This is a genomic window from Actinokineospora terrae (assembly GCF_900111175.1).
Lineage (GTDB): Bacteria > Actinomycetota > Actinomycetes > Mycobacteriales > Pseudonocardiaceae > Actinokineospora > Actinokineospora terrae.
The window spans coordinates 388,875-504,217 of the sequence record NZ_FOGI01000002.1 but is presented as its reverse complement, the minus strand read 5'-3'; the positions used below and the strand labels follow the sequence as shown (position 1 = coordinate 504,217).

Here is a 115,343-nt window from a genome sequence, read left to right as displayed (position 1 = left end):
TGCGGGTGAGGGTGAGGTGGCACAGGTTCCAGGTGTCGGTGCCCGCGCCCTTCTTGCTGGGCTTGGTGATGGTGATGTGCGCGTCGACCACCGTGTCGCCGAGGGTGACCTTGAGGCCGTTGAGGTAGATCCAACCACCGTCGGACTTGCCCTCGTAGTCCACTGACGGCGTGCCGAAGTCGATCTGCACCATGGTGGTCAGCGTGTGGTGGATGTTGGGCCACTTCGTGACGGTCTCGCTCGCGGACGGCATCGGCCACCTTCGTTTCCGGTATGGGGGGGTGTTGACACCACGCTCTTCGTGCGACGTACGCGGCTCGTTACGCCATGATCGTTACGCCATCCGAGTGACCTGTGACGTCCACAGTGGATGATTGGCGGCGCGCGGTCGGCCGCACGCCGGTGTCCGGATATCGGAATCACCCGGTGGACCGCGATTTCCCCACTATTGACACCTTCCCGGCACTGCACTTCAATCCGACATATGGTCCAGACCAATTCCCTGATCGGTCCGGCCGACGCATCCCCTGCACTCCCCGTCAGCCCACCTCACCCGGGAGGTCCCGTGCGTACCCGACATCGCTTGTTCACCGGCTTGGGCGCCGCAGCGCTCATCGCCGCGGGGTTGGTGATCACCCCGATCGCCGCCCACGCCGACAACCTGCTCACCAACCCCGGCTTCGAGTCCGGCACGCTGTCCGGCTGGACCTGCGCGGGTGGCACCGGCTCCGTGGTCGGCACCCCCGTGCACGGCGGGAGCAAGGCCCTCGCCGGTGCCGCGTCGGCGAGCAACAACGCCCGCTGCGCCCAGACGGTGGCGGTCAAGCCGAGCACCGCGTACACGCTGTCCGGGTGGGTGCGCGGCAACTACGTGCACCTCGGTGTCACCGGCGGCGCGGTCAAGTGGGCCAACTCGGCTTCCGGCTACACCCAGCTCAGTATCTCGTTCACGACCACCGCGAGTCAGACCAGTGCGGAGGTCTACCTGCACGGTTGGTACGGCCAGGGCACCTACAACGCGGACGACATCGCGCTCGACGGTCCTGGTGGCGGTGGCGGTAACGACACGCAGGCGCCGACCGCGCCCGCGAACCCCCGGGTCACCAGTGTCACCGCGAACAGCGTCTCGCTCGCTTGGGATGCCTCGACGGACAACGTGGGCGTCACCGGTTACGAGGTCGTCCGGTCCGGGCAGGTAACCCCGGCCACCGGCACTAGCGCTACCGTCACCGGTCTCTCGCCCAGCACCTCTTACAGCTTCACGGTTCGGGCCAAGGACGCCGCTGGCAACACCTCTCCCGCGTCGGCCGCGGTCACCGCGACCACCGGTAAGGACGACGGCAACCCCGGCCCGCGCTTCATCCAGGCCGCGCCGTACCTCTACCTCGGGTGGGGCAACCCGCCTGCCGCGGCGGACGTGATGCGCGCGACCGGCGTCAAGTGGTTCACCATGGCGTTCATCCTCGCCCAGAACGGCTGCAACCCGACCTGGGACAGCCAGCGCCCGCTCAAGGGCGGCGTGGACGAGAACAACGTCAAGGCCATCCGCGCGGCGGGCGGTGACATCGTCCCGTCGATCGGCGGGTGGAGCGGCAACAAGCTCGGCCCGAACTGCGCCACCGCCGAACTGCTGGCGGGCGCCTACCAGAAGGTGATCGACGCCTACGGCCTCAAGGCCATCGACGTCGACATCGAGAACACCGACGAGTTCGAGAGCGCCGCCGTGCAGGACCGGATCCTCACCGCGCTCAAGATCGTCAAGACCAACAACCCCGGCCTGCGCACCATCCTCACCTTCCCGACCCTCAACACCGGCCCGAACTCCTGGGGCAACCGGCTCATCGAGCAGGCCAAGGCGCTCAACGCCAACATCGACAACTTCACCATCATGCCCTTCAACTTCGGCGGCGCCGCCGACATGTACGCCGCCACCGTCAACTCCACCGAGGGCCTGAAGAACAAGCTCAAGTCCACCTTCGGCTGGACCGACGCCGAGGCCTACGCCCACGTCGGCATCTCCGGCATGAACAACGCCAGCGACGCGGGCGAGAACACCACCCCGCAGATCTGGACCCGGATCCGCGACTGGTCCAACGCCAACCACATCGGCAGGTTCTCCTTCTGGGCGGTCAACCGCGACCGCCCGAACTGGGAGTTCACCGCCATCACCGCGGGCTTCACCGGCTGATCCGCTGCTCTTCCGCTGCCCGGGCCACCATCTGGCCCGGGCAGCTTTGTGTCTACTGTGGATGGCTTCGCGGTCCGGGGCGGTGGCTCTCTTGTGGCGGACGGGGACGGGCGCATCAACTGATCGGTCGATCCGAGTGGCCGACCGGTGGATAGGGGCGCTCGGTGGTGCGCGGTCGCTCTTCTTCTCCTTCGAGACCACCGATCCACTTGAGGCGATGGCGTTACGCCCAGTGGAGTGGCTCATGACACCGCTGGGCATGCTCTGTGTCGGTTGCGCTGCCTTGGTCGGTACGTGGGCCGCTCGGCGCGGGGTGATCTCCGATCCCGCATGGCATCGCGCGTTGCTGCCCCTGACGGCCGCCATCGGTCTGAGTCTGCTAGGTGGATTATCGGCTGGCCTTGCGGTTGGCGGGTTCTGGGAACCAGAGGGCATGGCCGCGCTCTGGATCACATCGGCGTTGCGCGTGTTACCGGCATCGCGGGCGGTTGGGCTATGCGGCGCTGATCGGCTTGGTCGCACTGCGCATCGGGAATCGGCGTGGACCGGTGGTGCTCGCCATCACCGCGTGCGGGGAACGATCGTTTAGCTGCTACCTGTTCCAATCCGTGGTCTTCGTGGCACTCCTGTCGTCCTACACCCTCGGACCGGGCGAGACGCTCGGTACGGCAGAAGTGGCGGTGATTGCACTCGCGACGTGGGTTGTCTCAGTGCTGCTCGCCGACCTGTTGCGCCAAGCGGGCGTAAGAGGTCCAGCCGAGGTGCTGCTCCGCCGCCTCACCTACCGGACGGCAGCGCGGTGAACTCCGCACACGAACAACAACGCTGGGACCAGATCTGGGCTCTAGCGCCCTACTTGCGTTGGCGTGCAATGTGTCCGTGGCGACCAACGTCCATCTGATCACCGTGGTTATCGCTGCCGTGCTCGCCATCTGGCACTGGTGGTTCGTGTGTCCTACATGGAGGACGTGATCGTCCTGGACGTCCGCGACGACGGGGCGGGGATCGAGACCTCGGCCGCCCCGGGTTCGGGCTCACCGCGTTGCGGGAGCGGGTCCGGTCGCTGGCGGGGTTCGTGGAGGTCGAGTCGGCACGACACGGATTCCGATGTGCTCCCGGCAGAGCTCTGCATCAGCGAGGCGACGGTGAAGACCCACCTGCTGCACATCTACGTGAAGCTCGGATCCTCGACTGATCCAGGCCTCGATCCGGGCTAGTCCGCCGCGGACAGGTGCTCGGCCAGGATGTTGCGGTGCGTCTCGCTGGCGGCGCGGTAGCGGTCGCGGCCCGCGTCGGTGATGCGGACGAAGACGCCGCGGCGGTCGGCCTCGCACAGGGCGCGTTCGACCAGGCCCGCGCGTTCCAGGCGGGCGACGGTGCGGGAGAGCGCGCTCTGGCTGAGGTACATGGCTGCGGCGAGGTCCAGCATCCGGAGTTTGTCCGCGTCGTGCGCGGCGAGCCGGTCGAGGGTCTCGAACTCGTTCATGCTGACGCCGTGGGACTCCTCGAGCTCCCGGTCGAGCCTGCAGGCGATCTCGTTGTAGCGCGCGGTCATCGACCGCCACTGGTCGACGAGCTCCGGTCCCTGCGCCATGGCGGGCACCCTACCACGCGCCAACAACTTATGTCAAAGCATCTTACCCGTTGGCATATTATGTTGGCGCATTAGATGCGAGCGCATGTAGTTTTCGAGTGTGCCTTTCCTCGAAACGCCCACGGCCCCTGCCTCGGCCGCAGGCCCTGTCCCCGGACCCGGTGCCACCACCGGTCCCCTCCCCGACCCGACCGCCGCCGCCTGGCCCGCCCGCCTCTGGGGCGTGCTGGCCGTCCTGTGCGTCGTGCTCTTCCTCGACGGCATGGACGTGTCCATGGTCGGCGTTGCGCTGCCGTCCATCGGCGCCGAACTCGGCATGTCCGAGTCCTCGCTGCAATGGCTGGTGAACGGTTACGTCCTCGGCTACGGCGGGCTGCTGCTGCTCGGCGGCCGCACCGCCGACCTGCTCGGCCGCCGCCGGGTGTTCCTCGTCGCCCTGGCCGCCTTCGCGGTGGCCTCCCTCGTCGGCGGCCTCGTCGACGACGGGGTGCTGCTCGTGGTCACCCGGTTCATCAAGGGCCTCGCCGCCGCCTTCACCGCGCCGACCGCCATGTCCATCCTGACCACGACCTTCGCCGAGGGGCCCGCCCGCAACCGGGCGCTGTCGATCTTCACCGTGTTCGGCGCCAGCGGGTACTCCTCCGGCCTGATCCTGGGTGGCCTGCTCACCAGCGCCGGGTGGCGCTGGACGTTCCTCACGCCGGTGCCCATCGCGCTCGCGGCACTGGTGGTCGGCATGCGGCTGATCCCGCGAGACACCGCGCGAGCCGAAGGCGGCCACGACATCTGGGGCGCCGTCACGCTCACCGGGGGCACGCTGCTCGCGGTCTACACCGTCGTCACCGCACCGGAACGCGGGTGGCTGTCACCGATCACGCTGGCGTCGGTGGCCGCGGTCGTCGCGCTGCTGACCACCTTCGTCCTGATCGAGAACCGCATCGCGCACCCGCTGATCCGGCTGGGCATCCTGCGCATCGGCTCGGTGGTGCGGGCGAACCTGAGCGTGGTCGCGCTGATGGGGTCCTACATCAGCTTCCAGTTCATGATGACGATCTACCTGCAGAACGTCCTCGGCTGGGCACCGCTGACGATGGCGCTCGCCCTGCTGCCCGCGGGCATCGTGGTCGTGCTCGGCTCGCCGCTGGTCGGCAGGTTGATCGACCGGTACGGCACCGAGCGGCTGATCCTGGCCTCGATGGTGTCGCTGAGCCTCGGGTACGTGTGGTTCCTCGTGTCCGCGGGCACCACGCCGGACTACCCACTGGCCATCCTGCCCACGATGCTCTTACTCGGCGGCGGGTTCGGGTTCGGGTTCAGCGCCATCATGGCCCAGGGCACCGACGGCATCGACGACGCCGAACAGGGCCTGGCGGCCGGGCTGCTGCAGACCTCGGGCCAGGTCGGCTCCGCGCTGGTCCTCGCCGTGGTCACCGCCGTCCTCGCGGGCTCGACGGCCACCGACCTCAGCGCGTTCCGCCCCGGCCTCAACCTGGTCACCGGCGTCGCTGTCGCGGGACTCCTGCTGAACCTCGTCCCCCTGGCCCGCCGCCGCACCCGCCAACACTGACACCGCCGCCGACACCGACACCGACACTGGAACCGAGCCTTGCCGCCATGCCGACCTCGCTACTCGCACCGACCGTGCCGCCAACGTCGATGTCGCTGTCAACCCGGTGTGGTCGCCGCCCAGCACTGACAATCCTGTTCCGCCACCGCATGTCGTCGGATCCGCTACCCGGGGGAGGTGTCCTGATCTCTGCCGTCCGCCCGAGCAGATGGTGTGCGTCGTCCTGATCGTTGCCACGTTGTCGAAGGAGGTGGTTCTCCGGCCCGAGTGCCCGAGTGCCCGAGTGCCAGAGTGCCCGAGTGCCGGCGGGGTTCTCCGCCGGGGTGCGGGGTCGGTGGTGTGGGGTTCGGTGCGGGATCACCGGTACGAGTGATCTTCCTTGGAAGGTCATCTTGGCGGCGCCTACGGTGGACGCGGTTGTTGTGACCGGCTTGTGGATTGCCCGCGTGGACCTCAGGTCCGCACCGCATCGGAGGCACCCAGCGATGGCGAACCCGTTCAGCACCATCCCGTCCGCGCCGGGGGCGGTGCCGGTGTTGGGGCACGCGCCGCGATTGGTGCGTGATCCGTTGGGGTTCCTGGAGTCGTTGCCCGCGCTGGGCGATCTGGTGCGGGTGCGGCTGGGGCCGATGCGGGCGGTCGTGGTGTGCGGGGTGGAGCTGACCGACGTGGTGCTGCGGGACGACCACGTCTTCGACAAGGGAGGTCCGTTCGGGGATCGGGTTCGGGAGTTCGCGGGGGACGGCCTGTCCTCGTGTCCGCACCACCTGCACCGGCGGCAGCGTCGGCTGGTGCAGCCCGCGTTCCACGCGAGCAGGCTGCCGGACTACGCGCGGGTGATGGCGCGGGAGGCGGCGGCCGCGGCGGGGAGCTGGGGCGACGGTGAGGTGCTCGACGTGTTGCCGCGGTTGGTGGCGATCACGTCCCGCATCGTGGCGGCGACCATGTTCTCCGACACGCTGTCCGAGGCCGGGCTGGACCAGGTGCTGGCCGACACCACGGTCCTGCTCACCGGGATGTACCGGCGGATGATGACGCCGCCGATCCTGGACAACGTGCCGACGCCGGGCAACCGGGCCTACCGGAAGGCGACGGTGCGGCTGCGGCAGACGCTGCACCAGATCGTGGTGGAGCGCAGGCGCACCGTCGCGGGCGACGGTTCCGACAACGGCGACCTGCTCTCGGCGTTGCTCGCGGCGCAGGACCCGCAGACCAGGGGGCGGTCGACCGATGTCGAGTTGACCGACCAGCTGATCACGTTCTTCATCGCGGGGTCGGAGACCGCCGCCAGCACGCTGGCGTGGGCGCTGCACGTGCTGGGCACCGACGCCGAGTTGCAGGCGCGGGTCCGGGCCGAGGCGGCGGGGATCCTGGCCACGCGGGTGGCGGCGGGCCACGACACGACCACCGGGAGGTTGATCACGGAGACGATGCGCCGGTGGCCGCCGGTGTGGATGTTCACCCGCACCACCACCATGGCCACCCGGCTCGGCGACCACGAGATCCCGGCCGACACGGCGGTGATCATCAGCCCGCACCTGGTGCACCACCGCCCGGACCGCTACCCGGACCCGCACCGGTTCGACCTCGACCGGTGGACCTCGGCGCCGACGCCCCGCTCGCCGTACCTGCCGTTCGGCGGGGGCCCGCGCAAGTGCGTCGCCAACACCTTCGCCCTGACCGAGATCAGCATCGTCCTAGCCGCCATCACCACCCGATGGCACATCGAGCCCGTCGCCGGCACCGAAGTCCGCGCGTCTCCCACCGCGACCCTGCGCCCCCGCGGCCTCCGCCTCCGCGTCACCGCCCACCCCAACACCACCGACCTACCAAGCCAACGCCAAGCCCACACCCCCACCCACCCCGAACCCAAGTCCGTCTAAACCCCCACCACGACTCGATTCGACGAGAACCCCGACCACACCAAAACCGACGCTGGCCGTGTCGGAACCTAGGGCTGGCGGGTGCCGGGGGTTAGAGGAGCGTGCTGGCCTCGGTGAGGGTGTGGCGGAGGATCCGTTCGATCTCGTCGAACTCTGCCTGGCCGCAGATCAGTGGTGGGGCTACCTGGACGACGGGGTCGCCGCGGTCGTCAGGGCGGCAGTAGAGGCCGTTGTCGAATAGGGCCTTGGGGAGGTAGCCGCGGATCAGGGTTTCTCGTTCCTCGGCGGTGAGGGTCTGCTTGGTGTTCTTGTCCTTCACCAGTTCCACGGCCCAGAAGTAGCCGTCGCCGCGGACGTCGCCGACTACGGGGAGGTCGAGGAGGCGGCGCATGGTGGTGCCGAAGGCGGACTCGTTGGCCAGGACGTTCTCGTTGAGGCGTTCCGAGTCGAAGATGTCCAGGTTGGCCAGGGCGACGGCGGCGGCGACCGGGTGACCGCCGAAGGTGTAGCCGTGTGGGAAGACGGTCTTGTCGCGCAGGAACGGCTCGACCACCCGGTCGGTGGTGATCATGGCGCCGATCGGGGCGTAGCCGGAGCTCATGCCCTTGGCGCAGGTCACGATGTCGGGCTGGTAGCCGAACTTCGCGCAGGCGAAGGTGCTGCCGTGCCTGCCGAACGCGCAGATGACCTCGTCGGAGACCAGCAGCACGTCGTGCTTGTCGCAGATCTCGCGGACCCGCTGGAAGTAGCCGGGCGGGGGAGTGAAGCAGCCGCCGGAGTTCTGCACCGGTTCCAGGACCACCGCCGCGACGGTGTCCGGGCCCTCGAACAGGATCGCTTCCTCGATCCGGTCCGCCGCCCACCGGCCGAACGCGACCGGGTCGTCCGCGTGCTCGGTGGCCCGGTAGATGTTGGTGTTGGGCACCCGGAAACCGCCCGGGGTCAGCGGTTCGAACTGCTGCTTCATCGCGGGCAGCCCGGTGATCGCCAGCGCGCCCTGCGGGGTGCCGTGGTAGGCGATCGCGCGGCTGATCACCTTGTGCTTGAGCGGGCGGCCGGTCAGCTTGAAGTACTGCTTGGCCACCTTCCAGGCGCTCTCCACCGCCTCGCCGCCGCCGGTGGTGAAGAAGACCCGGTTCAGGTCGCCGGGTGCCGCCGCCGCGAGCCGCTCGGCCAGCTCGATCACCGGCGGGGTCGCGTAGCCCCACACCGGGAAGTACGCCAACTCGGCGGCCTGCGCCGCCATGACCGACGCCAGTTCCCGGCGCCCGTGCCCGGCCTGCACGACGAACAGGCCGGACAGCCCGTCCAGCACCCGTCTGCCCCGGTCGTCCCAGATGTAGGCGCCCTCGCCGCGGGTGATCACCGGGGTGCGGTCGGCGGAGAGCCTGGTGAAGTGCGGCCACAGGTTCCCCCAGCCCGCCGAGGCGGAGCCGGTCGAGGTGGGGCCGTGCTCGGTGAGGGTCATGTCCGGTGCTCCTCGGGAGGTCAGTCGTTGCGGGGGAAGCCGAGGTCGACGCCGCGGTGGCCGTCGTCGGGCCAGCGGGAGGTCACGACCTTGCCCCTGGTGAAGAAATGCACGCCGTCGGTGCCGTGGGCGTGGGTGTCGCCGAACAGCGAGTCCTTCCAGCCGCCGAAGGAGTAGTACGCGACCGGCACCGGGATCGGGACGTTCACCCCGACCATGCCGACCTCGATCTCGTTGGCGAACCGCCGCGCCGCGCCGCCGTCGTTGGTGAAGATCGCCGTGCCGTTGCCGTAAGGGTTGCCGTTGACCAGCGCGACCGCCTCGGCGTACGTGTCGACGCGGACCACGGACAGCACCGGGCCGAAGATCTCGTCGGTGTAGACCGACATCCCGGGGGTCACGTGGTCGAGCAGCGTCGGGCCGAGGAAGAACCCGGACCCGTCCGCGTCCGGCTCCACGTCCCGGCCGTCCACCACCACCGTGGCGCCCGCCTGCTCGCCCGAGGCGACGTATCCCGCCACCTTGTCGCGGTGCGCGCCGGTGATCAGCGGACCCATGTCGCAGCCGCGCCTGCCGTCCCCGGTGCGCAGTCCCCGCGCGCGCTCGGCGATCGCGGCCACCAGCGGGTCGGCCACCGCGCCGACGGCGACCACGACGCTGATCGCCATGCACCGCTCGCCCGCCGAGCCGAACCCGGCGTTGATCGCGGCGTCCGCGGTCAGGTCCACGTCGGCGTCGGGCAGCACGACCATGTGGTTCTTCGCCCCACCCAGTGCCTGCACGCGCTTGCCCGCCGCGCCTGCCCGCTGGTGGACGTACCTCGCCACCGGGGTCGACCCGACGAACGACACGGCCTTGATGTCCGGGTGGTCGAGCAGGCCGTCCACGGCTTCCTTGTCGCCGTTGAGGACCGTGAACACCCCGTCCGGCAGTCCCGCCCGCTGCCAGAGCCTGGCCAGCAGCAACGCGGCCGACGGGTCCTTCTCGCTCGGCTTGAGCACGACCGTGTTGCCCGCCGCGATCGCGATCGGCACGAACCACAGCGGCACCATCACCGGGAAGTTGAACGGGCTGATCACCGCGACCGGACCCAGCGGCTGCCGGGTGGCGTGCACGTCGACCCCGGTCGAGGCGTTCTCCGTGTGGCCGCCCTTGAGCAGGTGCCCGATGCCGCAGGCGAACTCGACGACCTCCAGCCCGCGCGCCACCTCGCCCTGGGCGTCGGAGACGACCTTGCCGTGCTCGGCGGTGATGACCTCGGCCAGCTCGTCCTTGGCCTCGTCCAGCAGCTGGCGGAAGGCGAACAGGACCCGGGTGCGCCGGGAGATCGGGGTGTCGCGCCAACCGGGGAACGCCCCGGCCGCCGCCGCCACCGCGCGGTCGACATCGGCCGCGCCCGCCAGCGCCACCTGCCTGGCGACCTTGCCGGTGGCCGGGTCGAACACGTCCGCCGTCCGGTCGGACTCCCCGGCGGACTCAGCGCCACCGATCCAGTGCCCCACGATCTCCGCGCCCATCCGCTCCCCTTCGCCCGCTGGTCCTCCCAGCCTCGACCAGCCGACCGGCCCCGGCTAGTTACACAGTGCAGCTGATCGGGATCGATGCCCGACGATGTGTAAAACGCCGTGCTAGCGTCGGCCCATGTACCCCACGGTGGCGGAGGTGCTCGCCACGCCCAGCGTCCAGGCGGGTGACCCGAGGGTGCGCGCGGGCGAGCAGGCGCTCGGCGAGCCGGTCCGCTGGGTGCACGTCAGCGAGATCGCCAACGTCGCGGGCACCCTGGAGGGCGGCGAACTGCTGCTGTCCACCGGCATCGTCGCGGTCGACCCCGGTGTCGACCTCGCCGCCTACATCGCCGCGCTGCGCGACGCGGGCGCCAGGGGACTGGTCGTCGAGCTGGGCCCGCACCTGCCCGCGCTGCCGGAGCCGATGGTCCGCACCGCGCGGCGGCTCGGGTTCCCGCTGGTCGAGCTGCGCCGCACGGTCCGGTTCGTGGAGATCACCGAGGCGGTGCACGCCAGGATCGTCAACGTCCAGCACGCCCGGCTGCGGTTCACCCAGCAGGTCAACGAGGTGTTCACGACGCTGACCGTGGAGGGCGCCCGGGTCGAGGAAGTGCTGGCGCAGGCGGGCGCGCTCAGCGGGCACCCAGTGGTGCTGGAGGACCTCGCGCACCACGCGGTCGCCTTCAGCGGGACCACCAAGGCCGCGGAAGTACTGCGCGACTGGGAATCCCGGTCCCGGTTGGCGGCCGCGGGCGGCGAGACGGCGGTCGCGGGGCCGGAGCGGTGGCTGTGCACGCCGGTCGGTCCGCGCCGGGGTCGCTGGGGCAGGCTGGTCGTCCCCGTCGCGGTGACCGACCTGGACCAGGTGACCGGCGTGCTGGAGCGCGCCGCCGCGACCCTCGCGATCACCCGGATGCTGCACGGCGACGGCAAGGACGTCGCCCTCGACGCGCACGGCGGGATGCTGCGCGACCTGCTCACCGGCCAGATCACCGACGAGCAGGCGATGGGCGCCCGGCTGCGGGCGATCGGCCTGCGGGTGGGCAGGGCCTACGCCGTGCTCGTCCTGGCCGTCGGCTCCGCGGGTGCTCCCTCCGCCGACGCCGACCACGCCGCGCTCGACGCCGCCGCCGCGACCGCGCGGACCCAGGGCCGGGCCGCGTTGACCGGCATCACCGCCCCCGGCCGGGTCGCGGTCGTGTTCTCCTGCCCCGCCGAGACCGACGAACCCGCCGCCGTCCGCTCGTTCCTCGCCGCGATGACCACCCACCCACGGCTGCCCGCGGGCCTGGTCGCCGCCGCCGCGACCCCCGCGACCCGCTTCTCCGGCCTGTCCGCGGCGCTGGAAGAGGCGTCCCACATCGCCGACGCCGTGGCCGCCGACCCGGACCGAGTCGACGCGCGGCAGGTCTACCGCACCCGTGACCTGGGCGCGCGGGGCCTGCTCTGGTCGCTGCGCGCCGACCCCCGGCTGCACCAGTTCGCCGAACTGCAACTGCACCCCCTGCTCAACCACCGCGCGCACCGGCCGGGGGAGGAGCAGGACCTCTTGGACCTGCTGCGCTCCTACCTCGCCAGCAACGGCAACGTCGCCGTACTCGCCCGCACCCTGCACCTGAGCCGACCCGCCGTGTACGCCAGGCTCAAGCGCCTCTCCGACGTCCTCGGCCGTGACATCGCCGACGCCGAGACCCGGGTGTCCCTGCACCTGGCCGTCATCGCCCACGACCTGGCCGCCAGGGGCTGACACTGTGTCGGCCCGGACGGGGCCCGGTTTACGGTGTGTCACTTGTCGCCGGGACTGTCCACGGTCGACAGTGCGGCATGGCGCAATCCGAGGTAGGACGGCCGGACCTGGCCGGGGACGCGAGCGGTACGGCCCGGCTCTCCGGGCGGCTCGGGGTCGGGAGCATCGTGTTCATGGTCATCGCCGCGGCCGCGCCGCTGACGGTGATCGGCGGGAACGTGCCGCTGGCGATCGGGTCGGGCAACGGCGCGGGCGCACCGGTCGGGTTCGTGCTGGCGGCGTTGGTGCTGCTGGTGTTCTCGATCGGGTTCGTCACGATGACCCCGCACGTCAAGGACGCGGGGGCGTTCTACTCCTACGTCACCAGGGGCCTCGGCGGGCGGATCGGGATGGGCACCGCGTACGTGGCGCTGGTGGCCTACACCGCCATCCAGGTCGGGATGTACGGCTACTTCGGGTGGGCGGTCGGTGACCTGGTCACCCACTACGGCGGCCCGGCGGTCCCGTGGTGGGTGTTCGCGCTCGGCGGCGTGGTCGTGGTCGGGCTGCTCGGCTACCGGCACATCGAGCTGAGCTCCAAGGTGCTCGGGATCGCGCTGGTCCTGGAGATCGCCGTCGTCGTCGCGCTGGACGTCGCGATCTTCGCCGACGGTGGCCCGAACGGGATCACCGGCACGTCCTTCACCCCGGACGCCATCGGGTCCGGTCCGCTGGGCATCGCCGTTCTGTTCGCCCTCACCGGGTTCATCGGCTTCGAGGCCACCGCGGTGTTCCGCGACGAGGCCCGCGATCCCGAGCGCACCATCCCGCGCGCGACCTACCTCGCCGTGGGCATCATCGGCGTGTTCTACGCGCTGTCGTGCTGGGCGATCATCGAGGGCGTCGGCGCGTCCCAGGCCAACGCGGTCGCCAACGCCGCGCTCGGCAGCGGTGGCAACATGTTGCTCGACTCCGCGGGCACCTACCTCGGCACAGTGCTGCGCGACATCATGCAGGTCCTGTTGTGCACCAGTGTCTTCGCCTGCGTGCTGTCGTTCCACAACGTCATCGCCCGCTACCAGTTCGCGCTGGCCACCCAGGGCTCGTTCCCGGCCGCGCTCGGCCGCGTGCACCCGGGCCAGGGCTCGCCCGCCGTCTCGTCGCTGACGCAGTCCACGACCGCGCTGGTGTTCGTCGTCGTGTTCGCCCTCGTCGGGCTGGACCCGCTGGTCGGCGTGTTCGGGTCGATGGCCGGTGTCTCGACGGTCGGCATGGTGCTGCTGATGCTGCTGACCTCGGTCGCGGTGTTCACCTTCTTCCAACGCGACCCACAAGCCCGCCGCGGCCGGGTCCTGACCGCCGTGATCGCCCCGATCGCCGCTGTCGTCGGGCTTCTGGTGAGTCTGTGGCTGGTCGTCTCCAACTTCACCCTCGTCACCGGCGGCAGCGTCGGCGTGAGCGTGGTCCTCGGCCTCATCCCGGCCGCCGCGCTGGTCGCGGGCATCGCCGTGGGCACTAGTCGCGGACGACGGCCAGGATCCACACCAGCAGCAGCCCGCTGATCACCGCCACCACCACGTTGGCGCCGGTCCAGCCGAGCGAGCGGAAGACCTCGGCGGAGGCCAACGAGGCGACGACGGTGATCCCGCCCGCGGCGGCCTCGATCGCGCCCTGCACCCGGCCGCCGCGCCCGGGCGGGTAGCTGCGGATCGTGTACTGGCTGCCCGACACGTAGAGCAGGTTCCATGCGACGCCCACCAGGCAGAGACCCACCGTGTAGCCGGTGACGGAGTCGTCGAGCGCGCTGGTGATCCCGCCCGCGGCCAGCGTCGCCGCGCCCAGCGCCGCGCACCTCGACGCGCCCCACCGCGTGACCAGCCGCCCGCTGATCAGCGCGGGCGCGAACATCCCGACCATGTGCCACTGGATGATCAGCGCGCCGTCGCCGGGGGTGTGGTCGTGGTGCGCGCCCGCGATCGGGCCCATCGTCATCAGCAGCGTCATCAGCCCCGAGGCCGCGCCCAGCAACACCATCGCGGTCCGGAACGTCGCCGTACGGGTCGCGGCCCGGATCGGGACCGGCTCCTCCCGTTGCGGCGCACCGGATCCACCGCCCGGGTTGCCGCGCAGGAACAGCACCAGCACCACGACCGCGAACGCCAGCACCGCGACCAGCAGGTACGACCCGGCGAACGGGGTGCCGAACAGGTCACCGCTCCAGGTCGCCGCCCACGGCCCCACCAGCGCCGCGGCGACACCCCCGAGCAGCACCGTGCTCAACGCCCTGGTCCGACCGCCCTCCGGGGCCCGATCCGCTGCCATGTAACGGAAGTAGCCACCGGTCGCCTTGTAGAGCCCGACGCACGCCGTGCCCACGCACAACAGGAGGAACGAGTGCGCGAACACCGCCCACATGGACACCAATCCGCCTGCCGTGGCGGCTGTCGCGCCCGCGACCAGGATCGCGCGGTGCCCGTGCCTGGCCGACAGCGTGCCCGCGAAGAACGAGGCGAACACGGCCACCGCGGCCATGACTGTGAACGGGACGGTGGCCAGCGCGGTCGACGGCGCGAGGTGCAACCCGACCAGCGCGGTGAGCGTGAGGTCGACGGCAAGGCCGCCGTAGTAGAGGAACTGGCAGAACGTCAGCACCGCCAGCTCCGGTGTCAACACCTGCCTCGGGGGTGTGCTGGCTGTGCTCACCGCGCGACACTGATCAGCACTCGTGCGACCCCCCAGGCCCAAGGCACCCAATCACCGCACCGTAGCAGGCCGGGTCCGCGGTGGGACCCGGCCGACGGCTCACAGCGGTGTGCTTTCCGCCTCTTCGGGCCCGCGCAGTTCCCACCGCCCGCGCCTGCGCAGAACCAATACGTAGTAAAGCGCCGCCGCGGCACCGATACCGACCGTGATGGCGAGACTGGGCCGTCCGATGACCGGGTCCAGCGCGTTCTGCCAGATGACGTAAACCAGTGCCGCCAACGCGACCACCGGCGCGACCGGGAACCACGGCATCCGGTACGCCGCGTGCGCGGTAGCCCCGGTGCGCCGCCCGTTGATCACCGCCAGGCACAGCGCCGCGTACACCGCGACGATCGAGGTGGCGGTCACCACGAGCAGGAAGTCCTTGTCGGCGAAGCACAGCGCGGTGGCGAACGCGCCGGTGGCCAGCGTCGCGATCCACGGCGTGCCCGCGGTGGGGTGGACCGAGGCGAGCGCCCGGCTGACCGTGCCCGGCCAGGCGGCGTCGCGGCCGGTGCTGAACACCATCCGCGCGGTGATCAGGATGATCGCCAGCACCGCGTTGAGGATGGCCAGCGCGATGGCCAGGCTGATCACCGTGTTCACCGTCGAGCCCGCCTTGGCGGTGACGAAGTAGCTCATCATGTTGTCCGCGGCGAACAACTCCGGCAGCGAGGGCGCGCCGAGCAGCACGGCGGTGACCGGGACGAGCTCCGCGATCACGGTGATCACCAGCGCCCACAGGATGGCGCGGGCGATGCCCCGGTGCGCGTTCGTGGTCTCCTCGCCGAAGTACACCGCCGAGCCGTAGCCGTTGTAGGAGAAGATGGCCACCGCCGCGGCCGCGGTGATCAACCCGGCGGCGGCCGGACCCACGACGCCGTCCACGGCCGCGACCGGCGCGGAGATCAGCTCGCCGAGCGGGCGGGCCGGGTCGAACAGGCCGAGCGCGCTCACCACGACCAGCGCGACCATCTCGATGGCCAGGAAGACACCGGTGATCCAGGCGTTGAGCTTGATGTCGAACACCGCGAGCACCGTCGCGCCCGCCGTGGTCACCGCCGCCACCACCGGGCCGGGCAGGCCGGGGATCAGGACCTCCAGGTAGGTGCCGACGCCGAGCGCGATCACCGCGATGATCAGCAGCTGGGTGACCAGCAGCAGGCCGAGGGTGACGAACCCGGGCAGCCTGCCCAGGGTGCGCGCGACGATCGCGTACTCGCCGCCGCTGAGCGGGTACGCCGAGGCGAGCTCCGCGTAGACGAACGCCATGAACACCCCGACGACCGCGGCGATCACGAAGCTCCAGAACGCGCCGCTGCCCGCCTGGGCCACCACGCCCGGCGCGATGATGAACACCGAGGACGCAGGCGAGATCGCGGAGAGCGTGATGAGCAGCGTGCCGAGCACCTTGAGGCCCCGGCGCAGCGTGGGCGTGGTGTTCGCGGTGGTGTCCCCGGTGGACTTCCCGGGGGGAGCGGGGGGTGGGGTGGGCGACGGATCCGGCATGGCGGTCTCCTTGCGGCGCGTTCTTTGAGTCGTCATCAAAGAACTCGGCGGCCGCCACGTCAATACCATGTCTAGAAAAGGCTGTGTTACGGCGAGCAACACACTTGCGTTCTTTGACACTCGGTTGAACAATCACCGGCATGCCGAGACCCAGTCGCGCACACCACCGCCGCGGCGAGCTGATCGCCGCCGCCCGCCAGGCCGTCCTCGACCGGGGCGTGCTCGACGTGCGGCTGCGCGATGTCGCCGACCTGGCCTCGATGTCCACCGGCTCGGTCCTGTACTACTTCCCCTCGCTGGGCGACCTGCTCTTCGAGGTGCAGCGCGAGGCGGTCGAACGGTTCTGCGTCGACCGCGAGGAAGCGGCGCGGCAGGAGTCCGACCCGCGCGGGAAGCTGGTCAGGACGATCCGCGCGGGCCTGCCCAGCGGCAAGGACGACGAGTTGTGCGTGCTGCTCTACGAACTCGGCGCCTACGCCCGCCGCGACCCCGCCTACGCCGCACAGCACATCCGCCTGTGCGAGCGCCAGGTCGCCCTCTACACCGCGATCCTGGAGACGGGCGCGGCCACCGGCGTGTTCGACCTCGGCCGCGACGCCACCACCATCGCGCGCGGTCTCGTCGCCCTGGAGGACGGCCTCGGGCTGCACCTCACCCAGGCCGTGCCCACCTTCACCGTCCCCCAGGCCGAGGCGGTCCTGCTCGCCTACGCCACCGATGCCACCCGCTGCGAACTGGAGGCCTGACATGCGAGCCCGTGACCTCGGCCTGCCGCTGACCGGAGACACCGGCCCGCACAACGCGATCACCGATGTCCCCGGCGTCGAGGTCGGCTACACGACCCTCGTGGCGGGCGACGACGTCCGCACCGGCGTCACCGCGATCCTGCCGCGCGCCCGCGAGGACGTGCACCTGCCGTGCGCGGCGGGGCGGTTCTCGTTGAACGGCAACGGGGAGATGACCGGCTCGGCGCTGGTCGACGAGATCGGCTCGGTGCGGCTGCCGGTGCTGATCACCAACACCCACGCGGTCGGACCGTGCCACCGGGGTGTGATCGACTGGGTCGCGCGCGAGAAGCCGCTGGTGGCCGAGCAGTGGCTGCTGCCCGTGGTCGCGGAGACCTGGGACGGCTACCTCAACGACATCAACGGACCGCACGTCCAGGCCGGGCACGCCATCGCCGCCATCGACTCGGCCGCGGGCGGTCCGGTCACGGAGGGGTCGGTCGGTGGCGGGACCGGGATGAACTGCTACGCCTTCAAGGGCGGCAGCGGCACCTCGTCCCGGATCGTCCAGTACGGACCGGACTCGTACACGGTCGGCGCGTTCGTGCAGGCGAACTTCGGGTCCCGCAAGGAACTCACCGTGTGCGGCGTGCCGGTGGGGGCCGCGCTCGCCGACGACAACCCGATGGAGGACGACGACTGGCTCGTGCCCCCCGGCGCGGGCTCGGTGATCGCCGTCATCGCCACCGACGCGCCCCTGCTCCCCGGCCAGTGCACCGCCCTGGCCCGCCGCGTCCCCTTGGGACTGGCCCGCACCGGCACCACCGGCTCCCACTTCTCCGGCGACATCTTCCTGGCCTTCTCCACCGGCAACGTCCTGACCCCGTCCGAGTTCCCGAAGGGCGACCCGGGTTACGACACCCTCCGGCACATCCCGTGGAACCGCATGGACGACTTCTTCGCCGCCGTCGTGCACTCCGTCGAGGAAGCGGTCCTGAACGCCCTGGTCGCCGCCGAGACGATGACCGGCCGACTGGGCCGCCGCTCGCCCGCCCTCCCGGTGGACCGCCTTGTGGACCTGGTGGTGCGGCGCTGAGCGGTCAGCAGGTCTGCACGAAGTCGACGCCTGGCGCGTACTGAGCCCATTCGGACTCGGTGAGGCCCCGCTCGGCGACCGTGCAGCGCAGGCCTTTCGGGCCTGGGTCGATGTCGGCGGCGAGTAGCCGGGAGAGGTTCCAGGTGGTCATCTCGGTGGACCTGACGGTGATGACACCGGTGCCGTCGTGGGTGAAGGCGGCGTATGGCAAATCGCTGAGCCGGGTGACGCGACGAGGTGTGGGATCGAGCGCCCAGATCTCCTTGCCGTTGTCGACGGAGGTGATCAGGGCGCGGCCGTCCTTGCTTACCTCCACCCCGCGCCAGGGAAATGGCAGCAGTGTGCGGGTCGTGCCGTCGAGGGAGCGGAGTTCGGTGCGGTTGTCTTCTGTGGGGACAACCAGGTAGTTGCCGTCGATGGTGAAGCTGCTGTGGTCGGGTAACGGGGTCGTTGTCGCACTGGTCAGTGAGCGCAACTCCAGGCGCTCGTTCGCCTGGGTCAGGACCCACTGCCCGTCGTGGCTCAGGGAAACGGCTCCCAGCGTCCGCCGCTGCCCGGTCGCGATGTCCCACACCTCTGGTGTCCATGCGGTGGTCATCACGAGCACGCGGTCGTTCACGGTGCTGTCGACCAGGACGCTGATGTCCGTGCGCAGGAGTTGGGGCACGGACTGGCCGATGTCGAACACGGCGATGGCGTTGCCCGAGGACACGAACGCGTACCGGTCGGCCACGAGTCGGATCTCGTGGTTGTCGGAACGCGCGGTGGGCAGGGGGATCGCCTGCCGCGCGGCCACATCCCACACGACAGCGCGCCCGGTCTTCTCGGCAACCGCACGTGTTCCATCGGCGGTAACGGCTACTTCCGTGCTGGCCCAGGGGAGTTCGAACTCGCGTTCCGGCCACCCGTTGTTGAGGTCCCACACGGTCGTGACGCCGCGTGCCGTGACCATCGCCCGGGTCTCTGTGATCGAACCCAAGCGGTCGGTTCCCGTGTGGAGTGGTTCCGGGCCCGTGGCCAGGCGCAGCCTCTTGATGGGGACAACGGGGGCCAGGCTGTCCACGGCGACTCGGGTCGGAGCTGACCTGGTCCGCGTCCGTAGTGCTATCAGGTCCAGCCTGCCCGTGTCCTCTGCTTCCTTGTCGATGGCGGCCAGCGCCATGAGCAGCCGGATTGCCTTGGTCGGATCTGTGGCCTCCACCATGCTTGCCTCCAGCCGCAGCTTGCCCACGGCGCTGGCACGGTTCCGATCCGCGACAGCCGATCGCACGGACGGTACCGCGACCGTCGCGGTCACCGCGGCAAGCACCACGACGGCGATGCCAGTGTGGATCCCCCGCCGGACGGCCGCGAACCGGTGGACCCGCACCTTGGCCGGAGTCGGCGCGAGGTGGCTCATCAGGCGTTTGTGCCGGAACTGGTAGGAGGCACCGGACTGCCGCAGCACCCCGCGACCACGCGCGTCCTCCAGGAACCGCGTGGTGTGCCAGGGCAACCGCCTGCGCAGTGCGAGGAGCGCCAGTGCCGCGTGATAGCGCAACCACGCCGCTCCGGACCCGAATCCGATGACCAAGATCGACACCGGGACCAGTGCGAAGGCCAGTCCCGGGATATCGGAGTTGCTGTCGAGCAGTGCAGCCGCGGCTGAAGCCAGTAGGCTTACCGACAGTCCGCTGACCAGGGTGACCGTGCTCAAGGCGGTCCCGTCGTCGCTCAGCGCCGTTCGGGGTGATCGGATGTGGTCCTCGGTGGCGGGTGCGGCCAGCGCTCGCGCGATCCCCACCAAGGTCCCGAGCACGACCGTGACGACCGCGGTCGCCAGCACTCCGTCGCTGAGTCCCGTGGTGGCGGTGTCCGCCCGCAGCCCCGAGTACACGCCAATCGCTACACCGGTCGGGATGCCGACGAGCACCATCGTGCCAATCCCGGCCTTGACCTCTCGGAGCAGGCCACCCCAGTGCAATGACGGTCGCGCGGGCGCCGCCGACCTCGCCAACGCCAAACCGTTGCCCATCAGAGCCAACGCGATGGTGCTGATCAAGATGAGGAACACCGGAGTGGACAGGTACGCGAGGTAGTCGAGGGTCATCGTGGCCGACCGGCCTGCGGAAGCGATGATCAGGCAGGCGGCCGCGGTGGCGACGGCGCCGTCGCGCAGGGCAGCACCCACGACTGTGAGTCCCAGGCGGCGGCTCGTCCGCCCGACGACAGCGCGCCCGGTCGCTAACCCGGCCAGCACGCCCCCGACCAGCCCCAGCCCGGTGAACACAGCGAGCCCTTCGGCAAATCCCATGACCTTGGCGAGCACGCCGACTGCCATCCCCCCGACAGTGACGACCGAGGTGACGAATGCGCCGATGAGGCGGGCGGGGAGCATCTGGTCGAACTGCCACCAGTTCAGGTTCACGCGGTCCGTGGCCGGGTGGGTGAGGTGGTGGGCGAGGGTGCGCAGCCAGCGTTCGGCCTTGGCCGGTGGGTAGGGGGAGTCGGCGTAGGTGTCGGGGATGAAGCGGGCCAGGAGGTGGTCTTCGACGGCGGCTGGGCCGTTCGCGGCTAGGGGCACCAGGGTCGAGGGGTCGCTGGCGGAGGTGCGGTAGACGGCTCGGGCCAGGGACAGCATCAGGGGAGTGGACAGGGCTTGGGCGAGTGGGGCGTCCGGGTGGGCGCGGAGCTCGTCGACCACGGGTGCCCAGCGGTCGTCGCCCTCGGCGCTGCCGTCGTCGAGGTAGGCGGCGGCGTCCTCGGTGGCGACGGGCTCGATCTCGACGACGGCGGCGCGGCTGAGCTGGGTGTGGTCCTCGCGCACCGCCTGCTCGAAGACCTGGCCGCGGCAGGTGACCAGGAGCCGCAGGCCGTCGCCGGTCACCCTGTCGAGGCCGGTCAGGGCGGCGGGCAGCAGCGCCCTGGGCATCTCGTCGAGACCGTCGAGCACCGGCATGACCAGGTTGGCGGCGACCAGCTCGCGGGCCGTCGCCGCGGTGACGATGTCCGGGTACTCCTCGTGCACCCGCCGTGCCACCCAGTCCCGTACGTCCTCTCTCGGGTCCCAGCCCGCCACCGGTAGCAGTACCGGGACTGGTGCGTCTGACTCGGGCGTGTCGAGCAAGTCGACGGTGAACAGCATCGCCACGACGGACTTGCCTGCGCCAGGTTGTCCCAACACGACCAACTGCTTCGACGGCAGGTCCCGGAACGCGGTGACCAACTCCGAAGTAGGCCGCTCGTGTGCCGTCAGCGTGAGACTGCCTGTCGGTGCTGGTGCCCCTACCGCCGACTCCTTGGCCGACACCCGCTCGCGTGCCGTGGGCGACCAACTCAGACGTAACGGTCGCGGTTGCCGTAGACCGCGCGCCCCGATCTCCTGGTTCCACTGGTGACGCACCGCCTTGGCCAGCCTGTTCCGCGCTGACGAGAGGCTGCCGCGTCTCGCACCGCCGCGCGTGGCGGCCGCCAGGCTCACAGCGGACACGACCAACGCGGCGATCCCCACCACGAGGCTGGTCACGCTCGCGGTCGAGTCCAGTTGCTGCAGCCGGTCGCCCGACCTGGTCAGCAGGAACCAGACGAGCCCGCCGACACCCACGGCGAACGCGACAGCCCCGCCCACCCACCAGCCCCGCCGCCGTTCCATGGACCGATCATGCCCGTGCCGGACGGCTCACCCCCGGCTGACCCGTTCGTCGCAACGGCCGCCGCGCCCACCGGTCAGATCCAGGACAGACCGCCGCGGGCGCTCGTCCGACCGGGGGACCTTGGGAAGAATCCGGGGGCGAGCCGGGGAGAACCGGGCCGTGGTCGCCACGGAACCGGTGCCACCGCCCACCCGCCCTCCGGGGAGGTTCGATGACCGACGACCTGCTGGCCGGACTCCACACCGGCACCGACGACGCCCGCCGCCAACTCTTCCGCCGCTGCCAAAGCACCCTGCGGCCCTACTTCCGGCGCAGGCTGCCCGCCACCGACGACATCGACGACTGCGTCAGCGAGGTCGTCACCCGCGCGCTGGAGGGCTTCCGGCGCGGCCTGCGCCCCGACGACCTGGACGCCTGGATCGGCGGGATCGCCCGCAACGTCCTCAAGGAACGCTACGACGCGGCCACCCAGGCCAGGGCCCGGGTGAGCGGCGAGCTCCCCGACCTGCCCTCGGTGCCCGTGCTCGACCTCGACCACCCGCCGGAGACCGCGGCCGAACTCGAGCACCTGATGGGCAAGCGGCAACTGTCGGCCGCGGTCGACGACGCGATCGTGGGCCTGTCACCCGCCCTGGCCCGGGTGATGCGCGAACACGTCCAGCTCAGCCGGGCCGCGCGGAAACTGGTCGTCGGCACCGAACTCGCCTCGGCGCTGAACATGCCGGTCGCTGACCTGAACCGGCAGCTCGGGCGGGCACGGGAGCGCACACCCGAGGCGATCGTGGCCCTGGTGCTGGCCCGGGGGAGTAGCTGCCCCGGGCTGACGGCGATCGTCGGGGAACAGACTCCCGGGGTCGTCCTGGACCCGGTGCGATCCCGCGCGGTGACCAAGCACGCCGGGAGCTGCGAGGTGTGCGGGCAGCACGCGGACCAGGTCGACGCGTTCAGCAAGTGGGCGCTGGGACCGGGGCTGGTCGGGCTCGCCGAGGACGACGAGGAACGGCGCCGCGCGGTGATCGCCCTGTTCAGCCGCGGCGTGCCCGCCGAGGCGGTGCCGATGGGGCTGCCGTTGGGGCTCGCGCCCAGGCTGGGGGTCGTCGACCGGGCGCGGGTGGTGATCGCGACGCGGATGGCGAGCATGCCGCGGGCGGTGACCGACCTGGCGGTGCAGAACCCGGACGCGTTCCGGCGCGTGGTGGCGGCCGTCCTCGCGGGTACGGTGCTCGTGGCGGCCGCGATCGTCGCGCTGGTGATCGGCGGAGACGGGGAGACCGACGCGGCGACCGGCCTTCCCGGACCCGTGAGCTCGACCAGTGCTCCGCCGTCGACTATCACTCCGTCCGAGACGGGGGTGCCTGAAACTGGGACGTCTGCGCTACCTGCGTCCACTGGTTCCACGGTTGTGGCTGGGTCCACAGCATCGGATACACCCCCTGCGGCGTCTGGATCTGCTGGGACGAAGGCGCCGGGTGCGGTGGCTCCGGCGGTGGCGACGACGCCATCGTCGACGGCGACAACCACGTCTGGTCCATCCGTGGTCGTCCCGGAGCCTGCGCGGTGGGGGTACGTGCTGGTCAACCAGCAGTCCGCCGCGTACCCGGACCCTCGGGTGGAGCAGCAGGTGACGACCGAGAGCACCTGGGGGACCTGGCGCGCGGCCGCTGATCCCTCGGTGAGCCAACGCAAGCCGACCGTCGTGCACGACGGCCCTGGCCAGTACCGGGTGCGATTACCGGGATTGGCTTCCGAGCACGGGGTCGCGCAGATGTCGGTCAACTTCATGACCGTGTACGCGGGCGCCAACGCTCGTTCCTGCGGTGTGGTGGACAGCCATCCCGAGGCAGCGGACCAGTTCGTCACCGTTGCCTGCCACAACGCTTCTGGTGCGGCCAAGGACGCGCCGTTCGGGGTGCTGTTCGTCGTGCCTGGCACCGGTGGCGCGCCGATGGTGACCGTGCGACACAATGGACAGTCCACTGTGGAAGTCGGTGACTCGACGGGTGGGCGGCCGGTGGTGACGCGTGTTGGCGCGGGGCGGTATCGGGTGTCGTTGGACGGGGCCGCGTTCAACGGGCGTGGGTACGCGCAGGTCACGGCCTATGGTGGCGGGCCCGCGCAGTGCCAGAATGAGGACGTCGCTGCCGGGGAGTTGTCGGTGGCGTGCTGGACGACCGGTGGGCTGCCTGTCGACACGGGTTGGCACCTCAGTTACGTCGAACGCGGGCCGTTGACCCACGATGCTGCGGTACCGGGCGCGTACGCGCAGATGGCAGGCGCCGCGCCCGGGCTGACGGTCGATCCGGACCGTTCCTTCAACAGCGCCAACGGGTACATGACAGTGGAGCGGGCGTCAGCCGGACTGTACCGAGTGGGGTTCCGGGGCGTTGGTCGACGTGGGGACATCCTGCTGGCGACGGCGATGGGGTCGGCGCCGGGGCACTGTGTCGGGCAGTACCTGGTCTCGTACCAGCAGGCGGGGGACACGTGGGCGACCGTGGCCTGCGTGGACCCGGCGGGGAAGCCGGTGGACCGCCGGTTCGGGGTCGCGGTGATCCGGCCGCCGGGTCCGCTGGTGGGGGCGCTCGGGGCTGTGGTCCCGCGAGCGGCGGCGCCGAAGTGGGGGTACGCCAGGATGACGGCGCACGACATCCCGCTCGGTGTGGAGACGACGCTGGACGGGCAGTGGGCGTGGACATCGTGGTCGCGGGGCATCCCCTTGCTGGACGCGCTGTGGGTCCGGAAGGCGACCGTGGTGCACCAGGGGGTTGGCCGGTACCGGGTTCGGTTGCCGGGGATCGGGTCGGCGGCCGGGCTCGCTCACGTGACACCGTTCTCGAGCTCGGCCGACTCATGCTCCATTGTGGACAATAGGGCGGATGGGGTCGACGAACTCGTCGACGTGGCCTGCTTCGGCGCGACCGGATCCCCGAAGGACCTCTGGTTCAACGTCTTCTTCGGCGAACCCGTGTCCGCCGTCATGATCCGCTCCGACTCCCTCGGCGTCACCAGGACCGCCCCCGGCCGCTACGACGCCACCACCGACATCCCCTTCGCGGGCACCGGCCACCCCCAACTCACCCCGGTCGGCCCAACCCCCGCCCGCTGCCGGGTCGCCGCCATCACCACCCCCCACTTCCACATAGCCTGCGACACGCCCACCGGCGTTCCCACGGACTCGGCCTGGCAACTCACCTACGTGGAAGGCGCAGGCCTCCACCAAGACCCCACAACCCCCGCCGCCTACGCCACCATCCACGAAGGCGCCCTGGACCTCACCCGCACCTACACCAGCAACGCCTCAACCCCAACCCTCACCAGCCAAGCCCCCGGTCGCTACACCCTCACCTATCCCGACATAGCCCCCATCGCCCCGTACCCCGCCGACTCCATCCAGCTGACCGCCCTCAGCCCCCACCACTGCACCATCCCCGCCTGGAACTCCTACTCCACCCCGCCCCGGCTCACCATCCAGATCACCTGCACCACTCCGACCCCGACAACCACCGCCCCGTCCTTCACCATCGCCTACCTCCGCCGCTCCCCGTGACAGTCCTCCAGGACCCGGGGTCCCGCGCCTGCCGGTGGGCAGGCGTGGGACCGGGAGGTCTTCAGGCCAGCTTGGCGCCGTAGACGTGGTCGACGGTCATGGTCATGAGGACTCGGTGGTCGGCGACCATGGTGGCGCGGTAGTCCTGCCAGTCCGGGTGTTCGCCCGCGGCGCGGCGGTAGTAGTCGACGAGGGCGTCGACCTCGGGGCCGTCGGGGGTGGTGCCGGGGCCGACGAGGGTGGCGATGCCCTCGGCGGTGGCCCAGGTCCAGCCGTCCGGGCTGGTGACCTCGAGGGTGGCTCGGGGGTCGCGGCGGAGGTTGACGGTCTTGGCGCGGCCGTCGGTCATCGAGACCAGGATGACGTCGCGGTCGCGGTCGTAGAACGGCATCACGGGGGACAGCTGCGGGCGGCCGTCGGCCTTGATGGTCGCCAGGATCCCGAGCCTGCTCTGCGCGAGCAGCGCGCGCGGGTCGAACGTGGTGTCGGTCATGTCCACGACCAAGGCGGGCGCGCACCGGCCTATTCCCGACAGGGGGTGCGCCGGAGGTGATCAACAAGGCATGCTGCTGGGATGTCCTCCGGTGAGCACGGGCCCGAGGTCGGCGATGTCCTGGTCGGTCGGTACCGGATCGAGGGGCTCGTCGGCCTCGGCGGCATGGCGCGGGTCTTCCGGGCCACGGACCTGGGTCGGGACCGGCCGGTCGCGGTCAAGGTGTTCCGGCCCGACTCCGACCTGGCCGAGGACCGGCGGTTCGAGTTGGAGGCGCGGATCCTGACCCGCCTGCGCCACCCCGGCCTCGTCCCGGTCCACGACACCGGCACCCACGGGCACCACCCGTTCCTGGTGCTGACCCTGGTCGACGGCGCCACCCTCGCCCGCGAGATCGCGACGGGCCCTGTCCCCGTCGACCGCGTGCGGCACCTCGGCGCGCGCCTGGCCGAGGCACTCGCCTACGTGCACGACAACGGGGTCATCCACCGCGACGTCAAACCGTCCAACATCCTGCTCGACGGCGGGGGAGTGCCCGTGCTCGCCGACTTCGGCCTGGCCAGGCTGGTCGGCGCCACCCGGCTCACCAGCAGCAGCCGGATGACCGGCACCGCGGCCTACCTGTCCCCGGAGCAGGTCACCGGCACCGACGTCGGCTACCCGGCCGACGTCTACGCGCTCGGCCTGGTGCTGCTGGAATGCCTGACCGGCCGCCGCGAGTACGAGGGCGGGGACGTGGAGTGCGCGGTGGCCCGCCTGCACCGCCCGCCGGAGGTCCCCAGGGACCTGCCGGACGACCTCGTGCGGCTGCTGATGCTGATGACCGCGCTGCCCCCGCACCGCCGTCCCACCGCGAAACGCTGCGCCGAACTCCTGGCGGGCAAGCCCGCCCCGGTGCTGCCGCCGCCGAGGCGACCCCGGAAGCCGATCGCGCTCGCCTCGGTCGCCCTGGTGTCCGCGGGCGCGCTCGCCTGGCTGATGTCCGGCCGGGACACCACCCCGGCCGACTTCCCCGCCGCGAACATGCCGCCGTCCACCACGACAGCCGACGCACCCGCGGCCGCCGACCCGCCCGATACCGCGCCGCCCGGAACGACAGAGCACCACTCACCGACCCAGGTGGACCAACTCAAGCCCCAGAAATCCGCGCGCCCCACCACGACACCGATCGTCACCACCCAGCCGACGACCAGCCCGCCCACCACGGACGAGAGGACGACCGACCAGACGACGACTGACGCCACACCGCCCAAGCCCGGCAAGAGCAAGCCGGTCAAGACGAAGGTCCGCCCCACCGGCGGCGGTTGACGTTTGCCCGCCCCGCGCACCGGGTAAGGGCACAGGTGTTCGAACGAGAGGAGCACCCGTGACCGACCCCGACGCCAGCGCGGACCCGACCCCCGAGGTGGACCGCACCCCGGAGAAGGACCCCGCCGACTGGACCACCGGCGACGAGCCGATGACCGGCCCCCAGGAGTCCTACCTGCACACCCTCGCCCAGGAGGCGGGCGTCCAGGTACCCGACGACCTCACCAAGGCCGACGCCTCCCGCCTCATCGACGACCTCCAACACCGCACCGGTCGAGGCGTCTAACCCCGCTCGCGGCCGAACGCCGAGGCCGAGCGGCTCTTCCCATGCTGGTTGGCAACGATTCCGGGCAGCTGACCTGCCAAGTCGGGAACGATGCCGGGTGGGGATGAGGGGGCGGGTGGCGGGAGGAATCAATCGAGCGCGGTGGCTGAGAGCTGGTCGAGGCCGGCCAGAACTTCGCGTGCGGCCTTGGTCGCGCGGGAGAGCTGGTCGGTCACCTCGGTGAGGACCTGCGACTGCTGCTCGACGGCGTGCGCGATCTCCAACTGGGTGTCGCGGACGGTGTCGATGACGGCGATGGTGCTGTCGAAGCTGCGGGTGACCTCGCCGGTCTGGCCGACGATGGTGTTGATGACGGCCTCGACCCGGCCCACCGAGGACGAGGTGGCGTTGGCCAGGGCGCGGACCTCGCTGGCGACCACGCCGAAGCCCTTGCCCATCTCCCCGGCCCGCGCCGCCTCGATGGCGGCGTTGAGGGAGAGCAGGTTGGTCTGCTCGGCGAGGTCGGCGATCATGCCGTTGACGTCGGCGATCTCGCCGACCGAGCGCTCCAGGCGGGTGACCTGGTCGGCGGACTGGCGGGCGGTGCTCTGGCTCTGGCCCGCGGTGCCCGCCGCGTCGACGGCCCGGCGGGCGATCTCCTGGATGGCGGTGGACAGCGTCGCCAGTTCCGCGTCGACCACGGCGACGGCGTCGATGGCGGCGCGGGCGCCTGCCCCGATGGTCGCGGCGTCGGCGGCGAGTTGGGCGCCGCGCTCGGCGAGCCGGGCGGCGCGCTCGCGCTCGACCTCGGCCGCGGTGATCTTGGCCTCCTGCTCGACGGCCTGCTCCTGCTCGCGTTCGCGCTGGCTGCGGGCCATGGCTTCCTCGGCGTCGCGCTCGGCCAGTTCGGAGAAGTGCCAGAAGCACAGGATGCCGACGGACTCCAGCAGCGCGAGCCCGGCGTGCACGCCCACCATGACCAGCGCCTCGCCCGCGGTCATCGACATGGCCATGCCCGCGTGGTCGGCGTGCGACATGCCGAACACCATCTCGGGGGCGACCAGGCCGAACACCCCGTGGTGCAGGATGATCACCACGACGGCCCACACCAGCGGACCCCACTGCTGGTAGAGGGCGACGAAGGCCAGGATCGCGTACAGGTGGATGTGCGCGGCCATCTGCCCGCCGGAGAGCTCGATCGCGACGAACGTGCTGCCCAGCAGCCCGAGGCTGGTCAGGTTCGCCTTGCGCCTGGGCACCCGGCTCAGCTTCGCGGTGACCGCGAACAGCGCCACGCCCAGCGGCAGCACCCACGACTCCCACAGCGGGCGGGGGCCGAGCAGGCCGAGGACCGCCAGGCCGGGCACGTGCAGCCAGAGCAGGACGGTCAGGATGCGGTGGCGGGCGGCCCAGGACTCCGGGGTCAGCCGTGCGCCGCGAGGCAGGCGCCAAGTAGTGGTCACGTCGCACCCCATCGGCAGCGCCCGGGTCGAGGTGAGCGCCTTCGCCGGGTCGGTCGGTGGCGAACGCCCGGCCCGGCCGCCGTCACGCGCCCGCTCGGTCATCGCGACCAGCGGCCGTTACCCGTGTGAGTGAGCCCGGGGGTGGGTAGGTAGCCGGGGTGAGCGCAGTGGGACAAATGAGGCGAAACCCGGCTGTCCAGACGCTGGGGCGGATCGGCATGGTGTTCTACGGCGGTGTGCACCTCATCATCGCCTGGCTGGCCATCCAGGTGGTGGTCGGCCAGACGGGTGAGCAGACCGACTCCAAGGGCGCCATCGCCGAGGTCGCGGAGACCAGTGCCGGGCCGGTGCTGCTGTGGGCGCTGACCATCGGCCTGTTCCTGTTCGCGCTCTGGCAGGTCACCGAGGGCCTCGCCGGGTACACCTACGTCGCCAAGCCGCGCAAACGCCTGGCCAAGCGGCTGGGGGCGGGCGCCAGGGCCATCACCGCGACCGGGATCGGCATCGCCGCCCTCGACTTCGCCAGGGGCGCCGGTAGTACTGACTCCACCGGTAAGCAGCAAGCCCTGACCGCCAAGGTCCTGGCCCTGCCGTACGGGCAGGTGCTGGTCGGCTTGGTCGCCCTCGGGGTGTTCGTTATCGCTGCCGTCATCTTCTACAAGGGCGTGAAAAGGTCCTTCGAACGCGACCTCGACATGTCAGAGCTACCGGCGAACACCCGCGGCCTGGTCCACCACGTCGGTAGGGCGGGCTGGATCGGCAAGGGCCTCGCCTACGGCGTCATCGCGGTGCTGGTCGGCCTCGCGGCGTTGCACGGCGACCCGGCGCACTCCGGCGGCATGGACAAGGCGCTGCACACCGTCGCCGCCCAGCCGTACGGGGTCGTCCTGCTCGCGGTCATCGCGGTGGGCCTCGCCGCGTTCGGGGTGTACTGCTTCGCCGCGGCCAAGGCCCACCGCGACTGATGTCCGGTGTGGGCGGGTCGCCCGGTCCTGTGGCACGGTGTTGGCATGATCGAGGAGTTGGCGTGATCGAGGACCCGCTGGCGCACGCGCGCACCCTGTTCCCGGAGCTGGCCACGGAGCTGACGGTCGAGTTCGGTGCAGGCGGCGAGCCGGTCCTGCTGCGCGCCGACGGCAGCGTGGTCGACACCTGGCGGGAGAACTACCCGTTCGACAAGCGGCTGCGCAGGCGCGAGTACGAGCGGCTCAAGCGGACCCTGCACATCGAGATGCTCAAGCTCCAGCGCTGGGTCAAGGACACCGGGCAGCGGGTCGTGATCCTGTTCGAGGGCCGCGACGCCGCGGGCAAGGGCGGCACCATCAAGCGGTTCACCGAGAACCTCAACCCCCGCGGCGCCCGGGTGGTGGCGCTGGGCACGCCGACCGAGCAGGAACGCGGTCAGTGGTACTTCCAGCGCTACGTCAACCAGCTGCCGACCGCGGGGGAGCTGGTCCTGTTCGACCGGTCCTGGTACAACCGCGCCGGTGTCGAGCGGGTCATGGGCTACTGCACCGACGAGCAGTACGAGCTGTTCGTCCGCCAGGCACCGGTGTTCGAGCGGATGCTGGTCGAGGACGGCGTGCACCTGGTGAAGTTCTGGTTCTCGGTGTCGCGCCGCGAGCAGCGGACCCGGTTCATCGTCCGCCAGATCGACCCGATCCGGCAGTGGAAGCTCAGCCCCAACGACCTGGCGTCGCTGGACCGGTGGGACGACTACACCGCGGCCAAGGTCGCCATGTTCCGCGCCACCGACACCCCGGACGCGCCCTGGACGGTGGTCAAGAGCAACGACAAGCGCCGGGCCCGCATCGAGGCCATGCGCAGCGTCCTGGCGGGCCTGGACTACACCGACCGCGACCTCGACGTCGTCGGCAAACCCGACCACCGGGTCGTGGGCTCCGCGAGCACCCTGCTGGAGGAGGGCGAGGACGACACGGACCTGAGCCCGACCCCGCTCATCCACCACCACCGCAGCTGAGCCCGACCGCTAGTCGGGGCCGCTGAGGAACACGTGCAGCCGCGCCGCCAGGTCGTCCTTGGCGGAACCCGCCTCCACCCACATCACCACGGTGGTGTTCCAGTACTCGGTGTACTCGTCGCACCGCAGGGTCCAGGACAGCTTGACGTACCCGCGCGACTCGTAGAGCGCCGACACCGCCAGTTGCCTGCTGTGCCAGCGCCGCGCGCCCGACCAGCCGCGAAAGTCCAGACCCTCGATGAAGTCCGCGAGGCCGGTGTCGACCTCGCAGTCGTTCGTGTCGATCACCGCGTCCAGCCTGTGCGACCGCGCGTGGACGGTGAAATCCGTCCCGCCGTAGTACTCGCCGACCCACTCGACGTGGCGGTCGCAGAAGGTCAGCGTCACCGATGAGTCGAGTGTGCAGCGCACGACCACCGCGTCCTCGTCCACACAGGACGGCCCGTGGCAGCTGGAGCATGTCATGCGGCAAGGCTAGCCGGCTGTCCTGCGGCGACCCAACGGCTTTACGCCGGTGCCGCGGTGCCGAGGATGAGCGGGCGCGGGTCGTCCTGGTCCGGGTTGGCGGTGGCCAGGCCGTGGAGCGCGACCCAGCGGCCCAGGCCGTCGGCAGCGGTGGCGGTGGTGGCCAGGCGCTCCGCGACGACATCGCCGAGCGGGCTGCGCGCGGTCATCCGGAAGAGCCGTTCCCGCCACACCACGAGGCCGACCGGGACGGCGAAGATCAGGAACATCAGCAGCCGGGCCCGGCCCGCGGGGCCGTCCCACAGCCACAGCGGCTCGCTGGTGAAGATGCCGTCGATCCAGTACAAGAAGTACGGGACGGTGAGGAAGAGCATGGCCGTGTGGACCACCGCGAACGCCATGCCCTGGCCGGACAACGACAGCAGCACACCGATCTTGCGCAGCTCCCGGTACCGGGTGTCGAACTCCTCGTCGCAGTTGTCCGTGATCTCGTTGCGGATGGACCACAACCGGGCCGTTCGCTTCCCGGTGTACTCGACGACCACCTTCTCCATCCCGGTGAACGGCCCGGCAGCCGGTGACACCGGGGTGAGGGTGTGGGTGTCGCTCACCTCGAGCACCCCGCGGTCGACGAGGTCGGCCACGATCGCGTCCGCCGCCCGCACCCGCCCGGCGCGCCCACCGCGCAGCAACGCGGTGTCGACCAGGTCCCAGTCGTGCCGGTCCGCCACGCTGGTGTCCCGAGCCTGCCGGTAGTCCCGCGCCAGCAGCCACACGGGCATCCCGCACGCCGCCACGAACAGCACCATCCACGACACGAACATCCCGCGATCCCCTCGCTCGGCGCCTCCCCCGAGCCTAGTGATCACCGGCGCGGCGCGGGGTCGGAACGGGCGAACCGGTATGCGCGCGGTGTCCGGTTCACTGACGCGCCCGCCGCGCGTTCACCCCCGGTGAAGGAACAGCGAATGTTGGCGCCGTCGCTTGGCAACGCCCTGCGTGGTGGGGCGTGAACGATCACAGGGCGGCGGCCGGCAACGCGGCGTGGTTGTTCACGCCGGTGGGGGAGCGCGACGGTTGGGCAGACCCGCCGGTCCCGGGTCGAGCGTGCCGGAAGTCCTTCCCCTGCAAGGAGAACACTCGTGCATCGAACAACCCTTCTGCGAGCCCTGCCGCTCGCGGTGGCCGCGCTCGCCGCGGTCGCGGTGGTGGTCCCGTCGCCCGCGGTCGCCGCCACCGGTGTGCTGCCGAACGGATTGGTCAAGACCGCCGACCACACCGAGGTCAAGGAGGTCGTCCCCGTCAGGGCCGCGCTCGGCGCGGCGCCGCTGGCGGTGAAGAAGCTGAACTACACCCAGCAGGTCCAGCAGCAGGACCAGTGGTGCTGGGCGGCGACCGGGTCCAGCATCGAGCGCACCCTCGGGGGCACCGCGACGCAGCAGTCGTTCTGCGCCGCGGGCAAGGGCGCCTCGGGCGGGTACTGCCGCAACGAGGCCGCCGAGATCCCCGAGATCGTGCGCGGCTTCCGGGGCACCGGGTTCAACGCCGTGGACGCGGGCGGGGCCATCAGCTTCGCCTCCGTCGTCAGCCAGATCGACGCCGGGATCCCGAACCTGACCGGGATCTACTGGACCTCCGGCGGCGGCCACGCCGAGGTGATCTACGGCTACGACTCCACCAACAAGACCATCATGGTCGGCGACCCGTGGCCGACCTACCAGCGGTACCAGACCTGGAACTACACCAAGTACCGCAGCAACGCCCAGTTCCGCTGGAACGACACCATCGTCAACATCACCAAGGCCCGGTAGGGGACGGCCGTGGCCTGCCGGAAACCCCTCGTCGCCGCGCTGCTGCTCGCGGCCGCCCTGTCCACGCCCGCCGCCGCTGCCGTGCCGCCGCGGCAACCCTCGCCGCCCGACCTCGCCGCCGCGGTGGCCGCCGCCGGGGAGCCCGCGTCGACCAGCATCGCCAAGACGAACTTCCGGCAGGTCCACGGCACCGACCCCACCACCATCACCGTCTCCTCCCGCGCCACCCCCACCTACGTCCTCAACCCCGACTTCGTCCGCGGCACCCCCGGCGCCCCAGCGGGAATCCTGCAGTACGTCGCCGTCACCGCCACCGACGAGGTGGGCCACCACGCCACCCTCCGCGTCACGCCCGACGCCGCGGGCACCTGGTCGGTCGACAGCGTCTTCTCCGGCAACGACGAGGAGTTCCTCAGCGCCCGCCTGGCCCCCGACTCCCTGCTGCTGAACGAGCCGCAGATCAACGGCTGGTACGAACTGACCCCCTCGGGCGTGGTGCTCCTCCGGGCCAGCACCCCGCAATCCCCGATCGGCGCCCTCATCTCCCTTCCCCAGTACCAATCCCAGGTCCACACCCGCTACGCCGCCGCCCTCGACCCCCTGCCCGTTCCTGCCCCCACCTCACCCTCCACTCGCGACTGGTCCCTGCCCGTCGCGATCGGCTCGGCCCTCGTCCTTGCCGCCGCCATCCTGTTGCGCCGCCGGTCGAAACGCTCTCGGGGCTAGTGTGCACACCCTGGATGCGGGGAAAGCGTGTCAGTAGGTTCCCTCGATGAGTAGCTTCGCGGCTCTGGTGGCACCGTCGGTGCGGATGGTGGATGCCACGGTGGTAGCCCTGTCGCGGGTGGCGGGGGTAAGAGCCGCGTCGAGGGCGGCTGAGAGGGAATCGAAGGTCGGTGTCGGGCCGTTGTGGGCTACGCCGATTCCCAGGTCGGCTACTCGGTTCGCCCAGTAAGGCTGGTCGGCTGCCTGTGGGATCACGACCTGGGGTGCGCCGGACCGGGTCGCGGTTGTCGTGGTTCCCGCGCCGCCGTGGTGGACGATGGCGGCGGTCCTGGGGAACAGCGCTTGCTGGTTGACTTCGCCGACCACGAGACAATCGTCCGCGTCGACCAGGGAGAGGTCGGCCCAGCCGCGCAGCAGGACAAGGCGGCGGCCCTGCGCGCGGACCGCCTTGATGGCGACCTCGGCGATGTCCGCGGCCGCGTGCAGGGGCATGCTGCCGAAGCCGACGTACACCGGTGGCTCGCCCGCGTCGAGGAACGCCACCAGATCGGGCGGTAGCGGTCGGTCGTCCGGAACCGTCCACGCGCCGGTCTGCACGACGTCGAGGCCGGTCGGTCGCCACGGGTCCAGGACTGGGTCCGTCGCCAGCCACGGTCGGTCGCCGATCACGTAGTCACGGACGGTCTCCACCGGCGGCAAGCCCGCGTCCGCGCGGTTCATGTTGAGCGCCGCGCCGAACAACACGTTGATGCTCTCCGCGTCGTACTCCCATAGAGCCGCGTTGTCGGTCATCCCGGGCGGGAACGGTCGCCCCGGATACGCCAACGGCGCGTGGTGCGGCGACGGTAGCGTCAACTGCTGGAACGTCACCGACACCGCGGGAACGCCCAGTTTCTCCGCCACGGACAACGCCCCGGCCGCGGCGGGCAACATTCCCGTCACCACCGCCACATCGCACCCTTCCGCTGCTGTCGTGACGGCCTCGAACTGGCTGGCGATCAGCCGCGCGGCGCGCTCGGGCAACGAGGTCGGCGGCGGAGCGGCGGCCGTCAACGCGCTCGCCGAAGGCCCTACCGGCACCATCTCCACCCCGACGTCACCCAACCGCGTGGCGAAATCGACGTCCGGCGGCGCGCACACCCGCACGTCGGCGCCGAGTTCCCGCAACGCCAACGCCAGCCCCACCAGTGGTTCGACGTCACCGCGCGACCCGTAGGTCGACAACAAGACCCGCATCCGTCCCCCTCGCTCACCCTGCTCTGGCCGTAGGCGGACGATTCTCCGACACCGGCGGGGTCTTGCCGCAAGCCCCCTGGTGCGCTATAAGTTGGCAATGGAGGGGAGCCGGTCGGGCTCCCCTTTTCGCGTCTCTGTCCGCTGTGGATCGTGCCGGTTGTCCACATGCCGCCGAGTAGTCCACAGTCCGGGTTCTTCTTCGCCTGACCGCCACCAGGTCTCCCTAACCTGGATTCATGCGGACGAAGAACGTGGTGCAGGAGGCGGACATCGTGCTCGGGAACAAGCAGAAGCCCTCTCCCCGTGGTTGGGGAGAGGGCTGTGGTCGGGGAGGACTACTTGCCGGCGAGGGCCTTGAGGCCGGCGTAGTCGCCTGCGCCGAGGAGGCGGCGGGAGGTGTCGCAGGGGGAGCTGGCGGGGGTCATGGTCTGGGTGGCGTTGGTGGTCTGGTCGACGTGGCCGAGGCCCGCGGTGTGGAGGCGTTCGTGGGTGAGGGTGGTTTCGAGGTCGTACTGCTGGCCGGTGCAGTTGGTGGGCTTGGTGGTGAACCAGGTGTAGGCGACGTTGTCGATGAGGGTGTCGGAGGCGATGACGATGCCCTTGGCGTTGTAGTAGGTGCAGGTGTAGGCGAGGACCTTGGTGGGGAGGGTGCCCCAGCCGGTGACGGACTTGTTGTCGTTGCCGGTGCAGGTGGCGGTGGAGGAGACCTGGGGCTTGAGGGTGGTGGTGCCGCCGTAGGTGTAGGTGGAGGTGGTCAGCGCGGCCAGGCCGCAGCGGTTGGTGCCCTTGGCGACGGTGTTGGTGGAGGTGGTGATGGTGTTGAGGGCGGTGGAGGCGATGTTGGCGGGGACGCCGTCACCGTTGTAGAGCCAGGTGAGGGTGCCGACCTTCCAGGTCTTGAGGGCGTAGGTGGTGTCCTCGCAGGCGCTGGCGGCGGAGGCGGCGGTCGCGGCCGCGGTGACGGCGTCGCCCTCGTCGTAGGTGAACGCTTCGGCGACCAGGAAGACCTGGTCCTCAGCGGCGGCGTTCGAGGCGACCGGCTGGCCCGCGACGATGACGGCGGTGGCGGCCAGGGCGGTGGCGGCGAGAGTGGTGATGGAGCGGCGCATCGGGTTCTCCCTGGTCGTCCTGGCTGGATGACACAAGAGTCGAGGCCTGCGGGAGTGGGTCGGGTGCGCGCTCGGGTGCTAACCGGGTGCACGCCTCAGCCGACACCCGGCGCTGCCGAACCTCCCGGGTTTCCGCCCCCTCAGCGACCCCCACTCGGGCCGCCGAACCCTTTGCCCCCCACCACACCGTCACCACATCACCCACAAACCCAGCCACCCCCGCGTCTACCCCCGTCCCGGGTGAACCGGCCTCCCGGCCGCCACTCGGCCCACGGGTGCGGGAACGGGTGCGCGATGCACTGTGGACAGTGCCAACCACGAGCCGGTCTCACTACCTCTTGCACCGCACTTGAGCTCGCGCTCCCTACGGCAACCAACAGCAGGGGAGTGTTCAGCCCAGCTGCTGGTGAGGCTCGACCACTGTCCACACCCGACCTCCATGGCTACCCACCTCAGCCGTCACGGCGACTGCCTCGGCCCGCCGATCTCACCAACCACCTCACACCGCCCTCGGTCGACCCTGCGTCCCCTTGCCACGCCGAGGTGGCCACCCGTCCCCCTCGGCGGACGTGTCTCCCTCGTCTAACGGCGCTTCGGCCACGGCGCGGATCGGGGAGACCCGTTCCATCAGGTTGCACGCGACCGTTCTCAGTCGTGGATGCGTCCACTCCAGGCCAGGCGCGGTATCGGCAGGTCGGACCACTCGGGGAACTGGTCGCTGACCAGGTGCCGCACCAGGTCGTCGTCGGCGGTGGGTGCCTCGTCCGCGTGCATCGTTGCCGTGGGGTCTGGAGCCCATCGATCCCGGTTGATCGAACCGGGGTGTGGGTACTGTGGCTGGTGACCGGTATGTCCGAAAATGAGGGGACCTCGCTGTGGCCCACGATCCCGCCGCCCGCCGACCGTTGCGACTCCTGGTCGTCGCGGGGGCGTTGGCGATGCTGCCGTTGCTCGCCGCCTGCGGTGATGACGACGACGATGACGATGACGACGATGACAGCATGCGTTCGCCGTCCCGACCGGCCGCTGTCCTGGTCATCGCCGACTGAGCACTGGTTTCCGGAGCCGTCCCGGTGGCGACAGGCAACGCCACCGGGACATGGCATCGCGACGGCCGGGGATGTGTTGGCTGCCCCGCGGTCCCGGCTGGTAGGCCTAGCCCGGATAGCCGAGGACAGTGGGGTCGTCGCGGCGGACGATGGCGAGGAAACCCGGCGCGGGCAGCACGCCGACCGCGCGGAACAACCCGCGGAAGCTGCCCGAGTTCTGGTGGCCGGGCGGCGCGGTCCAGCCGTCGATGGTCGTTCGCTCGACTGTGCTCCCGCCGAGTTCCTGCCGGGTCAGTTCGGCGCGGGTATCGGTGAAGCACAGTCGCAGCACCGCCGCCGCGGTCGTGGCCAGCGTTCGCCTGCCCGCGCACTGCGCCTGCGCCAGCACCGTGGCGGAGCCATCGGCCGGGTCCACCGCCACCGACGACAGCACCCGTCCGCCCGCGACCTGTTCCTCGCCGACCGCGACCTGTCCCGCGTTCGCCCACAACCTCCGGCCCCGCAACGCCTCCACCGCCACGGGCGAGCCGTCGCGGGTCCGCAGGAGTTCGCGGCGGCTGCCCAGGTCGTCCACGGAAACCGCCGTACCGTCGGCGTTCCGGTTGACCAGGAAGTGCGAGCTCTCGCCCGGTGGCACCGGGAGCAGCCGCTGCCACCGCGCCACTCCGTCGCGATCGCCCAACGCCACGACACCCCAGTCGTCCCGGCAGCTCAACGACACGATGACCACGTCCGCGCCCGACTCGTGCACACCCCACGGCGACAGGCACCCCGCGGGCGCCTGCCAGGTCCACAACCGTTGCCCGGTGCGAAGATCGTAGCCATGGGTGCGGTGGTCGGCGCTGCGGTCCGGGAGGTCGAACCGTTCCGACACCGGGAGGACGCTGTTGGAGGGCAACGGATCGAGCGTGCTGTGGTCGCGCACCGCCCACTCCCGAACGACATCCCCGGTCGCGGCGTCGAGCAACACCGACAGTTCGCCGTCGCGCGCGTGGGGCCCGCCGCCGCTGAACGTCGCCACCACCAGCGCCTGGTCGGGTGTGGTCGCCAGCGACGTCACCTCGGTACCCGCGCGGGTGTAGTGCCACGACTGCCTGCCGCCCGCGCCCACCGCGACGACCTGCCCCGCGTCGGTGCCGACCACCAGCCCGGCCCCGGCGACCACCGCCTCCACGACCGGCGCGTCCGCGGTCCAGCGCCACGGCTCACCCCGGGGCCGGTCGACGACCTCGGGCCGGGCCTGCGCCGCGACCGTGCCGGACTCGACGGCCACCGCGTCCGGCACGTACCGGACGCCGAACCCCGCCGCCGCGACCACCAGCACCGACACGGCGGTGAGCACCCAACCCCGGCGATCACGCGTCACCGCCCCCAGCAGCGTCGCCACCGCACCCACCAGGAGAACCCAGGACGACGGCCCGGACACCCCGGACGTCACGTCGGTGACGACCAGGAATCCGGCGTACCCCGTCGCGGCCCCCGCCACCACGCCCCCGACGCGCCGCGCCCCGCCCAACACCAGCAGCGCCGCGAGTCCGGCTCCGGCCACCCCGACGCCACCCCACACCGGGTCGGTCCGCGCCAAGCCGCCGTCGAGCAGCATCGACACGCCCGCGCACACCGCGCCCGCCACCGCGAGCCCCATCCCGACCACGTCACTGTCGACGCGCCCAAGCCCGGTCCCGTTCCCTTACGGCCAGGGCAGCCTTCCGGTTCCCGCCCGCGGTCGGGGGAAGGTGCGCAGGTCGACGAGCCCGCTCGGAGCTGTCCGGGCACGGGTGTGCCACGGTGGGCGGGTGACGTGGAATGGCGAGGACTACCAGCGGCGGTTCGACCGGCTCGCGGGCGACGGGCAGGACGTGCACGGGGAAGCCGTGTTCGTTCGCGGGTACCGGCCCGCGACGGTGTTGGACGCGGGCTGCGGCACGGGGCGTGTCGGCATCGAGTTGGCCCGGCACGCGATCGACGTCGTCGGGGTCGATGGGGACGAGTCGATGCTGGCCGTGGCCAGGGAGCGGGCGCCGGGCATCACGTGGCACTGCCGGGACCTGGTGGGGCTGGACCTCGGGCGGACCTTCGACGTGGTCGTGATGGCGGGCAACGTGCCCCTCTTCACCGCGCCCGGCACGCAAGCGGACCTCGCCGCGGGCGTCGCGAGGCACGTCGCGCGGGACGGTGTCCTCATCGCGGGCTTCTCACTGGACCGCGGCTACACGGAGACCGACTACGACGAACATTGCGCGGCCGCAGGCCTGACCCTCGTCGAGCGGTACGCCACCTGGTCCAAGGACCCATTCACCGGCGGCCACTACGCGGTCTCGGTCCACCAGCGCTGACCGACACGCCACTCGCAGCGGAGACGTCCGCGGCAAGAGATACGGCCGCGGCAAGTGGGGATGATCGCGGCAACGCGACACAGCCCGCGGGAAGGGGGAGACGACTGCTGCGCGAGACGTGACCGCGGCAAGGAGCCAATGGCGAGATGGCCGTAAGGGGGAGATGACCGGCTGGGCCGCGAGCAGCCCAGCCGGAGGGCGAGCTGCTACTGCGCGACGAGGCGGGCGAGGCGGCGTTCGTCGGGCCACCGGACGTCGTGGGCCCAGCCGAACCGCTCGAAGATCCAGATGACCCTGGCCGACACGTCGACCTGGCCGCGGCGGACGCCGTGGCGGGCCGAGGTGGGGTCGGCGTGGTGCAGGTTGTGCCAGGACTCGCCCATGGACAGGATCGCCAGCGGCCAGAAGTTGGCGGACTTGTCCCTGCTGGCGAACGGGCGGTCGCCGACCATGTGGCAGACCGAGTTGACCGACCAGGTCACGTGGTGCTGGAAGGCGACCCTGGCCAGCCCGGCCCACAGGAACGCGCTCAGCGCGCCCCACCACGACCAGGTGATCAGCCCGCCGAGCAGCGCGGGCAGGCCGACGCTGAGGGTGACCCAGAGCGGGAAGAGCCGGTCGACCATCCGCAGGTCGGCGTCGGCGGCCAGGTCGGGGGCGAACCGGTCGACGTTGGTGCGGTCGCGGCCGAACAGCCAGCCCATGTGCGCGTGCCAGAAGCCGCGCAGCAGCGCCATCGGCGACGTGCCGAACAGCCACGGGGAGTGCGGGTCGCCCGCGCGGTCGGAGAACGCGTGGTGGCGGCGGTGGTCGGCGACCCAGGTGATCACCGAGCCCTGCGCGGCCAGGCCACCGGCGATGGCGAGCGCGACCCGCAGGCCCCGGTTCGCCTTGAACGCGCCGTGGGTGAAGTACCGGTGGTAGCCGATCGTGATACCCAGCGTCGACACCGTGTAAAAGACCGCGGCGATGCCGATGTCGACCCAGCTGACGCCCCACCCCCACACCGCGGCGGGCACGACCCCGACCAGGGCCACGAACGGCACGATCAGGAAGAACCGAATGGTGATCAGCTCGGCTCGGCCTGCCTGCTCGGCCAGGATCGGCTTCTTCGGTGGTCGGGGGGTGTCGACTGGTGGGCTGGGTGTCGCTGTGGTCATATTTCGCCTCGGGTAGTCGTGGACGAGCGCGACCGTGCGGGCGCACGGTGCCGCACCCGCGCGGGGCAGCGGCTCGGTGAAAAGGGGATCCGGCGGTGTGGGACTCTCGCCCGACGCGTTCGGCAGCCGTGTGAACGCCAGCACGTGGTCGACCGAACGGGGATGGCGGGGCGCTGCCGGGGTCCACCCGGTCGGTGTCGCGCCGTTGGCACCGCCTGTCATCCCTGACGGTACGCGACCTCCAGCCCGCCTACCACGTGGTGACCGCGGTTCGGGACGAAATCGCGGATTTCCGTCGCTCCCGACCAGGCGATCGCCCGTGTCGTCGCGGTTGTCACCCCCGTTGCGGCTGTCGGTGGGGTACGCTGGGCCACAGGGCGCGCCGATCCACCCGCATCCAGCGGGTGTGCTTCCCGGTCTGGTCCGACCCGCCTGAGGTCGGTTCGCCGAGCACCGGCCCACCCGCCGGGCACCGCTCGCTCTCCCCGCTTTCCCCTGGTCGCCACCACGCGCACGCTGGCCGCGGCCCTTCCCGAGCCACTCGCGCGGTCCGCCGCGCGGCAGGCCCACAGCCAGGAGGCTGGCCGCATCCACATGACACGCACCGACGCACACCCCGAGACGCACCGCGACCACCGCGACCACCGCGGTACCCAGGCCGCCGTTGTCGGCGCGCCGCAGCCCAGGGCCGCGGCCGGGTGGCGTCCCGCCAGGACCGCGTCCCGGCACGCGCTGACCCCGCCGACCGAGATCGCCCACGCCCTGGCGCACGCGCTCGGCGGCTACGTCAGGACCGTCGCCGCGGCGCTCGGGGTGCCCGCCGAGGGCGTGACCTGCGAGGTCACCGACACGGTCACCGCGTACGTGGCGCTCGGGCACCGGGCCACCGCGTACCCGGACCGCGACGTGATGCTGGTGTGGGACGCGCGCGGCTGGTCGGTGTCGGTGGAGACCGACCCGGCGGAACGCCCGATCGTGCTGTCGGCGGCCAGCGGCGACCTGGTGCCCGACCCGGCCGAGGTGGCCGGGTTCGTGTCCGTCGCGCTCGCCAGGCGCACCGCCCGCCCCGCCGCACCGGCGGTACCGGACCCGCTCGACTGGACCGAGGTCGTCGAGCGCATGCGCGGGCACGGCCGCTGAGCCGCCCGCGGTGCGCACCACGCCCGCGGTGCACACCACCACAGACCAAGAACCACCCGTGAGACAAGAGGAACCCATGACGCCTGTGACCGCGCAGCACGAGGGCGGGATGTCCCCCGTCCTGTTCAGCCACCCCACCACCGAGGAGCGGGCGGTGACCAGGAACCCCGGCAACGCCCAGGTGCCCCGCTTCGAGTCCTCATCGGACACCCCGGGCACCGCGCCCACGCCGAGGCACCCGGACCGGTCCGCCCCTTGACCATCACCCCGGACGTCCGAAGTGGACTGACGCTGTCCGGTGCGGTCGGCCTGACGCCGTGGCGGGCGGCCGATGTCGACGACGCGTTCGCCGTCTACGGCGCGGCCGCGGTGACCAGCTGGCCGTGTCCGCAGGTCGACCGGGTGGCCGACCTGGCCGCGATGCGCGCGCTGGTCGAGCAGTGGGGGCGCGAGGGGCTGGGGGCGCCGCACGGCCGGTGGGCGGTCCGGCGGCTCGACGACGGCGGCGTGGTCGGCGGGGCCACCCTGCTGCCGCTGCCGCCCGGCGACGAGGACACCGGCATGACCTGGCAGCTGCGTCCCGACGCCGACGCCCAGCTCGCCGAGGAGACCGCGTTCCTGGTCGCCTCGCAGGGCTTCGCGCACGGCCTCGACGAGGTGTTCGCCCTGGTCCGGCCGGGTGCCGACACCACGGCGATCCGCCGAAACGGCATGTACTGGGTCGGTGAGACCAGCAAGTACTTCGGCCTGGACCTGCAGGTGTACCGGCTGCGCGTGGCCGATCTCGACCGTGTTGCCCCCGAGGGCCACCACCCGCCGAGCTGAACCCGGCAGGCCTGACCCGCACTGGGCTGGACCGCGGGACACGACCAACACACGACTGTCCGCCCCCGTGAACGACCGGGGGCGGACAGTCGGCGTTCGTCCTGGGGGAGCCGGGTTTACAGCACCCGGACCGAGACCGCTTCCGGGCCCTTGCGGCCCTCGCCGATCTCGAACTCGACCTGCTGGTCGTTGGCCAGGCCCGCGTTGTCGTAGCCCTGGATCGACGAGCGGTGCACGAACAGGTCGACGCCGCCACCCGCGGGGGTGATGAAGCCGAAGCCCTTGGTGCCGTTGAACCACTTGATAGTCCCGCTGGTCATCGACGTGCTCCTTGGTTCGGCCACGGTGCGATGGCGGCGACGGGCTGGGGGGTGGCGGGCTGGGAGGCGGCAGCCGGTGGGGTGCACGGCGCGGACTCCTGGCCCGCGATGCCCAACATGGACAGCAGCACACCGCGGTCCTCGGCGTCGAGCGAGTGCACCGCGACCGTGCGGGCCGCGCGGACCCGCTGGACCGCCTCGGCCTTCTCCGCGGCCGCCCGGCCGTCGGCGAAGCCGATCGCGGCCTTGCTCGACCGCTCGGCGGGACTGGTCAGTGCGTGGTGTGACGTGGCGAGCTGGTAGTCCGGCGGCAAGCCGGTGCTCCCGTCCCCGACCGCGAGAACGGCGGTCGGTCTCAGCCGGGAACCGGATCCGCTGGGTGCCGACACCTTGGTACCCCGACCGAACCGATTGTACCGCAACAGGTGCCGCGTCGGACCGGCCGCGGGTGCTCGGTACCGGAACGGTCCCCGCGCCGGTCGGGCCGCGGCGTTCGTGGTGTGGTTCCCGGGACCTCCGGCTGTTGCTGTGAACGGAAAAAACACCTCGCGACCTGGCGAACACCTGGTAGTGGTTGACTGTCAGCCGTTCTGGGGGTGGGTACGTGCGCGTGTTGGTGCTGGGGCCGATCGTGGTGCTGGGTGGGGAGGAGTCCGTCCCCATCGGGGGCACCAAGCCCCGGACGCTGCTCGCCGCGCTGGTGACGCGGCCGCGCGCGGTCGTGTCGATCGAGCAGCTGATCGCGCACCTGTGGGACGAGGACCCGCCCCGGTCGGCGACCCCGCTGGTGCACACCTACGTCTCCGCGGTGCGGCGGGCGCTCACCGCCGCGGGCGCCCCGGACGTGCTGACCACCCAGCCGCCCGGCTACCGCTTGGACCTGCGGCCGCAGGACACGGACCTGGAGTCGTTCGAACAGCTGGTGCTCCAGGGCAGGCAGCTGGAACGCGCAGGCGACCACGTCGCGGCGGCCTCGGCCTACGAGCGGGCGCGGGACCTGTGGCGGGGTGACGCGTTCGGCGGGGTCGACGCCGAGTTCGCCAGGACCAGGGCGAGCGCGCTCGACGAGGACCGGTTGTTCCTGGAGGAGGGCCTCGCGCGCTGCGACCTCGCGCGGCACCGGCCGGACGAGGCCGTGTCCAGGATGGCGCGGATGAGCGCCGCCCACCCGGCCCGCGAGGAGGCCCGCGGCCTGCTCATGCGCGCGCTCTACGAGAGCGGGCGGCAGGCCGACGCGCTGGCCGCCTACCGGGACGCGCGCCGCCACCTGCGGGAGGAACTCGGCGTCGAGCCGGGCGAGAAGCTGCGGCAGGTGCACACGGGCGTGCTCAACGGGACGCTCGCGCCGCTGCGGCCCTCCGCTGTCACCGTCCTCGACGCCGTCCAGGCCGTGCCCGCCCCGCGGGAACACCAGCCGACCTACACCGCGCCGCGCCAGCTGCCGCCCGACCTGGGCGACTTCATCGGCCGCGGCGCGCAACTGGAGGTACTGCGGCGCATCGCGACCCGGTCGGGGGCGCAGGGCCGCACCGCGGCGCCGACGGTCGTGGTGACCGGGTTCGGCGGCGCGGGCAAGTCGGCGTTGGCGGTGCACAGCGCCCACCTGCTGCGGGAGGACTACCCGGACGGGCAGCTGTTCGCCGACCTGCGGGGCGTCGACCCGGAGCTCGGCGTCCGCGACGCGCTGCGCCGGTTCCTCGGCGCGCTGGGCGTGCCCGCGGCCGACCTGCCCGACAGCGTGGCCGACCGGGTCGAGCTCTACCGGCGGGCGGTGGCCGGGCGGGCGCTGGTCGTGGTCCTGGACAACGTCGCGGGCGAGCACCAGGTCCGTCCGCTGCTGCCCTGGTCGCCGCGCTGCCTGGTGATCGTCACCAGCCGGTCCCGGTTGACCGGGCTCGACGGCGCCGAGGTCCTGGAGCTGGACTTCTTCGGCGCCGACGCCTCGATCGGGATGCTGGCGGCGATCATCGGCGCGGCCAGGGCCGCCGCCGACCCGGCCGCGGCGGCCACCATCGCCCGGCTCTGCGGCGGTGTCCCGCTGGCCATCCGGGCCGCGGCGGCCAAGCTGCTGGCCCGCCCGCACTGGCCGCTGCGCGCGCTGGCCGACCGGCTCTCCGACGTGCGGCGCAGGCTCGACGAACTGGCCGTTGGCGACCTGGCGGTGCGCTCGAGCCTGCAGCTCAACCACGCCGACCTCGACCACGCGCACCGCGCCGCGTTCCACCTGCTGGCGCTGCTCGACCCGCCCGACTTCGGCGCCTGGCTGGTCGCGCCGCTGCTCGACGTCGGCGTCGACGAGGCCGAGGACGTCGTCGAGCACCTGGTCGACCTGCGGCTGCTGGAGGTGGTCGGCGTCGACACCCTGGGCCGGGTCCGCTACCGGTTCCACGACCTGGTCCGCCTCTTCGCCCTGGAGCAGGGCGGCGCCGTCGAGCCGGTCCGGGCCGCCCTGGACCGGATGCTGGCGACCTGGCTGGCGCTGGTCGAGCTGGGCACCGGCCGGATGCCGCGGGTGACCCTGGGGCTGCGCCCGTCGACATCGGCCCCCGAGGTCGACCCGCGGCTGGCCGCCGAGGTGTGCGCGGACCCGACCGGCTGGCTGACCGCCGAGACCGCGGTGGTGGTGCGGGTCGTGGAGCGCGGGCACGAGCTCGACATGGACGGCGCCACGGTGCTGCTGATCGTGGCGCTGCTCGGCTCCCCGTTCGCGGCCCGCAACGAGTTCGACGGCTGGCAGCGCGTCCTCGACGTCGCGCTCGCCTCCGCGCGGACCTCCGGCGACCGGCTCGCCGAGGCCCAGGTGCACGCCGGGCTCGGGCACCTGCGCTACGAGCAGGACGACTTCGCCGCCGCCGAGGCGCACTTCACCCAGGCCTGCCAGCACGCCGAGGCGGTCGACGACGCCGTGCTGCACGGTGTCGGGCGGGTCGGCCTCGGCACCGTGTTCCGGGAGCGCGGCGAGTTCGCGCCCGCGGTCTGGCACCTGGTCGCGGGCAGTGACCTGGCCGAACGCGGCGGGGACCGGGGCGTGGTCGCCGCCGCGCAGTACGGGCTCGGCGCCATCCACCGCGACGTCGGCGACCTGCCCGAGGCGTTCGAGGCGATGCGTCGGTGCCTGGCGCTCTACCGCGAACTGGGCGACCAGCGCGGCGAGGGCTTGGCGCTGCGGGGCCTCGGTCTGTGCCACCGGGCGGTGGGGGAGTACGCCGACGCCGTCGAACAGAGCAGGGAGGCCGAGGTCGTCCTAAGGGTGGCCGGTGACCCTCTCGGCGCCGCTTACGCCCAACAGTCGTTGGCCAAGGCCTTGGTCCGTCAGGGTCAGAGCGCGGAGGCGGCGGCGGTGCTCGACCTGTGTCACGAGGTGTTCCTGAAGCACAAGGACCGCTTCGGGGTCGCGCTCGCCGTGCGCACCATGGGCGAGGCGGCACTGGCCGCCGGGGACGACGAGGCCGCCACCGAGCTGCTTACTGTGGCGTTGGCCGGGTGGCAGGAGTTAGGCCTGCCGCTGTGGGAAGCGCGAACGCGCCGGGATCTCGCCATCGCGTCGGACGTGCGCGAGCACTGGGACATCGCGATGGAGCTGTTCGCGGCCCTGGGCGGTCGGGAAGCGGCCGAGCTGGCGGGCGTCGAGCCGCACGAGTGGCTGGCCCAGATCCGCGTCTAGAGCCGCTCTTATAGCCGATCTATAGCGAACCAGGCTGGAGCTAGAGCCCGGTTAGAGGCACGCGTTCGATCCTTGTCCGGAACGAGGACGAACAGCGCGGTGATCGCGTCGCTGGGGGTCCGCGGTGTTCCCGATCCGACGCGAGGACCAGGCCATGACTGTCAAGCGAACCCTCCCGGCCGCCGTGCTGACCGCGGTGGTGGCCGCGATGACCCTCCTCGGCACCAGCTCCGCCGGTGCGGACACGCCGCCGTCGTCGCGGGCAGAGGGGAACGCCATGACCGAGGTCACCAGGAGCGAGGTGCTGGCCAGGGCCCGGGACTGGGTGGCGAGAGCCGTCCCCTACAGCCACGTCCGGCACACCGACGGCTACCGGCAGGACTGCTCCGGCTTCGTCGCGATGGCGTGGCGGCTGCGGGACAACCCCTCCACCAGGACGCTGCCCGCGCGCGCCACCAGGATCGGCAAGGACGAGCTGCGGGCCGGGGACGTCCTGCTCTGGGTGAACCCGGACCCCACCGGGTTCGGCCACGTCCGCGTCTTCGACCGCTGGGCGGATCCGGACCGCTCCGCTTACTGGGTCTACGAGGAGACCCCGGTCCAGGCGGTGCACCGGGAGTACCGGTGGGCGGACACGGCCGCCGAGTACCTGCCGTACCGGGGCAACACCGTGGTCGACGACCCCGTTCCCGGCGCGTCGCTCTCCGGTGACGCCAGGGCGGACCTGGTCCACGTGCGACCGGACGGGACGCTGCTGGGTCGGCTCAACGACAACGGTTTCACCACCTCGCCCGACGTCCCGCTGGACTCCGGCCTCCCGGACCCCGCCCGGCTGCGGTTCGCCGACCTGTCCGGCGACGGTCGCCTCGACCTGGTCCACATCGGCGAGGACGGCACGCTTCGCGTTCGGTACAACGGGAACGGGCTCACGACACGGCCGTGGACGGAAGAGGTCGTTGTCGGCACCAGGTTCCACGACCCTGACCGGGTGTACTTCGCGGACCTGTCCGGTGACGGCCGGGCCGAGCTGATCGTCCTCCACCGGGACGGCACCCTGCGCGCCCGCTCCGGCGCGGACCGGCCGTGGATCGTGATCGGCACCGGGTTCGACGACCCCAGCCGGGTCCACTTCGCCGACCTGTCGGGTGACGGCCGCGCCGAGCTGGTGCACCACGAGGCCACCGGCGACCTGCGCGCCCGCTACAACGGCAACGGACTCGTCGCGGCGCCGTGGACCGGTGAGCTGGTGATCGGCAACGAACCTGACCCGACCCGCGTCAAGTTCGGTGACCTCAACGGCGACGGGCGCGCCGACCTGGTCCTCGTCCGCGCCGACGGGACGCTGGTCGCCCGGTACAACCACAAGGGCTTCACCAGCCAACCCTGGGCGGGGGAGACGGTCGTCGGTCGCGGGTTCCCCGACCCCGTCCGGGTCATCCTCACCTGAGGCCCAACCCCGTTGTTCGAGGTCGGCGGCCCTCGGTGCCCGGTCCGGATCACCGGTCCGGGCACCCCGGGCATACCCCCTGGAGATACCTCCTCGCCGCGTCGGCATGGGGGGAATGGGTGGTATAGCCTCAGCGGTGAGCCCCACCTCAGAGAGGGGGCACCCATGACCGATACGCCAGCCACCGGGCCCGTACTGTCGACTCCACCACCCGCGGATCCCCTTCCGCCGACCGCCGCGGAGCTGCCAATCCCCCTCTCGGTCCGTGCCGCGCGCGACGGGTCCCAGGCGGCAGGCGTCCTGCTGTTGGTGGTGCTGCTCGTGCTGCTCGTGCTGCTCGTGCTCTGGCTGCGGGGATCCCCGCCGGTCGCGCCCCTCTCGCCCACCGCGGCGGACCTGGTCCTGCCCGCGGTCGCCATGCTCGTCGCGGCCGGGTTCCTGCTCGCCGCGGCCGCCGCCGCGCCGCGCACCTGGTTCCCGCGCCGCCGCGTGTCCCCCGCAACGCTCTGCTGACACCGGCGGCCGCCCCGCGCGGCAACCGCCCCCCAACGGGGTGTTGCCCCGGTGCTCTCGCCGGATGAACAACACTGTCCGTCCACAGCCGGGTCCTGGACGCTGACCTCGGTGGTGGAAGGTTTGTCCGCCCCTCGCACTGCCAGCCCGGCACCACCGCACGCCGTGCTGAGCGCCCACCGAAAGAAATGACCACACCATGACTGCATCACCTGTTTCCGAGACCCAGCAACCGGAGTCCCGGCGTGGCAGCGACTTCGCCGAGCTGTCGCGCTCGATCAAGAGCGAGGGGTTGCTGCACCGGCGGCACACCTACTACGCGGTGCGGATCGCCACGAACTTCGCGCTGCTCGCCGCCGCGGTGGCCGGGTTCGTGCTGCTGGGTGACTCGTGGTGGCAGGTGATCACCGCGGTCGTGTTCGGCCTGGTGCTCACCCAGTTCGCCTTCGTCGGCCACGACGCCGGGCACCGCCAGATCTTCCAGAACCGCAAGGGCAACGACGTCGTCGGCTACGCCCACGGCGCCATCACCGGCATCAGCTACCAGTGGTGGGTCAGCAAGCACAACCGCCACCACGCCAACCCCAACCACGAGGACGAGGACCCCGACATCGACATCCTCGTGCTGGCCTTCACCGACCGGCAGGCCACCACCAAGAGCGGTGTCGCGCACTTCATCACCAAGTACCAGGCGTTCCTGTTCTTCCCGCTGCTGCTGGTCGAGGCCATCATGCTGCGCATCGCCAGCGTGCAGGCCGTGGTGACCAAGGACATCAAGACCTTCCGGCTCGAGGGCGCCCTGCTGCTCGTGCACACCGCCGTGTACCTCGCCGCGGTGTTCACCGTGCTCTCGCCGCTCAAGGCGCTGGTGTTCATCGCCGTGCACCAGGGCGTGATGGGCGTCTACCTCGGTTGTTCCTTCGCCCCCAACCACAAGGGCATGCCGATCCTGGGCAAGGACGACGCGGTGGACTTCCTGCGCAAGCAGGTCCTCACCTCTCGCAACATCACCGGTGGCCGCTGGGTCGACTACCTGTTCGGCGGCCTGAACTACCAGATCGAGCACCACCTGTTCCCGAACATGCCCCGCGCGAACCTGCGCCGCGCGCAGCCCATCGTGCAGGAGTTCTGCGCCCGCCAGGGGATCCCGTACGTGCACTGCGGCATCTTCGCCTCGTACCGCCAGGTCCTGAGCCACCTGCACTCGGTCGGCGCCTCCCTGCGCACCCCGGCGCTCGCGAGCAGCTAGGTCCAACCGGGAGGTCCTCTTGAGCTACTCGAGGGGACCTCTCACCCCGGTCGGCTCCGGCGGCGCCCCTCGGTCGACCGCGGCGCCGCGGAAGCCGGACCTGTCGCCCACCGCCAGGCCAGTGCCGTGGAAGTCGGTGCCGCCGCCGAACGCCGCGGCACCGAAGTCCGCGCCCGCCAGGAAGAGCGCGCCGCGGAAGTCGGCGTACCCGCCGAAGGTCGCCGAGCCGAAGGTGACCTCCCCGTCGAACCGGGTCCGCTCGAAGTCGGCGCCGTCGCTGAAGGTCGCCGACCCGAAGTTCGCGCCCCGGGTGAACCGCGCCGAGGCGAAGTCCGCGCCGTCGGTGAAGGTGCTCCACTCGAAGTCGGCCCCGGCGAACACCGCGGCCTCGAAGCTCGCGTGGTCGCTGAAGGTGGCCCACTCGAAGTCGGTGTCGCCGCGCAGCACCACCGAGCCGAAGTTGGCGCCCGAGGTGAACGTCGTCCCGCCGAAGTCCGCGTCGCCGCTCACCGTCGCCGACCCGAAGTCCGCGTACCCGACGAACGTCGCCGCCTTGAACACCACCGTCCGCGCGGCGCACCCGTGCAGGCTGAACCCGACCAGCGTCGCCGCGGTCAGGTCCAGGTCGATGTCGTGCCAGTACGTCGGCACCGGGGCGCCCGGGTGTGTGCCGGGGTGCAGGTGCGCGGCGATGAGCCGCTGCGCGGTCAGCCGCACCTCGCGCTCCCGGAGCCGGTCGCGGTAGGTCGCCGCCAGCACCTCCTCGGCCGCCTCCACCGGAAGGTCGTCGGAGGCCTCGTCGGGCAGGTCGCACGGCATCCGCAGGCACGCGCACAGCACGTTGACGATGGTCTGCCGCTGCCCCGGGTTGTCCTGCGCCAGCCGCTCCAGCGCGTAGAGCCCACCGAGCCGCGCCGGTGCCTGCGTCGACCCGAGCAGCTCGACGGCCTTGGTGTAGAGGTCGGTGATCCGCCGCGCCGCCGCGTCGTCGCGCGTGTCGGCCGCGACCCGCTCCTGGAGCCGGAACGCCACCATGGCCGCCGCTTGGTCCCGGTCCTTCTGCCGCAGCCCGATCTCGGTGCTGCGCTGCCTGCGCGCCGCCAGCAACAACGCCGCCGCGCCCCCGGTCCCCACCACGATCGACCCCGCAGTCCTGATCGCGTCCAACCGGACCCGGTTCTCCTCACTGTCGCGCCCCGGCTCCCCGGCCAACAACCACACCGCCACCCCCACCCCGACCGCGACGATCACCACCGCCCACACCAACATCACCCGCACGGACAACACGGTGTAGTCCTCAGGCTCGTCTCCACCGCCACCGTCCGCCTCGTCATCGCTTCTCATCCCACAAGCGTGCGGACCCCCACGTCCAAGGCCAGCCCCATCCACCTACCGGGTGACAGCGCTAGAGGTCCCGTTCGAACAAGAGCGACCGGACCACGAGCCTGCGACGCAGTGAACTGTCGATCAAGGCGTCGACAACGCTCGCCACCCCGACCCACTCCGCGCCGACCGCCTCCACGAGCCGCCGAACCCCGAGCGCCTGCCCACCGGTGTCCACCCAGTCGTCGACCAGCAGCGCCCGATCGCCGGACCGCACCAGCCGCCGGGGGAACCCGAGCAGCAGCTGCCGGTCGCGGTAGTCCGGCGGCGCCGTCCGCGAGACCCAGGCGTCGCTGTCGGTCAGCTGCCCGCGGTCCTTGCGCACCTCGACGAACCCCACACCGAGCGCGAGGGCGACCAGCGGCCCCAGGAGGAACCCCCTGGCCTCGACCCCGAGAACGACCGTGGGCCGCTCGCCGACGAACAGCGCCGCCAACGCGGGCCCGAGCTGCCCCAGCGTCGACGGCTCCCGCCACCACCCGGTCGGATCGGCCGATGGCATGTCATCCGACCGATCACCCCGCCACGCGAACTGCTCACGCAGCACCTCGCGCAGGGCTCTACCGTCGATGCCGCTCACGCGAGAACCCTGCTCCGCCGTCGCGCGCGAGGTCAACCGAGTTCATCTGTCCACAGTGGAACGAAGGTCAGCCGGTGCGGGTGGTGGTGACGGCGGTGGCGGTGTAGGGCATGCGGAACTCGTCGTCGATGGCGTTGCCGACGGTGGTGAGGATGTGGGCGAGTTTGTCCGGGGGGAGCAGGTTGAGGACGCCCTGGGTGGGGATCTGGTCTAGCCACTCGTCGCGGGTGTAGGTGCGTTCCCAGTCGAAGGTCCACTGCTCGGGGGCGGTGAAGCCGCCCGCGGCGAGGATGCCCTCGGTGGTCTTGGTGGCCATCGCCCGGTAGGCGTCGTGCGGGGAGGCGGTCGGCGGCAGGATGAAGGGGGAGCCGGGCATCACGTCCTCGCAGGCCGCGACGAAGGCCCTGCTCACCTCGGGCGGCGGGATGAACACGTGCCAGAACGCCGCCAGCACGCCGCCCGGGCGCAGCAGTCGCCTGGCCTTCACCGCCCCCGCGACCGGGTCCACCCAGTGCCACGCCGTGCCCGCGACGACCGCGTCGAACTCCCGGTCCGCGGCGTCCCACTCCTCGAAGGTCGCCACCTCGACCGCCACCCCGCCGCGGCGGGCGAGCTCGGCCATCCGCCGGTCGGGCTCCACCCCCAGCACCGCGCAGCCCGCCGCCTGGAACTGGCGGGCCGCGATGCCCGTGCCGCAGCCGACGTCGAGGACGGCGTGGCCCGGGCTCGCGGTGACGATCCGGTCGATCAGGGCGTCCGGGTAGAGCGGCCTGGTGCGGTCGTACCGCTCGGCGTTGGCCCCGAACGACTCCGCCACCTGCCGCGCCTCATGGGGAACCTTGGTCACGCACCCCATGCTAGGGGCGGGGATCAGGCGCCGACATACTCCGCGAGGTGCTTGCCGGTCAGGGTGGAGCGGTCGGCGACCAGCTCGGCCGGGGTGCCCTCGAAGACGATCTTCCCGCCGTCGTGCCCGGCGCCGGGGCCCAGGTCGATGATCCAGTCGGCGTGGGCCATCACGGCCTGGTGGTGCTCGACGACGATGACGGACTTGCCCGAGTCGACCAGCCGGTCCAGCAGCCCGAGCAGCTGCTCGACGTCGGCGAGGTGCAGGCCCGCGGTGGGCTCGTCCAGGACGTACGTGCCGCCCTTCTCCGCCATGTGCGTGGCCAGCTTGAGCCGCTGCCGCTCGCCGCCGGAGAGCGTGGTCAGCGGCTGGCCGATGGTCAGGTAGCCGAGGCCGACGTCGACCAGCCGGGTGAGGATGGCGTGCGCGGCGGGGATGCGGGCGTCGCCCTCGGCGAAGAAGGCCTCCGCCTCGGCCACCGACATGGCCAGCACCTCGCTGATGTCGCGGCCGCCGAGGTGGTAGTCGAGCACCGCGGCCTGGAACCGCTTGCCGTCGCACACCTCGCAGGTGGTCGCCACGCCCGCCATCATCGCCAGGTCCGTGTAGATCACGCCCGCGCCGTTGCAGGTCGGGCACGCGCCCTCGGAGTTGGCGCTGAACAGGGCGGGCTTCACGCCGTTGACCTTGGCGAAGGCCTTGCGGATCGGCTCGAGCAGCCCGGTGTAGGTCGCCGGGTTGCTGCGCCGCGACCCCCGGATCGTGCCCTGGTCGATCGACACCACGCCGTTGCCGCCCGGGATCGACCCGTGCACCAGCGAGCTCTTGCCCGACCCGGCCACCCCGGTCACGACCACCAGCACCCCGAGCGGGATGTCGACGTCCACGTCCCGCAGGTTGTTCGCCGTGGCACCGCGGATCTCCAGGACCCCGGTCGAGGCGCGCACCTCGTCCTTGAGCGCCGCCCGGTCGTCGAGGTGGTGCCCGGTCACGGTGTCGCTGGCCCGCAGGCCCTCGATCGTGCCCTCGAAGCAGATGGTGCCGCCACCCGCGCCCGCGCCGGGGCCGATGTCGACGACCTGGTCGGCGATCGCGATGACCTCCGGCTTGTGCTCGACGACCAGCACCGTGTTGCCCTTGTCGCGCAGCCGCAGCAGCAGCTCGTTCATCCGCTGGATGTCGTGCGGGTGCAGGCCGGTGGTCGGCTCGTCGAAGACGTAGGTGACGTCGGTCAGCGACGACCCCAGGTGCCGGATCATCTTGACCCGCTGCGCCTCGCCGCCCGAGAGCGTCCCGGACGGCCTGCTGAGCGACAGGTACCCGAGGCCGATCTCCACGAACGAGTCCAGCGTCTCGCGCAGCGCGTCGAGCAGCGGCCCCACCGACGGCTCCGACAGGTCCTTGACCCACTCGGCGAGGTCGCTGATCTGCATCGCGCAGACCTCGGCGATGCTGGTGCCCTTGATCTTCGACGACCGCGCCTCGGCGCTGAGCCGGGAGCCGTCGCACTCCGGGCAGGTGGTGAAGGTGACCGCCCGCTCCACGAACGCGCGCACGTGCGGCTGCAGCGAGTCGATGTCCTTGGACAGGTACGACTTCTGGATGGTCGGGATCAGCCCGGAGTAGGTCAGGTTGATGCCGTCGACCTTGATCTTCGTCGGCTCCATGTGCAGCAGGGCCGCGAGTTCCTTCTTGGTGTACCGGCGGATCGGCTTGTCCGGGTCGAAGAAGCCGCAGCCGCGGTAGATGCGGCCGTACCAGCCGTCCATGCTGGCGCCCGGGATGGTGATCGCGCCCTCGTTGAGCGACTTGCTCTCGTCGTAGAGCGCCGTCAGGTCGATGTCGGACACCGCGCCGCGGCCCTCGCACCGCGGGCACATGCCACCGGTGATGGTGAAGCTGCGCCGTTCCTTGACCGTCTTGCCGCCGCGTTCCATGGTGACCGCGCCCGCGCCGCTGATCGAGGCGACGTTGAACGAGAACGCCTGCGGGGAGCCGATGTGCGGCTTGCCGAGCCTGCTGAACAGGATGCGCAGCATGGCGTTGGCGTCGGTCGCGGTGCCCACGGTGGAGCGCGGGTCGGTGCCGAGCCGCTGCTGGTCGACGATGATCGCGGTGGTCAGCCCGTCGAGCACGTCGACGTCCGGCCGCGCCTGGGTCGGCATGAAGCCCTGCACGAACGCGCTGTAGGTCTCGTTGATCAGCCGCTGCGACTCCGCGGCGATCGTGCCGAACACCAGCGAGCTCTTGCCCGAGCCGGAGACACCGGTGAACACCGTCAGGCGGCGCTTCGGGATCTCGACGCTGACGTCCTTGAGGTTGTTCACGCGCGCGCCGTGCACGCGGATCAGGTCGTGGCTGTCGGCCACGTGCGGCGTGCTCGTCCTCTTGGCCCTGCTCATCGTCTCTCCATCGGGTCGGCCGCCGCGGCGGTCTCACGTCGCCTGGCGTCGATCTAACCAGCTACCGGGGAATTGTCGGGTTGTCGCGGCGACAGTCCACTGTCTACCGGCGTCCTCGCGCCACGGTGGCCGCGGCGCGAGGACGGTGGGGCTCAGCGGTCCTGGGCGATCCCGAGGACGTTGCCGTCGGGGTCGGTGAAGGTGGCCACGACCCGGCCGCCGCCGACCTCGCGCGGAGCCTCCTTCACGGTGCCACCCGCGGCGGTGACCTCCGCCAGCTTCGCCTCGATGTCATCCACGTGCCAGTACGCCACCGGCGAGGTCAGCCCCTGCGCAGCGCCACCGGGCACCAACCCGATGTGCTGCCCGTCGACGTCGAACCCGACGTAGTACGCCGCGTCGGTCTGCGGCTGCAACCCGAGCAGGGCGGCGTACACGGCCTTGGCCTTCGCCGGGTCGGTCACGGGGTGCAGCACGGTTTTGATCCCGTGGGTGCGGGAGTCGGACATGGGTCACTCCTGGTAGTCGCGGATCACGTGATCCGATTCGCTTGATCCGGAACCCGCCCTGGTCACCCGGTGCGGCTGTCCCTGCCAGTCACAGTAGGTGCGCCCCCAGCCCCGCGCTTCTCGATTCGTGACCGGTCCGGGCGCTCTCACCCGTGAGCGGCGAGCAACCCCGTCACCAGGGCCGGCTCGGCCGTACCGGTCGCCTACGGCTGGTCGGGTGCCGGTGACCTGGGTGTCCACGGGGCACTCCGGTGATCCCGGGCGTCTCGGCGCCGTTACTCGCGGACACGACCCGGGCACGGGGTGTCGTCCGAGGGGACTCGCGGCGGTTGACATGACTCACCCGGTCGTCGGGGGAACGGGTCGGCCGGTGCTCGCCGCGGCGCGGGAGCTGCCCCGTCGATGGTCTACTGACCCACCGCCGGGTCGGCGCCGGGTTGCCGAAGCAGGACCTGATGTTCTGCGGGTACTGGCGCCACCACTAGCGTGCGGGTCCGTGGACGTCCTCGCCGCCCTGGGCAAACTGGTCCCGGTCGTCCTCGCCTTCGGGACCGGCGCGGTCTTCGCCCGCCGCGAGGTCATCCCCGCCTCGTCGGCCACCGTGTTCACCGACTTCGCGTTCCTGTTCGCCATCCCCAGCTACCTCTTCGGCAGGATCTACCTCAGCGACCTGGGCCACCTGTTCGACGTCCGCGCGATCTCGGGGTACGCGACGGGCATGGCGCTGTGCGTGGTCTTGGTCGCCGCGGTGGTGCGGGGCGACCCGAAGGTCCGAGCCCTGCGCGTGATGGCGGCGGTGCAGGTGAACACGGCGTACTTCGCGGTCCCGGTCTTCGTCATGCTGTTCGGCGACGCGGCCCCGATCTTCCCGATCCTGCTGCTCCAGGTCTGCCTGCTGTCCACCGCGATCCTGGCCACCATGGAGTTCGGCGGGGTCGGGAGCACGACCCGCAAACTGGCCCGGGCGGTATGGGCGTCGCTGAACACGCCGGTGGTTCTTGCGTGCAACCTGGGGATCGCGCTGAACCTGCTGTCGGTGCGGGTCCCTGGCCCACTCCTCGACGGCCTGGATTTCGTAGGCGCTGCCGCTGCTCCGGTGGCCCTGTTCGCCTTGGGCCTCTATCTGGGCGGTGCCGGGCTGTCGCTCCGCGGGACGTCCCGGGTGGAGTTGTCCCTGATCCTCTTCAAGTGCTTGGCGTTCCCCTTGATTACTCTCGCCATCTGCCGCTACCTGTTCGGTGTCACCGGTGACTGGCTGAAGTACCTGGTTCTGTTGGCCGCGATGCCTTCGCCGCAGAACCTGTTTGTGTTTGCTCAGCGGTATGAGGTCGAGGTTGATTTGGCGGCTTCGGTGGTGGTGAAGAGCTCGCTGTTGGCTCTGCTGCTCTTGCCGCTGTGGGTCCAGTGGGCGACGCTGTAGTTGTCTGTCTACTGTGGACCGGGTTGCTGGTGAGCGGCCCGATGTCGATCACGCTTTCTGCGGGTTTCCGCCAGCAAGATCCACGCTTCCTCACCTTCCTGGCGATCATGGCCTTGACCTGCTGCGACTTGTTTCTTGCCACTCGAAGATTCACCCGGTTCAGCGACAGAAGTTGTCCACATGTGGATCTTCGCCCGGCCGTTTCAAGATCCTCTGTCGGCGGCTGCCGGTAGGCTGGGACCTGGGACGCCCCCCGGAGAGGGTGGGGGCTGGGGCCGGACTGGTGTGCGCGCGCGAGCGGGGCCGATGGGTCCGTTGTGGACTGTTGGGATCGTGGGCTCGCAGGGTGTTTCGGGAGCGATTGGCCGGCAGTGGGAGCGGTTCTGGGGTGCGGCCAGGACCAGCGGAGTGACCGAGACCGGCGGCGTACGAGGCCGCGACTGGGGACTTGCTCGGGAGAACGAGGTCAGGTGCCGCAGAAGGTTTGGTAGGGGGTGGTGGTGTCGGGGGCGGGGGTCGCGTAGTGGGCTAGGTCCGAGCGTTCGGTGTAGGGGGATTGGACGGCGGCTAGAAGGTGGTGGAAAGGGGTCATGTCGCCGGTGGTGGCGGCGGTTAGGGCTTCCTCTACGCGGTGGTTGCGTGGGATGTAGAGCGGGTTCGCGTGCGCCATAAGGGTGGGGTCTGGGGCAAGTGACTGCCAGCGGGTCAGCCAGGCGTCGATGGCGGTGGGGTCTGTGAATAGGGAACGCACGGGGGCCAGGGAGCCGCGGGCCGCCGTGGTGAGGTGGTGGTGGAAGAGGGTGTAGTCGATGTGGTGGGTGTGGAGTAGCGCTAGGAGGTCGTCGATGAAGTCTGGGGCGGTATCGGATGGGAGGCCCAGTTTGGTGAGCATGCCCGTGGTCCAGACGGCGTTGTACGAGCGGCGGAAGCCGCCGAGTGACTCGACCGCGATGGCGATCGCGTCCTCCTGGGTGTCGGCGAGCAGCGGCAGCAGGGCCTCGGCGAGCCGGGCGAGGTTCCACTCGGCGATGGCGGGTTGGTTGCCGAACGCGTAGCGGGCGCCGTGGTCGATCGAGCTGAACACCGTCGCCGGGTCGAACGCCTCCAGGAACGCGCACGGACCGTAGTCGATGGTCTCGCCGGAGATCGTCATGTTGTCGGTGTTCATCACCCCGTGCACGAACCCGACCAGCGTCCACCGCGCCACCAGCGAGGCCTGCGCGGCCAGCACCGACTCGAACAACCCGAGGTACCCGTGAGACGGGTAGTGCCGTTCGATCGCGTGGTCGGCCAGCCGTCGCAGCAGGTCGACGTCGTCGGTGGCCCGCGCGTACTGGAAGCTGCCGACCCGCAGGTGACTGCTCGCGACCCGTGCGAGGACGGCCCCCGGCAGCACGGTCTCCCGCGGCACCGGCCGACCCGTCGCCACCACGGCCAGCGACCGCGTCGTCGGGATCCCCAGCGCGTGCATCGCCTCGCTGATGACGTACTCGCGCAGCATCGGCCCCACCGCCGCGAAACCGTCCCCGCCCCGGGAGAACGTCGTGCGCCCCGACCCCTTCAAGTGCAGGTCGCGCAACCCGCCATCGGCGTGGACCAACTCCCCGAGCAACAGTGCCCGCCCGTCCCCCAACCGCGGCGAGTAGTGCCCGAACTGGTGCCCCGCGTACGCCTGCGCCACCGGCCGGGCCCCCGCCGGGACGTGCGTGCCGACCAGGAAAGCCAGCCCCTCCGCGCTCCGCAACCAGTCGACATCGAGCCCCAACTCGGCTGCCAACGGCTCGTTCAGCACGAGCAGCCGCGGCTCGGCGACCGGCTCCGCCTCCCAGGCGACCGCCATCTCCGGGACCGCACGGGCGAAGTGGTCGCTCAACGTGACCGTCGTGGTGCTCACTCCACCACGGTATCCGCTCCCTCGTTCCGGCCGGTCGCCCTGTGCGCGGCAACTAGTCTCCGATCATGACCGAGCCGCCGTTCCTCACCGAGGCGCGCGCTGCCTACGACCTGGTGGCCGCCGACTACGCCGACCTGCTGCGGGACGAGTTGGACGGCAGGCCCTTCGACCTCGCGATGCTGGGCGCGTTCGCCGAGTGCGTGCGGGAGACCGGGGGCGGGCGGGTCGCGGACCTCGGCTGTGGGCCCGGTCGGGTGACGGCGTACCTGGCCGGGCTCGGCCTGGAGTGCGTCGGGATCGACCTGTCACCCGAGATGGTGGCGGTGGCGCGACGCGACCACCCCTGGCACCCCACCAGCCGAGTCGCGGATCTCGCCGTGGCAGCGGGTTTCAGTGAGCGCGCCCGGCTGGTCAAGGCCGCCGAGCCGCCCGAGGGCAGTGCGCAGGCTTACCTGTTGGTGCGCAAGAACTCCTCGACGCCGTAGTGGGCGCGGGAAGGGGGGCGCTGCCCAGGGCGTTGGGCAGCGTCCCCCGGGTCGTGGGCTAGAAGATGGACCAACCGGTGATCGAGGTGAACGTGGACAGCGCCAGGGTGGCGGCGACGGAGTTGCCGTGGGTGTCGAGGGCGGGGCCCCAGGCGCAGAGGATGCCGCGGCCGGGGATGACGGCGAGGATGCCGCCGCCGATGCCGCTCTTGGCGGGAAGGCCCACGGAGTAGGCGAAGTCGCCCGCGGCGTCGTAGGTGCCGCAGGTCAGCAGGGTGGCGTTGAGGCGGGTGGTGTCGGCGGCCGAGAGCAGGCGTTCGCCGTTGGCGCGGATGCCGCCGCGGGCGAGGAACAGGGCGGCGGTGGCGAGCTGTCCGCAGGTGGCCGCGATCGCGCAGTGCCCCGTGTAGTGCGCCAGCACGTCCTCGACCGGGTGGTGCAGGTTGCCGTGGTCGGCGATGAGGTGCGCGATCGCGCTGTTGCGGTGGTTGTGGGCCTGTTCGTCGGCGGCCACCGCGTGGTCGACGTACGGGCCGCCGCCGGACTCGGTGAGCAGCAGGGCGAGCACCGACTCCTTCGCGTGGCCGGTGATGCCCAGCAGCCGGTCGGTGACCACCAGCGCCCCGGCGTTGACGAACGGGTTGCGCGGGATCCCGCAGTCGCCGTCGAGTTCGGACAGCGAGTTGAACCGGTGCACCGAGGGCTGGCGCCGGACCCGGGTCCACAGCGCCTCACCGTCGTGGGCGAGCACCAGGGCCAGGCTGAACACCTTCGACACGCTCTGCACCGAGAACGCCTCGTCCCAGTCGCCGACGCCGACCACCTCGCCGTCCACGCCCGCGAAGGCCATCCCGAACCGGTGCGGGTCGACCCTGGCCAGCGCCGGGATCGCCGAGGTCACCACACCGGTCGTGACCGTGCCGACCGTCGCGCGGACCTCGGCCAGTACATCGTTTAGCTCCACGGTCGAGAGACTGGCCTGCCGGGTGGGCGCGGACCAATGAGGGAAAACCCTTACCGCTGGGCCAGCCGCGCCACCAGCTGTGCCCGGGAGTGCACACCCAGTTTCCGGTACACCCGGGTCAGCGTCGCCTCGACGGTCTTCACGCTCACCGACAGCGCGGTCGCCGCCTGCTGGTTGGTGGCCCCCGCGTGCACCAGCTCCGCCAGCCGCACCTCGGTCCTGGTCAGGTCGCCCGCCAGCGGTTCCAGGTGCTGCAGCTGCTGCTCGGCCAGCGCCGACCAGGGTGGGGCGGCCAGCCGGTCGAACAGCTCCGCGGCCTCCACCAGCACCGATCGGGCCGCGCCGCGCCGCCTGGCCCGACGCTGCACCCCGGCCAGCGCGAGCAGCGTCCGCCCGGCCTCCACCGGCAGCCCGAGCGCGGTGAACCGCCCCGCGACCGACCGCAGCTGCGTCGCCGAGCCCTCGCCGATCGCGGTCGACCGGTCCAGCATCGCCAGCACGCCATCACGGCCGAGGTCGAGCGCCCTGGCCCTGGTCGTGGCCAGCAGGTCCTCGGCGGCCGGGTCGCCGACGGCGATCAACCCCTCGGCCAGGTCGGCGTGCCAGCGCAGGATCGACGGGTCGCCGACGCGCTGCGCGTGCTCCAGATCACGCACCTGGCTCAGCACGCTGACCGCATCCTGGGACGCCGCCGTGACCAGCCGGACCACCCCGAGCGCGTGCAGGCACCGCGACAGGTAGACGTGGTCTTGTTCCTGTTCGGAGGCGACCGCGCCGCGGCGCGCGTAGGCGACGGCCCGCTCGAACGTGCCTCCCACCGTTTCCGCTACCGCCGCCGTGTACCAGGCAGGACCAGGTGAGAGACCAGCCGACGCGGTCAGCTCTAGTCCGCGACGGGCGTAAGACAACGCGTGCCCGCATCGACCTGCGCGGCCCTCGACCTCGGCCAACGACCTCAGCACGTCCACTACGTCGTCGACCGCGCCCGACCGCTGCGCCGCGGGGAGCAGCACGAGCAGCCGTGAGCGCGCCGTCGTGAGCCGGTCATCGAACACCGCGTGCCGCACGGCCAGGTACTCCGGGGTGTCGTGCACGTCGATCCCCGCGCCACCGATCGCGAGCGCCTCGTCCAGCGCACCGGTGTCGGGCAGGCCCAACACGCGTTCCATGCGGGCACACACGGTCAGAGCCCGCGCGCGCACAGCTGTGTCGTGCACAGTCAGGTCTGCCGCCTGCCGTGCCAGCTCACGCGCGGCGACAGGGTCACCGGAGATGTTGGCGCGTACCGCCTCCCACAGTCGAACCGCGGCCAGCAGGTCCGGATCGTTGCCCGCGTCGGCCAGCGCCGCCGCCAGTTGGTCGTCCACATCGGTCATGGCCTGACCCGCCGAGTCCGCGAGGGCGAGCCGCACGCGGAACCGTTGCCGAACGTCGGTGCTGCGCTCTAGCACCAGCCGCGCCGCGTTCCAGGCGCGTTCGGCGAGACCGGAGTGACCCGCGTCGACCGCCGCGTCACCCGCGCGCCGCACCAGGGTGTCCTCGTCGGTCGGTGGGGTCCGCTGCGCGGCGAGCAGGCACAACTCGGCGGCACGACGGCGGTTGCCCTGATCGCGCACGACCCCCGCTGCCTGCTCGGCCGCGTCGGCCAACTCCGCGTCCGGCGCGGTCGCGGCCAACGCGCGGTGGCGGATCTGCTCCACCGGATCGTCTACGGCGCGCGCCAGGTCCTCGTGCAACGCCAGGCGCTGCGCGTAAGGGATGTCCGCGGCCAGGGTCGCCGACACCGCGTCGGCCGTGAACGAGACACTGTCGAGTTCGTCGACCACTACGAGATCCTCGACGTCGGCCAGCTCTACCCCACCCGCACGGTGCAAGGTTGCCAGAGTGGGGTGCTCGGCCAACGCAGCCAGCCGCAGCGTTCGCAGCACCGCCGGATCCAGCTCGTCCAGCCGCCTACCGACCGCGTGTCGAACCGCGTCAGGTAGCGGTACCGCCGCCACTGGCCCCCGCCCCGCGAGCGCGGCGCCGTACTCCAACGCCAGGCCGGGATTACCGCCACTGAGTGCGTGCACGCGCCCCGCCCACCGGTAGCGGAACCCGTTGTGCGCCAGCAACTCCGCGACATCGTCCGGACTCAACGGCGCCACCGGGCCGCGTACCGCCTCTTCACCGCAGATAGCCACACCGCGCACCGGGCGCCGGTGGGTGCGTTCGGCCACGATCACCCGTAGCCGCTCTGCGTGCCGTATCGCGAACCCGATCAGTTCGGCGCTCACCTGGTCCAGCCACTGCGCGTTGTCCACGACCAGCACGCCGGACAGCGCCCGCACGGTCTCCACAGCGATCGTCCGCCCGGGCAGGCCGTCCGCGGCGGGCAGCCACGACAGGCCCGCCGCCGCCCGCAGTTCCGCGAGCCCGGCACCGGGTACGTCCGCGTCGGCGGGCTGCGGCGCGATCACGATCGACTGGTCCGCGCGTTCGGCCAGGGCCGTGGCCAGCGCGGTCTTGCCGATGCCCGCCGGTCCGTACAGCAGCAACCGGGGGCGGTCGTGGTCTGCGGGCCGGACACCGACGAGGGGCATCAGCCCATCTTGGGCCGCCCGCCCGGCGCTCACCAGCGGGAACCCACCGGACGAGGGGTTTCCCCCATTTCGGGCCCGCGCGGCCGTCCCTAGCTTCGACGACACCCTGCAACCGACTCCGACGGAGTTGAACATGCGATACCGAACAGCCCTCTGGTTGGCGTGCGCGCTGACCCTATCCGTGAGTGCCGGATACGCCTACGGAGGCAGCCAGGAAGACCCCGTCGCGGACGCTCTTAGCCGCGATCTGGGCATCAGCCGGTCCGAGGCGCAAGACAGGCTCGCCGTCCAGGCGCAGGCCCAACAGATCGTGGCTGCCCTACCGCGCACCGGTACCGCTGGGTACTGGCTCGACGGTGGGCTCAAAGTCGCCGTGACCGACGAGGCCACCGCTGCCGCCGTACGTGACCTCGGTGCCGCGCCCGTCCTGGTGCGACGCGACCAGGCCACCCTCGACAAGCTCGTCCAGTCCGTCGCCCAGCACGCGTTCCCCGGGGTCACCGGGTGGGGCATCGACCCGCGGACCAACGAGGTGGAGGTCCGCGTCGACCGGACGCGCACCTCCCGGGCGTTCCCGGCGCTGGACGGGGTCCGGGTCGTGGCGACGACCTCGTCGCCCGTGCAGCAGGCCAGGACCGTCCAACCGGGCAACCCGTGGTGGCCGGGCAGCGAGTCCAACTGCTCGGTCGGCTTCCCGGCGACGGATTCCTCCGGTGGCAAGCACTTCCTGACCGCCGGGCACTGCACCAACGACGCCAACCAGGCCGCCTATGGCCAGAGCGGCAGCCAGAACCGGATCGGTACGTCCAACGTCGGCGGTTCGCGGACCGTCAATGCCCGCGAAGGTGACATGGGCGTCGTTGCCGTAACCGAGTCCGGTTGGAACCTGTCGGCCGCGGTCAATACCTGGGGGAGTAGCGCTGTCACCGTGTCCGGGTCGGTAGAGCCGATCGTCGGGCAGGCGGTGTGCCACTCCGGCAACACGTCGAAGTGGCAGTGCGGTGAGGTCACCGCCGTCAACCAGACCATCAGCTACGGGAGCGTGGTCATCGAGGGGTTGGCCACCACGACCGCGTGCTCGCTCGGTGGCGACTCCGGCGGCGCGTGGCTGGCGGGCGACAAGGCCGTCGGCCTGCACTCCGGCGGTGCCTCCTCGTGCAGCCCCGGTGGGGCCAAGGACCAGTCCATCTTCCAGCCGGTGAACGAAGCCCTGCGCAAGTGGAGCCTCACCCTGGTCACCGGGGGCGGTGGCGGTGACACGCAGGCACCGACCGCACCGGGCAACCCACGCGCGACCGCCACGACGAGCAACAGCGTGACCTTGGCGTGGGACGCCGCTACCGACAACGTTGGCGTCACCGGCTACAACGTCTACAACGGGTCCACTGTCGTTGCCTCTGGCGCCAGCACTACCGCGACGGTCAGCAACCTGACTCCAGACACCGCGTACACCTTCACTGTGAAGGCGACGGACGCGGCGGGGAACGCCTCACCGGCCAGCGCGGCGGTGCAAGCCCGCACCAACCCAGGTGACACCGGCGGCGGTCGCACTGTCCGCAGCGACAACGACTACCAGATCCGCGACTACCAGACGGTCGTCAGCCCGTTGACTTCAACGGTTTCCGGCAGGGCTGCCACGACCGTGAAGGTCACCGTCGCTGCTACACACACCTGTCAGCAGGACCTGAACATCAACCTGGTGGGCCCGTCGGGCACCTGGTACTCGCTGCAGCGCTACGGCGGCTTCCAGTGCACCGCGTTCCCCAACCCGAAGACGTTCTCGGTGCCTAACGTCAACGAGAACGCCAGCGGCAAGTGGACCCTCCGCATCGGCGACAACGGCTCCGGCGACACCGGGGTGCTCGACGCGTGGACGGTCACCCTGTGATCCGGGGCTGATCCGCTGGTGAGCCTGCCGCCACACCCACCCGTGTGGCGGCAGGTCCGCGCTCACCGCAGGTCGGTGAGGAACTCGACGAGGGCGCGGTAGTACGGCTCGACGGTGGTGAGGTCGGCGTATTCGCTAGGGCCGTGCTGGCCGTCGCCGCCGATGCCGAAGATGACGGCGTCGGTGCCGCGCTGGTGGTAGAAGCGGGCGTCGGCGGCGCCGTGTTTGCGGAGGAAGTCGCTGGTGTAGCCCTGGTTCTGGGCGGCGCGGCGCAGGGCTGTCACGTCAGGGCTGTCCGGGTCGGCGTGATGGGGTGGCTCCACGCGGTCGACCTCGACGGTGACGCCAGGGGGACACAGCGCGGTCAGGTGGGCTGCGACCTCGGCTGGTGCGCGGTCGGCGAAATCGCGGTCGCCGGGGGTGAAGCGGATGTCCAGCCACGCCGTTGCCTCTGCCGGGACCTGGTTGACCGCCCCTGGCCCGGTCTCGATCCGGGCGACGTTAACCGTGGTGCGCCACACCTCTTCGGTCGCGACCGGGTAGGACGCCAGGATCCCGTCCACCGCGCGCATCAGCTTCAGCACCGCGTTGTCGCCCAGCCACTGGTACGCGCTGTGCGCGGCCAGCCCGGTGGCGCGCACCCGCGCGGTGAGCAGGCCCTTCGACTCGACCACCATCCGCAGCCCGCTGTACTCGCCGATCACCACGAAATCGCTGGTCACCCCCTGCGCGAGCTGGTGCGCCGTGCCGTCGTGCCCGCCGATCTCCTCGTCGGTGACCAGCTGCAACGCCACCGGCACCTGGCTCGCCGCGTCGCGGAAGGCCATCGCCTGCACCAGCGCCGACAGCTTCATGTCCTGCGCCCCACGCGCGTACAACCGGTCACCTTCCCGCCTCGGCCGGAACTGCTCCGGTGTCGCCGGGACCACGTCCAGGTGCCCGTTGAGGATCACCCTGAAGTGCCGCCGCTCACCCCGGTACACCAGTGCGCTGGGCCTTCCGCCGGACTCGAACCGATCCACGGTGAACCCCGGCCCCACGACGTCGAGCACGAACTCCAACGCCCCGGCGAGGTCGTCGCCTCGATCCGCCGTCGACTGGATGGCCAACAATTCTTCCGCCGACGCGAGGAACCCGTCCATGTCCATGCCCCATCCTCGCGCGCGTCCGGCCGATGTGCGGTAGGTGTTTACGAACGAAAGCCGACTATGTATGTTCGGTGGGGTGGCTGCGAAGACGAGACACGAGGACATCCTCGACCGGCTCCGGCAGGACGGTCGGGTGCAGGTCTCGGAGCTCGCCGCGCGACTGGGCACCTCCGAGGTCACGATCCGCCGCGATCTGGACCTGTTGGCGGAGCAGGGCACCCTGCGCCGGATCCAGGGCGGCGCGGTCAGCCTGCTCGCGCACGGCGAGGACATGCCGTTCGCGATGCGGGAAGTCGAGTCGGCGCAGGCGAAACACCGCATCGGGGTCCTGACGGCGGGCCTGATCCGCGACGGCGAGGCGGTGGTCGTCGACAGCGGGACGACCGGTCTCGCCGTCGCCCACGCGCTCGCCGGACGCCGGCTGACCGCGATGCCGCTGTCGTTGCGCGTCGCGGTCGCGTTGTCGGTCAACTCGTCGGTGCACCTGCTGCTGCCCGGCGGGAACGCGCGGTTCGGCGAGGGGTCGCTCGTCGGCTCGCTCACCGAGTCCAGCGTCTCGGCGTTGCGCTTCGACACCGCCGTGGTGACCTGTTGCGGGCTCTCGCCGCACGACGGCGTCACCGCGCACGACGTCGAGGACGCCGCCGTCAAGCGAGCAGCGGTGCGATCCGCCCGGCGGGTCGTGCTGGTGGCCGAGGCCGCCAAGTTCACCAGGACCGCGCTGGCGGTGGTCTGCGGGATCGAGGAGGTCGACGTCCTCGTGACCGACGTGGCCGCGCCGGAGGCGGATGTCGCGCGGATTCGCGAGGCGGGGGTGCAGGTCCACCGCGCGTGAGTCCCGCGCCGGAGCGAGGGAGCCCGCGTTGTCCGTTCGGAGTTCGATCGCCACGCTGCACGCGGGCGCCTTCCTGTGGGCGTTCACCTCCACGCTGCTCGGACCGGCGCTGCCGCTGGTCACCGAGGAGCTCGACCTGGGGTACTCGTCGGGCGGGACCGTGTTCACGGTGTCGTCGGCGGGGTTTCTGACGGGCTCGTTGGTGGCGGCCTGGGTGTTCGGGAGGTTCACGCTCAGGACGCTGGTGCTGGCGAGTGTGGGCGCGCTGCTCCCGTTGCTGTACTTGACGTCGCTGGTGTCCTCGTTGCCGCTGCTGCTGGTGGTCGTCGGGGTGACCGGGGTCGCCGGGGGAGTGTTGACGACGTTGGTCAACGCGGGCATCGCGGACCTGACGGCAGACCACCGAGCCGCCGCGCTCTCCCTGCTCAACGTCTCGTTCGGACTCGGCGCCCTGCTGGCCCCGCTGTTCGCGGGCGCGGTGATCGCGTGGACCGGCGCGTGGAAACCGATGTACCAACTCACGTCCGCCTTGGTGCTGCTGGTCCTCTTACTCGCCGCACGATCCCTTGAACCGACCGAGTCCAAACCCGCTCCCGGTTGGCGCGTGGTGCTCGACAGGTCCATCGCCACCGTATTCCTCGCCGCAGCCCTCGAATGGGGCTTCGCCTACTGGTCCGCCACCTACTTCGCGGACGTAGTGGGCGCGGGGAAAGCACTGGCCGCCAACATGTCCGCCCTCTTCTGGGCCGGCATGCTCCTAGGACGCCTGGCATTCGGCAGCCTCCTACGCGCCGCAGACCCTCACCGAACCGTCACCGTGTGCGCTACCGCCGCCGTACTGGCCAGCGCAACCCTGGCCCTCAACGCAGGCACCACCCTGTCGGTCATCGGCGCCATAGCCCTAGGAGCCAGCCTCGCCGCCGTGATCCCCTCTCTCCTAGCCACCGCGATCAACGCCAACCCCCACCACACCGGCCCCATCTCCGGCACCCTCATGTTCACCACCGGCACAGGCTCCCTCGCCGCCCCGGCCTTCATCGGCCTGCTGGCCGGCCACACCAGCCTCGCCGCGGCCATCTGGACTTTCCCCGCTCTGGCCGCCCTTCTGCTGCTCATCCACGCCACTGGGCCAAAGGGTTGACGCTCCACTGCGCTCTCGAGATCTACCCGCCCTTCCGGGGATACTCTCGCCGTGGCACAGATCGAGAGCAGGACAAACGCTCAGGCGAGGGCGTTGCTTGCCAAAGTTGACCACATGGTGGCGGCTGCGCGGACGCAGCTGTCTCGAAGCGGCAGGCTCAAGTCCGAGGGCGCCAGGCAGGTCGCCAGTCTGGTGCAGGCCCAAGTCCAGGCGGAGCTGGCAAAACGGTCGGTCGAGGACCTGCGTGCGCTGGTGGAGGGTCAGGTCAACCTCAAAGCGCTGATCAAGGCTGGGTACACCACCGCGGACAAGGTGCGCCCTCTTGGCGAAGCCGACCTGATGGCTGTACACGGCGTCGGTGTACAGACGGCCACCCAAGTGGCCAAGGCCGTGCGGGTACTGGCCGACAAGGTGCGCCGCGACACCACCATCCGATTCGACCCACAACGGCGGGACCCGGGCCAGACCGTGCTGCTGTCCATGATCGCGGCGCTTCGGCACGCCGTCAGCACGGCTCCGGGACTGGAGCTGCGGTTGGGCCGCCTCACCGAGCGCGCCGGGCCGATCACCGCTGCGGCCAAGCCGACCACCAGGTGGTGGCGCTTCGTCTTTCTCGGCAAGAAGGACAAGCAAGCAGCACGTGACGCGCTGGACGACGTGGCCGAGTTCCTCGAATCCCCCGAGGTCATCGCCTTCGGCAAGGAACTGGAGTACCTGCGCCGAGCGACCATTGCCGAGTGGTACCAGCACGACGTGTGGCGGCTCTACACCGAGGACGCCGCGAGCTTCAACGCGCTACTCGCCGTGCTCGGTGGCCAGGGCGGTACCGATGAGCTCGAACCCGCACAGGGATTCTTGTCGGAGCCTGCGCGGCGCGAGGTCAGGGCCACGCGCTTGGACGTCAGCAGGATGAAGACCAGGTTGCGCGTCTACCAGCACTTCGGCGCCCAGTTCGCGATCAACCGAGGGCGTTGCATCCTCGGCGACGAGATGGGTCTGGGCAAGACGGTGCAGGCGCTCGCCGCCTTGGCGCACCTGGCAGCGGCAGGGAAGACGCGGTTCCTGGTGGTGTGCCCGTCGAGTGTGCTGGTGAACTGGCTGAAGGAGATAGAAAAGCACACAACCCTAACAGCGCACAGCCTCTATGGCCCCGATCGGCACGTGGTGGCGGCGAACTGGCTGGCAGTGGGCGGGGTCGGCGTCGCCACGTACGACATCCTGCGGGGGTTCGACCTGGTGGTCGGCGCGGCGGTGGACATGCTCGTCGTCGACGAGGCGCACAAGGTGAAGCGCCCCGATTCCCAGCGGTCGCAGCGGATCGCCAGGATGACCGCGTCCGCCGACCGTGTGCTGTTCATGACCGGGACGCCGATGGAGAACCGGGTCTCCGAGTTCCGCGCCTTGATCGAGTACCTCAAACCCGAGGTGGCCGCGCGCCTGGAACCCTCGACCGCGGTGGCGGGCGCGCGAGCGTTCCGACGTGGGGTGGCGTCGGTCTACCTGCGGCGCAACGTCGAGGACGTGCTGGTCGAGTTGCCGTCGAAGATCGAGGTCGAGTACTGGGTCGATCCGAACGAAGGAGAACTCGAGGCCTATCGCGACGCGGTCCGGTCGAAGAACATTGCCAAGATGCGGCAAGCGACGTTCGGTCCCGGATCGGCCAAGCTGGAGCGGCTCGTGGAGATCGTCGACGAGGCGCGTGATGACGGGCGCAAGGTCCTGGTGTTCTCCGGCTACCTGGATGTCATCGCCGTGATCGTGCAAGAGCTGGGTGACGCGGTGGTCGGGAAGCTGGTCGGGGCGACACCCAGCAGGCGACGCCAGGAGTTGGTCGACGAGTTCACCAGGCGCGACGGGCACGGCGTGCTGGTAGCGCAGATCGATGTGGGCGCGCACGGGCTGAACATCCAGGCTGCCTCGGTGGTGGTCATCGCCGAACCGCAGTGGCGGCCGAGCGTGGAGGAGCAGGCCGTCGCGCGGGCCTACCGGATGGGCCAGATCGGTGTTGTGCAAGTGCACCGGCTGCTGACCAAGGATTCCGTGGACAGGCGCGTTCGGGACATCCAAGACCACAAGAACAGGCTGATCGAGGAATACGTACGCAAGAGCGACGCCAAGGAAGCCGACCTGCGGGCGGTCGACGCCGGCGAGCAGCGGCAGATCGTCGAACTCGAGCACCGACGGCTCTTCGGTGAGCAGCATCCATCCGAAGCGTGATCTTCACCGTCCAGGGATTGTGCAATTCGGTTGGGGCGCCGGAGGTTTCCGCTGGCCTGTTCTCGGGAACGACACGTGCTCGGATCTGGTCACCACATTGCAGGATCAGTTGGACATCGCAGTCGGCCGCTGGGCGTGTCGGCCAGGTGTTCGAGGGGGGCGGTGCGAGACTGATCGGCGATGTACACGCCTTCGGATCTTGCCGACCTGCTCGAGTGCGAGCACCGCAGTGTGCTCGCGCAGGCCAACGCCGCGGGGCTGGTCGGGGCGCCGCAGGCGGGGCCCGGGCCTGATCGGCTGACGGTCAAGTACGGGCGGGAGCACGAGCAGGCGACGTTGACCAGGTTGCGGGCCGAGCAGCACGCGGTGGTCGAGATCGAGGAGCGGGACCCGGTCGTCGCGGCGGGGGAGACCGCGGCGGCGCTGGAGGCCGGGGCTCCGGTGGTCTACCAGGCCGTCTTCCACGAGCCCGGGGGGATGACGGGGCGGGCGGACTTCCTGTTGCGGGGGCCGGACGGCCGGTACGAGGTGTACGACACGAAGCTGGCCAGGCACGCGCGGCCCGCGGCGGTCATCCAGGTGGTCGCGTACGCCGACGCCCTGGCCAGGGCCGGGTGGCCCGCCGGGCCCGAGACGCACCTGCTGCTCGGTGACGGCAGCCGGGCGTCGTTCCGGGTGGACGAGTTCGTCCCCCTGCTGCGGCGGCTGACCGGCAGGCTGCTCGCCCGCGAACCCCACCTGCCCGCACGGCTCTGGGGCGACGAACGCCCCGCCTGCTCCGGCTGCCCGTACGCCGAGCACTGCGCCTCCGGGCGGGCGGCCGACCGCGACCTGGCGCTCGTCGCGGGCATCCGGTCCGACCAACGGCGCAAGCTGCTCGACGGCGGGCTGACCACCATCGACGACCTCGCCGCCGCCGCGCCGGACGACAGGCCCGCGACGCTGTCGATCGCCTCTTACACCGCGCTGCGCGCTCAGGCGGCGATCCAGGTCCGCCAGGACGCCACCGGTGAGGTCGCCTACGAACTCGTCGACCCCGACGCGCTGGCCACGATCCCGCCGCCCAGCCCCGGCGACGTCTTCTTCGACATGGAAGGCGACCCGTACGCGATCGGCGGCACCGGCCTCGAGTACCTGTTCGGCGCGGTCGCCGACGGCACGTTCACCCCGTTCTGGGCGCACACCCGACCCGCCGAGCGGCAGGCGTTCGAGCGGTTCGTCGACTTCGCCACCGGCAGGCTCGCCGAGCACCCCGACGCGCACATCTACCACTACGCGCCGTACGAGTCGTCCGCGCTCAAGCGGTTGGCCGCCCTGCACGGCACCCGTGAGGACGCCGTCGACACGTTGCTGCGCCGCGGCTCGCTGATCGACCTCTATGCCGTGGTGCGCAAGGCGTTGCGCGTCTCACAGCGCTCGTACTCCATCAAGGCCCTCGAACCGCTCTACATGCCCGACGCCCGCGAGGGTGAGGTCAAGACGGCGGTGTCGAGCATCGAGGCCTACGAGGACTACCTGACGCTCACCACCGCGGGCGAGGTCGAGCGCGCGGCAGAGGTCTTGCAGGGCATCGCGGACTACAACGAGTACGACTGCGTCTCCACGCAGCGGCTTTTCGAGTTCCTGCACGAGATCCGGGCGCGGGAAGGCATCGAGTCCGTCGTCGAGGTGTACGAGTCCGAATGGGACGCCGGGCTGCGGGACGTCGAGGACGACGAGCGCGCCAGGAAGGTCAAGGAGTTGGCCGACCTCGTCGACACGCTGATCGAGGGACTGCCCGACGACCCCGCCGAGTTCACCCCCGACGAGCGGGCCAGGGCGCTGCTCGCCGCCTCGGTCGGCTACTACCGGCGCGAGTCCAACCCCGCGTGGTGGGAGTACTTCCGCCAGCTCGCCGCGCCGGTGCACGACCTGGAGTCCGACTCGACCTGCACGGTGCCGGTCCGGGTGGAGACGGGGGAGTGGGAGCCGCCGAAACGGCGCAACGGCAGGCACAAGCGCGTGCTGCGCGTGCGGTGCGACCAGGACCAGCCGCACCCGTTCAGCGTCGGCGACCAGGTCCGGCTGCGGTACGGCGCCGAGAGCCACGACGGCAAGATCACCGAGGCGACGGCCGACCGCCTGGTCATCGACGAGAGCCGGGGCGCGGACAAGATCGGCCCGGGATCGCTGCAAGCCGTGCTGCCTGGCGAACCGGTGCGGCCCGCGCCCAAGGACGAGGCGGTCGTCGACCTCGCCAGGCAGGTGGCCGACACCCTCCCGGCGCTGCCCGGGCACCCCGGCATCGATCTGTTGCGCCGCACCCCACCCCGGTTGCGCAACGGTGCGACCCTGCCCGCACCGGGCGCGGACCTGGTGCACACGGTGATCGAGACCGTCGACGCGCTGGATGGATCGACCCTCGCGGTGCAAGGACCGCCCGGCGCGGGCAAGACGTACCTCGCGGGCAGGCTCATCGCGCACCTGGTCCGGTCCGGTCGCACCGTTGGCGTCACCTCGACCAGCCACAAGGCGGTGGAGAACGTGCTCACCGCCGCCCTGTCCGCCGCGCCTGACCTCCCGGTCGCCAAACGGCCACGGGGGACCGCCCCGGCACCGGACGCCGCATGGCAGCAGCCGAAGAACTTCGCCGCGTTGGCCGGCTGGCGCCGCGAGCACGACACCGGTCACCTGGTCGGCGGCACCGCGTGGAACTTCGCCAACAAAGCGCTGCGCGAGGAGCCGTTCGACGTGCTGGTGGTCGACGAGGCAGGCCAGTTCGCGCTGGCCGACGCGCTCGCGGTGTCGACCTGCGCCCGCAACCTCGTGCTGCTCGGCGACCCGCGCCAGCTGCCGCAGGTCGTGCAGGGCACCCACCCGGCCGGTGCCGAGGCGTCCGCGCTGGGGCACCTGCTCGACACCGCCGACATCATCCCGCCCGACCTGGGGTTCTTCCTCGACCAGACCCGCCGCATGCACCCCGCCGTGTGCGCGCCGGTGTCGCGGCTGTCCTACGCGGGCAGGCTGCACGCGCACCCGAGCGCCGCCGAGCGGTCCATCGAGGGCGTCCCCGCCGGGCTGCACCTGGTCGAGGTCCAGCACCAGGGCAACACCACCCGCTCCACCGAGGAAGCCGCCGCCGTGGTCGAGGTCGTCGCCTCCGTGCACGGCCGCGCCTTCCACGACCGCGACGGCTCCCGCCCCGTCACCGACCACGACATCCTGGTCGTCGCCCCGTACAACCTGCAGGCCAGGGTGGTGACGCGGGCACTGGAGGCGGCGGGCCACGGCGGCGTGCGGGTGGGCACGGTCGACCGCTTCCAGGGCCAGGAAGCCCCGGTCGTCATCGCCACCATGACCTCGTCCTCGGCCGCCGACCTGCCCCGCGGCCTCGACTTCCTGCTCTCCCGCAACCGCCTCAACGTCGCCCTGTCCCGAGCCCAGACCCTGGCCGTGCTGGTCTGCTCCCCGCACCTGGTCACCGCCGACATCCGCACCACCGCCCAGATGCGCCTCGTCTCCGGCATGATCGGCCTCCTCGACGACGCCACCCCCTGGCAGGGCGCGCGTTAGGGGCGTCCGGCGTTGGTGCAGGCCTTGGTCCTGGTCTGGAGGAACAGGAAGACCGGGGACTCGCTCAGCGACCACGGTTCGGCGTCCGCGTGGGTGCCCAGCGCGCGGAGCTGGGTGATCGCCTCGTTGTGGCGGTTGTTGGCCATGAGGGCCTGGATCGCCCAGCCGCGTTCGTCGCGGGTGAAGGGGGTGTCGTGGGGGTCGGTGGACAGGCGGGTGAGCAGGGTGTCGAGGGCGGCGACGACGTCCTGGTCGCGCCAGCGGTCGTGGTCGTGCTCGAAGGCCGCCTGGAGCGGGAGCACGGCCAGGGTCGGTGACGTGGCGGCGGCGGTGGCGGCGAACTCGGTCATCAGGTCGTCCGAGCCGCGCCACTTGCGGCACCAGTACCGCAGGGCCTGCACGTGGGCGTGGCGGTGCAGCGGGTCCCTGGCGAGGAGTTCGGACCACACCGCGAGGAACTCGTCGTGCTCGTAGCTCAGGCCGCGGGCGAGGGTGACGTGCGCCCACCACGGCGTCGGGTCCTCGGGGGCCACCTCCGCCGCCGCGACGGCGGCCTGCCGGGCCTCCAGCAGCACGCGGCGGAACCCCACGAACTGCTCCCGCGTGGTGTCCACGCCCCGCTGCGAGTCCCGCACCTGCCAGGCGACGACGATCAGCATGCGCGCCAGCACCACCGCGTGCCCGGGGTCCCGCGGCCGCGCCGCGCGCCACGCCGAGAGCCAGGTGTCGTCGGCCGCGGCGGCGTCGCCGAGTGCCCGCACCACCTCGACCCTGGCCGCCCAGTCGCCCCAGGTCGCGGCCAGCAGTTCGGCGGCGGGCAGCCAGTAGCCCCCCGCGGCCGCGGCCAGCGCGTTGGCAGGCGCCTGGTTGCCGTGGACGCGGTCCGCGGTGACCTCGCTGTTGGCGGGCATGCCCCACTTGGCCATGTCGACCCTGGGCAGCATCAGCGTGGCGACCACCTCGGCGGGGAGGTCGTCGACGAGGACGCCGCGCCTGCGGGCCTCGCGCGACGCCCGGCGCAGCAGCTGGAAGGTCTTGGGGTCGAGCAGCGAGGCCACGTCGGTATCCGATCGGTGTCAGGCGGCGCGCAGCGCGGGGATCGGCTGGAAGTCGAGGTCCACGCCCGCGGTGACGCGCAGGCCGGTGCTGTCGCGGTCGTCGGAGAGGGCGGCGGCGAGCAGGTCGGCCAGGCCTTCCAGGCCGGTGTCGGTGAGCCGCAGGGTCGCGTCCCCGGCCCAGTCGACCTCCCAGCGGCCGTACCCGGTGGCGACGAGCGCCAGGTCGACCAGCAGGCCCAGCCCGTCAGCCACCGACGTCCTGGCCCGCTCGCGGCGCGCGCGGGTGCCGCCGACCTGCTCGTCGTCCGCGGGCGCGAGGTAGAGCAGCTTGCCCGCGTCGAGTGCGTCGAGCACGGCGCGCAGGGTCGGCTGCCTGCCCTGGACCCGGCCCGCGGCCCGGGTGAGCGGCAGCGTCGCGTCGATCATGTGCTGCTGGATGACCAGGTGCCCGTAGTTGGTCCAGTCCACCCGCTTGCGCTCGTCCACGTCGTTCATGGCCAGCAGCAGCGCCCGGTCCAGCAGCGGCACCGGGTCGTCGACCAGGGCCAGCGCGGACCGGTCCGGCCGGTCCGCCAGCACGGGCGCGGCGATCGCCTCGATGGCCGCGATCCGGGTCGTCGTGGGCGGGTGCGAGTCGTACGGGTCGGCGTCGCCGCCGGGCGGGTCCTGCGCCCGCAGGTCCGCCAGCACGGGCGCGCTTGAGGAACAAGGTCTAGCTGAAGTCCACCGCGTGCAGCTCGCGCAGCGCGCTCGCCGCGGCCGCGGAGCCCGCGATCCTGGCCGACACCGCGTCCGCGGCCAGTTCCTGGCGGCGGCAGATCGCATTAGACAGTCGCATGTAGACCTTGGCGTAGCTCGCGAACACGCCGGCGAGTGCACCCTGCAGGCCGCTCGCGCCGGTCATCCCGGTCACCACGCGCCTGAGCGCGTCCCGGCCGGTGACGACCACTCCGGACAGCCGGGTGTCGCGGTTGGCGTAGTGCCCCAACTCGTGCGCGAGCACCGAGGCCATCTGCTGTTCGCTCAGCCCCGCCAGCAGCGGCGCGCCCACGTACAGCCTGCGGGAGGTCACGACCAGCCCGAGCAGCCGCGTGTTCTCCACCACCGCCGCGTTCACCGCCGCGATCACCCGGATCTCGTCCGGCGGCCGCGTGCCGACCCGGCTCGCCGGCTCGGTGACCAGCGCCCACAGCCGCGGCTGCTGGCTCGGCGTGACCGCGACCCCGTCCACAATGTCGTCGCGGCGCCGCTCGATGGACACCAGTGCCATCAGGATGGCGAACACCGCGGGCACGACGAAGAACGCCAGCTTCAGCCCGACGACCGGCGACTCCCGCAGCGCCACCACTTCCAGCACGACCAGTCCACCCGCGACCCCGAGCGCGAGCAGGGAGAAACCGGCTAACATCGCCACCGCCAGGGCAGCGCGCAACCCCACGAACATCGTTCCCGAACCTTCCCCAGTAGCCGATCCCCCGATGCGGCACGAGGAGTGTGCACCAACGACTCCTCTTCTGCCAACACCGGGGGACCGGGTGGGGGAAGGATCAACTGTCCCTTATGAACGTGTGCGGAACCCAAGGCGTCGACAAGACGGAGCCGTCCCCGAACTCGACTCGTACCACCGTGTGGAACGGCACACTTCGCCCGGTGGTCGCCTTCCACCACCGCACGACCCGGCCGCGGTCGATCTCCCACAGGGACACCACCACGTCCCGGAACACCCACTTGTCCTGGGTGGTCCAGTCGTCCAGCGCCGTGGTGACCCGCTTCAGCACGCTCTTCTCCCGGGTCAGCGCTGCCCGGCGCGCGCGGGTGGCGGCGAGGAGCCGGTCGGGGAACACCACGGCGAACCGCCGGTCGGTGATGGCGATGCTGGCCTGACCGGAGCAGGCCGCGAGGTGGTCGGCGGCCACCACCGCGTCGTCGCCGTCCTGCTCCGCCTCCGCCCACCACCCGAGGCCGGGCTCCTCGATCCAGTCGTCGCCCTGCAGATCGGGCGCGTGCACCGACAGCGTCGGGTAGTCGATCGCGATCGGCACCGGCTCCGGACCGCCGGGGGCGGGCGGGTGCGGCACCCGCACCTGATCGCCGACGCGGGACCCGATGTCGAGGCCCTTGGGGGATATCCCCACCAGCAGGCGTTCCCCCGGCAGGCACCAGTCCCGCTCCAGGTCCTTGCGCACGCTCATCCGACCACGCCGTTCGTCAGCGCGGCCAGTCGCCGGTAGGGGGCTTCGTCGTCGTCGCTTGTGAACCGGAAGTCCAACTGGGATCCGTCGTCGAGTGTCATGCGCAGGCACGGCATGCTGGCGATCACCCCCGCCGACGTCCTGGCCGCCTCGAAACCCCGGATGTGCGCGCGGGGAACGGTGAACAGCGGGTCGATCCGGTCCACAAAGGTCTGGGGCCGCCTCGGCTGCGGCCCCGTGATGACCTGTTTGACAGCGGTGAGGAACCCGACCGGTGGCGGTTCGGGTTCCGGTTCCGGCGTGACCACTTTCCCCGCGTGCAATCCCGTGCCGGTCAACGCCCAGAACACCCTGTCGTCCGGCACGGCCTCGAACAACGACCACGCCCGGCCCCGGCCCGGCTCGCTGCGCATGATGAGTCCCGCCGCCAGCTTGACGGGGCCGTCGCTGGACCCGCCGCCAGTGCCCTCGTCAAAGGAGTCGATCACCCCGTCGATCACGTCGTCGACCACATCGGCAAGCCACCGGCCCGGACTGCGGGGGTTGGGGTTGCGCGCTTTCGCGTCGTACCCGCGCCTGATGGTGGTGCCTGCCCAGAGCAGGTGCTCGTCCGGGAGCCAGACCCGGGCGTGGATGGCGAACCCCGCGGTTCTCCGGTGGGTCATGGGCAGTCCTCTCCGCGACCGCTAGTCGACCGTGAAGCCGCGGTCCTCGGCGGCCCTGCGCTCGTCCGATGTGGACGGATCGTCGACGTGGTCTTCCGCGCGTTTGAGGCCCCATTCCACGGCTGCGCCGGGGAGGTTCTCCAGGACGCCGTGCATCGTGACCCTGCCGATGTCGGTGGTGCCGCTGAGCCCGAGGTAGCCGAGGCTCGTGGTGACCACGCGCTGCGCGAGTGCCTTCTCGCCGGAGAGCGCGACGGGCTTGCCGTCCTCGCCGAGGATGACTTCGCGATCCTTGGTGAAGGTGCGCTTGCCGATGATGTTGTTCGGTGTCGTCGTCGCGAGGTCGTCGGTGTGGTTGCGGATGTAGCCGAGCGCGGGGTTCGCCCGGTCCAGCTTGCGGCCGATGACGCCACCGGCCCAGGGGATGTCGGTGACCTTGCCGACCTTCTTGAGCGCGGCTTCGACGATCTTGTTCGACCTGATCCGCACGAGGGCGTCCTCGAGGTGGGTGATCAGCGGCTTGAGCCGGTGCAGGAGTTTGGCGACCTCGGTGCCGAGCCGGGTCTTGGTGACGGCGACCTGCGCGGCGGTCAGCCCGGTCTCCGCGGCGATCGAGGTGCCCGCGGTGATCCAGGACGCCGCCAGCGCGGCCAGCCACTCGACGATCAGCCCGAGCACGAACTCCTGGATGATGTCGATGACGACCTGGACGAAGGTGTCGAAGATGTCGGCCGCGGTCTCCAGCACGGTCGTCAGCGTGGCGATGTCACCGCCGAGCGCACGGGCACCGTCGGCGAACTCGGCCATCTCGGCGCGGAACGCGTCACCGGCCTCGCCCTGCCAACCCGACGACGTGGCCGCCGCGCGCTCCTGCTCGCGCACCGCGACCTGCTCCAGCCAGTTGCTGACCTTCTCCCAGCCCTTGGCGGTGCTGCGCATCTGCTCCGGATCGCCGACCGCGGGCTCCAGCACGAACTCGATCAACGGGCTGATCGCCAGCGAGATCAGGAACCCCAGGCCGTTGTCGACGAGGGCCTGACCGGGGCTCGCGATCGCGGCCAACTGCTCCATGCGCGCGTTGACCAGCGCGAAGCCCGCCTCGGCCGGGCTGCCCGCGTCCTGGAGCTTGTCGCCAGCGTCGGCCCACGTGCTGCCGCGGTTGCCGACCTGGTCGAGGTAGTCGTCCCGGTTGGCGTCGCCGGCGCTGTTGAGATCGCCGAAGGAGCCGACGCCTTGCCCCGCTGACCTGAGGCCGGACGCGTTGTCGGTGTCGGTCGCCCCGTAGGCCGCCGCGGACTCGTCGAGCGCTTCCGCGATCTGCGTGAGGTAGGCCGACGCCTTGCCCGCCATGTCCTGGCACTCGCGCAGCGACGTGAAGTAGGTGGCCGCCATCGGCCTGCCCAGCGGGCCGAAGCACTCGTCGTGCACCCGCGCCTGTTCCAGCAGCCGGGCGAGCCCGGTGAAGTTCTCCGCCTGGCCGCGCGAACCGACCGCGTGCGCGCGGAGGGTGTCGCCCGCGATGTTCATGCCGGTCATGAGCGGTCCCGGTAGATGCTCTCGTCGGTGAAGTCGCCGTCGTCATCCGGCGGGGCTGGGGTGCGCGGCCTGCGGGTGTGCGCAGCCGGGATGGCGGACGATGGCGTCGGGAGGGCCGAAGGGGGCGGCGGTGCGGTGGGGCCGAGGGGTTCCACGGCGGGGGACTGGGCGCGGAAGGCGGCTTGGAAGCGGTCGTACTGGGCGTCGCCGACCAGGGGGCGGACGGTGTCCTCCATCCGCGCGGCGGCTTCCTGCTGGGCGGCGCGGATGGTGGCGAGGATGTCCTGGGTGAGCTGGGTGTGCGACCGGTTCATCGCCGCGGGCGCCAGCTGGAGCCCGAGGACGGCGCCGGACGGGGCGACGGTGACGGTCACCGAACCGTCCGTGCTGCGGGCGCTGCCCTTGAGCTGCGCGATGCTGTCCTTGAGCCGTGCCGCGTTCGCCGCCTGCTCGGCGAAGTGCCGCAGTGTCTCGTCGTACCTGGCCTGGTCCACGGTTGTCGCCCCCAATCAGGCCGCGATGGTAGTGGCCGGGAAACCCGGTGGCGGGCGGTTTCGGTGAAGATCATCGGCCGGGTGTGGGGATGCTCACTGGCCCGTAACGTCCACAGTGGACCGATCGCGGCAGGCGGGCCGCGCCGGTGCGAGCCGGGGTCGTGGCAGGCTGGAACGTTGTACGGTATGTTGTATCGTACGACTGGGGAGGCGTGGCCGTGGAGTTGGTGTTCGAACGGGGCGACCCGGCGCGAGCAGGGGCGTTCCTGATCTACGGGAGCGGGCACCTGCCCGAACCCGGTGTACCCGCCGAGGTCGTCATGGCGCTGCCGGACGAGACGGGCGCCGTTGTCGCCCGGCCCGTGCCGGTGCGGCGGGTGCCCGTTGGTGCGATGGTGCCGGTTCTGTTGGGCGACCAGACCGGAGTCTCGGCTTCCGTTGCGTTCTATGGCGCGGTCGTGCGCAACGCGTTGCACCTGATCGCACGCGGGCGGTTGTTGCCCGGTGTCTCGCCCGGTGGTGTCGACGCGTGGCGGGTCGGGCCGTACGACGTGGCTGACGTCGAACGGTTGCGCGCCTTGGCATCGGCGATGCCCGCTGCCGCCAGGGCGGTCCCGGTGGCAGACGGCAGGCTGCCGGACGCGCGGGAGTTGGTGCGGGCGTTGTACGACGCCGTCGCGGACACGATGCCCCGCACACCGGGGGCGTCCTGGCTGACCGGTGACCCCCGGTTCGCCGACCTGGAGACCACGGCCGACCACACCCAGGACGCCATCGATCTGGGGGAGTGGGCCAGGCAGGTCGCGGCCGGGGTCGACGTCGGGCTGCGGGTGGCGTTGCGCCTGGAGAGCAGGGGCGACCCGACCAGGCTCACCGCCGTCGTGCGGCTGCGGGACCTGGCCGACCCGATCAGGATCACCGACGCCGAGGCCCTGTGGACCGGCGCGGAGACCGGGTTCGGCGAGCGCGCCACCTTCGAGGCCATGGTCGCCGTGCGGCGGGCGGCCGCGGTCTGGTCCCCGCTGGAGAGCCTGCTGGCCGACGCCGAACCGACCGGGTTGGACCTCGTCGACGCCGACGTGGCCGACCTCCTCGACGGCGCCGAGACGCGGCTCGCCGAGGCCGGGGTGGCGATCGAGTGGCCGGACGAGATGTCCCGCGACCTCGGGGCCAGGGTTGTCGTCCACGCCCCGGGCGCCCGCCCGGACAACGTTGCCACGCACCTCCGCGACTCACCACCGTTGCCGACGCGCTGGCAGCTGCTGCTCGCGGGCCTGCCGTTGACGGACACCGAGACAGCCGCCGTCGCATCGTTGCGGCCCATCGTTGCGCTGCGTGGCCAGTCGGTGCTGGTCCCGCCCGACCTCGGGCGCAAGGCCCGCGAACCCGACCTGCCCCCGTTCCCCGCCTTCGCCGGGTTCACCGCCGCCGTGGTCGGCAGTTCCGAGATCGCCGACACGCTGGTCGAGACCGTCGCCGACGGCTGGCTCGGCGGGGTCGTCGACCTTGTCGCCGACCCCGAGGGCGGCCCGGAACCGCTGGTCAGCCCACCTGGGCTCAAGGCGTCCCTGCGCGACTACCAGTCCCGCGGCGTCCGCTGGCTGAACCGGATGACCGCGCTCGGGTTCGGCGGCTGCCTGGCCGACGACATGGGCCTGGGCAAGACCGTCACGCTGATCGCCCTGCACCTGGCGCGCGCCGCGACCGAGCCGACGCTGGTGGTCTGCCCCGCATCGGTGCTCGGCAACTGGGAGAACGAGATCACCAGGTTCGCGCCGGGAACACCGGTGCGCCGCTTCCACGGCGAGTCCCGCTCCCTTGTCGATGTCGAGGGCTTCGTGCTCACCACCTACGCGACGATGCGCCTCGACGCCGCCGCGTTGGCCGGGGTGCGCTGGGGGCTGGTGGTGGCCGACGAGGCGCAGAACGTGAAGAACCGGCTCAGCGACACCGCCAAGGCGTTGCGCGCCATCCCCGCCGCGGCCAGGGTCGCCCTCACCGGCACCCCCGTGGAGAACAGCCTCATCGACCTGTGGACGCTGCTCGACTGGACGACTCCCGGCCTGCTCGGGACCGCGAGCGCGTTCCGCTCCACCTGGGGTCGCGCCATCGAGGTCGACCGGGACAACCGCGTGGCGGGCCGGTTCGGCGCGCTGGTCCGCCCGTTCGTGCTGCGCAGGCGCAAGAGCGACCCCGGCATCGCCGCCGAACTGCCACCCAAGATCGAGACCGACCACCCGGTGGCGCTGACCGACGAGCAAGCGGTGCTCTACCAGCGCGTCGTCGACGAGGTGATGGCCGAGATCCGGGCCAGCGAGACCCCCATCGCCCGGCGGGGTCTGGTGCTCAAGCTGCTCGTCGCGCTCAAGCAGGTCTGCAACCACCCCGCGCACTACCTCAGGGAGACCGGCACCCCGGCCCGGTCCCGCTCCGAGAAACTGCAACTGCTCGACGAGTTGGTCAGCACCATTGCGGCAGAGGGCGGCGCGGTGCTGGTGTTCACCCAGTACGTGAGGATGGCGCGACTGCTCGAACTGCACTTCGCGGCCACCGGCGTGCCGACCTTGCTGCTGCACGGCGGAACACCGGTGCGCGCGAGAGAGGAGATGGTGCGCCGGTTCCAAGCCGGGGACGCACCGGTGTTCCTGCTCTCGCTCAAGGCCGCGGGCACCGGCCTGACGCTGACCAGGGCCGACCACGTCGTGCACTTCGACCGGTGGTGGAACCCCGCCGTGGAGGCCCAGGCCACCGACCGAGCGCACCGCATCGGCCAGACGAAGTCCGTGCAGGTCCACCGGTTCACGGCCGTGGGGACGTTGGAAGAGCGCGTAGCCACCCTGTTGGAGTCCAAAAAGGAGCTCGCGGACGCGGTGCTGGGCGGCGGGGAGGCCGCGCTCAGCGAACTGAGCGACGCCGAGCTGCTCCGCCTCGTCTCCCTGGGGAGCAGGCGATGAACGACGACGACGAGTACCTCGCCGCCCTGTTCGCCGACGAGGACGACGACGAGGTCGACGCGGACGAGTCCCCGGTGCACGCGGTCACCTTCCCCGCGTTCGAGCCGCATCGGCGCTACGGCAAGAAGTTCGCCGACACCTGGTGGGGCAACGCCTGGACGGAGTCCATGGAGGACACCGCCCTCGACCGCGAACAGCTGCGCCGGGGCCGCGCGCACGCCTTCGCCGGGTACGTCGGCCCCATCACCGTCAGCCAGGGGCGCGTCTCGGCGACCGTGCACGACGGCGACCACACGCACCCGTTCACCACCGTGGTCCGGGTGAGCGAGCTGACCGACGCGGGCTGGGACCGCTTCCTGGACCAGGCCGCGCGCCGCGCCGGGCACGTCGCCGCCCTGCTCGACCGCGACATGCCGCGTGAGCTGGTCAGCGCGGCGGCCGACGCGGGGGTGCGGCTGCTGCCCGACTTCGACGACCTGGAGCCGGAGTGCACCTGTCCCGAGTGGAACAGCCCGTGCGCGCACGCCGCCGCGTTGGCCTACCAGGTGTCCTGGCTGCTCGACCGCGACCCGTTCGTGCTGCTGCTCGTGCGCGGCCGGGACGAGACCGACCTCATGGCGGAACTGCACCGGCGCAACTCCCGGGCGGGCGCGACGCGGGCGGCAACGGTGCGGGTCGGGGTCTCCGCGGTCGAGGCGTGGGCCGCTGAACCAGCACCGTTGCCCGAACCGCCGGGTCCGTTGCTCGTCCCCGCTCGACCGTTGGCGCCGTTGTTGGCCGACGTCGAGATGGTGTCGCCGGTCGTCGACGACGCTCTGGTGGTGCTCGCCGCGGACGCCGCCAGCCGCGCGGCGGACCTGCTCGCGGGTGGCGGATGGGTGGTGGCCGATCAGTGGTCGGACGCGGTCCGGCTCGCCATCAGGGCCCAGGACGTGCTCGACGAGGCGGCCGCCGCTGTCGTGGTCGAGTCCGCGGCGGCGGCTTCGGGCAGGCCGGACGAGTTCACGGCAGCGGCATCGTATCCAGTACGACAGTAGGGTGTGCGCAGCATGGCCAGAGACCGCGGCAAGCCCGCCGACCCCACCCGCAGCCTCGCGCTGCTGTGGCGGACCAGGGAACCCGCGTCCCGCGACGGGCGGACCGACCTGAGCGTCGACAAGATCGTCCGGGTGGCGATGGGGGTCGCCGACACCGAGGGCGTCGCGGCGCTGACCATGCGCCGGGTGAGCGAGGCGCTCGGCGTGGGCACGATGTCGACCTACACCTACGTGCGGGGCAAGCCGGAACTGCTCGACCTCATGGTCGACACCGCCTACGGCGAACTGGCCGCGCTCGACCCGGCAGGCACCTGGCGCGACCGGCTGGACCGGGTGGCGATGGCCAACTGGGCGCTGTACCTGGCGCACCCGTGGCTCGCGCACGTCGAGACCAGCAGGCCGGTGCTCGGGCCCAACGCCATCGCCAAGTACGAGCGCGAGCTGACCGCGCTCGAGGGCACCGGCCTCGACGACATCGCGCTGGACTCGGTGCTCGCGCTGGTCCTCGGGCACGTCCGCACCGCCGCCCGCGCCTCGGTCGAGGCCGAGGACCTGCGCCGCGGCACCGGGCTGACCGACGAGCAGTGGTGGCGGATCCAGGCGCCGTGGCTGGCCAGGTACACCACGCCGGACGAGCACCCCACCGCCAGCCGGGTCGGGACCGCCGCCGGGACCGAGCACCGCGCGGCGTACAGCCCCGAGCACATCCTGCGGTTCGGGCTGGACCGGCTGCTCGACGGCATCGCGGTGCTGGTCGACCGCCGCTGATCGCTGTGTCCTGCCCCTCACCGGGAATACCCGGTGGTCCGCGGGCGCTGAACGGGGGAAACGGTGGATCGACTGGGAGGTACGCGGTGGCGGTGGACCCGGAGGAGCTGTTCGAGGTCGACTCGGACGTCCCGGACCTGGCCGGGAGCGTGCTGCTGCACCACTTCAGCGGGTTCGTCGACGCGGGCGCGGCCGGGTCGACCCTGGTCGAGCACCTGCTGGAGCTGCACGAGCACCGGGTGATCGCCCGCTTCGACATCGACGACCTGATCGACTACCGCGCCCGGCGCCCGGTGATGACCTACGACACCGACCGCTGGGAGGACTACGACACCCCCGAACTGGTCGTCCACCTGCTGCACGACGCCGCCGGCACGCCGTTCCTGCTGCTCACCGGGCCCGAGCCGGACCGGCGCTGGGAGGCCGTGGTCGCCGCGGTCCAGGCGCTGATCGAGCGGTGGGGCGTGCGGCTGGCCGTGGGCGCGCACGGCATCCCGATGGGCGTCCCGCACACCCGCGACCTGACCGTCATCTCGCACGCGACCAGGCCGGAACTGGTGACCGACAAGTCCCCGTTCAACCGCGTCCAGGTCCCGGGCAACCTCTCGGCGCTGCTGGAGTTCCGGCTGGGCCAGGCGGGCCACGACGCCATGGGCTTCGCCGCCTACGTCCCGCACTACCTCGCGCAGAGCACCTACCCGACCGCCGCGCTGAGCCTGCTCGAGTCGGTCATCTCCGCCACCGACCTGGTCATCCGCACCGACGGCCTGCGCGAGACCGCCCGCCGCGCCGACACCGAGATCGCCCGCCAGGTAGCCGAGTCCACCGAGGTCAGCGAGGTCGTCGCCGCCCTCGAACGCCAGTACGACGCCTACGCCGAGAGCACCCAGAGCCTCCTCGTCCCCGACGGCGACCCCCTCCCCAGCGCCGACGAACTCGGCGCCGAACTGGAACGCTTCCTCGCCGAACAACCCCGCGACCAGTAACCCTCAGCCGACGGACCCGCTGACGGCAGGGTGACCGGCACGAGCGCGGGTCGCCAGGAGTGATGCTCCTGCCGCGGCCAAGGCCAGGGCGCTGAAGGCCGCGGTGATCACTGTGAAGGCGGTGGTGGCCTGGGACGGGGTTCGGGCCAGGGACAGGTACGCGGTCCCGGCGGCGGCTACGCCGATGGCGCCCCAGAGTTGGGCGTTGGTGCTGATGAGGCCGCTGAGGTCGGGGGCGTGTTCGGTGGGGGTGGCGGTGGTCAGGTGGGTGATGAGGGCGGCGGAGCTCAAGCCCAGGCCGAAGCCGCCGATGGCCAGGACGGCCAGCAGGACGGGGCCGGACGCGTGGCCGGTGGCCGCGGTGAGGGTGGTGGCCAGGTAGCCCAGGGCGAGGATCGTGCAGCCCAGGGCGGGCATCAGGTGGGACCACCGGGAGGGCAGCCGCGGCAGGAGAGGGCCTGCGATGCCGAAGGCGGCTACCCAGGTCACCAAGGCGAAGCCCGAGTACGCGGGGCTCAACCCGAGCCCCCGCTGCAGGTACACCGCCAGCACGAACAACAGCGCCAGGTACGTCAACGTGCTGGCCCCGTGCGCGATCAGTCCCCACCGGAGCGCGGGCCGCCGGACCAGTGACAGGTTGACCAGCGGGTGCGCCGTCCGCCGCTGCGTCGCCACGAACCACCCCAGCGCGGGCACGCTCGCCGCCAGGGACGCCCATGTCCACAATGGCCACCCCGCCTCGCGCCCGAACACCAGCGGTACCACCGCCAGCAGCAAGGCCAGGGACAGCACCGCCACCCCCCGCAGGTCGAGCGGGTCGCGGTGCCGAGCCCCGTCGTCGCGCGGCAGGTACCGGAGGCCCGCCGCCAGCAGCGCGGCGCCGAGGGGCACGTTGATCAGGAAGATCGGCCGCCACCCCGTGCCGAACAGGTCCGCCGACACCAACACCCCGCCCAGCAGCTGCCCCAACACCGCGCCACCGGACAGAGCCAGGCTGTAGTACCCGATCGCCGCCGTGCGGGCCGCGCCGGAGAAGGTCAGCTGGATGCCGCTGAGCACCTGCGGGACCATCAGCGCCGCCGCCGCGCCCTGGGCGACCCTGGCCGCGATCAGCCACCCGGTCCCGGGCGCCAGCCCGCACGCCAGCGACGCCAGCACGAACCCGACCAGTCCGCAGAGGAACAACCGCCGGTAGCCGTGGATCGCGCCCAGCCGCGCGCCGGTGATCAGCAGCACCGCGTACGCCAGGATGTAGCCGGACACCACCAGTTCCAGCTCGCCGTCGCCCGCGTGCAGGGTGTGCTGGATCGACGGCGCGGCCGTGTTGACGATCGCCAGGTCCACGTTGACCATCAGCTGGCCGCTGAGCAGCACCGCCAGCGGCCACCGCGTGCCATCGGGCAGACCGCTCACGGACGCGCGCCCACCGACGGCGGCCAGGTCATCCCCACGAAGTCCGCCACGACCAGGTCCGCGGCTGCCAACTGCTCGTGCGGCCGGGTCGTGGTCACCGCGACGCACACCGCGCCCGCCGCCTTCGCCGCGGCCACCCCGGCTGGCGCGTCCTCGAACACCACCACGTCCTCCGCCGAGACCCCGAGCCGGGTGCACGCGGTCAGGAAGCCCTCGGGGTGCGGCTTGCCCTCGGTCACGTCCTCGGCCGCGACCACCACCGCGAAGAACTCGCCCAGCCCGAGCTCGTCCAACAGCCCGTGCACGTCCGCGCGCCGACCCGACGACACGATCGCCGCGGGCACCCCGGCCGCGTGCACCGCCCGGACCAGCTCCGGCGCCCCCGGGACCGCCACCGCGCTCGGCACGTCCGCGACGGCCCAGTACCCCATGGCCTCGTCGAACAGCCCGTCGACCGTGGTGTCGGCCGGGAACAGGTGCGTCCGCTCGGCCAGCACGTCCTGGCCGCGCCGACCGGAGAACGTCTTGAGCTCCACGTCGTCGAGCGCCAGCCCGTAGGTCCGGAACAGCGTGCGCCACGCCCACCTGCTGCGCGGCTCGCTGTCGGCGAGCGTGCCGTCCATGTCGAACAGGGCGGCCTTGAACGCGAGGGTCATCCGCGGTTCTCCAATGCGAGGTACAGGTCCTGCCAGGGTGCGACCCGCTCGAACGCGGCGCTCGCCGCGGCCACCGCGACGTCGTTGCCGCGCCTGGCCGCGATCTGCAGCCCGACCGGCACCCCGTTGGCCGCGACACCGGCGGGCACGCTGGCCGCCGGGCTGCCGATGAAGTTGTACGGGCTGGTCATCGACCACCCCACCTGCGCGTCCACCGCCTGACCGGCCACAGTGGACGGACCCTTGGTGGTGCGGGTCGCGTCGTTGGCGATGCCGGTCACGCAGTTGACCGGGCTGACGATGAGGTCGTAGCGGTCGAACAGGTCCTCGAAGGCGTCGAGGACCTGGGTGCGCACGATGTCGTCCATCTTCGCGTCCACCGCCGAGGGCAGCGCGCCCAGTTCCGCGCTCTCGACGAACTCCGGCGAGATCCGGTCCCGCCACTCGCCCAGCAGGTCGAGCCCGAGGCGCCGCGAGTACTCGACGGACTCCGCGTGCGCCACCTTCAGGTACCGGCGCCACACCGCGGTCAACTCGTCGTGCGGCAGCGGCAGGCTGAACTCGACCTCGTCGACCTGCGCGCCCGCCTCCTTGAACGCGGGCACCGCCGCGCGCACCACCGCGTCCACCTCCGGCTCGACGGGGTAGCCGCCGAGCGTCGGCAGGTACGCCACGCGCACGCCGTCGAGCGAGCGGTGCAGGTGCTCGCCCACCCGGTCCGGCACCGGGAACGAGTACGGGTCGCGCGGGTGCGGCCCGGACATCAGGTCCAGCACCAGCGCCGAGTCCTCGACGGTGCGGGTCAGCGCGCCGAAGCACACCATCGGGTTGAGCCTGCGGAACGCGTTGGGCCGCGCGGGAACCGCGACCCGCCCGAACGTGCTCATCAGCGTGTAGACCCCGCAGAACGAGGCGGGCACCCGCAGCGACCCACCCGCGTCCGACCCCTGCGCGATGGGCACCATCCCGGCCGCGACCGCCGCCGCGCTGCCACCGGAGGACCCACCCGCGTTCATCGCCGGGTTGAACGGCGTGCTGGCGGGCCCGAACAGGCTGCTGTCCGTGGTCGCCTTGTGCCCGAACTCCGGGGTGTTGGTCTTGCCCACCACGATCGCCCCGGCCCGCACCAGCCGCGCCACGCACTCCACCGTCTCGGTCGGCACCAGGTCCGCGTACACCGCCGACCCCCGGGTCATCCGCACCCCGGCCACCGGGTCGAGGTCCTTCACCCCGATCGGCACCCCGTGCAACGGCGGCAACGGCGCCCCGGACACCACCACCCGCTCAGCCTCCCGCGCCGCGTCGAGCGCCGCCTCCTGGCACAGCGTGACGAACGCGTTGACCTCCGGGTCCACCCGCTCGATCCGCTCCAGACTGCCCCTGACCACTTCCACCGGCGACACTTCCCGGCGCCTGATCATGTCCGCCAGCCGAGTGGCCGACAGGTGGCTGAAGTTGTCCATACCTTCCAGAACACCGCCCATCCCCGTCGCGTTGCAGCCCGTTGTCGAACTGCCCCTTCTCAATCGGGTGAAACCTCGATCGCCGTGCTATCGCCGTGCCCTAACCACTTCCGCGCTCGTTCCCTGACACCCGCCTAGTTCCACGCCCACGTGCTCGACGACCGAACTCCTCCCGCGTGGGCCTGCGGTTTCCGCGTGGAGGACAGCTGCCCCTCCACACGAACACTGCTCGATGGGGCGGACTTGTTTTGCGCGGGGTGGCACCCTCCGTAAGCTCTCCGCGCGGGGGAGGGCCGTCTCTTCAGGCCCCGCCTTTGTGCTCTTCCCAGGAGGGTGCAGGAGCCCCGCGCAAAACAAGTCCGCCCCATCGAGCACCCACCCCCACGAGGACCCGACAACTCCACAGTGGACCGACATCACCCCCGATCAGCCACGACCTCCAGCCCCGCCTCCGCCTTCCGCACCGCCGCCTCATCCGCCAGCACCTGTTGCCGGTCATCGTGCGCCAGCACCACGAACCCCACGTCGAAGGTGGCGAACAGATCGTCCGTCACCTCGATCCGGTCCCCGGCGCGCACGGTGATCACCGACTCGTGGTGCGAGGCCAACTCCGGGATGACCGCGAGCGAGTCGGTCCCGCGCACGACCCCCGCGGTGCGGCTCATCAGGAACACCACCCGCATGTGCTTGCGCAGCGCGTACCCCTCCGGCACCTCGCCCCGACCGGTGAAGTGCCGGACCGCGCGGTCGACCTGGCTGTCCCCGGTGGCGACCCGGCAGAACCGGGGGTGCCCGCCGCCGTGCGGCCGGATCCCGACCTCGACCAGCCGCGGCCCGTGGTCGGTGAGGATCAGTTCGACGTGCGCGGTGCCGTAGCGCAGGCCCACCGCGTCGAGCACGTGCTTGGCGTGCTCGGTGAGCACCGGCACCACCGGGTCGTCCGGCGCCAGCCACTCCAAGCTCTCGTACACCGCCATGTGGGGCCCGTTGTCGACCTTGCCGTAGCGGCACACGTCGGCGACGGTGTGGTCGCCGCCGTGGCTGAACAGGTCGACCACGTACTCCGTGCCGACCGCGTGCTGCTGCACCAGCACCTGGTCGTTCACCAGCCCGAGCCGGTTGCGCCGCCCCAGTCGCGCGTCGAACACCTCACGCCACCCGTGCCCGCCCGCGACCCTGCTCACCCCGTCGGTGCCCGCGCTCTTGGGCGGCTTGACCACCAGGTCCTTGCCCGCCAGCCCGTACTTGGCGATCCACGCGGTCACCTCGTCCGGGTCGGCCGTGCAGACCTGCGGGATGATCGGCAACCCGGCCAGCGCCACCGCCTCGGCCATCGCGCCCTTGTGCCTGCGCGCCGGGGTCAGCTCGGGCACGTTGGCCCACTCGGGGAACACCTCGGCGGTGAGCGCGTCGGCCAGCTCGACCCCGGACTCGCAGCCGGGCAGCAGGCACACCGGGTCCAGCTCGCGCAGCCGCCGCTGGGTGTGACCACTGTGGACGATGATCTCGGCGTAGTCCTCCTGCCGGAACGACGCCGCGTACACCTCGGGCGGCGCCGGGCTCGAGAGCAGGGCGACCACGGGCACCCCGGCCTCGTGGAAGGCGGGCGCGAACAACGCGCCCGAGGTGTACGGGTCGACGATCACCGCTGGGCGCATGGCCGCTCCTGCGAGTGGGTGCCCCCGAGGTCGGGGGACAGCGGAAGGTGGGTCAGCTCGTGCGGGGTCCCCGGCGGGTGCGGGAACACCGCGGTCGCCCGGTTCCCGTTGCGCACCACGGGCACGCCCGCGGTGATCGCCCTGGTCACCGAGCTGGCCCGCTCGTGCCACGGGCACACCAGGCGCGGCCGGTCCGGTTCGAACACCCCCAGGTGCAGCGGACCGCCGCGGTGCGGGCACCGCGCGGGCAGCACGAAGGAGCCGAACCGGGACCGGGCGTAGACGTACGGGGCGCCCGCGACGCGCACGCAGTTGCCCGCGCCGCTGACCGCGAAGGTCAGGACAAGCATTTCTCGTAGTCCCCCACGGAGTGGATCTCGTAGACGCACTCCTCGGACTCGATGATGGCCCCGTGCAACCGGTTGCCGTTGATCACCGTGCCCTCGCCCGCCTCCAGGATCTGGTACGAGTCGAAGCCGCTGACGAACCTCATCGTGCCGGACACGATGTGGCACAGCTCGTCGCCGTTGTGGCAGTGGGTGTTCGACAGCTCGCCCCTGGGTTCCACGATGTGCGCGACCGGCGCGGTCACCCGGCCCGCGCGGATCGCGTCCCACACCGGCGCGTGCAGCTGCTTGTTGCGCGGCCCGGCGTCCATCCAGGCGATCTGCCGCGCGAAGTCCTCGTCGGCGATCCCGGCGACGACCTGGAACTCCTCGAACCCGCGCACGATCTCCGGGATCACCCGCGGCCCGCAGGCGTCCACCACCGGCAGGATGATCTTCTCCAACGCCATCCGGCCGTGGTGGGTATCGATGTGCACGTGTTCGGTGAAGTACCGGGTGTCCACTGTGTCCCCGAACACCGACCGCAGCAGCGCGTCGGCGCGGCGGCAGAAGTCCACCAGGGTCGTCTCGGTGTAGTAGAGGGCGCCGAGGTAGCGGAAGAACAGCTCGTGGTTCTTGCCGAGGTAGTGGAAGTAGTTGTTGGCCATCAGGCTGCTGGACAGGTAGTACTGCCAGTAGTGGTGCAGGTCGGTGCGCAGGCCCACGGAGGTCAGGGTGTCCTCGAACAGCTTGCTGTGCTTGGTCTCGTGCACCCCGTAGCCGTACTCGTCGATCACCACCTTGAACCACTCCGACTGCGCCGGGCCGTAGTAGCCCAGCACGTTGCGGATCATCGGCGAGGCCTCGGACAGGAAGTCCGGGGCGTACTGGATCAGCCACATGCGCGCGGCCCGCTCGGGGTCGCTGGAGTTGCTGATCGCCTGCTCCGACAGCGACGGTTCCTGCGGTGTGTCCTCCACGGCCCGCAGGTAGGCCTCCAGCGAGTCGCGGGTCCAGTCGCCCGCGACCTCGACCTCGTCGTCGAGGAAGCCGAAGGAGTGGCGTTCCAGCGCGGGCCGGATCGTCTCGCCGAGCACCCGGTTGGACGAGCTGTAGAAGGCGTTGAAGTCCGACCACTTCCGCTCGTCGGCGAGACCGGACTTGGGGAAGAACACCAGGTCGTTCTCGTAGATCGTGGTCAGGATCCGGTGCGCGGCGAGGTTCTCGTAGTCGAGGACCTCGGCGCGGCCGAGCACGCGGTCGAAGTCCAGGTGGTCCACGACCTGCGGGCGCAGCTGCCTGCGGTACGGGTTGTCGTCGTTCTCCCACTCCTCGTTGTCGAGGTAGAGGGGGTTGCTGGTGTAGCGCTTGATCGCGTCCCTCAGGTCGGCGCCGCCCAGCTCGAACGGGCGGTGTGGTCCGACGTCGCTCATGCGTTCTCCCCGTCGAATCGTTGAGCCACTGCGGTCTCAGTGCACTGCTGCGAACAGTTGTGTTTCCTGCCAACGGATCTCGACATCGATGGTGTGTCCCGCGCGCACCGCGACGGGTTCGTCGAACGGGAGGAACGCCTGCATCCAGTGCGACCCCACGTTGTCCGGCGAGTTGCGCAGCACGACCCCGCCGCCGAGGTCCATCTCGAACCAGGCCACGACCCCGTGCGCGGTGCCGTCGGTCTCCGGGCGTAGCGCCGTGCGCCGCGTGCCGTCGTCCAGGTCGCCGTGCTGGACGTCGAAGTCCACCAGCGGCTCGTAGCCGCCGAGCACGCGGTGCGGCCAGGTGTTGAGCCGCACCGGGAAGTGCCCGATCGTCGCGGTGACGTTGAACGCGCTGACGTCGAAGCCCGCCGCCTCGGTGACCCGGTTGAACCCGGCCACCACCTCGCTCTCCAGCAACGCGCCGTGCAGCCTGCCCGAGGGCGGGAGCACGCGGCCGCCGGGGGCCAGCAGGTGCGTTCTCGCGTGGCGCATCGTGGGCAGCAGGCCCTCGCCGATCAGGCCGCAGTCCACGATCTCCGAGACGATCACGTCGGCCGGTCGCGGCAGGTCCCTGCCGACGACGAGGTCGGTGGACATCGCGGTCACCACCTCGACCCGGTCCGCCATCCCGTGCGCGGCCACCACCTGCCGGGCGATCTCGGCCAGGATCGGGTTCGCCTCGCACGAGGTCACCCGCGCGGCCCCGGCCTGGGCCGCCATCAGCGCGAGCAGCCCGCTGCCGGACCCGATGTCCAGCACGTGCATGCCCGGCCGCACTTGCCGCTCCACGGCCACCGCCAGCGCATCGTTGCGCTCGGCGTCGTTGAGCATCGCGAAGTGCCATCGCGGGATGGACCGTTGCGCGACCCGCGCGATCGCCGATCTCCCACCGTTGTCCGACTGCAACGCCGCCACCGCGTCCCGGTTCAGCTCCATCGCCTGCACCGCCCGCTGGTGGCTCGCCTCGGCCGCCGCCACCACGAGTCTGTCCTCGGCGCCGACCGGTGCGCGGTCCTCGACCGGCACACGTGCGCTCTCGCTCACCGTCATCCCTTGAGCCCCCGCCAAAAGGTGTTGTCGCGTTCCGCCGGGCCGTTGTCGGCCCGCCGCGGTTTACTGCCGATCGCGTTCGCCTTGACGCGATTCCCCGGCCCCAGATCAATTCCGGACTGGCCGCAACGGCCATCTCCCTCATCGTGCCAAACCCACGACGCATGTCAATGGTCCAAACCAATCGAAGCCCGGTTGGCCCAGTCCGACCGGCGCCGACTCCGCTGGGTGACCCCATTGTTCCGTTCTGCGGGGGTGGCCGGACGGGGGTACGATTGCCTCCCGCGCGCGTTGATCCGGCGATGTCGGTGAATTCTGGACATACCGGTTGACGCTTTCCGGAAATCGCACGGCCGGAAATGGCCTGCCATTACCCGGGGGCCGCGCGCGGGCCGGGGCGGACCGGGGGGTTGACTGTCGCCCCGTGGGCACGCGGTCGTTGGGTCGGGGGTTCGGGTGGCTGTGGGCGGCGTACTCGGTGAGCACGTTCGGCACCTGGCTGGCGTTCAACGCGTTCCCGCTGATCGCCATCCTGGTGCTGCAGGCGGGGGCCGCGGCGGTGTCGCTGCTGGCGGCGGCGGGGCAGGCGGTGGGGGCCGCGATCGCGGTGCCGCTGGGGGCGTGGGTCGAGTTCCGGCGCAAGCGGGCGGTGATGGTCGGCATGGACCTCACCCGGTTCGCGGCGCTGCTGAGCGTGCCCGCCGCGTTCGCCCTCGGACTGCTCACCTTCGCGCACCTGCTGGTGGTGTCGGTGGTCGTCGCCGCGGCCGACATCGTCTTCCGGGCCGCGGCGGGGGCGTGCGTGAAATCACTGGTGGGTCCGGATGACCTGCTTGTCGCGAATAGCCGGTTCGAGACCACCACGTGGTTGGCCACCGCGGTCGGCCCGCCGATCGGCACGGCGGCGATCGGATTCCTCGGCCCGGTGGTGACCGTTGTCGCCGACGCGGTGAGCTACCTGTTCTCGGCGTCCGGAATCCGCGCGATCGGCCGCACCGAACCACCTCCCGCTCGGCGTTGCGCGGAGACCGGTGGCGTGCTCGAAGGATGGCGTTATCTGCGCGCGAGTCCGCAACTGCGGCCGTTGTTGGCCAACACCGTCCTGGTGAACGGGCTGATCATGGCCACGGCGCCGCTGCTGACGGTCATGATGCTCGTCGACCTCGGGTTCGAGCCGTGGCAGTACGGCCTGGTCTTCACGCTGCCCTGCCTCGGCGGGCTCATCGGCGCGCGGGTGGTCGGGCGGCTCGTCGACCGGTTCGGGCAGCGGGAGGTCCTGCTCGCCGCCGGGGTGCTGCGGGTGTGCTGGCCGATCGGGCTGGCGTTCGTCGGCCCTGGCCTCGCCGGACTGCTGCTCGTCGTCGTGGTCGAGTTCGGGCTGATCGCCTGCGTCGGCGTGTTCACCCCGCTGGCGGCGACCTACCGGCTCCAGCGCATCCCCACCGACCGGCTCACCCGCGCGCTGGCGGCCTGGTCGGTCACCACCAAGGCGGGCACGGCGGCCCTCACCGCGCTGTGGGGGGTGCTGGCGGGCGTCACCGGTCCCCGGGCGGCGATCGCGGTCGCGGGCGTGCTGCTGCTGGCGACCCCGCTGTTGTTCCTCGGTTGGGAAACGGCATCGAGTTCGCTTTCCGCGCGCCGCTGGGAATGACATACCCCAGCGGGGGGACGACCTGTTGCCCGCCGTTTCGGAATGGTCCGAGCAGGACGGTGTGACAGTTCCGCGGGTGAGTTTTTCGATGATCACCGCAATACCGGCGAATGGTCGCACCGGTACCACGACCGTTCCCTTTGCTGATTCTTTTCGCTAACTTGGGGGAGCAGTCCCGATACTCTCCGCGACTCGCCGCGGCCGTCCTACCGCCGAGGTCCGCGGGATTCCCCACCCCGAGAGGAAACGCCGGTGCCCCTGATCGCCCGCAAGAACATCCCGGCCGCGCTCGCGCTGCTCACCGCCACCGTCCTGGGGGTGGTGGTCCCGACCGCCACCGCCACCCCGAATCCCGAGGGTGCCGCGGCCCCGCTCACCTCCGCGCCGGGGTCGGTCAAGCTGTCGCCGGTGCCGTCGACGTCGAACCAGCCCGTCCCGTGCGACGTGCACACCTCGCCGACCACGACGACCACCACGCCGTCCACCCCCCGCCCGACCTACACCCCCGCCCCGGCCGCCGCGGGGCTGACCACCTTCCCGCCGTCGAGCTCCACCCCGCCGCTGCCGGGCGAGAACTTCGCCCGCACCGGCTCCGCGACGGCCTCGTCCACCTTCGCGGGCTACAATGCCCACCGGGTCAACGACGGCGACACCAGCGCCGACGTCGGCTGCGACCACAGCTGGTCCAGCGCCAAGGACCGCTCGCCGACCATCACCCCCGAGTGGGTCCAGGTCCGCTGGTCCACCCTGCGCAGCGTCAGCCACATCGTCGTGTTCACCAGCGAGGGCTACCAGCTGCGCGACTTCGACGTCCAGGTCCTGCACGGCAACGAGGGCTGGTGGGACACCGTCGCCACCTACAACTACAACACCAACACCAGGGTCAACGTCTGGTTCGGCGCCAAGAACACCCGCGGCGTCCGCATCCTGGCCAAGGTGGGCCCCTCCCACCAACCCCTCTACGTCCGCGTCAACGAGATCCAGGCGTTCGCGTACTGAGCCCCGCGGGGGCGGCCCGCCCGGGCCGCCCCTGTCACGCCGGCTCCGCGAACAGCGACGCGGTTGCCGCGCCTCGGTAGGGGAGTCGGAAGACGGCAGCGGCTTCGTCGATGTCAGTAATAGAGGCGAGGACTCGTTCTACCTCGCCGATCGCGCCGGGGGGATGCTCTTGGATGTCGGATGACCATGGGGCGAAGGTGAGCGTGGTGAGGTTGTGCCACGCGGTAGCGGTATCCGCGTGGTCAAGCGTCTCTACCTTTGGGCAGGCGCCTACGAATCCGGCATGGGTTCGGGTGGGGAGATGGTGTTGGCGGCGAGTTCGGCCAGGACGGTAGGCACAGGTTGTTCTCCCGCCAGCGATACACGAGTCAGGAAGGCTTGGTCGGTGTAGCGCCGGACAGCGTCAGCGACCAGCGGCAGCGCGGCGACAGCGAACTCATCCGGCGGTCGGTAGGCGCTCCACACACCGGTGGGCGGTGGGCCTACCTGCGCGAGTCGACCGAACTCGGTGGCGCGGGCGGCGAGGTGTGACCGCAATCCGGGACCGATGGTGAAGGGCGCGAGACCGACCGACAGCATCGCGCGGAACGGGAGTCCCGCCATGGCGGACCACAGCGGTTCCCACGGTTGCCGCCGGTACGCGAACGGCGTCACAGCGGCCAACCAGGGGCTCGACGCGTCGTCCCGACTGGTCCGGTGCGCCGTCAGCCGCTTGCGGATCTCGACCACACCACCCCGTGGCTCGAACGGCGCCAACACCTCGCACGTCTCCGCCTTGTCCCTGACCGGCACCGCGGTCGAGTGTCCCGGCATGGCGCCCAGGCAGGACCGCAACCGGATGACCTGCTGCTCGACCTCCTCCCGCTCCGCTCCCTCGGCCCGCACCAGCAGGAAGCCCTCTACCCGCCCCGCGCGGGTGATGTACCGCATCTCCATCACCGCACCCGTCGCGTACGCCCATGCCGACCGCAGCCACTCGGAGTGGTCGGGCGCTAGAGCCTCGCCCGCGTACAGGTGCACCCCGCCCGCCACGTGGCCGACTTGGACCACGGTGCCCGCGGATCCGGCGTGCTCGTTGTGCGTCGGTGCCGCGGCTGACGCAGTCTCCGCGAACGGCGCGGCGGCAGGCATGACCCGCGACGCCGCCCATGCCCACCAGTGGTCGCCCCGGCCCGCGACCACGATCCCCGTCACGTGGGCGGGGGTGCGACAGCGGGCGCGCTCCCGTACGGCAACCCCTCGATCGGGGGCATACCCGCGGGGAAGCCGTACCCCTCGGCGACCTTCACGTCCCGGACCGCGGTGTGCAACGCCTCCCGGCACACGGCGTGCACGGCCTCGCGCATCGCCTTGAGCCGGTCCAGGTTCAGTATCCGGCCCATGTAGTCGCGGTAGTCCGCTCTCGTCTCGTTCTGCGACATCTGGTACAGGTCCGCGCCACTGCGGATCCGCCACATGCTCCACCCGAGGTACAGGCTCGTCCCGTACCGGAACACCGACACGTACACGACGTGGTTGCCGTCGACGAGGACCAACCGGTTGCCGGTCGTGTTGTACCGGGTGGGCACCCGTTTGGCGACGTAGTCCTGCACGGGGAGTTGCCGGTCCCGCAACCGCCCCGCGATGTGGCTGTACACCGATTCCGCCGCTTCGGCCCTGTCGGGCAGCAGGGTGTACCACTCGCTGATGGCCTCCGCCTTCTTCGTACGCCGGGCGAAGACTGTCCACCGCAGCACCGCCACGAGCGGCATGGCCACGATTCCCGCCACGAACCAGTAACTCGCGTCGTCCCCGTGGTACGCGTTGTCGAACGCCCTGCTGTTCACGTAGGCCATCACCAGGCAGAAGGCGAACGCCACCACCCCCAACCGCCATGCCTGCCGTTGCGCGTGGCGCACCAGATCGATCCCGGTGGAGTCGTTGAGCAGCAGGTCGGTCGGCTCGTGGCGGAGGGTGTTGGCCAGGTAGGCGGAATCCCCGTCGAAGTGCGTGCTGGGCGGATCGGTCATGCTCGACACCTCCATCGCTCACCCCCGCGGCGCGGAGCCCGAAACTACCGCGCGACGCCACACGGATGGGTGAACAGATCGCGATCTGCCCAGTAGATGTCCTGTGTGCGCTGGGTTTGTCGCGTCAGTGGTTCGGGAGGGGGCGGTGAACCGGGGGAGGGGGCGAGCGGAGTCCGTATAGTGGGGTGGCGACAGCCGGGGGGTGTCGGGTTGGGGTTTGGGCCGTCATCTCCGCCGTGCAGGACGGGGGTTCGGGGATGGTCGGGTATGTCGAGGCGAAGGTCCGTTATCTCGCGGCGCGCTGGCGCGGGGATGGTCGGGTGCCGACCATCTCGGAGTGGGGTTCGATGGTGGCGAACACCGTGGAGCACGAGGTTCGGGTGCACGACGCCCGGGGGATGTCTTGTGGGGTTGAGACGACCGGGTTCGAGCGGGTCGGGTACGGGGCCGAGACGGACTTCCGGGATCCGGTCGCGGTGGAAGGCGAGTACCTGGGGGCAGTGGCCGACCTGGTGCGGCGGGTGACCGGGGCGGATCACGTGGTCGCGACCCACCACTTCATCCGATGGGGTGATCCGGGTGACTTCGAGGCGGGGTACGCAGGCTTCTTGCACGGCGACAAGCCGTTGACGGACCCGCTCGGCTACTCCTGGGACCGCGTCGCGCGGCTCGGTCTGGCACTCGACCGCGATCGGCCCTGGGACTTCGCCTGGTACAACACCTGGCAGCCGATCGACCACCCCGCCACCCGCAACCCCCTGGCACTCCTGGACGCCCGCACCGCCGACCCGGCCGACACCCGCCTCTACAGCTACGACGGCGCGGGTGAGCAGAACCTGGAGACCGTCCCGCTGCACAACCCCGCCCACCGCTTCTACTACTACCCCGACCTCGCCCCCGACGAGCTCATCCTCTTCAAGCAGCTGGAAACCCGGCCCCACCGCACCCCGACCTGCCTGCACTCCGCCATCGAGGTCCCGGCACCGCCCGGCACCCCGCTGCGGCGCAGCATCGAGGTCCGCTGGATGTGCGTCTTCCGTCCTTAGTGGACCAGCAAGACTACTGGGACTGCCGGGCCGCCTTGGCTGCTGGGGCGATGTAGCCGGATTCGACGCGGCCGTTCAGCCAGGACGTGAGTCGGGCGGCCTCGTCGTCCAGGGCGCGTCGGGCAGTGGGGGAGACCGGCTCCAGCAGGAGGACCGACACGACCCCGGCGGCGTCCTGGAGCCAGCAGCCGACGACCCGGCCGTTCACCCAGGCGGTCGTGCCCGCGTTGCCGCGGGTGTCGAAGATCTGGTCGCGGTGCGGGGCGAGGTAGAAGTCGCGGGACTTCCAGCCCATCACGGTCGGGTCCAGGACCGGTAGCAGCGCCACCCACGGGCCGGGGTCCGGGGCCTCGGCCACATCCTCCGGTAGCAGCCAGCCGGTGTCGCCGCCGTCGAGGGACACGGGGACGGCGGCGAGGTCGGCGAGGGCGGTCCGCACGACGGCCTTGGTCGAGCCGAGCCACCAGACGATGTCGGACTCCGTCCCGGGGCCGAACGCGCGCAGCCACCGGCGCACCAGCTCCCGGTACCCCTCGGCGGCCCCCAACGGCGCGGGGACGCCGCCGAGCCAGTGCCGCGTCAGGGTCCACCGCGGTCGGGACGTGTTCCAGCGGCCGGTGTTCACGCCGCGGACGATGTCGGCCGTGGCGCCGAGGTGGGTGAGCACCCGCGGCGCCGACCACGTCTCACCCGCCGCGCCCGCGACCTTCACCCCGATCATCGGCACCGCCTCGCGGATCTCCAGCGCGGTCCGCCCCTCCGGCGCGTCGGCGAGCACGGCCAGCACCTCGGCACGAGCCCGGTCCAGCCACGCGTCCCCGTCCTCGGCCACCCCGGTCCGCACGACGTCCTTGGCCATCCGCGCGCGTTCCGTCCCCGCCACCCGCGCCGACGCGCTGGGCCACACCGCGGGCAACAGGTCCCTCGGGAACACGAACAACGTCCGCCGCATCGCCAGCTGCTTCACCAGCCCGCGCTCCTCGTAGAGCGCCCGGTCGACATCGCCGACCCCCACCGACCCCACCCGCGCCCAACAGGACAGGTACACCGTCGCCGGCTCCGTCGCGTGCAACACCCCCACCGCCCGGGCCGCCGCCTCCACGGACCCCACCCGCGCCCCGGGCGCGATCCCGTGCCGGACCCCCAGCCGAGCCCGCCGCTCCTCATCCGACACATGCCGCATCCCGCCATCATCCCAGCCCCCGGCCGGGCGTGAGATCCCGCCGCGGTGGGTAGTTCGCCACTCCACCGGGTGCGACAGTGAACCGCCCGCGTGCAGGAGGGCACATGTCGCGGAACTCGATCACCAACGCCACCGCGGGCACGATCGTCCAGGCCGACACCATCGGCCACCTCACCGTGCGGTCCGCGAACCCGGACCGGCCCCGCCAACTCCCGCCACCGGTGCGCGGCTTCGTCGGCCGTGTCCCGGAATTGTCCAGTCTGGACAGGACCGACGCGGGCCTGGTCGTCGTCGAGGGGTTGGCCGGGGCGGGCAAGACCGCCCTGGTCACGACCTGGGCGCACCGGAACCAGTACCGCTTCCCCGATGGCACGCTGTTCGTCGACCTGCGCGGCCACGGACCGGCGCCCCCGCTCCCGCCCGCGATCGCGCTGTCCACCATGCTGACCGGCCTCGGCTACGCCACCGAGGACATCCCCACGACGACGCGCGCCCAGACCAACCTGCTCCGCACCCACTGCGCGACCCGGCGCGTGCTGGTCGTCCTGGACGACGCCCACTCGCCGGAGCAGGTCCGTCCACTCCTGCCCGGGGCCGACGGGTGCTTGACGATCGTGACCGGGCGTGTCGGTCTGCGTGGGCTGTGCGCGGTCGACGGGGCGATCCCGATCCGGCTCGGCACGCTCCCGCAGTCCGACGCGGTCGCGCTGGTCCGCTCAGCCCTCCCTGCGGCCGCGGCCCGGCCGACCGCGCTCTTGGCGTCGCTGTGCGGTGGGCTCCCGTTGGCGCTGCGCATCGCCGCGACGTGGGCGGCGGGACATGGCCACCACGAGTTGGACCGCGCGGTGGCCGACTTCGCGAACAGCGACAGGTTGACCTTCCTCAGCACACCAGGCGACCGGGTCACCTCGATTCGGGCTGTTTTCGACGCCTCTTACCGCCGACTCGCCGCGATTGAGAGGTTCGTGTTCCGCCGCCTAGGACTACACCCCAGCGTGGACTTCGGGATCCCGGCCGTAGTTGCGCTCACCCGACTCGACCGGCACACAGTCGCAGCGGCTCTAGCCTCTCTCGTGGCGGCGAACCTCGTCGATGCGGCAGCGCGTGATCGCTACCGGATGCACGACCTCGTGCATGCCTACGCGGTGGACCGCGTTACCCGCGACGAACCAGCATCCGACACTAGAGCGGCCACGGCCCACCTTGTCGAGTGGTACGCGGCGACCGCCGACGCCGCAGATCGGACCGCCTTCCCGCGCAACGCCGCATTGGACCACCTGCCCGCGCAAGCACTGCCGGGCGTGGACCGATCGGCGGCGTTGGCGTGGCTCGGGGTGGAGACCCACAACCTGCTGGCGTGCCAGCGCCTCGCGCACCGGTCGGGGATGTGGACGCAGGCGGTGCGGCTCGCGGGTGGCTGCCGATTCCTGACGCTGCTCCCACGGCCGCTGTGGCGCTTGCGCCTAGAGGCGGAATGCCTGGGCCTACGGTCGGCCGTGGCGGCGCGAGACCAGCGCGCCGAGGCGGTGCTGCTCGTCCGACGCGCTGACACCTGGCAGGAGTTGGGGCAGTGGGGCAACGCGGATCGCGACCTGGGCAGGGCGTTGCTCTTGGGACAGGAGCAAGGCGACTTCAGGCGGGTGTACGAGGCGTTGTGCGGCTTGGGTTACTCGCACAGGGCGCATAAGAGGTACCGCGAGGCGATCGACCACTACCGGCGCGCGCTACCCCTGACGAGGTACCTGGGTGATGTCCGCTCCGAGGCGGTGGTCGAGTCCAACCTGGGCGCGATCCTGGTCGCGCTCGGCAGGCACCGCCAGGCCCTGGCGCACTTCGACCGGGAACAGCAGTTGCGCGGCGTGGTCGGCCACCCCGGCGGCCAGGCCAGCCCGCTGCTCGGCGCGGCGCTCGCGTGGCAGCGGATGGGCGAGCACGACCGGGCCGTCTGCCTCGGGACCGAGCTGCTGGCCAGGTTCGGGCGATCGGTGCCCCCATACCTGCTCGTCGACGTCCACTCGGTCCTCGCGGTGTCCCAGGCGGCCACCGGCGACAGCGGCGGGGCGCTGCGCTCCCTCAGGGCGGCCGTGGCGGTCATGGTCCAGACCGGTGACCCCAGGGCGGCCGACGAGGCGGCACGGCTGCGTACCGCGGAGGCGGAATACGCAGCGGCCGAGTACGCCGCGTCTAGGAACGCCCGCAGGCAGCGCAATCCGGCCGAGGAACCACCACCTGACCCAGACCGTGATCGACCAGGGTGACCAGGTTCAGGTGGTACGCCCGGTTGAGCGGAACCGCGGGTACACCTGTCAGCAGGCTGATGGCCAGGTGGGCGGCGAGGTTCCCGGACATCGCCGCGGTGATGGCGTTCGCCGGATTCGGCGGCGCGCTTACACCGGGCAGCGGCTCTCGCCGCGGCGCGTTCGCGGTAAGACCGCATTCGTAGCAAGGGCCGGAGCCCGGCCGGTACGCCCCGACGACCACCATCGGCCCGTGGTACCCGGCGTGGACCCAGGGGGTGCCCGTGGCCAGCCCGGCGCGGTTGGTCCACTCCCGGATCGACGCGGGCTCGTCGGCGGCGAGGACCACGACGTCGCAGTCGGCGGCGATCCGCCGCACCTGGGCCGCGTCCCGCACCCGGTAGACCTCACCGGTGACCTCGACATCCGAGTTGTGCGCGCGCAACCGCGCCACGGCGGCAGCGACCTTGGGGCGGCCCAGATCGGACTCGGTGTAGAGGACCTGGCGGTTGAGGTTCGACAGCTCCACCACGTCGCCGTCCACGCAGTGCACCGCCCCGACCCCGGACGCGCACAACGCCAACGCCGCGCTGGACCCGACCCCGCCGACTCCCACGACCGTGACCCGCGCGTCCCGCAGGAGCACCTGGACCGTCTCGGGCACGCGCGACGTCCGGTCCATCCAGGCCAGCAGGGCGATGCCCCGGTCGTGGCGCTCCCGTTCGGCGGGCGACAGCGGCGAACGGTCGGCCACCGCCTCCAGGAAGCCCGCGTCCGCGAGGTCGAGCACCGCCGCGAGGACGTCGTCGGCGCCGCGAGCCGGGAACCGGGCGGCGACGGCGGCGACCACGTCGGCCACCGGCCGTCGACCGTCCAGTTCGGACAGAAGATGCCAGATCCACCCGTCCGGGTCGCTGATCCCGGTCGTGAGACCGGGCACGGACCCGCCGAGTCGGATGGTGCCGCGCGCGTCGCGGACCGGGTGGTGTGCCGCCTTGACCCGCAGGCGCGCGGCCGGTTCAGCTGCCAACGCGGTCCTCCCGGCAGAGCTCCGCCTCGACGTCGACCGCCAGGAACTCGATGATCCGCGCCATCTCAGCGCACCTCCCCCGCCCGCGGGCACCCCGCGTCGACGCAGTGTTCGGACTCCGTCCACCCGTTGTCCGGCAGGTGGTGGCCGGTGGGCGGACCGTGCTCGGTGAACTCCATGGACCCAGGGTCGCGCGCCCACCCGGACAGCGGGGCGGACACCAACCGGACAAGATCCCGGACATTCACCAACCCGCCGTGTGTGGCTCGTCACCCTTGTGCCGGGCAGGTCGTGCTGAGATCCTTTTCGCCCGAGATCGACCGGGTCGGTGAGGTCCACACCACCGCCTGGTGGCCTCGCCTGGCGATCCGGGTGGTGCGCTCGCGCGCACGGCAACCCTCTTGTCCACACGAGTCACCCACTCCGCCAAGGTGAACGCTCTCGGGGGCACCATGGAGATCCAACTGCTCGGCGCGGTCGGGATAGCGGGCCCCACGGGGACGGACACCCTGGACCGGTCGCCGGAACGGGGCCTGCTCGCGGCGCTGGCGTTCTCGTTGGGACGCCGGATCACCCGCACCGCGCTGATCGACCGGCTCTGGTCCGAGGCCGAGCAGAGCGACCGCACCCAGGACACCCTCGACCGCTACGCCCGCCGGTTGCGCGCCGCGCTGCGCGCCGCCGGGACCGCGGGCGACGAGATCCACTACGACCGGTTCACCCAGGCCTACTCGCTGCGCTGCGCCCGCGACCAGGTCGACTACCAGCGCTTCGCCGCGGACATGGCGATCGCCCGCCGCTCCGGGGACACGACGCTGATGCGCTCCGCGCTCGACCTGTGGCGCGGTCCCGCGCTCACCGGCGTGCGGGGGCACTGGGCCGAGGGCCGCCGCCAGCGGCTGCACGACGAGCGCAGGGCCGCCCTGCACGACATGCTGGTGATCTGGACCCGCGACCGCCGCTTCGACGAGGTGGTGGCCGCGCTCGACCCGGTCGACGGGCAGATCGGCCTCGACGACCGGCTGCTGCTGCTCGGGGTCGAGGCGCTGGCCCGCGCGGGGCGGCGCGGCGACATCGACCCGTGGTGCGGCCAGGTCGTGGAGCGGATGCGCGAGATCGTGGGCACCGAGCCCGCTCCGGAGACGGTCGCGCGGGTGCGGGAACTGGTCGCCGCCCGGCCGGTGCCCCGCTCGCCGGACCCGGTCGCCGCGCCCCCCGTCGTGCCGTCGGCGATGTTCATCCTGCACCGCGCGGCCGCGGACTTCACCGGCAGGCACGCGGAGATCACCAAGCTGGTGGCCGCGGTCGAGCGAGCGGGTACCGGCACCACCCACGGCGGCTGGGTGTACTCGATCGACGGGATGCCCGGGGTCGGCAAGACCGCGTTCGCGCTGCACGTGGCCCGCCGGATCGCCCACCGCTTCTCCGACGGGCCCCTGTTCCTCGAGCTGCACGGGCACGTGCCCGGCCAGAGCCCGGTGCGGCCCACCGACGCGCTGCAGTCGCTGCTGCGCGAGACCGGCATCCCGCTCGACGACATCCCCGGCCACCTCGACGACCGCGCCCGGCTGTGGCGGGCCAGGACGGCGGGCAAGCGGTACCTGCTGGTGCTCGACGACGTGGCCGACCACGACCAGCTGCGGCCGCTGCTGCCCGCCACCCCGGGCAGCCTGGTGATCATCACCAGCCGCACCCGGCTGGTCGACCTCGACGGCGGCGTGTCGCTGACCATCGACACGCTGCCCACCGGCGACGCGATCACCATGCTGGTCCGGCTGGCCAGGCGCGCCGACGTCGTCGACAGCCCCGGGGTGCGCAGGCTGGTCGAGCTGTGCGGCCGCCTGCCGCTCGCCATCGGCATCGTCGCCTCGCACCTGCACGGCCACCCCAGGTGGACGGCCGAGGACGTCATCGCGCAGTGGAGCGAGGACCACAACCAGCTGACCGACCTGCAGGAGGGCGACCGCTCGGTGCGGCTCGCCTTCGACACCTCCTTCCGCGGGCTGACGCTGCCGCAGCAAGACCTCTTCCGCCTCCTCGGCGCGCACCCGGGACCCGACATCGAGGTGCACGCCGTCGCCGAGATGCTCGACCTGCCGCTCGGCGACGTCCGCCGGGAACTGGAGGCCCTGCACCAGCGCCACCTCGTCGACGAGCGGATCGGCGGCCGCTACCGGTTCCACGACCTGCTGCGCTCCTACGCGCGGCTCAAGGCCGACGTGCTGACCGCCCCGGTCCGCGCCGAGGTGGTCACCCGGCTGCTCCGCTTCTACCTGCACAACGTGTACGTCGCCGGGACCCACGTGCCCGCGCGCCGCACACCGGCCGACCCCACGCCGCCCGTGCCGTCCCGGCACGCCTACCCGGTCCTGGACACCGCGCAGGCGCTGCGGTGGTTGACCGCCGAGTTGCCCACCATCGCCGCGGTCGTCGACAGCGCCGCGGACCACCCCGACGTCGTGCGGCTCTCCACCTACCTGCACCCGTTCCTGCGGTCCTACGGCTACTGGGGGCACGCGCAACCCATCCACCAGACCGCGATCCGGGCGGCGACCGCGGCGGGGGACGACCTCGGCAAGGCCGACGCGCTGATGGACCTGGCGAAGGTCGAGGGCCTGGTCGGCGACTACCAGCGCTCGGCCGACCACCTCGCCGAGGCCGTGCAGCTCTACAACGCCTGCGGGGTCCTGCAAGGGCGCGCGAACGCGTTGAACAGCCTCGGCGTCGTCGAGTACCAGATCGGCGACTACGCCGCGGCGGCCGACTCGCTGTTCCAGGCGCTGCAGCTGTGCACCGAGCTGGGGGACGAGCTCGGGCGGGCCAACGCGTTCAAGGGACTGGGCATCGTCGAGCTGCTGCGCGGCAGGTACGCCGCGGCCACCGAGCGGTTCACCCGGTCGCAGCTGGCCTACGCCGAGGCCGACGACCAGCGCGGCGTCGCCACCGCACTGCGGATGCTCGGCAACACGACCCTCGAACTCGGCCGGGTCGCCGAGGCCATCGCCCTCTTCGAGCGGTCGTTGCGGATCATGGTGGCGCACGACGACCGGCCGGGCCGGGCCAACGTCCTGCACCACCTCGGCGCCGCCCAGATCGCGGTCGGCGACCTCGCCTCCGCCGAGCTCACCCTCGCCGAGGCGCTCGCGGTCTACGTGGCGCACAACGACCCCGTCGGCCAGGGCGACATCCAGCTGCAGATGGGCGTCCTGCGCTTCGAACAGGGCAAGCCCGACGAGGCGGCCCCCGCCTACGCCGAGGCCCTGCGGCTGTTCACGATGACCAACAACCACGCCGGGATGGTGCGCACCCACCTGGCCCTGGGTGATCTCGCACTGGCGCGCGACGACCTCGTGCCCGCCAGGTCCGAGCTGGCTCGGGCACGGGCACACTTCGGTTTCGTCCGCGCGAAGTCCCGCGACTCCGGCTCCGAGATCAACCTGGCCCATGCCGCGCTGGGATTCGCCAGGGCGGCCGCGCGCGAGGCGGATCCCGGGGCGCTCGCCGAGGCGCAGTGGGCGCTGGCGGAGTACCTGCGGCTGGGCTCACCGAAGGCGTCGGCCGCGGGCGCATTGGTCACACAGCTGCGGCGGTGAACCCGTGTCGGCCTATGCGGGCCACTCCAGGGACGCGGCCGTGCGGCTGGGCAGGTTGGCGAGGACTATGGCGTCGCCTGCGAGGGCACGGGTAGTCCTACCGTCGGTGATTTCCAGGTCGAGCATTGGGCTTGTTACCCGTACCTGCCTGCCGCCGGGGAGGGTGTGGTGTTGGTGGACCATCGAGTCGACGGCGCGGTCCCACTGGTCGCCTCGGCGTTCGGCGATGGTGTTGGGGCGGTCCTCGGCGCACGTCGTGTCGGTGCGCGCGATCACCGTCGTCACCGCGACCAGGTTGGGCCCGTTCCACGACAGGTCGACGATCAGGCCCGCCAGGTCCGGGTCGACCGGTGGGTCAGTCGACGGGAGGAGCCTGCCGGAGTCGAGGTCCAGCAGCACCGGCCTCGACCGCATCCCACCGCAGGACGCGTCGCCCGTCCTCGCCGTGAACGCCAACGTCGTCCCGGTGGGGTCGACCACGAACTGCGCGGCGGGCAGGTCGAGGACGCGTTCCCAGCGCACGGAACCCTCGACGCCTATCGCGTAGAGCGCGTCGCTGTCCGGGAGTTCGGCGGCGGTGTACCTGAGCACGGTCACCTCGGCGGTCGCCGCGATCACCTCGCGCGGTGCCACGACGGGCTCGTGCTCGAGTCGCGGCGGAGGAGCCAGGACCGTGCCGAGGAAGCTGCCGTCCCAGCGGTTGAACCGCCGGATGTAATCGCCTTCCACATCCGCGGTCCGCACCTCGTCGCCCGCGATGACCGCGCCCTTGCACGCACCGCACGGGACCCGCCGCTCAGTGCCGTTCGGCGACCACACGACCAGTTCGGCGTCGGTGCCCAGGCTGTCGTCGCTGAGCACCGCCGCACCGGTTGTGCCGTCCGGGGCGATCGCGACCCCGCCGACCTGGTAGGAGCCGAGTCGGTGCGGTTTGTCGCCGTCGAGGGCGAACACGCCGTTGTTGTCCTGCCACACCAGCCAGGTGCGTGGCACCTCGGGCTCGTCGGGAGCCGCGGTGCAGCCCGCGAGCACCAGCAGGACGAGCAGGGTGGACGTGCGCGTCACTTGACCCTCTCCAGTGCGATCCTGGCGGGACCGTCGACCGGGAGGACGACGAAGTACCCGCCTCGGTACGGCCAGGTGGGGTCCCAGGCCGAGGTGGTGAACGCGGGTCCGGTCTCGGTGCCGTCCGCGCGGACCCGCAGCGTCTGCCCGGGTTCCTCGCCGTAGGCGACGGTGAGCTCCAGTTCCCACTCGCAGTGCGACGCCCCGACCGCGGCGGTCAACTGCAAGACGATGTCGTCGCCCCTGGGCAGCGAGATCGCCTTGGTCTCGAGGTAGGGCCGCTCGGGAGCGCCCGGCCCCTGCTGCACCCGCACGGCCCCGTCCGGGTCGTCCAGATCGGTGACGACCAGCCGGACGTCGCGCTCGGCCTGCGGCGGGTGCCCGACCAGCGTCCCGTCCCACGGCGGCGTGCGGCGCAGCACCCTGGTGCGGATCCCGATCAACCGGACGGGCTCGTCGCGGTTGCCGACCAGCGAGATCTGGTGCGAGTTGGCGGACTTCTCCACCCCGCCGACCGCCGTCCTCACGTACCCGCCCGGCACCCCGCCCAACGCCAGGAACCCGGCGTCCCGGTCCGCGGTGACGCTCGTCAACGCCACCCGCGCCAGCTCGTCCTCGGCGACTGGGCCCGGCAACACCCACGCCCAGACCGGATCGGACACCGGTCGGACCCGAACGAGCAGCGCGGGCCCGGACTCCGGCACGAGCGACCACACGGCCAGTCCCGCCGCCACCACCGCGACGACGACGCCCACGACCCACAGCCGGACGACCCTGTGGACGTGTACCCCACCGGTAATGACGGTGCCCGCCTGCACCAGAGCCCCACCGACAGTCCCGTCCACCGCGTTGTGCACGTCGGACCCGGTGTGACCCCGCTGCTCGTCACGCACGAGTCCCAGTCTGGCACGGGATTTCGGTCGCTGGGGCGGCAAATCGGCTGACACGCACCGGAAAGCCGGCGGTTCTTCGGGGGGTGGTGCGCCAGCGCTAGTACTGGCCTTCGCTCTAGGTCTTCTGAAGAGCCTCGATATGGACTCCCCCGGGCGATAGAGGCTGCCCGGGGAAGTGGGGGTCGGTCAGCAGTTGATGGTGCCTCGGCGGAGGGTGTGGCTGCTGGTGTTGCTGTCGTCCGACCAGTAGACCGGCTTGCTGCCCGCGGTGCAGGTCGCCGAGATCGCGAAGCCCTCGTTGTTGAGGTTGGACATGCCGGACGGGCGGTCGTACACGGCGGTGGTGGCGAAGACGCCGGAGGAGTTGACGCGGAAGGTGCGGTGCTCGCCGTCGCAGGTGTCGTCGCACACGACCCAGAGGCGGGTGGCCTGGGCGTCCCACTGCAGTTCCATGACGCCCGCCAGGCCGCTGCTGATGGTGGCGACGCGGGTGAACGAGCCGGAGTCCAGGAGCACGTAGCCGTAGACCGCCGCGGTGCCTTCCACGCCGACGAAGAACACGCCGCCGGTGTGCGCGCCGTACTGCGAGGGCACGTACGCCACGCCGGTCGACTCGTCCCGGAAGCCCGCAGCGGTCAACGCCGAGTCGGGGACCCAGGTGATCCCCTCCAGACCCAGGTTCGCCCCTACCGAAGGCAAACCGGCAGTAAGGTTCCACTCCTTCGTGGCGGTGAGCGTGCTACCCGACCCGCTTACGTCATACCGCAGCACCGACAGGCGGCTGCTGCCCGAACCGTTGCGCTCACTGGAGACGAACACCCCACCTGCGGACCCAGCGCCGGTGACGGTCACACCCTCACTGTCAGGGGCGCCGGTCCCACCCGGGAACCGCAGGGTCTTACCCGTGGTCCACCCCGTGTCCGGCTGCCAACCGCCGGTGCCGTTGGGGACCAAGCGCCACAGCTTCCCGGAGTTCTGCGCGCCCCACAGCACGTTCCCCTCCTGGTAGAGGCCGCTGAGGTCGGACCCGAAGACGTTGGCCGCGTCGGCGTTCGCCACGGAGCTGCCACCGGGCCACGCGGTCGCCGCCACGCAGTCGTTGAGACCCCCGAGGGTCACCGAGGCCGCGCGCAGGGCGCCCGTCCCATCCGCGCACCGCGACCAGGACGGGTCCGAGTGCTCGGCCCAGCTGACGCTGTCGACCAGGGTGGTCCCGTTGGCCAGGTAGAGCCGCGCGTCGTCACTGGACCCGAGCCCGAACTTGTCGTGCACGTCGAACGCCCGCGCCGCCCCCGGGGTCAACGTGGTCCCGTTGGCGATCTTGTACGAGGAGCTGTTGTTGTCGTCCTTGAGCACCCACCCCGAGATGTCGACGGCGACGGTGCCCTTGTTGTAGAGCTCGATCGAGTCGTTGACGCCCCCCGTCGTCACCACCTCGTTGATCCGCACATCATCAGCAGGAGCCGCCGCGGCCCGCGGCACCACCACCGCCCCCAACACCACCGCGGACGCCACGACCAGACAACCCCGCCACCCAACCCGCGATCCACCCACGACGCCCACCCTCATGATCGCCCAACCGGCCGTTCCGACCCTCCCCACCCACCCCGAACACCCGAGCTCCACCACATGATCACGGCGTGAACGCTCCAGGAACCCCTCGGCCGATCACCGTTTCGAGGACCCACCCGACCGCCTGGATCGAATAGGGGAACCCCTCCACAACCGGGGTGCTCCCGTGCCACACCCGGGTGCCTGCTCCTGTAGTCCCGGTCACGTCCGATTCACCGGGTTATAAGCCCGACTGGATGAGGTGACCTGATGCCCGTGACAACTACCCGACGCACTCGGGCGAGCCTGGCCGTCCTCGGGGCGGGGCTCGGTCGTGGAGCGCTGAGCTCCTGACGGGCGGCTGCCTGTGTGGAGTTGAGTGACGCGGCGGTGGTGACCGTGACGAGGACGCGAAGGACGTGGGGTAGCAGGGCCGTGTCGGTCTTGAGCTACCTCGCGGGTTCCGTGCTGTCCGGTCTGTTCTGGTTGGTCGTGTGGTGCGTGCTTCCTATCGTCCTGTCCTGGCACTCTTACGTCGTCCTGTCCGGTTCCATGAGCCCGGCGATCCGCACCGGTGACGTGGTCGTCGTCGGTGGCCTTCTCACCGACCACCCCGTGCCGGGCGCCGTAGTCGCCTTCGACGACCCCACGCGCCCTGACCACGTCCTGATGCACCGCGTCCTCAAGGTCAACGACGACGCCACCCTCGTCACGAAAGGTGACGCTAACGCCGACGCCGACAGCACCCCGATAACCGAGCAGATGGTGCACGGCCAAGGCAGGCTCCGTGTGCCGTGGGTGGGCCTACCTGCCCACTGGGTCCGCGTAGGCGACTGGATGTCGCTCCTAGCGGCCATCGCCGTGTTGGCCGGGCTGGCCGTACTCGCGTGGCGACGACCTAGGAGACCATCGCAAGGGCCGCCGAGCATCGGCCCACCTCGACGCTCTCACAGGCGTCCCACCACGACCACGCGGCGAGTCCTCCTCGTCGCGGTTGTTGGCGTTCTGCTGTTCGCTTCGATGAACGGCGGTTTCGCGGCGTGGACGGCCACCTCGGCGAACGCGGGCAACGCGCTCGGCTCGTCGGCCACGTTCCCGACGTACTCGGCGTCGGTCACCGGCGACAGCCCGCTGTTCTACCACCGCCAGGAAGAGGCGCAGTCGTCCTCGGCGACCAGCACGGCGGCGGACTCCTCGACCAACAGCAGGCCGGGGCAGTACAACATGCCCACGAACGGCCCGTACACGCACTGGCGCTTCGACGAGGGCACCGGCACCAACACCGGCGACAACTCGGGGTCGGTGGACACCGGCGTCCTCACCAACGGCCCCACCTGGGGGACCGGGGTGCTGGGCGGCGCCGTGGTGTTCGACGGGGTGAACGACCGGGTGATCAGCGCGACCAACCCGATCGCCACCGACACCAGCTTCAGCGTGTCGATCTGGGTCAAGACCACCTCGGCCAGCAGTACGGCGGTAGCGATAACGCACCAAGGTGCCAACACCGGCGCCTGGTACCTCTACCAGCAGGGCGGCAAGTGGCGTTTCGGCATGCCCCGCGCGGACACGTCCAGCGGCACCGAGGATTACGCGCAGTCCACTACCTCTACCGCCGCCAGTACCTGGGTGCACCTGGTCGGCGTCTATGACGACCCCAACAACGTGATCCGGATCTACGTCAACGGCAGCCTGGAGACCTCCCAGGCCCGCGCGGACGCCTACGAGTGGAAAGCGACCGGCTCGCTGGTCGCGGGAGGCATCCTAAGGGGCGGCAGTTGGCTCTACCCGTGGTCGGGTTCGCTTGACGATGCCCGTGTGTACCAACGCGTTCTCGGCGCGAGCGAGATCAGCGGCATCTATGACGCTGCTAGCGCGCCGAACGCCCAGTACAACCTGGAGCAGAGCGGCACGTCGGCTACAGACAGCGGCCCTTACGGCTACACCGGCACTCTCCAGAACGGCGCCGCGTGGAACACCACTGGTCGTACCGGCCGTTCGGTGACCTTCGACGGCATCGACGACTACATCAGCGCCTCCACGTTCGCCGTGCGCACCGACACCAGCTTCTCCGCGGCCGCGTGGGTCTACATCAGCAGCGCCGGTGGCGTGGACCGGACGTTCTTGGCCAAGGACGGCGTCAACGTCAACTCGTTCGCGCTGTCCTACATCCCCGCCACGACGAAGTACGCGTTCACCATGCCCGCGTCCGACACCACTGGCGCGTCCACGGTGCGGGTGTCGTCCAGTTCGAGCGCCATCGCCAACGCGTGGACGTACGTGGTCGGCGTGTGGGACTCGGTCAACAACCAGATGAAGATCTACCTCAACGGCGTGCTGGAGGGCACGACCAGCCGCAGCGGTGGCTGGAACGCGACGGGGGCCCTGTCCATCGGCCGTGGCTACAACGGCAGCGCTGGCGTGCAGAACTGGCCGGGTCGCATCGACGAGGTGCAGCTCTACAACCGGGTCCTGACCGCAGCCGAGATCGACGACACGTTCACCCGGCCGAGCATGGACTGGCAGTACGACGACAACCTGGCCACGACCGTGTCCGACTCTTCCGGCAACGGCAACTACGGCACGATGAACAACGTGCAGTGGTCGGACACCTCGGTCGCGGGCACCTCCGGCTACTTCGACGGCTCTAGCAGCTGGACCGTGAGCCAGGCCGCGTCACTGCGCACCGACGAGAGTTTCACCGTGTCCGGGTGGGCCTACCTGACGACTCCTAACGGCGACCGCAGTATCGTCGCGCAGCAAGGCAGCGTCGGTAGCGGTTACCTGCTGGGCGCTGACATTGCCTCGACGCGGTGGTGCTTCCGCATTCCGCGCACCGACGCCAACTCGCCGACCTACGACGCGGTCTACAGCTCCGCCATCGCGCAGCAGAACGGCTGGTACCACATCGTCGGCGTGTACCAGTCGGGCACCGAGGTCATCCGCCTCTATGTCAACGGCGTGCTTCAGGACACCGCTTCGCGCGGTGGCACGCCGTGGAACGCCACCGGGACCGTCCAGGTCGGACGCGCCCTGCGCAGCGGGTCCCAGATGGACTACTTCTACGGCTACCTCGACAAGGTACGCACCATCCAGGCCGCGCTGTCCACGTCGCAGGTTCAGGACCTCTACAACGAGGGTTCCCCTGCGCCGCCCGCGCTACCGGTCGCGGGCGCGCTATCGCCGATGACCGCGGGGCAGGTCGGTGCGCTGCAAGGGGCTCAGCAGGGCCAGACCGCGGCCACCGCCGTCGCGTTCAACGGCACCGCCAACGCGAGCAACCTGACCAGCTTCGCGAACCCGTCGACGTTCACGATCGAGGCCTGGTTCAAGACCTCCAGCCCCTGGGGCGGACTGATCGCGGGCTTCTACAACACGACCAGCGCCAGCAGCACCAGCCGCGACCGGGTGATCTACCTGGACAAGAACGGCAAACTCGTCTTCGCCGTCAACCCGTCCACCATCAAGTCGATCACCTCGGCCACCACCTACACCGACGGCACCTGGCACCACGTCTCCGCCAGCCTCGGCGCCGCGGGCATGAAGCTCTACGTGGACGGCAACCTCGTCGCCCAGGACGCCACCACCACAACCGCCCAGAACTTCACCGGCTACTGGCGCTGGGGCGGCGGCGGCCTCCCCAACTACCCCAACCGCCCCTCCAGCGACTACCTCGTAGGCACCCTCGACGAATTCGCCGTCTACGGAACCCAACTCACCGACGCCCAGATCCGCCGCCACTACCACGCCAACCACTGACACTCGCCGCGCGATCTCACCGCACGAACCCGATCACCGCCGGAATCGCGAGTTGCGCGAGCAGAAGCAGCCAGAGCCCGCGGCGGTCCGTGGTCAGGAACCTCGCCACCTTGGTCACTCGCGAAGTGCCGCGCACGGTGCCGCCACCGCCAGGGTCGCCGGTACTCGCCGTGGTGGTGAACAGCACGCGAATCGCGCTCACCCGGGTGTTGCTGATGATCACGTGCTGCCACTTCGCGTCCAACGGCTCTGCGTCACCCTTGGCGTCGACGCGGAGCAGGGGTCTGGTCAACACGATCTCGCGGTTGTCCTGCTGCACGTCCGCCGAGTACGACTCCCGCGTGCCGATGTAGGCGGTTCCGTCCTCCAGGTCCACCTGGACCTGCGTGACCAGCCGCTTGCCCGCGAGCTGATCGGCGTTCGCGACCGCCACCCGGTTCGCCCATCGGGCGAACACGGTGACCCAGGCACTCTCCGGGACGACTCCGGCGTGCAGGCCGGGATAGGCGGTCGAGTAGTGGTAGAGCGCCGCGAGGGTGGTCGAGACGGTCAGGAACAACCCCGTCGACCCGCCCACCAGCCACAGGTTGTCGACGACATAGGTCGGGCGAAGCACCAGTGCACGCGGATCGACCAGTGGCGCGCCCGCCGCGGTCCGCAGGAGACCCAGCGCGACAAGGCTGACGCCGCTCACCGCGACACCGCCCAGGAGCACTCTGCTCGTCTCGACGAAGACGCTCTCGTGACGACCTGGGCGTGTCCGCTGGCGGAGCAGTTCGAGTACGACCCCGGGGACCGCCACGAGCAGGAAGATCGCCACCGCGATCGGGGTCGCGGGCATCGCGCTCTAGGAGTCCTCGGACGGCGCCTGCGGCTCCTGCGGTGCGGCGGGCACCGGCGGCGGCGAGGCCGTCACCGGCTCTGACAGGCCCATGGGGTGCGACACGTCGAGCACGATCCCCTTCTCCTCGAGCGACCCGCCACCCTCTTGCTGTGGGACTCCCATG

General features: G+C 71.3%; 91 protein-coding genes (1 of these 91 only partly in view). 41 read left to right on the top strand and 50 right to left on the bottom strand.

Annotated features, from left to right (window positions below; translation table 11 throughout):
* A protein-coding gene (locus tag BMY07_RS05485) for a hypothetical protein (protein ID WP_092775332.1) crosses the window boundary here: on the bottom strand, window positions 1-253 show its 5' portion. 188 nt of this gene lie to the left of the window's left edge; the window shows 253 of its 441 coding nt (coding positions 1-253); the start codon lies at window positions 251-253; the stop codon falls past the left edge of the window.
* A 312-nt stretch (window positions 254-565) separates the two neighbouring features.
* On the opposite strand from BMY07_RS05485, the gene BMY07_RS05480 reads away from it, so the two are divergent.
* Window positions 566-2,188 (top strand): carbohydrate binding domain-containing protein, encoded by a 1,623-nt coding sequence (locus BMY07_RS05480; protein WP_245782220.1) that lies wholly within the window; start codon window positions 566-568, stop codon window positions 2,186-2,188.
* A gap of 383 nt (window positions 2,189-2,571) precedes the next feature.
* Window positions 2,572-2,991, top strand: coding sequence for a DUF418 domain-containing protein (locus BMY07_RS36035; RefSeq protein ID WP_092775330.1), 420 nt, complete (start codon window positions 2,572-2,574; stop codon window positions 2,989-2,991).
* Between the two features lie 410 nt (window positions 2,992-3,401).
* On the opposite strand, the gene BMY07_RS05465 is transcribed toward BMY07_RS36035, so the two are convergent.
* A complete protein-coding gene (locus BMY07_RS05465) occupies window positions 3,402-3,782 on the bottom strand; it encodes a MarR family winged helix-turn-helix transcriptional regulator (RefSeq protein ID WP_092775328.1) in 381 nt (126 codons plus the stop codon).
* A gap of 223 nt (window positions 3,783-4,005) precedes the next feature.
* Between BMY07_RS05465 and BMY07_RS05460 the strand changes: the two genes are divergently transcribed.
* Together BMY07_RS05460 and BMY07_RS05455 are read left to right on the top strand one after the other, a co-directional pair.
* A complete protein-coding gene (locus BMY07_RS05460; RefSeq protein ID WP_092775327.1) occupies window positions 4,006-5,349 on the top strand; it encodes an MFS transporter in 1,344 nt (447 codons plus the stop codon).
* A 485-nt stretch (window positions 5,350-5,834) separates the two neighbouring features.
* Window positions 5,835-7,232, top strand: a complete 1,398-nt coding sequence (locus BMY07_RS05455; protein WP_092775326.1) for a cytochrome P450 — start codon at window positions 5,835-5,837, stop codon at window positions 7,230-7,232.
* 91 nt (window positions 7,233-7,323) lie between these two features.
* Here the strand turns inward: BMY07_RS05455 and BMY07_RS05450 are convergent, their stop codons facing one another.
* Window positions 7,324-8,700 carry an aspartate aminotransferase family protein gene (locus BMY07_RS05450; RefSeq protein WP_092775325.1) on the bottom strand — a complete coding sequence of 459 codons (1,377 nt, stop codon included), beginning with the start codon at window positions 8,698-8,700 and terminating at the stop codon, window positions 7,324-7,326.
* Window positions 8,701-8,720: 20 nt separating this feature from the next.
* On the bottom strand, window positions 8,721-10,217 hold the full coding sequence (locus BMY07_RS05445; protein WP_092775324.1) for a CoA-acylating methylmalonate-semialdehyde dehydrogenase: 1,497 nt from the start codon (window positions 10,215-10,217) through the stop codon (window positions 8,721-8,723).
* Window positions 10,218-10,341: 124 nt separating this feature from the next.
* Between BMY07_RS05445 and BMY07_RS05440 the strand changes: the two genes are divergently transcribed.
* Both BMY07_RS05440 and BMY07_RS05435 read left to right on the top strand, forming a co-directional pair.
* The gene (locus BMY07_RS05440; protein ID WP_092775323.1) at window positions 10,342-11,952 is read left to right on the top strand and encodes a PucR family transcriptional regulator; all 1,611 of its coding nucleotides are present in this window, start codon (window positions 10,342-10,344) and stop codon (window positions 11,950-11,952) included.
* Between the two features lie 77 nt (window positions 11,953-12,029).
* The gene (locus tag BMY07_RS05435) at window positions 12,030-13,493 is read left to right on the top strand and encodes an APC family permease (protein WP_092775322.1); all 1,464 of its coding nucleotides are present in this window, start codon (window positions 12,030-12,032) and stop codon (window positions 13,491-13,493) included.
* On the opposite strand, the gene BMY07_RS05430 is transcribed toward BMY07_RS05435, so the two are convergent.
* Complete coding sequence (locus tag BMY07_RS05430; RefSeq protein WP_177215458.1) at window positions 13,447-14,634, bottom strand: MFS transporter; 1,188 nt, start codon at window positions 14,632-14,634, stop codon at window positions 13,447-13,449. The genes BMY07_RS05435 and BMY07_RS05430 overlap by 47 nt on opposite strands.
* Before the next feature lie 99 nt (window positions 14,635-14,733).
* Window positions 14,734-16,182 carry an APC family permease gene (locus BMY07_RS05425; protein WP_092775320.1) on the bottom strand — a complete coding sequence of 483 codons (1,449 nt, stop codon included), beginning with the start codon at window positions 16,180-16,182 and terminating at the stop codon, window positions 14,734-14,736.
* A gap of 140 nt (window positions 16,183-16,322) precedes the next feature.
* Here BMY07_RS05425 and BMY07_RS05420 point away from each other — a divergent pair, with 140 nt between their 5' ends.
* Both BMY07_RS05420 and BMY07_RS05415 read left to right on the top strand, forming a co-directional pair.
* Window positions 16,323-16,928: a TetR/AcrR family transcriptional regulator gene (locus BMY07_RS05420; protein ID WP_092775319.1), complete on the top strand. Its 606-nt coding sequence runs from the start codon at window positions 16,323-16,325 to the stop codon at window positions 16,926-16,928.
* 1 nt (window position 16,929) lies between these two features.
* Window positions 16,930-18,003, top strand: coding sequence for a DmpA family aminopeptidase (locus BMY07_RS05415; protein ID WP_092775318.1), 1,074 nt, complete (start codon window positions 16,930-16,932; stop codon window positions 18,001-18,003).
* Window positions 18,004-18,007: 4 nt separating this feature from the next.
* On the opposite strand, the gene BMY07_RS05410 is transcribed toward BMY07_RS05415, so the two are convergent.
* Entirely contained in the window at window positions 18,008-21,634 is a 3,627-nt protein-coding gene (locus tag BMY07_RS05410) for a hypothetical protein (protein ID WP_092775317.1), read from the bottom strand.
* A 212-nt stretch (window positions 21,635-21,846) separates the two neighbouring features.
* On the opposite strand from BMY07_RS05410, the gene BMY07_RS05405 reads away from it, so the two are divergent.
* Window positions 21,847-25,182, top strand: a complete 3,336-nt coding sequence (locus BMY07_RS05405; RefSeq protein ID WP_092775316.1) for an RNA polymerase sigma factor — start codon at window positions 21,847-21,849, stop codon at window positions 25,180-25,182.
* Between the two features lie 61 nt (window positions 25,183-25,243).
* Here the strand turns inward: BMY07_RS05405 and BMY07_RS05400 are convergent, their stop codons facing one another.
* A complete protein-coding gene (locus BMY07_RS05400) occupies window positions 25,244-25,675 on the bottom strand; it encodes a PPOX class F420-dependent oxidoreductase (RefSeq protein WP_092775315.1) in 432 nt (143 codons plus the stop codon).
* Between the two features lie 81 nt (window positions 25,676-25,756).
* On the opposite strand from BMY07_RS05400, the gene BMY07_RS05395 reads away from it, so the two are divergent.
* Both BMY07_RS05395 and BMY07_RS05390 read left to right on the top strand, forming a co-directional pair.
* Window positions 25,757-26,983 carry a serine/threonine-protein kinase gene (locus BMY07_RS05395; protein WP_092775314.1) on the top strand — a complete coding sequence of 409 codons (1,227 nt, stop codon included), beginning with the start codon at window positions 25,757-25,759 and terminating at the stop codon, window positions 26,981-26,983.
* A gap of 58 nt (window positions 26,984-27,041) precedes the next feature.
* A complete protein-coding gene (locus BMY07_RS05390) occupies window positions 27,042-27,269 on the top strand; it encodes a DUF3072 domain-containing protein (RefSeq protein WP_245782219.1) in 228 nt (75 codons plus the stop codon).
* Between the two features lie 128 nt (window positions 27,270-27,397).
* Here BMY07_RS05390 and BMY07_RS05385 read toward each other — a convergent pair whose 3' ends face one another.
* Entirely contained in the window at window positions 27,398-28,813 is a 1,416-nt protein-coding gene (locus BMY07_RS05385) for a methyl-accepting chemotaxis protein (RefSeq protein WP_218150599.1), read from the bottom strand.
* A gap of 74 nt (window positions 28,814-28,887) precedes the next feature.
* Between BMY07_RS05385 and BMY07_RS05380 the strand changes: the two genes are divergently transcribed.
* Both BMY07_RS05380 and ppk2 read left to right on the top strand, forming a co-directional pair.
* The gene (locus BMY07_RS05380) at window positions 28,888-29,676 is read left to right on the top strand and encodes a DUF1206 domain-containing protein (RefSeq protein WP_245782218.1); all 789 of its coding nucleotides are present in this window, start codon (window positions 28,888-28,890) and stop codon (window positions 29,674-29,676) included.
* Between the two features lie 62 nt (window positions 29,677-29,738).
* Entirely contained in the window at window positions 29,739-30,692 is a 954-nt protein-coding gene (gene ppk2 / locus BMY07_RS05375) for a polyphosphate kinase 2 (protein WP_245782217.1), read from the top strand.
* A 9-nt stretch (window positions 30,693-30,701) separates the two neighbouring features.
* On the opposite strand, the gene BMY07_RS05370 is transcribed toward ppk2, so the two are convergent.
* Both BMY07_RS05370 and BMY07_RS05365 read right to left on the bottom strand, forming a co-directional pair.
* Window positions 30,702-31,157 carry a DUF6228 family protein gene (locus BMY07_RS05370; RefSeq protein ID WP_143073372.1) on the bottom strand — a complete coding sequence of 152 codons (456 nt, stop codon included), beginning with the start codon at window positions 31,155-31,157 and terminating at the stop codon, window positions 30,702-30,704.
* Window positions 31,158-31,198: 41 nt separating this feature from the next.
* Complete coding sequence (locus tag BMY07_RS05365; protein ID WP_092775310.1) at window positions 31,199-31,981, bottom strand: TIGR04222 domain-containing membrane protein; 783 nt, start codon at window positions 31,979-31,981, stop codon at window positions 31,199-31,201.
* Window positions 31,982-32,299: 318 nt separating this feature from the next.
* Between BMY07_RS05365 and BMY07_RS05360 the strand changes: the two genes are divergently transcribed.
* Window positions 32,300-32,968 (top strand): papain-like cysteine protease family protein, encoded by a 669-nt coding sequence (locus tag BMY07_RS05360; RefSeq protein WP_425426232.1) that lies wholly within the window; start codon window positions 32,300-32,302, stop codon window positions 32,966-32,968.
* A gap of 9 nt (window positions 32,969-32,977) precedes the next feature.
* Window positions 32,978-33,694, top strand: coding sequence for a hypothetical protein (locus BMY07_RS05355; RefSeq protein ID WP_177215457.1), 717 nt, complete (start codon window positions 32,978-32,980; stop codon window positions 33,692-33,694).
* A gap of 30 nt (window positions 33,695-33,724) precedes the next feature.
* Here the strand turns inward: BMY07_RS05355 and BMY07_RS05350 are convergent, their stop codons facing one another.
* The 3 genes from BMY07_RS05350 to BMY07_RS35835 all read right to left on the bottom strand — a co-directional run bounded on the left by BMY07_RS05350 (window position 33,725) and on the right by BMY07_RS35835 (window position 36,813).
* The gene (locus BMY07_RS05350; RefSeq protein ID WP_092775309.1) at window positions 33,725-34,930 is read right to left on the bottom strand and encodes a glycosyltransferase; all 1,206 of its coding nucleotides are present in this window, start codon (window positions 34,928-34,930) and stop codon (window positions 33,725-33,727) included.
* 335 nt (window positions 34,931-35,265) lie between these two features.
* Window positions 35,266-36,039, bottom strand: coding sequence for a peptidase M10A (locus BMY07_RS35840; protein WP_092775308.1), 774 nt, complete (start codon window positions 36,037-36,039; stop codon window positions 35,266-35,268).
* A gap of 648 nt (window positions 36,040-36,687) precedes the next feature.
* Window positions 36,688-36,813, bottom strand: coding sequence for a hypothetical protein (locus BMY07_RS35835; RefSeq protein ID WP_281245034.1), 126 nt, complete (start codon window positions 36,811-36,813; stop codon window positions 36,688-36,690).
* A gap of 101 nt (window positions 36,814-36,914) precedes the next feature.
* Between BMY07_RS35835 and BMY07_RS34155 the strand changes: the two genes are divergently transcribed.
* Window positions 36,915-37,088, top strand: a complete 174-nt coding sequence (locus tag BMY07_RS34155) for a hypothetical protein (protein ID WP_177215456.1) — start codon at window positions 36,915-36,917, stop codon at window positions 37,086-37,088.
* Between the two features lie 106 nt (window positions 37,089-37,194).
* Here the strand turns inward: BMY07_RS34155 and BMY07_RS05340 are convergent, their stop codons facing one another.
* Window positions 37,195-38,733 carry a PQQ-binding-like beta-propeller repeat protein gene (locus tag BMY07_RS05340; RefSeq protein ID WP_092775307.1) on the bottom strand — a complete coding sequence of 513 codons (1,539 nt, stop codon included), beginning with the start codon at window positions 38,731-38,733 and terminating at the stop codon, window positions 37,195-37,197.
* 151 nt (window positions 38,734-38,884) lie between these two features.
* Between BMY07_RS05340 and BMY07_RS05335 the strand changes: the two genes are divergently transcribed.
* Window positions 38,885-39,424: a class I SAM-dependent DNA methyltransferase gene (locus tag BMY07_RS05335; RefSeq protein ID WP_092775306.1), complete on the top strand. Its 540-nt coding sequence runs from the start codon at window positions 38,885-38,887 to the stop codon at window positions 39,422-39,424.
* 206 nt (window positions 39,425-39,630) lie between these two features.
* Here BMY07_RS05335 and BMY07_RS05330 read toward each other — a convergent pair whose 3' ends face one another.
* The gene (locus BMY07_RS05330) at window positions 39,631-40,584 is read right to left on the bottom strand and encodes an acyl-CoA desaturase (RefSeq protein WP_092775305.1); all 954 of its coding nucleotides are present in this window, start codon (window positions 40,582-40,584) and stop codon (window positions 39,631-39,633) included.
* Between the two features lie 594 nt (window positions 40,585-41,178).
* Here BMY07_RS05330 and BMY07_RS05325 point away from each other — a divergent pair.
* The 3 genes from BMY07_RS05325 to BMY07_RS05320 all read left to right on the top strand — a co-directional run bounded on the left by BMY07_RS05325 (window position 41,179) and on the right by BMY07_RS05320 (window position 42,549).
* On the top strand, window positions 41,179-41,724 hold the full coding sequence (locus BMY07_RS05325; RefSeq protein WP_092775304.1) for a DUF6292 family protein: 546 nt from the start codon (window positions 41,179-41,181) through the stop codon (window positions 41,722-41,724).
* A 76-nt stretch (window positions 41,725-41,800) separates the two neighbouring features.
* Complete coding sequence (locus tag BMY07_RS33420; protein ID WP_143073371.1) at window positions 41,801-41,983, top strand: hypothetical protein; 183 nt, start codon at window positions 41,801-41,803, stop codon at window positions 41,981-41,983.
* A complete protein-coding gene (locus tag BMY07_RS05320) occupies window positions 41,980-42,549 on the top strand; it encodes a GNAT family N-acetyltransferase (protein WP_245782216.1) in 570 nt (189 codons plus the stop codon). Before BMY07_RS33420 ends, BMY07_RS05320 begins: the two co-directional genes overlap by 4 nt.
* 116 nt (window positions 42,550-42,665) lie before the next feature.
* Here the strand turns inward: BMY07_RS05320 and BMY07_RS05315 are convergent, their stop codons facing one another.
* Window positions 42,666-42,869, bottom strand: coding sequence for a cold-shock protein (locus BMY07_RS05315; protein ID WP_092775303.1), 204 nt, complete (start codon window positions 42,867-42,869; stop codon window positions 42,666-42,668).
* A complete protein-coding gene (locus BMY07_RS05310) occupies window positions 42,866-43,258 on the bottom strand; it encodes a hypothetical protein (RefSeq protein ID WP_143073370.1) in 393 nt (130 codons plus the stop codon). Before BMY07_RS05310 ends, BMY07_RS05315 begins: the two co-directional genes overlap by 4 nt.
* 215 nt (window positions 43,259-43,473) lie before the next feature.
* Here BMY07_RS05310 and BMY07_RS05305 point away from each other — a divergent pair, with 215 nt between their 5' ends.
* The 4 genes from BMY07_RS05305 (at window position 43,474) to BMY07_RS05290 (ending at window position 49,742) form a co-directional block, all read left to right on the top strand.
* Window positions 43,474-46,533, top strand: a complete 3,060-nt coding sequence (locus BMY07_RS05305; protein ID WP_177215455.1) for an AfsR/SARP family transcriptional regulator — start codon at window positions 43,474-43,476, stop codon at window positions 46,531-46,533.
* 154 nt (window positions 46,534-46,687) lie between these two features.
* A complete protein-coding gene (locus BMY07_RS05300) occupies window positions 46,688-47,980 on the top strand; it encodes an FG-GAP-like repeat-containing protein (RefSeq protein ID WP_143073369.1) in 1,293 nt (430 codons plus the stop codon).
* A gap of 165 nt (window positions 47,981-48,145) precedes the next feature.
* Window positions 48,146-48,493, top strand: a complete 348-nt coding sequence (locus BMY07_RS33415) for a hypothetical protein (RefSeq protein ID WP_143073368.1) — start codon at window positions 48,146-48,148, stop codon at window positions 48,491-48,493.
* 199 nt (window positions 48,494-48,692) lie between these two features.
* Window positions 48,693-49,742 (top strand): fatty acid desaturase family protein, encoded by a 1,050-nt coding sequence (locus BMY07_RS05290; protein WP_092775298.1) that lies wholly within the window; start codon window positions 48,693-48,695, stop codon window positions 49,740-49,742.
* A gap of 24 nt (window positions 49,743-49,766) precedes the next feature.
* On the opposite strand, the gene BMY07_RS05285 is transcribed toward BMY07_RS05290, so the two are convergent.
* The 5 genes from BMY07_RS05285 to BMY07_RS05265 all read right to left on the bottom strand — a co-directional run bounded on the left by BMY07_RS05285 (window position 49,767) and on the right by BMY07_RS05265 (window position 55,463).
* On the bottom strand, window positions 49,767-51,086 hold the full coding sequence (locus tag BMY07_RS05285; RefSeq protein ID WP_092775297.1) for a pentapeptide repeat-containing protein: 1,320 nt from the start codon (window positions 51,084-51,086) through the stop codon (window positions 49,767-49,769).
* A 61-nt stretch (window positions 51,087-51,147) separates the two neighbouring features.
* Complete coding sequence (locus tag BMY07_RS05280) at window positions 51,148-51,705, bottom strand: phosphoribosyltransferase family protein (RefSeq protein WP_245782215.1); 558 nt, start codon at window positions 51,703-51,705, stop codon at window positions 51,148-51,150.
* A 67-nt stretch (window positions 51,706-51,772) separates the two neighbouring features.
* On the bottom strand, window positions 51,773-52,552 hold the full coding sequence (locus tag BMY07_RS05275) for a class I SAM-dependent methyltransferase (RefSeq protein ID WP_425426231.1): 780 nt from the start codon (window positions 52,550-52,552) through the stop codon (window positions 51,773-51,775).
* A 23-nt stretch (window positions 52,553-52,575) separates the two neighbouring features.
* The gene (locus BMY07_RS05270; protein ID WP_092775295.1) at window positions 52,576-54,954 is read right to left on the bottom strand and encodes an ATP-binding cassette domain-containing protein; all 2,379 of its coding nucleotides are present in this window, start codon (window positions 54,952-54,954) and stop codon (window positions 52,576-52,578) included.
* Between the two features lie 152 nt (window positions 54,955-55,106).
* The gene (locus tag BMY07_RS05265) at window positions 55,107-55,463 is read right to left on the bottom strand and encodes a VOC family protein (protein WP_092775294.1); all 357 of its coding nucleotides are present in this window, start codon (window positions 55,461-55,463) and stop codon (window positions 55,107-55,109) included.
* Window positions 55,464-55,959: 496 nt separating this feature from the next.
* Here BMY07_RS05265 and BMY07_RS05260 point away from each other — a divergent pair, with 496 nt between their 5' ends.
* Complete coding sequence (locus BMY07_RS05260; RefSeq protein WP_092775293.1) at window positions 55,960-56,883, top strand: AEC family transporter; 924 nt, start codon at window positions 55,960-55,962, stop codon at window positions 56,881-56,883.
* Between the two features lie 466 nt (window positions 56,884-57,349).
* On the opposite strand, the gene BMY07_RS05255 is transcribed toward BMY07_RS05260, so the two are convergent.
* Entirely contained in the window at window positions 57,350-58,777 is a 1,428-nt protein-coding gene (locus tag BMY07_RS05255) for a protein adenylyltransferase SelO (RefSeq protein WP_245782214.1), read from the bottom strand.
* Between the two features lie 65 nt (window positions 58,778-58,842).
* Between BMY07_RS05255 and BMY07_RS05250 the strand changes: the two genes are divergently transcribed.
* Window positions 58,843-59,262, top strand: a complete 420-nt coding sequence (locus tag BMY07_RS05250; protein WP_092775292.1) for a methyltransferase domain-containing protein — start codon at window positions 58,843-58,845, stop codon at window positions 59,260-59,262.
* 58 nt (window positions 59,263-59,320) lie between these two features.
* On the opposite strand, the gene BMY07_RS05245 is transcribed toward BMY07_RS05250, so the two are convergent.
* Entirely contained in the window at window positions 59,321-60,226 is a 906-nt protein-coding gene (locus BMY07_RS05245; protein ID WP_092775291.1) for a glutaminase, read from the bottom strand.
* A gap of 50 nt (window positions 60,227-60,276) precedes the next feature.
* Window positions 60,277-62,808, bottom strand: coding sequence for a helix-turn-helix transcriptional regulator (locus BMY07_RS05240; RefSeq protein ID WP_143073367.1), 2,532 nt, complete (start codon window positions 62,806-62,808; stop codon window positions 60,277-60,279).
* Window positions 62,809-62,941: 133 nt separating this feature from the next.
* Here BMY07_RS05240 and BMY07_RS05235 point away from each other — a divergent pair, with 133 nt between their 5' ends.
* Window positions 62,942-64,696: a proprotein convertase P-domain-containing protein gene (locus BMY07_RS05235; protein ID WP_092775289.1), complete on the top strand. Its 1,755-nt coding sequence runs from the start codon at window positions 62,942-62,944 to the stop codon at window positions 64,694-64,696.
* A gap of 62 nt (window positions 64,697-64,758) precedes the next feature.
* Here the strand turns inward: BMY07_RS05235 and BMY07_RS05230 are convergent, their stop codons facing one another.
* On the bottom strand, window positions 64,759-65,844 hold the full coding sequence (locus BMY07_RS05230) for a M20 family metallopeptidase (protein ID WP_092775288.1): 1,086 nt from the start codon (window positions 65,842-65,844) through the stop codon (window positions 64,759-64,761).
* Window positions 65,845-65,920: 76 nt separating this feature from the next.
* On the opposite strand from BMY07_RS05230, the gene BMY07_RS05225 reads away from it, so the two are divergent.
* The 4 genes from BMY07_RS05225 to BMY07_RS05210 all read left to right on the top strand — a co-directional run bounded on the left by BMY07_RS05225 (window position 65,921) and on the right by BMY07_RS05210 (window position 73,589).
* On the top strand, window positions 65,921-66,679 hold the full coding sequence (locus tag BMY07_RS05225; RefSeq protein ID WP_177215454.1) for a DeoR/GlpR family DNA-binding transcription regulator: 759 nt from the start codon (window positions 65,921-65,923) through the stop codon (window positions 66,677-66,679).
* Between the two features lie 28 nt (window positions 66,680-66,707).
* Window positions 66,708-67,820 (top strand): MFS transporter, encoded by a 1,113-nt coding sequence (locus tag BMY07_RS05220; protein WP_177215453.1) that lies wholly within the window; start codon window positions 66,708-66,710, stop codon window positions 67,818-67,820.
* Between the two features lie 114 nt (window positions 67,821-67,934).
* Window positions 67,935-70,037, top strand: a complete 2,103-nt coding sequence (locus BMY07_RS05215) for a DEAD/DEAH box helicase (protein ID WP_092775285.1) — start codon at window positions 67,935-67,937, stop codon at window positions 70,035-70,037.
* Window positions 70,038-70,217: 180 nt separating this feature from the next.
* Window positions 70,218-73,589 carry a TM0106 family RecB-like putative nuclease gene (locus BMY07_RS05210; protein WP_092775284.1) on the top strand — a complete coding sequence of 1,124 codons (3,372 nt, stop codon included), beginning with the start codon at window positions 70,218-70,220 and terminating at the stop codon, window positions 73,587-73,589.
* Here the strand turns inward: BMY07_RS05210 and BMY07_RS05205 are convergent.
* The 7 genes from BMY07_RS05205 to BMY07_RS05175 all read right to left on the bottom strand — a co-directional run bounded on the left by BMY07_RS05205 (window position 73,586) and on the right by BMY07_RS05175 (window position 79,534).
* Entirely contained in the window at window positions 73,586-74,647 is a 1,062-nt protein-coding gene (locus tag BMY07_RS05205) for a hypothetical protein (protein ID WP_092775283.1), read from the bottom strand. The genes BMY07_RS05210 and BMY07_RS05205 overlap by 4 nt on opposite strands.
* Window positions 74,648-74,665: 18 nt before the next feature.
* On the bottom strand, window positions 74,666-75,337 hold the full coding sequence (locus BMY07_RS34150; protein WP_092775282.1) for a hypothetical protein: 672 nt from the start codon (window positions 75,335-75,337) through the stop codon (window positions 74,666-74,668).
* 22 nt (window positions 75,338-75,359) lie between these two features.
* A complete protein-coding gene (locus BMY07_RS05195) occupies window positions 75,360-76,091 on the bottom strand; it encodes a M48 family metallopeptidase (protein WP_092775281.1) in 732 nt (243 codons plus the stop codon).
* A gap of 103 nt (window positions 76,092-76,194) precedes the next feature.
* Complete coding sequence (locus BMY07_RS05190; RefSeq protein ID WP_143073366.1) at window positions 76,195-76,839, bottom strand: hypothetical protein; 645 nt, start codon at window positions 76,837-76,839, stop codon at window positions 76,195-76,197.
* Entirely contained in the window at window positions 76,836-77,504 is a 669-nt protein-coding gene (locus tag BMY07_RS05185; protein WP_092775279.1) for a hypothetical protein, read from the bottom strand. The genes BMY07_RS05190 and BMY07_RS05185 overlap by 4 nt, the downstream gene beginning before the upstream one ends.
* A 21-nt stretch (window positions 77,505-77,525) precedes the next feature.
* Window positions 77,526-79,040, bottom strand: a complete 1,515-nt coding sequence (locus tag BMY07_RS05180) for a WXG100 family type VII secretion target (RefSeq protein ID WP_092775278.1) — start codon at window positions 79,038-79,040, stop codon at window positions 77,526-77,528.
* A complete protein-coding gene (locus BMY07_RS05175; protein WP_092775277.1) occupies window positions 79,037-79,534 on the bottom strand; it encodes a YbaB/EbfC family nucleoid-associated protein in 498 nt (165 codons plus the stop codon). The genes BMY07_RS05180 and BMY07_RS05175 overlap by 4 nt, the downstream gene beginning before the upstream one ends.
* A 212-nt stretch (window positions 79,535-79,746) precedes the next feature.
* Between BMY07_RS05175 and BMY07_RS05170 the strand changes: the two genes are divergently transcribed.
* From BMY07_RS05170 to BMY07_RS05155, 4 genes are all read left to right on the top strand, one after another.
* Entirely contained in the window at window positions 79,747-82,488 is a 2,742-nt protein-coding gene (locus BMY07_RS05170) for a DEAD/DEAH box helicase (RefSeq protein ID WP_092775276.1), read from the top strand.
* A complete protein-coding gene (locus BMY07_RS05165; RefSeq protein ID WP_092775275.1) occupies window positions 82,485-83,525 on the top strand; it encodes an SWIM zinc finger family protein in 1,041 nt (346 codons plus the stop codon). Before BMY07_RS05170 ends, BMY07_RS05165 begins: the two co-directional genes overlap by 4 nt.
* Before the next feature lie 12 nt (window positions 83,526-83,537).
* The gene (locus BMY07_RS05160; RefSeq protein ID WP_092775274.1) at window positions 83,538-84,293 is read left to right on the top strand and encodes a TetR/AcrR family transcriptional regulator C-terminal domain-containing protein; all 756 of its coding nucleotides are present in this window, start codon (window positions 83,538-83,540) and stop codon (window positions 84,291-84,293) included.
* Window positions 84,294-84,379: 86 nt separating this feature from the next.
* Complete coding sequence (locus BMY07_RS05155) at window positions 84,380-85,279, top strand: proteasome assembly chaperone family protein (RefSeq protein WP_092775273.1); 900 nt, start codon at window positions 84,380-84,382, stop codon at window positions 85,277-85,279.
* Window positions 85,280-85,282: 3 nt separating this feature from the next.
* Here the strand turns inward: BMY07_RS05155 and BMY07_RS05150 are convergent, their stop codons facing one another.
* The 7 genes from BMY07_RS05150 to BMY07_RS05120 all read right to left on the bottom strand — a co-directional run bounded on the left by BMY07_RS05150 (window position 85,283) and on the right by BMY07_RS05120 (window position 93,317).
* A complete protein-coding gene (locus tag BMY07_RS05150) occupies window positions 85,283-86,692 on the bottom strand; it encodes an MFS transporter (protein WP_245782213.1) in 1,410 nt (469 codons plus the stop codon).
* Window positions 86,689-87,348, bottom strand: coding sequence for an HAD family hydrolase (locus BMY07_RS05145; RefSeq protein WP_092775272.1), 660 nt, complete (start codon window positions 87,346-87,348; stop codon window positions 86,689-86,691). The genes BMY07_RS05150 and BMY07_RS05145 overlap by 4 nt, the downstream gene beginning before the upstream one ends.
* On the bottom strand, window positions 87,345-88,811 hold the full coding sequence (locus tag BMY07_RS05140; RefSeq protein WP_092775271.1) for an amidase: 1,467 nt from the start codon (window positions 88,809-88,811) through the stop codon (window positions 87,345-87,347). The genes BMY07_RS05145 and BMY07_RS05140 overlap by 4 nt, the downstream gene beginning before the upstream one ends.
* Before the next feature lie 416 nt (window positions 88,812-89,227).
* Complete coding sequence (locus tag BMY07_RS05135) at window positions 89,228-90,469, bottom strand: ATP-grasp domain-containing protein (RefSeq protein WP_092775270.1); 1,242 nt, start codon at window positions 90,467-90,469, stop codon at window positions 89,228-89,230.
* Window positions 90,454-90,819 carry a Rieske 2Fe-2S domain-containing protein gene (locus BMY07_RS05130; protein ID WP_092775269.1) on the bottom strand — a complete coding sequence of 122 codons (366 nt, stop codon included), beginning with the start codon at window positions 90,817-90,819 and terminating at the stop codon, window positions 90,454-90,456. The genes BMY07_RS05135 and BMY07_RS05130 overlap by 16 nt, the downstream gene beginning before the upstream one ends.
* A complete protein-coding gene (locus tag BMY07_RS05125) occupies window positions 90,807-92,228 on the bottom strand; it encodes an iron-containing redox enzyme family protein (RefSeq protein WP_092775268.1) in 1,422 nt (473 codons plus the stop codon). Before BMY07_RS05125 ends, BMY07_RS05130 begins: the two co-directional genes overlap by 13 nt.
* A 36-nt stretch (window positions 92,229-92,264) precedes the next feature.
* Window positions 92,265-93,317, bottom strand: a complete 1,053-nt coding sequence (locus tag BMY07_RS05120) for a class I SAM-dependent methyltransferase (RefSeq protein WP_143073365.1) — start codon at window positions 93,315-93,317, stop codon at window positions 92,265-92,267.
* 430 nt (window positions 93,318-93,747) lie between these two features.
* Between BMY07_RS05120 and BMY07_RS05115 the strand changes: the two genes are divergently transcribed.
* Both BMY07_RS05115 and BMY07_RS05110 read left to right on the top strand, forming a co-directional pair.
* Window positions 93,748-94,974 carry an MFS transporter gene (locus BMY07_RS05115; protein WP_092775266.1) on the top strand — a complete coding sequence of 409 codons (1,227 nt, stop codon included), beginning with the start codon at window positions 93,748-93,750 and terminating at the stop codon, window positions 94,972-94,974.
* Window positions 94,975-95,226: 252 nt separating this feature from the next.
* Window positions 95,227-95,973, top strand: coding sequence for a galactose-binding domain-containing protein (locus tag BMY07_RS05110; protein ID WP_092775265.1), 747 nt, complete (start codon window positions 95,227-95,229; stop codon window positions 95,971-95,973).
* 270 nt (window positions 95,974-96,243) lie between these two features.
* Here the strand turns inward: BMY07_RS05110 and BMY07_RS05105 are convergent, their stop codons facing one another.
* Together BMY07_RS05105 and BMY07_RS05100 are read right to left on the bottom strand one after the other, a co-directional pair.
* The gene (locus BMY07_RS05105) at window positions 96,244-97,167 is read right to left on the bottom strand and encodes a hypothetical protein (RefSeq protein WP_092775264.1); all 924 of its coding nucleotides are present in this window, start codon (window positions 97,165-97,167) and stop codon (window positions 96,244-96,246) included.
* Window positions 97,164-97,982, bottom strand: a complete 819-nt coding sequence (locus BMY07_RS05100; RefSeq protein ID WP_143073363.1) for a hypothetical protein — start codon at window positions 97,980-97,982, stop codon at window positions 97,164-97,166. Before BMY07_RS05100 ends, BMY07_RS05105 begins: the two co-directional genes overlap by 4 nt.
* A gap of 257 nt (window positions 97,983-98,239) precedes the next feature.
* Between BMY07_RS05100 and BMY07_RS05095 the strand changes: the two genes are divergently transcribed.
* Window positions 98,240-99,028, top strand: coding sequence for a CmcJ/NvfI family oxidoreductase (locus BMY07_RS05095; RefSeq protein WP_092775262.1), 789 nt, complete (start codon window positions 98,240-98,242; stop codon window positions 99,026-99,028).
* A gap of 13 nt (window positions 99,029-99,041) precedes the next feature.
* Here the strand turns inward: BMY07_RS05095 and BMY07_RS05090 are convergent, their stop codons facing one another.
* Window positions 99,042-100,211, bottom strand: a complete 1,170-nt coding sequence (locus BMY07_RS05090) for a winged helix DNA-binding domain-containing protein (RefSeq protein ID WP_092775261.1) — start codon at window positions 100,209-100,211, stop codon at window positions 99,042-99,044.
* A 104-nt stretch (window positions 100,212-100,315) separates the two neighbouring features.
* Here BMY07_RS05090 and BMY07_RS05085 point away from each other — a divergent pair, with 104 nt between their 5' ends.
* Complete coding sequence (locus BMY07_RS05085; protein ID WP_092775260.1) at window positions 100,316-102,469, top strand: tetratricopeptide repeat protein; 2,154 nt, start codon at window positions 100,316-100,318, stop codon at window positions 102,467-102,469.
* Here the strand turns inward: BMY07_RS05085 and BMY07_RS05080 are convergent.
* Complete coding sequence (locus tag BMY07_RS05080) at window positions 102,396-103,478, bottom strand: HesA/MoeB/ThiF family protein (protein WP_245782212.1); 1,083 nt, start codon at window positions 103,476-103,478, stop codon at window positions 102,396-102,398. The two genes, BMY07_RS05085 and BMY07_RS05080, sit on opposite strands and share 74 nt — an antisense overlap.
* Window positions 103,479-103,909: 431 nt before the next feature.
* Between BMY07_RS05080 and BMY07_RS05075 the strand changes: the two genes are divergently transcribed.
* Window positions 103,910-107,071, top strand: coding sequence for an ATP-binding protein (locus tag BMY07_RS05075; protein WP_143073362.1), 3,162 nt, complete (start codon window positions 103,910-103,912; stop codon window positions 107,069-107,071).
* A gap of 12 nt (window positions 107,072-107,083) precedes the next feature.
* On the opposite strand, the gene BMY07_RS05070 is transcribed toward BMY07_RS05075, so the two are convergent.
* From BMY07_RS05070 to BMY07_RS05060, 3 genes are all read right to left on the bottom strand, one after another.
* The gene (locus tag BMY07_RS05070) at window positions 107,084-108,136 is read right to left on the bottom strand and encodes a hypothetical protein (RefSeq protein ID WP_092775258.1); all 1,053 of its coding nucleotides are present in this window, start codon (window positions 108,134-108,136) and stop codon (window positions 107,084-107,086) included.
* Entirely contained in the window at window positions 108,133-109,029 is an 897-nt protein-coding gene (locus BMY07_RS05065; protein WP_092775257.1) for a hypothetical protein, read from the bottom strand. The genes BMY07_RS05070 and BMY07_RS05065 overlap by 4 nt, the downstream gene beginning before the upstream one ends.
* A gap of 186 nt (window positions 109,030-109,215) precedes the next feature.
* Window positions 109,216-110,544: a lamin tail domain-containing protein gene (locus BMY07_RS05060; RefSeq protein WP_218150598.1), complete on the bottom strand. Its 1,329-nt coding sequence runs from the start codon at window positions 110,542-110,544 to the stop codon at window positions 109,216-109,218.
* A 471-nt stretch (window positions 110,545-111,015) separates the two neighbouring features.
* Here BMY07_RS05060 and BMY07_RS05055 point away from each other — a divergent pair, with 471 nt between their 5' ends.
* Window positions 111,016-114,336, top strand: a complete 3,321-nt coding sequence (locus BMY07_RS05055; protein ID WP_177215452.1) for a signal peptidase I — start codon at window positions 111,016-111,018, stop codon at window positions 114,334-114,336.
* Window positions 114,337-114,352: 16 nt separating this feature from the next.
* On the opposite strand, the gene BMY07_RS05050 is transcribed toward BMY07_RS05055, so the two are convergent.
* Together BMY07_RS05050 and BMY07_RS34145 are read right to left on the bottom strand one after the other, a co-directional pair.
* Window positions 114,353-115,177 (bottom strand): DUF6338 family protein, encoded by an 825-nt coding sequence (locus tag BMY07_RS05050; protein WP_092775254.1) that lies wholly within the window; start codon window positions 115,175-115,177, stop codon window positions 114,353-114,355.
* A gap of 6 nt (window positions 115,178-115,183) precedes the next feature.
* A complete protein-coding gene (locus BMY07_RS34145; protein WP_177215451.1) occupies window positions 115,184-115,342 on the bottom strand; it encodes a hypothetical protein in 159 nt (52 codons plus the stop codon).
* Window position 115,343 lies beyond the last annotated feature (1 nt).

Coding starts and splice junctions, on each gene's coding strand:
- BMY07_RS05465 (WP_092775328.1), bottom strand. CDS start 3,782: ATGGCGCAGGGACCGGAGCTCGTCGACCAGTGGCGGTCGATGACCGCG.
- BMY07_RS05455 (WP_092775326.1), top strand. CDS start 5,835: ATGGCGAACCCGTTCAGCACCATCCCGTCCGCGCCGGGGGCGGTGCCG.
- BMY07_RS05450 (WP_092775325.1), bottom strand. CDS start 8,700: ATGACCCTCACCGAGCACGGCCCCACCTCGACCGGCTCCGCCTCGGCG.
- BMY07_RS05445 (WP_092775324.1), bottom strand. CDS start 10,217: ATGGGCGCGGAGATCGTGGGGCACTGGATCGGTGGCGCTGAGTCCGCC.
- BMY07_RS05440 (WP_092775323.1), top strand. CDS start 10,342: ATGTACCCCACGGTGGCGGAGGTGCTCGCCACGCCCAGCGTCCAGGCG.
- BMY07_RS05435 (WP_092775322.1), top strand. CDS start 12,030: ATGGCGCAATCCGAGGTAGGACGGCCGGACCTGGCCGGGGACGCGAGC.
- BMY07_RS05425 (WP_092775320.1), bottom strand. CDS start 16,182: ATGCCGGATCCGTCGCCCACCCCACCCCCCGCTCCCCCCGGGAAGTCC.
- BMY07_RS05420 (WP_092775319.1), top strand. CDS start 16,323: ATGCCGAGACCCAGTCGCGCACACCACCGCCGCGGCGAGCTGATCGCC.
- BMY07_RS05415 (WP_092775318.1), top strand. CDS start 16,930: ATGCGAGCCCGTGACCTCGGCCTGCCGCTGACCGGAGACACCGGCCCG.
- BMY07_RS05410 (WP_092775317.1), bottom strand. CDS start 21,634: ATGGAACGGCGGCGGGGCTGGTGGGTGGGCGGGGCTGTCGCGTTCGCC.
- BMY07_RS05405 (WP_092775316.1), top strand. CDS start 21,847: ATGACCGACGACCTGCTGGCCGGACTCCACACCGGCACCGACGACGCC.
- BMY07_RS05400 (WP_092775315.1), bottom strand. CDS start 25,675: ATGACCGACACCACGTTCGACCCGCGCGCGCTGCTCGCGCAGAGCAGG.
- BMY07_RS05395 (WP_092775314.1), top strand. CDS start 25,757: ATGTCCTCCGGTGAGCACGGGCCCGAGGTCGGCGATGTCCTGGTCGGT.
- BMY07_RS05385 (WP_218150599.1), bottom strand. CDS start 28,813: ATGACCGAGCGGGCGCGTGACGGCGGCCGGGCCGGGCGTTCGCCACCG.
- BMY07_RS05380 (WP_245782218.1), top strand. CDS start 28,888: ATGAGGCGAAACCCGGCTGTCCAGACGCTGGGGCGGATCGGCATGGTG.
- BMY07_RS05370 (WP_143073372.1), bottom strand. CDS start 31,157: ATGACATGCTCCAGCTGCCACGGGCCGTCCTGTGTGGACGAGGACGCG.
- BMY07_RS05365 (WP_092775310.1), bottom strand. CDS start 31,981: ATGTTCGTGTCGTGGATGGTGCTGTTCGTGGCGGCGTGCGGGATGCCC.
- BMY07_RS05350 (WP_092775309.1), bottom strand. CDS start 34,930: ATGCGGGTCTTGTTGTCGACCTACGGGTCGCGCGGTGACGTCGAACCA.
- BMY07_RS35840 (WP_092775308.1), bottom strand. CDS start 36,039: ATGCGCCGCTCCATCACCACTCTCGCCGCCACCGCCCTGGCCGCCACC.
- BMY07_RS35835 (WP_281245034.1), bottom strand. CDS start 36,813: ATGCACGCGGACGAGGCACCCACCGCCGACGACGACCTGGTGCGGCAC.
- BMY07_RS05340 (WP_092775307.1), bottom strand. CDS start 38,733: ATGGGGCTCGCGGTGGCGGGCGCGGTGTGCGCGGGCGTGTCGATGCTG.
- BMY07_RS05330 (WP_092775305.1), bottom strand. CDS start 40,584: ATGACCACAGCGACACCCAGCCCACCAGTCGACACCCCCCGACCACCG.
- BMY07_RS05325 (WP_092775304.1), top strand. CDS start 41,179: ATGACACGCACCGACGCACACCCCGAGACGCACCGCGACCACCGCGAC.
- BMY07_RS33420 (WP_143073371.1), top strand. CDS start 41,801: ATGACGCCTGTGACCGCGCAGCACGAGGGCGGGATGTCCCCCGTCCTG.
- BMY07_RS05315 (WP_092775303.1), bottom strand. CDS start 42,869: ATGACCAGCGGGACTATCAAGTGGTTCAACGGCACCAAGGGCTTCGGC.
- BMY07_RS05300 (WP_143073369.1), top strand. CDS start 46,688: ATGACTGTCAAGCGAACCCTCCCGGCCGCCGTGCTGACCGCGGTGGTG.
- BMY07_RS33415 (WP_143073368.1), top strand. CDS start 48,146: ATGACCGATACGCCAGCCACCGGGCCCGTACTGTCGACTCCACCACCC.
- BMY07_RS05290 (WP_092775298.1), top strand. CDS start 48,693: ATGACTGCATCACCTGTTTCCGAGACCCAGCAACCGGAGTCCCGGCGT.
- BMY07_RS05285 (WP_092775297.1), bottom strand. CDS start 51,086: ATGAGAAGCGATGACGAGGCGGACGGTGGCGGTGGAGACGAGCCTGAG.
- BMY07_RS05270 (WP_092775295.1), bottom strand. CDS start 54,954: ATGAGCAGGGCCAAGAGGACGAGCACGCCGCACGTGGCCGACAGCCAC.
- BMY07_RS05265 (WP_092775294.1), bottom strand. CDS start 55,463: ATGTCCGACTCCCGCACCCACGGGATCAAAACCGTGCTGCACCCCGTG.
- BMY07_RS05250 (WP_092775292.1), top strand. CDS start 58,843: ATGACCGAGCCGCCGTTCCTCACCGAGGCGCGCGCTGCCTACGACCTG.
- BMY07_RS05240 (WP_143073367.1), bottom strand. CDS start 62,808: ATGCCCCTCGTCGGTGTCCGGCCCGCAGACCACGACCGCCCCCGGTTG.
- BMY07_RS05235 (WP_092775289.1), top strand. CDS start 62,942: ATGCGATACCGAACAGCCCTCTGGTTGGCGTGCGCGCTGACCCTATCC.
- BMY07_RS05230 (WP_092775288.1), bottom strand. CDS start 65,844: ATGGACATGGACGGGTTCCTCGCGTCGGCGGAAGAATTGTTGGCCATC.
- BMY07_RS05215 (WP_092775285.1), top strand. CDS start 67,935: ATGGTGGCGGCTGCGCGGACGCAGCTGTCTCGAAGCGGCAGGCTCAAG.
- BMY07_RS05210 (WP_092775284.1), top strand. CDS start 70,218: ATGTACACGCCTTCGGATCTTGCCGACCTGCTCGAGTGCGAGCACCGC.
- BMY07_RS05195 (WP_092775281.1), bottom strand. CDS start 76,091: ATGTTCGTGGGGTTGCGCGCTGCCCTGGCGGTGGCGATGTTAGCCGGT.
- BMY07_RS05190 (WP_143073366.1), bottom strand. CDS start 76,839: ATGAGCGTGCGCAAGGACCTGGAGCGGGACTGGTGCCTGCCGGGGGAA.
- BMY07_RS05185 (WP_092775279.1), bottom strand. CDS start 77,504: ATGACCCACCGGAGAACCGCGGGGTTCGCCATCCACGCCCGGGTCTGG.
- BMY07_RS05180 (WP_092775278.1), bottom strand. CDS start 79,040: ATGACCGGCATGAACATCGCGGGCGACACCCTCCGCGCGCACGCGGTC.
- BMY07_RS05165 (WP_092775275.1), top strand. CDS start 82,485: ATGAACGACGACGACGAGTACCTCGCCGCCCTGTTCGCCGACGAGGAC.
- BMY07_RS05160 (WP_092775274.1), top strand. CDS start 83,538: ATGGCCAGAGACCGCGGCAAGCCCGCCGACCCCACCCGCAGCCTCGCG.
- BMY07_RS05145 (WP_092775272.1), bottom strand. CDS start 87,348: ATGACCCTCGCGTTCAAGGCCGCCCTGTTCGACATGGACGGCACGCTC.
- BMY07_RS05140 (WP_092775271.1), bottom strand. CDS start 88,811: ATGGACAACTTCAGCCACCTGTCGGCCACTCGGCTGGCGGACATGATC.
- BMY07_RS05135 (WP_092775270.1), bottom strand. CDS start 90,469: ATGCGCCCAGCGGTGATCGTCGACCCGTACACCTCGGGCGCGTTGTTC.
- BMY07_RS05130 (WP_092775269.1), bottom strand. CDS start 90,819: ATGCTTGTCCTGACCTTCGCGGTCAGCGGCGCGGGCAACTGCGTGCGC.
- BMY07_RS05125 (WP_092775268.1), bottom strand. CDS start 92,228: ATGAGCGACGTCGGACCACACCGCCCGTTCGAGCTGGGCGGCGCCGAC.
- BMY07_RS05100 (WP_143073363.1), bottom strand. CDS start 97,982: ATGACCGATCCGCCCAGCACGCACTTCGACGGGGATTCCGCCTACCTG.
- BMY07_RS05095 (WP_092775262.1), top strand. CDS start 98,240: ATGGTCGGGTATGTCGAGGCGAAGGTCCGTTATCTCGCGGCGCGCTGG.
- BMY07_RS05090 (WP_092775261.1), bottom strand. CDS start 100,211: ATGCGGCATGTGTCGGATGAGGAGCGGCGGGCTCGGCTGGGGGTCCGG.
- BMY07_RS05085 (WP_092775260.1), top strand. CDS start 100,316: ATGTCGCGGAACTCGATCACCAACGCCACCGCGGGCACGATCGTCCAG.
- BMY07_RS05050 (WP_092775254.1), bottom strand. CDS start 115,177: ATGCCCGCGACCCCGATCGCGGTGGCGATCTTCCTGCTCGTGGCGGTC.
- BMY07_RS34145 (WP_177215451.1), bottom strand. CDS start 115,342: ATGGGAGTCCCACAGCAAGAGGGTGGCGGGTCGCTCGAGGAGAAGGGG.